We start from the raw sequence: 115,343 nt of genomic DNA, 5'->3' as shown, positions 1-115,343 counted from the left end.
TGATGATCTTCCGCTTCGACAAGGTGGATCACGCCGTGGACGTGCTCAGGGACAACGGCTTTACCATCATTCCGGCGGATCAGCTCTGCGAGTATTAGCAACCACCGTTTCCGGAATTCCCGAAAATGCCTCTTGAACAGGAGGCATTTTTCATTATGGAGAAACCGGAGTTACTTGCGTAGGTCCAGGGCTGAGCGCAAAAGGTAATTCTTGCCCGCCACCGGCAGGATGTCGCGGCTCAATTCTTCCAGTGCCGCGGCTTTGACGGCTTTTCCGTTTTCAGTTTCACCAAGTTGCAACAGGTAATCAGCGAGCCTGGCCGCCCAGCGGTAATCCCGGCCCGCCAGGGCATTTTGCGCGACCCGGAGAAGCTGCCCACTCCCACCGGCCAGCGCCGCCATGCGCTCGGCTTCTTCCAACGGCGTCAACGGAACCAGTGTAGTGGGATTGCCGTCAAACCAGCCCAGTTTGTGGGCGTAAATGGAACGGACAGCCCAGGGAACAGCGCCGTAAAACTCCCCCAGATACGCCTGATCCCGCAAATGTCCGGGCAGGCGCAGGCTTGCGGCCAGTTCGTCGGGAGTCTTGCCCTGATTCATGCCCTTAAGGGTCTCGGCGTACACATATTCAATGGCCTCCGCATATCCGGACAGCATGGGAAGGATTTCATCCGGGGCCGGGACGGCATTGTGGCCGAACATCATTGCCTTGGGCCTGAAGTCCATTAGGCGGCGCACAGCTTTGGCCCACTGCTCCACATCCCGGTAAACGCCGCCGCGTACCGGATAGATATTGGGGAAGCTGCGGTAGATGTGATCACCGGAAAAAAGCACCTGCCGTTCAGGCAGCCAGATAACGAGGTGGTCCGTGCTTTCGCCGGGAATCCTGTGGAGTTCGAGGTTGACCCCGTCAATGCGCACGGGCATGCGGTCTTCCGTCACAAAAATATTGGGCGACAGCAACGGCCCGGACTTTCCTCCGGCAAACCTCGGGAGCATAACGTTGACCGGATAGTCGGCGTCAGGGATGCCCGCGCCGAACTGCCTGGCCGCGCGTTCGGCGCTGACCTGCTCAAGCCCCCTACCCGCTCTTTGCTCGGCCCCGAAGTCCGCGTGGCCCCAAACGGGGATATCCCGCCGCCCTTTAAGGAAAACCTCGGCTCCGCCCCGGTGATCCGGATGGCTGTGTGTAAGAATGACGGCCTGAACCCCGCCGGGAATCAGATTTTTGATTTCCCGCAACGCCTCGGCCGCGCCGTTCAAATCGTCACCGGCGTCAATGAGAATATAGCCGTGCTCAGAGGCGATGACGCCGAAGTTGGAGGAACTGTAGCCCACAAAGGCGTATACGCCGGGGGCCAGTTCGTTGCGCTTGCGCTCCGGCGCCATGTGACGGTGTTGCGGAGGATACGTAAAACCGGGATACCCCCCGCCATCAGGCAGAGGTGGAACACACGACATTTCGGCGCTCCGCTCCCGCCGGGGCTTGAACATCGTCTCGAGGGTAAAACCCTCAGGCAGGCTTACGGTGCCGCTTGCGGAACAGCAGCGTATGGGAATACCGGAATTTTTCAGTATGCCTATGTCATTTTTGATGGCATCAACGGAAACGGAACAGTGTTCTGAAAGTTCTCTGAGCGTGCCGCATCTGCCATGCAGCAGCAGAAGTATAATTTCAAGAAGACGCCTTACTTGCATTTTTCTGTCTCCTGATGCGTTTTGCGCTGGAGAGAATGTGCGGGAAAATTCGCATGGAACAGGGCGGCTTTTTTCATAGGCAACGTACCTGAACTGTGAATGGTATCCCAGGGACGGAACGGATGCAATTTCCCTCATCGGCAACGGCCGGGAAGAAAACAGCGGATTTTTTGACCGGCGCGCCGGGAGCGCAATGCGCCGACCGTTACGGAGCGTCCATTGAGGCTCGCTGAAGCGAAAACGGAGGCAGGCGTTAACCTGTTAAAATAAAATAATTTTTAAATTTTACAGGAAAAAAATTAAAAAAAAATCGCTTCAGCCCCTTTTCAAGCCGCCAGACTGTCTTATCTGTATGCCCGTGTGGGGCGGTGCAACGGCACAACGCCCGTTGCGGCCCATTACGCGCAATATTTCCGGCGCGTCCGCTGGTTCGGCCGCCGCCCGTGCCCGTAAGGGCAATAAAAAAACTTTTCCGGGAGGATTTGACGTCATGAAGCTGAAACCCCTCAACGACCGTGTGCTGGTCAAGCGCCTTGAATCTGAAGAGAAGACCGCTGGCGGTCTGTACATCCCCGACACGGCCAAGGAAAAGCCCTCCAAGGGCCAGGTTGTGGCCGTGGGCCCCGGCAAGATCGCGGAAAACGGTTCCCGCGTCGCCATGGCTGTGAAGAAGGGCGATGAAGTGCTCTTCAACAAGTATGCCGGTACGGAAATCAAGCTGGACGGCGTCGACCACCTTGTGATGCGCGAAGAAGACATTCTCGCCATCATCGACTAATCCCGATCTCTGCCGAATCACCATCCAGGAGGAACTCTGAAAATGTGCGCTAAAGAAATCTTTTTTGACGTTAAAGCTCGTGAAAAACTCGCCCGCGGCGTGGACAAACTTGCCAATGCCGTTAAAGTCACTCTCGGCCCCAAAGGCCGCAATGTCGCTCTTGAAAAGTCCTTCGGCGCGCCCGTCATCACCAAAGACGGCGTGACCGTGGCTAAAGAAATCGAACTGGACGACAAGTTTGAAAACATGGGCGCCCAGCTCGTGAAGGAAGTGGCTTCCAAGACTTCCGACGCCGCCGGCGACGGCACCACCACCGCCACCATTCTGGCCCAGTCCGTATACCATGAAGGCATCAAGCTGGTGGCCGCCGGTCGTAATCCCATGGCTATCAAGCGCGGCATCGACAAGGGCGTGGAAGCCCTGATCACCGAGCTCGCCAATCTGGCCAAGCCCACCCGCGACCAGAAGGAAATTGCCCAGATCGGCACCATTTCCGCCAACTCCGACGCCACCATCGGCAACATCATTGCCGAAGCCATGTCCAAGGTGGGCAAGGAAGGCGTCATCACCGTTGAGGAAGCCAAGGGCCTGGAAACCACCATGGATGTGGTGGAAGGCATGCGTTTCGACCGCGGCTACCTCTCCCCCTATTTCGTGACCAACGCCGAAAAGATGATCTGCGAGATGGACAATCCCTACATCCTCTGCACGGAAAAGAAGATCTCCAGCATGAAAGACATGCTGCCCGTGCTTGAGCAGGTGGCGAAAGTCAACCGTCCGCTGATGCTCATCGCCGAAGACGTGGAAGGCGAAGCCCTGGCCACCCTGGTGGTCAACAAGTTGCGCGGCGCCCTTCAGGTTGTGGCCGTGAAAGCCCCCGGCTTCGGCGACCGCCGCAAGGCCATGCTTCAGGACATCGCCGTCCTCACTGGCGGCCAGGTGGCTTCCGACGACACCGGCACCAAGCTGGAAAACATGACCCTGGCCGACTTGGGCACCGCCAAGCGCGTGGTTGTTGACAAAGACAACACCACCATCGTGGACGGCGCCGGCAAGAGCGAGGACATCAAGGCCCGCGTGAAGCAGATTCGTGCCCAGATCGAAGACAGCACCTCCGACTACGACCGCGAAAAGCTGCAGGAACGCCTGGCCAAGCTGGTGGGCGGCGTGGCCGTGGTGCATGTGGGCGCCGCCACTGAAGTGGAAATGAAAGAAAAGAAAGACCGCGTGGAAGACGCCCTCAATGCCACCCGCGCCGCCGTGGAAGAAGGCATCGTGCCTGGCGGCGGCACCGCGCTGATCCGCGTGTCCAAGGTCCTCAACGACATCAAACCCGCTGACGACGACGAACTGGCCGGTGTGAACATCATCCGCCGCGCCATTGAGGAACCCCTGCGCCAGATCGCCCACAACGCGGGCTTCGAAGGTTCCATCGTGGTGGAAAAGGTCCGCGCCGGCAAAGACGGCTTCGGCTTCAACGCGGCCACCGGCGAATACGAAGACCTGATCAAGGCCGGCGTCATCGACCCGAAGAAGGTGACCCGCACGGCCCTGCAGAACGCCGCTTCCGTGGCTTCCCTGCTGCTGACCACCGAATGCGCCATCGCTGAAAAGCCCGAGCCCAAGAAGGACGCCCCGGCCATGCCCGGCGGCATGGGCGGCATGGGCGGCATGGACGGCATGTACTAAGCCGTTCCCCGCTGCGGGCTTTGCCCGCATTGCTTTGAATCAGACAACAGCTCCCTCCTCACGGCGGGAGCTGTTTTTTTATGACCCGCGCTTGCCCACAGAAAAGCGGCACTGGAAAAATTTGTCCGAAGGGCTTAAGATAATTTTAATTATACCGACAAATACATATGTCCGCCCGCATACGGGCATTTGCATATCCGCCGCAGGCCGCCCTTTGCATGGCCTGCGGCCTCTTGCAGATAAGGCCAGCATCACTACGGATGACGAAAGCAAGAATAGGCTGAAGGCAGCGCCGACTTTGAAAATGCCAATTTTCAAAGTTAACCTGCTCTTAGGACGGAACGCCTGTCCAGCGTTCCTTGGTTGGTTGCCGCCGGTTGGCATGAACAGATGCGCGATACGGATGCTAGGGAGGAGAACATCCATGAATGTCAGAATGTGGATCATCGTACTGTGCGGCATCTTTCTGCTGAGCATAGGGACATTGTTCACCGCCAATTTTCTAATATCGCAGCGGGTATTCAATGATGTCACCATGCCGCAGATCACCGACGCCCTGCGCCAGAAATATGAATACGGCGTGAAGAGCGCGGTGGAAGTGGAAGCGCAGAATCTGGCCAATCGACTCAAAAACGTCTCGGACAAGAAAGAACAATACGCCATCATCGAGCAACTCACCGACTATCAGCGCTTTTTCCCCAATAACGAAGGTTACTACTTCACCTACACCACCGGCGGCATGCGCATCAACGTGCCCATCAACAAATCGTTGAACGGCAAGGATTGCAGCAACCTCAAGGACGCCAACGGGTCGCTTTTTGTCCAGGAATTCATTAAAGCGGCCAAGGCCGGCGGCGGCTTTGTGGAATATACCTTTGAAAAACCCGGCGCGGGCATCCAGCCCAAACTGAGCTATGTCTGCCTGATCCCCGGCACCGATGTTCTGATCGGCACCGGCGTGTACATTGACAGCGTGCAGGCCGAGCAGCAGCGTATCGCCGCCCTGGTGACCGAAAGCAATGATCGCTATGCCATGTATCAGGCCTGGATCTGCCTGGGCATCGTAGCTCTGATGCTCCTTGTGGCCTGGTACGTGACTCGGGTGATCTGCTCGCCCCTGCGCCAGCTGACCGGCGCGGCGGATGAAGTGGCCAAAGGACGGCTTGACACGAAAATCAATCTGGATCCGCGTTGCCCGCGCGAAATCCGCGCTCTGGATGCCTCTCTGGGCCAGATGATCGGCAATCTGCGCGAACGCATTGACGAGGCCGCCCGGAAAAGCGAAGAGGCCACCGTCGCCGTGGAAGAGGCCACTGTCGCCCAGCGCGAGGCGGAGGAAGCCCGGCAGCAGGCCGAAAGCGCCAAAAAAGACGGCATGCTGGCCGCCGCCGGTCAACTTGAAGGCATTGTGGAGATTCTTTCCTCGGCCTCCACGGAGCTTTCGGCCCAGATTGAACAGTCCGACCAGGGCGCGCATGAAGCCGCGGGGCGCGTTTCCGAGGCGGCCACGGCCATGAACGAAATGAACGCCACCGTGCAGGAAGTGGCCCGGAACGCGACCTCCGCTTCGGCCGCTTCCGCCGACACCAAGGAAAAGGCCCAGGCCGGTTCCGCCATTGTGGAAAAGGCCGTGCACGGCATTGAGCAGGTACGCCAGCTCTCTCTTGAGCTCAAGGACGACATGGGGCAGCTCAACGAGCATGCCCAGGCCATCACCCAGATCATGAACGTCATTTCAGATATTGCCGATCAGACCAATCTGCTGGCCCTGAACGCGGCCATTGAAGCGGCCAGAGCCGGGGACGCCGGGCGCGGCTTCGCCGTAGTGGCCGATGAAGTGCGCAAGCTGGCTGAAAAAACCATGGCCTCCACGAACGACGTGAGCAACGCCATCCGAGCCATTCAGGAAAGCACATCCAAGAGCATGGCCTCCGTGGACAACGCCGTGCGCCGGATTGAAGAGGCCACGGACTACGCCAACCAGTCCGGTTCGGCCCTGGAGGAAATCGTCGCCACGGTGGAGGTCACAGCCGACCAGGTCAATGCCATTGCCACGGCCAGCGAGGAGCAGTCCGCCGCCAGCGAAGAGATCAACCAGACCATCCTCCGGGTCAACGACATGGGGCGGCAGATCGCCGAAGCCATGGGCGGAGCCTCCAAGGCCGTCACAGATCTGGCCGTCCAGGCCCAGAAGCTCACCGACCTGATTCAGGACATGAAGCGCGGCTAAGCCCGAAAATGCTATGAACGACAAAACCCCGGCAGAGCGTTACGCTCTGCCGGGGTTTTGCGTGGCTGGATAATACCCCTAAAAAAGACCGGTCACCCTGCCCGTGTTCACATCCACGTCAATGTTGCGGAACGAGGGGTGCGAACCCGTGCCGGGCATCAGGCTGATGTCGCCGGAAACAGGGCAGACCAGACCAGCGCCGCCGAACAGCAGCACATCGCGCACATGCAGCCGCCAGGAGGCGGGCACGCCCTTGCGGGACGCATCATCGGACAGAGAGTACTGGGTCTTGACCATGCACACGCCCAGTTCATTCACGTCGGGCCGTTCCTGCAAGGCCTTCAGACGCTGGGCCGCCAGAGGCTCGAAATCCACGCCGTCGGCTCCGTAAATTTCGCGGGCGATGCAGGTAATCCGCTCGGTGAGGGGCAGATTCCAGTCATAGAGCGGCGTGAAATGCCGCTTGCCGGAATTGCAGGCGTCCATGACCGCGTCGGCCAGTTCCAGCGCGCCCTCGCCGCCCTTTTTCCAGTGTTCGGACACGGCCACCCGGGCTCCCGCCGCTTCGCAGATGCGGCGGATGGCGGCGATTTCCGCCGGGCTGTCGGTATGGAATTTGTTGATGCAGACCACGGAGGGCACGCCGGAGCGGCGTACAATGCCGATATGGTGCAGCAGGTTGACGCAGCCCGCTTCGACCAAGCCCACGTCCTCGCGGGTGTAGGCTTCGGGCAGGGGGCGGCCGGGCCGGGGCTGGGGCGCGCCGCCGTGGCTCTTGAGCGCCCGCACCGTGGCTACAATAACCGCCGCATCGGGCGTCAGGCCGCTGTAGCGGCATTTCAGGTTCCAGAATTTCTCGTAGCCCATTTCCGCCGCAAAACCGGATTCCGTCACATGCACGTCGCTGAGTTTGAGGCCCACCCGGTCCGCGATGACCGAACTCTGGCCCAGGGCGATATTGCCGAAAGGCCCGGTATGCACCAGCACGGGCTGGCCTTCAATGGTCTGGATCAGATTGGGTTTGACCGCTTCCACCAGCCAGGCGGTCATGGCCCCGGCCACTTCCAGATCCGCCGTGGTCACGGGATTGCCGTCGCGGTCAAGAGCCAGCACCATCCGCCCCATGCGCTCGCGCAGGTCGCCCAGGTCGCGGGCCACGGAGAGAATGGACATGACTTCCGAGGCCACGGTGATGTCGAAATGCGAGCGCATCATGAAACCGTCATTGCGGCGGCCGTCGCCCTCAATGCCGATGATCACGTTACGCAGGGCCTGGGCGCAGAAATCCATAACCCAGCCCGTGCCCACCCGCGTGGGGTCCACATTCAGACGGCGCATGCCCGAAAGACGCGCCAGGGTGGCGTCGTCGTAATTGCGCTCGTGCTGCATGCGCGCGGTCAGAGCGGTCATGGCCAGATTGTGGGCCGCGCCCACGGCATGAATGTCTCCGGTGAAATTAAGCGAATACGGCGTCAGCGGGATGCACTGGGACAGGCCGCCCCCGGCGGCCGAGCCTTTCATGCCCATGGTGGGGCCGCCCGAGGGCTGGCGGATGGCCGCCGAGGAGCGCAGTCCGCGCCGGGCCAGACCCTGGACCAGGCCAATGGTGGTGGTGGACTTGCCCTCGCCCAGCGGCGTGGGCGTGATGGCCGTGACGTCCACGTATTTGCCGTCGGGCCGCCCGGCCAACCGCTCCAGCACGGCCTGCTGCTCGATTTTACCCATATAGTGCCCGTAGGGCAGCAATTCCGAGGATTCCAGGCCCATTTCAGCGGCCAGGGTTTCCACTGTCTTCATGCGAGATTCGGCATCCTGCGCGATTTTCCAGTCAGGATTTTTGGTGGGATCAAGCGTCATGGGATCTCCTTGAAATATGAACTAGCCGGAATGTACGGTCCGCGCCAAAACCCGTCAAGGCGGGAAACCAGAGGCGCGCGGCACGGAACAGGCCCGGAGCTTCGGCTCCGGGCCTGTTGTGAAAAGGCGGCTGCCGCAGCGACTCAGGAAAGATCGCAATTGGGCCGCATGCTCCAGATGCCGCAGGGGCAGACGCCCGCGCAGATCCCGCAACCGATGCAGCGCGCCGGATCGGAGACATACTCAAAGCCGCCGCTCAGCGCATTGCGGTCAATGGCCTTTTCCGGGCAGGACTTGAGGCACATTTTGCAGTCCCGGCAGGTGCCGCAACTGACGCAACGCGCGTGATCCTCCAGGGGCCGGGGCAGTTCTCGGCTGTGATATTTGGCAAAATAGGCCGTATGCAGCCGCTGGGCGGGCACTTGCTCCCTGAGCTCGGCCGCGTACCTCTCGCCGCGCAACCAGGCGTCGGCGGCCAGGGCGGCTTGGCGGCCCGTGCCGATGGCGTGGGCCAGAAGGCCGGGCCTGATCACGTCGCCCACGGCGAACACGCCGTCCATGATGCTCAGATCGGCCTTGGGAACCAGCCAGTCGCGGAACTTCTCCGGCCCTTCGGGCAGATAGGAAAGGTCCGGCGATTCGCCGATGGTGATGATGACCATCTCGCCGGGGATCAGCGTGCCGTCCCGGGTGATCAGGCCCTTGTCCGTGATCTCCCTGGTCTGCACCGGCCAGGCCAGCCTGCCGCCAAGACTTTCAATATGGGCGATCTCATGGGCGAAGGCCGCGGGCCGCTGCACGTCGATGCAGGTCACCTGACGCGCGCCCATGGCAAAGGCTCCGGCCGCCGCATCCATGCCCGCGTTGCCGCAGCCGATGACCACCACGCTTTCCGGCACCTCGGGTTTCTCGCCCCGGTTCACGGCCTTGAGGAAGTCGATGCCGCCCACGATTTTTTCATGCCCCGGCCAGGGGAGAACGCGCGGCACATGGCCGCCCGTGGCCACAATCAGGGCATCGTGCTTTTTACGCAGTTCTGCGAAGCGCTCGGCGTCCACCGGGCAATTGGTCACAAAATGGACGCCCATGTCCTCAATACGCTTGAGTTCCTTGAGCAGCAAATCATGATTCAGGCGCTCGCGCGGGATGACCTGCTCCAGCTTGCCGCCCATACGGGCATCCGCCTCATAGACCGTAACCTCATGACCCATACGGGCCAGCTGCCAGGCCGCCGTGAGGCCGCCCACGCCCCCGCCGATGACGCCCGGATGTTTGCCGCTGCGCGTTGCCGGCTTCTCCAGCCTGATATCCTCTGAACAGGAGCCCAGTTTGCCGATCCGCACAGGGCTGTCCAGTTCGTTACGCGTGCAGCCCTCCATGCAGGGATTGGGGCAGACGCCGCCGCAGACCGAGCCCGGAAACGGCGTATAGTCCAGCACCAGGCGGCAGGCCTCCTCCACCCTGCCTTCACGCAGCAGGTTGAAGCGGCGCTGGCTGGGGATGGAGGCCGGACAATGAAATTCGCAGGGCGCGGCAAAGCGGGCGTTTTCCCACACGGGCACACGCAGGCGGCACTCCCCGCGCGCCACCAGACCGTTGACCGCGAAATCATCGGGACAGACGTCGCTGAAAATACCGTCCTTGACCCATTCCGTGGCCCGGAACTGAGCAAGGCTGGGGATTTCCTCGTGCTCCCGCTCCTCAAACGGCAGAGGTTCGATTTTTTTCCAGTGTTTCCAGACCGAGAGCTCCCGCCGCAGCCTGGGCCGGTCGATGGCCGCAAGAAAATCATCCAGCCCGGCATCGAGCCAGGCCACGTCGCCGTCATCCAGAGGACGCACCCGCACGTCCGGCGGCAGAGAGCCCAGCGGCCCGCGAAAATAGACCACGCCGCCCACCATGCCCACGCAGGGCCGCTCGCCCAGCACCGAGGGCAGGGTCTGACTTTCGTACCCGCAGACCACGGCCCTGCCGCCGCCCATAAACTCAAAGGAAAAGCTGCCCACGCTCTTGAGCACCCAGAGTTCCGGCGGCTCGTAAAGCGGATCGTGCTTCATGAGCGAGCCGGAGCGCGTGCCCGCCCGGCCCCCGATATAAATGCGCCCGGCCGCGGCGCAGTGCCCGGCCGTGTCTCCGGCGTCGCCGCGCACCACAATGCGCCCCCCGGCATTGAGCCAGCCCACGTCGGCCGGGGCCGGCCCTTCCACCAGTATTTCCGTGTCCGGCAGACACATGGAGCCCACCCGCTGGCCGGGATTGCTGACCGTGAAGCGCAGCTTTCTGCCCTCCCGGTTCCAGAGCGGGCCGCCGATGTCGTGCTGGCCCGAGGCCTGAATATGAAAATCAGTCTCGCCCCGCTCCACCGCCGCCTCAAGGGACAGCAGCAGATCCTGGGTGGACATGCGTTCGTGATCGTGCACCGTGCTTACACGCAGCATATTCCATTCCTCATCGTATGGTTAGCAGGCATACTGGATGCCCAGCTTGTCGGCCACCGCCCGGTCCATGGAGACCAGGGCGTCGGAACGCCCCACCGGCAGGGAGCTGTTGCCCACCGGGGCCAGCAGTTTGCGCAGTTCCGCGTCAAAAGCCAGCATGTAGTCCACGATGTTCTGGGCCCCCCGGTCCACGTCCAGGCGTTTGACCAGACGCGGGTCCTGGGTGCAGATGCCTGTGGGGCATTTGCCCGTATTACAGGCGTTGCAACGTCCGTGCTCGTTGCCCACGCAGCCCAGCAGCTGGATCAGGATCTTGCCCAGAATCACGCCGTTGGCCCCCAGGCAGATCATTTTGAAGGCGTCGGCCGCCGCATTGCCGGTCATGCCGATGCCGCCGCCCGCCCAGAGGGGAATCTGCCCCTGCAGGCCCTGGGTCACGGCGGCCTGATAGCAGTCGCGCAGCTTGGAGACGACAGGATGGCCCGTGTGCTCCAGGGAAACCTCGTTAGCCGCGCCGGTGCCGCCCTGGATGCCGTCAAGGAAGAAGCCGCCGCAGATCTTGTAGGGATCGCGCAGCAGATTGTTGTAGACGGACACCGAGGTAGCCGAGGCCGCGCACTTGATGGCCACGGGCACGCGGAAGCCGAAGGCCGCGTTGAGCGAGAGGTGCATTTTCTGCACCGACTCCTCAATGGAATACAGGCCCTGGTGGTTGGGCGGGGAATGCAGGGTGGCCTTGGGCACGCCCCGGATGGCCTGGATGTGCGGGGCCACCTTGGCGGCGGGCAGAAGCCCGCCGTCGCCGGGCTTGGCCCCCTGGCCGATCTTGATCAGCACGCCCGCCGGGTCGGTCTTCATGCGGGGCATGGCCTTGATGATGCGGTTCCAGCCGAAATGGCCGGAGGCGATCTGCAAAATCATGTACTTGAGCCGGTCCGACTCCAGCAGCTTGATGGGCATGCCGCCCTCGCCCGAGCTCATGCGCACGGGCATGCCGCACTTCTCGTTGAGATAGGCCGTGGCCAGGGCCAGAGCCTCCCAGGCCCTGGTGGACAGCGCGCCGATGCTCATGTCGCTGAAAATGGCCGGATAGATCCAGCGCACCGGCGGAGTGCGCCCGTCGAGCACCAGGCTTTCGCCGTCCACGCGCAGGGGCAGTTCCCTGGCCAGCATGACGCGGCCCAGAGGCGAGCGGATGTCAAAGGTGTGCCGCTCCGAATCCAGGGCCGGGTCGGTCATCTGGCTGATGCGTCCCACCACGACGGCGTCCAGGGTGCGCGGCGTGGCGAGATTGCTGCGCCCGCCGCGCTTGACCGGGCCGTGGGCGCGCGCCAGCACGGGAAAGCGGTTGTCCGGATTGCGCACCGGCCGAATGGCCCTGTTGGGACAGACTTTTTCGCACATGCCGCAGCCCACGCAGGCCTGTTCGATGCGGGTCTTCTGCCTGATCACGGGCAGGGCGAAATGCTCGGCCGCGGGCTCGGGAAAGGCCTTGCGCGAAACCGTCACGCTGCGGTGCGAAACCCCGGCCTCAATGGCATTGAAGGTGCACGCCGCCACGCAGGAGCCGCACATGGTGCAGCGTTCCGCGTGGTATTCGATGGTCCAGCGCAGATCGTTGACGCTGACGTCCTGGGTTTTTACTGATTCCATCGCCGCACCGCCAGATCGTTGTCGATGACCACCATTTCCCGTTCATGGGGGTAAATGTCCAGAGCCGGATCGCGGTCGGGCAGAACGGCGTTCAGCCCGCAGACTTCCGAGGCCACGGCCACCATGTTGTCGTCGCCGCCCACCACCACGGGCCGCAGCTTCTTGGAATCGCAGCAGGCGATCATCCGTCCGTCGGGCAGCAGGCCGATAACGGCGTTGGGGCCGTTGATCTCCAGATGGGCCAGGGATTCACGGATCAGGCCGAGCACCTCGCGGTCCGCGCGCTTTTCCGCCTCCACAAAGGGCAGGGGCGTAATCACGTGTTTATAGTAGGTGATGGGCCAGTGCAGCTCATGCAGCACGTAATGCAGGGTGTAAAGGAAGTTCTGCGAGTCGGACTCAAAACCGATGTAGCCCCGGTGCAGGGACTTCTGGAACTCCTTGTTCTTGGTGAAAAAGGTATTTTCGCCGTTGGCGCAGAGGGTGTAGCCCTGCAAAAAGAAGGGATGGGCCGCGTAGCGCACAATGTCGTAATTGGTGTTCTGGCGGCACTGGGTCACGATGTTGCGGGCCGTGAGACGGCCGTCGTCGTTCCAGAGCCGGAAATAGGCGGCGATGTCCGCCGGGTCGCCGATCTCCTTGAGGGTCAGCACGTCGGGCCAGAAAGAATAGACGAAACCGTTGTCGCCCTCGTCCAGCAGGCTGCGCAGGGCCAGACGGGTGTCCAGCAGCAGCTCTTCACGCGCCTCCCGGCCGCGGTAACGGTAAATTTCGGGATAATCGTAGTTGCGGAAGACATAGCGCGGCATGGCCTCGATTCTCAGGCCCGGCCGCCTGTCCACCTCGGGCACCCACTGGGCCACCTGCACGAAACCCTTTTCCTCCATGTAATCGTTGACCAGCTGCACGCCCTGCGGGGTGCAGGCCAGCGACAGCAGAGGCTTGTCCTTATAATGGCTGAAAACGCCGCCCAGATCCTGCATGACCATGGCAAAACCCGAATTGTCGTGCCCTTCCTGCTGGGGCAGCATCAGATTGAGCGCCACGGAAGGATGCACCGGCGTCCTGCTTTTGACGGAACCGATTCTACACATAGTTTTCCTACCTCGAAAAAGCGCCACAGCCGCGGGCCGGTCCGCAATACGCGGCCCGCCGTAACGCTGGCATAAGCTCCCGGGTAAGGGGGGGCGTGGATTCACACGGCTTCGCGGCCGCTCCGCAAAGGAGGCGCGAACGTCTGTCGCCGGAGCTCCGGCTGGCCGAACACGGTCCGAAAAACCGTGGAAACCGTTCTGGCGACAGTTTCCGGCCTATAAAGGGGGGGGGAGAAATAATTCTGCAACAAAGTGAATTGATGGGCAAGCGGAAAATAGACTTCCACCCTCAAGAAATTTCATGCTTGGACTTAAGAAGTAAAATAGTCTACCGATAAGCAGTACATGCTCTGCGTGGCGCTGAAAGTACGCCCTGAAGCCTGATGCGGACTCACGTTTCGAGTTGCTCTTTACCCGGAGGAAATCATGTTCATCTCACACGTCTCTACTCTCTCAAGAGAGAGAGAGAGAGAGAGAGAGAGAGAGAGAGAGATTAACTAGTCTTCTGGTTCTTTTTTCATATCCGCGAAGCCAATGCCGGAAAATCTCCGGCATTGGCTTCGCGTCGTTTTTACAGCTTTCGGTTTCCACCGCCGTTGCCCGCAGAGCCGGAAACGCGTCGATCTGAAAAAAAGCATGAGGAACCGCATCGGCAATTTACAAACGCAAAAGGAGTGAGGAGATGAAGCTGTCCAGTAAAATTTCTTTGGGCATGGGGGTGCTGACGATACTGGCGGGCATCCTGGCCTGCTACCTTCTGGTGCAGATGGACGAGATCAATGAAAACGTCACGGAACTGGCTGACCAAAAGATGCCCATTCTCGACCTGATAGGCAAACTCAACGGCGACGTGCCCCAGCAACGCATTGTGGAAATCCGTCATATTTACAGCACGGACAATGCCGTAATGGCCGCGGAGGAAAAAACCCTCGAAAAATGGCGGGAAATAGTCAACGATGAAATGGAAGAACTCGACAAGGCCATCTATGTGCCAAACGCCCGCGCAATTTTCAACCGCCTGAAAGCCGCGCGTGGAGCCTATCGTGAAGTCTCCGCACGCCTGCTTGACCTTTCGCGTCAAAACCATACCGAACAGGCCGTGGTCCTGCTCAATGACGAGTCACGCCAAAAATTTGATGCCTTCAGCGCGATTCTCAAGGAACTGTCGGACGTCACCCTGGCCAATGCACGGCAGACCAGCAAGGACGGCGACGAGAAGTACGAGAGCTCCCGGGCCATCGGCATCATCCTGACCCTGGCCGCCATATTTATCGCCCTTGCGCTGACCTGGCTGATCGTGCGCAACACCGTGCGCCAACTCGGCAAGGACCCCGGCGAGCTGAACGCCATCGCCCACCGCGTGGTGGACGGCGACTACAACGTGGACGACGGCGGCAAAAAGATGGGCGTCTATGGTTCCATTGTGGAAATGGTCAACGCCCTGAAAACCAACATTGAAAACGCCCAACGCGAGTCGGAAAACGCCAAAGAACAGTCCCGCAAAGCCCAGGAGGCCATGGAACAGGCCGAAGCGGCGAGCACGGAAGCGCAAAGCAAGACCGAGGCCATGCTGGTGGCCGCCGACAAGCTGGAGCAGGTGGGCAGTGTGGTCTCCTCCGCCTCCACCGAACTTTCCGCCCAGATCGAGCAGTCCGACCGGGGCGCGGCCGAGTCCGCCCAGCGCCTCTCCGAGGCGGCCACGGCCATGAATGAAATGAACGCCACAGTCCAGGAAGTGGCCAAGAACGCCGGTTCCGCTTCGGCCGCCTCCGCCGAAACCAGGGAAAAAGCCGAAGCCGGGGCCCAGGTGGTGGAAAAGGCCGTGCGCAGCATTGACCAGGTCCACCAGATGTCCCTGGAGCTCAAGGACGACATGACCCAGCTCAACGAGCACGCCCAGGACATCACCCGGATCATGGGCGTGATCTCGGACATCGCGGACCAGACCAACCTCCTGGCCCTCAACGCCGCCATTGAGGCCGCCCGCGCGGGCGAGGCCGGGCGGGGCTTTGCCGTGGTGGCCGACGAGGTGCGCAAACTGGCTGAAAAAACCATGGCCTCCACCAATGACGTGGGCAACGCCATCAAGGCCATCCAGGAAAGCACGGCCAAGAGCATGACCGGCGTGGACAATGCCGTGGAGCGCATCGGTGAAGCCACGGAACTGGCCAACCAGTCCGGTCAGGCTTTGCAGGAAATCGTGGCCACTGTGGAAGCCACCGGCGACCAGGTCAACGCCATCGCCACGGCCAGCGAGGAACAGTCCGCCGCCAGCGAGGAGATCAACCAGTCCATCGTCCAGGTCAACGACATGTCCCGCCAGACCGCCGAGGCCATGGCAGAGGCCGCCAAGGCCGTGTCCGACCTGGCCGCCCAGGCCCAAGGGCTCACCAATCTGATCCAGGAATTGAAAGAAGCGTAACAGCAAGTTGCGGCCGGGGACAGCGCATCTCCTCCCCGGCCGCGCCGTTATCGGGCGTGCCCCGATGTGGTGGGCATCAGGGCACGCTTCAGTCAGGGCACGGTGTTGTTACGCCAGCGACGCCAGCGGCTCGCCGTAATAGGCCTTACGGTACAACTCCTTCAGTTCCGCTATCAGCGGATAGCGCGGGTTGGAAACCGTGCACTGGTCGTCAAAAGCCTGTTCGGCCATCTCATCCAGCTTTTGCAAGAAATCGGCTTCCGCAATGCCCGCTTCGCGCAGGGACGCGGGAATGCCCAGATCGCGCTTGAGGGTTTCAATGGCCCGCACCAGGCGAGCCGTTTTTTCCGCGCGCGCCTCGGGCCCGTCCCCTTCCACGTCGTCGGCCAGATGCAGCATGTCCGCGATGCGGGCGTAGCGGCCCTTGACCCAGGGGTATTTGTACTGGGGCAGCATGCCCTGCTTGGTGGGCGTGTCCGTGGCATTGTACTCGATGACGTAGGACAGCAGAATGGCGTTGGCCAGTCCGTGCGGCAGATGGAAGCAGGAACCCAAGGTATGCGCCAGGGAGTGGCAGACGCCCAGGAAGGCGTTGGCAAAGGCCATGCCCGCCATGGTGGCCGCATAATGCATCTTTTCGCGCGGGATCAGCCGTTCCTCGCCGCCCGCGTAGGAGCGGCGCAGATATTTGAAGACCAGGCGCACAGCCTCCATGGCCTGGCCGTCGGCGAAATTGGTGGCCAGCGTGGAGGTATAAGCCTCAATGGCGTGGGTCAGCACGTCCAGGCCCGCATTGGCGATCAGCGAGGGCGGCAGGTCCATGACGAATTCCGGGTCCACAATAGCCATGTCCGGGGTCAGGGCATAGTCGGTGAGCGGATATTTGACGCCGGTGCGGTTGTCGGTGATCACGGCAAAGGGCGTCACTTCAGAGCCGGTGCCGGACGTGGTGGGAATGGCCACCATCACGGCCTTTTTGCCCAGATCCGGGAAGGACACCACCCGCTTGCGAATGTCCATGAAGCGCAGGGCGATGTCGTCAAACTTGATGTCCGGCACCTCGTAGAGCAGCCAGATGATCTTGGCCGCGTCCATGGGCGAGCCGCCGCCCAGCGCAATGAACATGTCCGGCTGAAAGGCGTTGACCATATCCAGGGCTTTCTGGGCCGTGGTAATGTCCGGATCGGGCTGCACGCCGGAAAAGACGCGTACCTCCATGCCCATGTTTTCCAGTACCTCGCTCACCTTGCGCACGTGCCCCAGCTGTTCCATGGTCGCGTCCGTGATGATGCAGGCCCGGCGGCGGTCCTTGTATTCCTCCAATGCCGGACGCAGCGCCCCGAGCTTGAAGTAGATCTTGGGCGGCACGCGGAACCAGAGCATGTTTTCACGGCGGCAGGCCACGGTCTTGACGTTCATGAGATGCTTTACCCCGATGTTTTCGCTGACGGAATTGCCGCCCCAGCTCCCGCAGCCCAGCGTCAGGGACGGAGCGACGCGGAAATTGTACACGTCGCCGATGGCTCCCTGCGAGGCGGGCATGTTGACCAGCACCCTCCCGGTGGTCATGGCGTCCTCAAAGGCCTGGATATGCCCGGCGTTGCTTTCGCGGGTATAGAGCACCGAGGTATGCCCGGCCCCGCCCAGCAGCACCAGGCTCTGGGCCGTGTCCACGGCGGCCGGAAAATCCGGCACGCGGTAAAAGCCCAGCACCGGCGAAAGTTTTTCGTGGGCAAAGGGATCGTCGGGCCTGACCGCCGGGCGTTCGGCAATGAGCACCTTGGTGCTTTCCGGCAGGCTGATCCCGGCCATCCCCGCGATGCGCACGGCGGACTGCCCCACAATGGCGCTGTTCAGCGCGCCGTTCACAAAGATGGTTTTGGCCAGGGCCTCGCTTTGCTCCTCGTCGGCGAACCAGGCGCCGCGCCGGATGAACTCCTCACGCACGGCGTCGGCAATGGCGGCTTCGACCACCACGGTCTGTTCCGAGGCGCAGATCATGCCGTTGTCAAACGTCTTGCTGAGCAGGATGGAATTGACCGCCATCTTGACGTCCGCCGTGGCGTCGATGATCACCGGCGTGTTGCCCGCGCCCACGCCGATGGCGGGAGTGCCCGAGCTGTAGGCCGCATGTACCATCCCCGGCCCGCCGGTAGCCAGGATCAGGTTGACGCCCCGGTGGCTCATGAGGTGCTGGGTCAGTTCCGGCGAGGGTTCCTCCAGGCAGTCGATGATGTTTTCCGGGGCCCCGGCCTCCACGGCTGCCTTCAGAATGATCATGGCCGCCGCCCTGGTGCTGCGCCTGGCGCGCGGATGCGGCGAAAAGATGATTCCGTTGCGGGTCTTGAGACAGAGCAAGGCCTTGAAAATGGCCGTGGACGTGGGATTGGTGGTGGGCACAATGCCCGCCACCAGCCCCAGGGGCGCGGCTATTTCGCGATAGCCGGAAACCGGGTCGTCCTCAATGATCCCGCAGGTCTTGCTGTCTTTATATTTATTGTAGACGTATTCCGAGGCAAAGTGATTCTTGATCACCTTGTCCTCCAGAATGCCCATGCCGGTTTCCTCCACGGCCATTTTGGCCAGGGCGATACGCTTGGAAGTGGCGGCGGCCGCCGCGTGGTGGAAAACGGCGTCCACCTGTTCCTGGTCGTAGCGGGCGAAAACGGCCTGCGCGGCGCGGACGCGCTCAATCATGGCGTCCAGTTGTTGTGTGCTCGTGGTCATATCTGCCTCAATGCGTTGCGGTTCAGATGTTAGCTTCATTCAATATACTATAAGCACTCTGCCCTGCCGTGGCGAGCCGGGCAAGGGGGCGGGTCCGCCTGTTCCCCTGAAACGCGGCACGAAAAAAGGGGAGGCTGCCCTCCCCTTTTTTCGCATCTCGTCCGTTGCCGCCACCAGAAGTTGTTTCTAGCGCAGTTCGCGCATACGACGGATGGCTTCTTCCGTATCCTCAAGCGACCCGAAGGCAGTCAGACGCACATACCCTTCGCCGCTGGCGCCGAAGCCCGCGCCCGGCGTGCAGACCAGGGCCGCAGAATGCAGCAGATGGTCGAAGAAGCCCCAGGAATCCATGCCCTTGGGCACGCTCACCCAGATATAGGGGGCGTTGACCCCGCCGAAGACTTCCAGGCCCATTTCCTTCATGGCCGCGCTGAGCAGAGCGGCGTTGCTCTGATAGCCCTTGATCACGCCCTCGATCTGGCTGCGGCCTGCCTGGCCGTACACGGCGGCGGCGGCGCGCTGCACGATGTAGGCGCAACCGTTGTACTTGGTGCACTGGCGGCGGTTCCAGAGGCCGTTAAGCCCCACCTTGCCGCCCTTGCCGTCGCTGACCCGCAGGGCCTTGGGCACCACGGTGTAGGCGCAGCGCAGGCCCGTGAAACCGGCGGTTTTGGAAAAGCTGCGGAACTCCACGGCCACTTCCTGCGCGCCCTCCAGCTCGTAGATGCTGTGCGGCACGTCCGGATCGCGGATAAAGGCCTCATAGGCCGAATCAAAGAGGATCACGCAGCCTTCGCGCCTGGCGTAATCCACCCAGCCCTGCAGGGCCGCGCGATTGAGCACGGTGCCCGTGGGATTGTTGGGATAGCAGAGGTAGATCATGTCCGGCCGGGTCTTGGGAAAGTCCGGCACGAAGTCGTTGGCCTTGACGCAGGGCAGGTAGACAAGCCTGTTCCACTGCTTGTTGACCAATTCCCCGGCGCGCCCGGCCATGACGTTGGAATCCACATAGACCGGATAGACCGGGTCCGTGACGGCCACAATGCTGTCCTGGGCGAAGAGCTCCTGAAAATTGCCCACGTCGGACTTGGCCCCGTCGCTGACGAAGATTTCGTCCGGGCTCAGGCTCACGCCGCGAGCCTTGTAATCATACTCCATGATCAGATCGCGCAGGAAATCATAGCCCTGTTCCGGGCCGTAGCCGTGAAAATGCGCGGCGTCGCCCATTTCGTCCACGGCCTTGTGCAGAGCCTCGACGACCGCCGGCACCAGGGGTCGCGTCACATCGCCGATGCCCAGGCTGATGACCCGGCTGTCAGGGTTGGAATCCTTGAAATCCGCGACCTTGCGCGCGATGTCGGCAAAAAGATAATTGCTCTGGAGCTTGAGAAAATTCGTATTGATCGTAACCATGCCGTCCTCGGTATTGTCAGATGAAATAGACGCCGTCAAAAACGGCCACAGCGCCGCCCGTCATATAGACGTGGTCGTCGCTCTTGTCCCAGTCGATATGCAGCACGCCGCCCTTGAGTTCCACGTCCAGCGAACGCCCCGTATGGCCGTTGAGCACGCTGGCGACCGCCGCGGCGCACGCGCCGGTGCCGCAGGCCAGGGTTTCACCCGCGCCGCGCTCCCAGACGCGCATTTTGATTTTCGTGGAGGAAATCACCTCCACAAATTCCGTATTGGTGCGTTTGGGGAAAATGGGATGGTGCTCGAACAGCGGACCCAGCTTGGGCAGATCCAGATCGTCGATGCCCTGCATGAAAACCACGGCATGCGGATTGCCCATGGATACGGCGGTTACCGCGTATGTACGTCCCCCCACCTCCACGGGCCGGGCGATAAAGCGCTGCGGATCTTCGCCCTCGGTGAGCGCCGGGGCGAGCACCACGGGGATGAGATCCGGGGCAAGCACGGGCTCGCCCATGTCCACGGTGGCCCCGCGGACCTCCCCGGCCTCGAAGAGCAGGCGGATGATCTTGATGCCCGCCGCCGTTTCCAGACGGATGACGTCTTTGTTGACGATGCCGTGATCGCGCGCGTACTTGCCCACGCAACGGGTGGCATTGCCGCACATTTCGGCTTCCGAACCGTCGGCGTTGAACATGCGCATGCGCAGATCGGCCACGCCCGAGGGCAGGATCAGCACCAGGCCGTCGGAGCCCACGCCGAAATGGCGGTCGCTGATCCGTTTAGCCAGCTCGCCGGGGTTGTCCACCCGTTCCTCAAAGCCGTTCACGTAGACGTAATCATTGCCGATGCCCTGCATCTTGGTGAAACGCAATCCCGCGACCATATAGTGACTCCTTCCCTTCCGGCGGCGCGCCTTACGCCGGTTCCGCCGAGAGGTTCATTCAGTAAGAATAGCTGTTTTTTATAGATTGAAAAATACTGAAAGTAAAGACAGGCACGTTTGTTCCGCCGCCGCGCGCGGGAAGCGCGGTCCGGCGGGTCCGGCTTGCACGAGGACGCCAGGGGCGGGAAGCCGCCAGACTTCCCGCCCCTCCGCGCCACGCTGTGCCGTCCGTTGCGGCGGACAGGCACAAAGGCGGCGCGTCCCGCACTATTACAGCCACGGGGGCCGGAGACAGGGCGATTCATCTTCCCCCCCGGGATGCGACCGCCCCTCCCCAACACTCAATCCGGAATCCCACCTAGTGCGCCCAGAGCAGCTCAGAATACTTGGGCAGCACCCACAGGCTGTCCTCCACCAGCCTTTCCAATGTGTCGGCATGCGCGCGGCATTCGTTCATGGCGGTCAGAATGCCGTCGCGCGCTTCCCTGGCCTGTTCCAGAGCGCCTTCGACACTCCGGGTTTTTTCCACGGCCTTTTCCAGCTTGTCCACGCCGGCCCGCAGGGCCGTGATATGGGTACGCAGAAGATTGAAATATTCCTCCTCGCTCCTGGCTGACGTGTCGCCCAGCACGGCGCGGGTCTTGATCACCGCGTCGGCGGCCCTTGCCTGGGCTTCCAGGCACTGCGGCAGCACCATGGAGCGCAGCATGTCGGCCATCAAATGGCCTTCAATAAGGAGAGTCTTGCCGTAATTTTCCAGCAGTATTTCCTGGCGGGCCAGAATTTCGCGCTCGCTCAGGATGCCGTGCCGCAAAAAGACGTTCATCACCTCCGGGTCGCTGTAATGTTCCAGCGCGGTCACGGTATTGTTGTGGTTGGGCAGCTTGCGTTCGGCCGCTTCCACGGACCAGGCCTCGGAATAGCCGTTGCCGTTGAAGACCACGGGCATATGCTCCCTGAACAGCCGGGGCAGCAGCTCCCGCAGGGCCGCATTCAGCTCCGTGCCCGCGGAAAGCGCGGCTTCCAGTTCGGTGGCGATGTCGTCCAGGGCGCAGGCCACGGCGGCATTGAGCGCGATGTTCACCGGAGCCACGGACTGCGAGGAGCCCACGGCCCGGAACTCGAACTTGTTGCCGGTAAAAGCGAAGGGGCTGGTGCGGTTGCGGTCGGAGAGATCCACGGGCAGGGGCGGCAATGTGGAAACGCCCACCTCCATGAGCGGGCTCTTTTTGTTCCTGGCGTGGCTGCCGTGGATGATGCCGTCCAGCACCTCGGTGAGCTGCTCGCCCAGATAGACCGAAAGAATGGCCGGGGGCGCTTCATTGGCTCCCAGGCGGTGGTCGTTGCCCGCGCCCACGGTGCCCAGGCGCAGGGCCGTGCCGTGTTTGTGCACGGCGCGCAGCACGGCGGCCAGAAAGACCAGGAACTGCGCGTTGTCCTGCGGCGTGGTGCCTGGGTTGAGCAGATTCTGGCCGTCGGAATCGCACATGGACCAATTGTTGTGCTTGCCGCTGCCGTTGACACCGGCAAAGGGCTTTTCGTGCAGCAGACAGACGAAACCGTGCCTGCCCGCCATATGCCGCATCATGTTCATGATCAGCATGTTGTGGTCGCAGGCGATGTTGGCTTCCTCATAGACCGGCGCGATTTCAAACTGGCCGGGGGCCACTTCGTTGTGGCGGGTCTTGGCCGGAATGCCCAGGGCCAGCAGTTCGTTTTCCACGTCCTGCATGAAACTCATGACCCGTCCGGGGATGGCCCCGAAGTAATGGTCCTCCATTTCCTGGCCCTTGGGCGAGGGCGCGCCCAGCAGGGTGCGGCCCGCCAGCATGATGTCCGGACGCAGGGCGGCCAGGTTTTTGTCCACCAGAAAGTATTCCTGCTCCGGCCCGACCATGGCCCGCACATAACCGGCGGACGTGTTGCCGAAGAGCTTCAGGATGCGCAGGGCCTGCCGGGACAGGGCGGAAATGGAGCGCAGCAGCGGAATTTTGCGGTCCAGGGCCTCGCCGGAATAGGAATAAAAGTAGGTCGGAATGTGCAGGGTCGCGCCGTAGGGGCCGGGAATGATGAAGACCGGAGCCGAGGGGTCCCAGGCGGTGTAGCCGCGCGCCTCAAAGGTGGAGCGGATGCCGCCCGACGGAAAGGACGAGGCGTCCGGCTCGCCGCTGATCAGCATTCTTCCGGAAAATTCGCTGATGACCTGCCCTTCGGCCGTGGGCGAGAGAAAAGCGTCGTGCTTCTCGGCGGTCAGGCCGGTCATGGGGTGGAACCAGTGGGTATAGTGGGTCGCGCCGCGCTCAATGGCCCAGTCCTTCATGGCGTTGGCCACCACATCGGCGATTTCCGGATTCAGGCGCTCGCCGTCGCGGATGGTCTTGACCAGCTTGCGGTAAACGTCCTCGGGCAGGCGCTTGCGCATCACGGCTAGGCCGAACACGTTGCGTCCGAAAATCTCGCCCGCCTCGTGCGCCCGCTCCTCCCGGCAGGAAGGAACCACCGGCTTTGCCTCAACAGCCTTGAACACCGCCTTTTTACGGGGGGAACTCATCGTATTGTCTCCTTTCCGGTTTGCTGGCCGCGTCTAGAGCGCGTCGTTGCCGCGCTCGCCCGTGCGGATGCGCACCGCATCCAGCACGTCGCTGATGAAAATCTTGCCGTCGCCCACCTGACCCGTGCGGGCCGTGGCCACCACCGCGCCGAGCACCCGTTCCAGAGCCTCGTCGTGCAGCACCAATTCAATCTTGATCTTGGGCAGGCAGTCCACCTGCATGGTGGTGCCCCGGTAGACTTCGGTATGCCCGTGCTGGCGGCCGAAGCCCCTGATTTCCGAATAGTTCATGCCGTGAATGCCCAGCTTTGAAAGCTCGTCCTTGACCTTGTCGAACATGCCGGGCCGGATGATGATTTCCAGTTTCTTCATGACAGACTCCCTTTGCCGCTTACGGCTTACAGCGAGTAGCCGCGTTCATTGTGTTCGCTCAGATCCAGGCCGGTATACTCCGCTTCGGGAGCGACCCGCAGGCCCACGGTGGAATCCACGATGCCGAGCAGGATGCGGCTGACCACATAGACGAAGGCCCAGGTGCCCAGCACGGAGACGAACTGCACCCAGAGCTGATGCGGATTGCCGTAGAACAGGCCGTCCACATTATTGATGGCCGCGCTGGCGAAAAGGCCGGTAGCCAGCGCGCCCCAGGTGCCGCCCAGCCCGTGGATGCCCACCACGTCCAGGGCGTCGTCATAGCCGAACCTGTTCTTGAGCAGCACGCCGCCGTAGCAGACCATGCCGCCGATGAAGCCGATCAGCATGGCGGGCAGCAAGCCCACGAAGCCCGCGCCGGGCGTGATGGCCACCAGACCGGCCAGAGCCCCGGAAACAGCGCCCAGGCTGGTGGGCTTGCCCGTGCGCTTCCACTCCGCCAGCATCCAGCCGAGGATGCCGCAGGCCGAGGCCAGATGCGTGGTCAGCAGGGCCTGACCGGCCAGAGGACCGGCGGACAGGGCGCTGCCCGCGTTGAAACCGAACCAGCCGAACCAGAGCAGGCCGCCGCCCAGCAGGGTGAAAGGCAGATTATTGGGTGTGAAGCTCTGCGGGCCGGTGGACAGGCGGGGCCCCAGAGCCTGGGCGCAAGCCAGCGCGCCAGCGCCGGAGGCCATGTGCACCACCGCGCCGCCCGCGAAGTCCACGGCACCCATTTTTGCCATCCAGCCGCCGCCCCAGACCCAATGGGCCATGGGCGCATAGGCGAAGATCAGCCAGAGACCCGAAAAGAGCAGCATGGCCGAAAAGCGGATGCGTTCGGCGTACGCGCCGGAAATCAGGGCCACGGTCAGGACCGCGAACATGCACTGGAAGGCCACAAAAACGGTATGCGGCAGATTGGAGGCGGCCGGAGCGGCCGTGCCCTCAACCCCGTTCAGAAAAAGGTAGGAAAAGTTACCGATCACGCCGCCGAGGTCATCGCCGAAGGCCAGGGTGTAGCCCACCAGGGCCCAGAGCACGGTGATCAGCCCCAGGCTGGCGTAACTGTGCATGTGGGTGGAAAGCACATTGCGCGCCCGAACCAGGCCGCCGTAAAACAGGGCCAGCGCCGGGGTCATCAGCATGACCATTGTGGCGCAGATGATGACAAAAGCCGTATCCGAAGCGTTCATCCCAAACTCCCTTGTGGCCGCTGCCGCCCGCAGATTTCGTCGCTTCGCCTTCCCGGGGACGGCAAGCGTTCGGAATGCGCGGCGGCCTATCCGGCCGGACAAAAACTCCGGGGATGGAACCGGCGCCGTGTTCTTCCCCAGCGCGGCACATGCCGCGCCTCCTGTTGTGCTCCAAGGCACAATCCATGCCAGAGCCGCAAAGCAGAAGGATCAGACATATACTATCCTAATTTTGCAGATTATTTTTAGTTCCTCGAAAGAGACGGTTGCGAGCTTCACCGGCAAACAGGCCATCTTTTCTACAAAATTGTCGAAAAAAAGAATCGGCTCTTCCACCGGGTAAACCGAAGGAAGAACCGATTCTTTAAAAATCATGTAAAATCAGTATATTATATCTATAATTTCAAAATCGACATTTTTGTCGTTTTTTACATCAAAATTGTTTGAACAATCAATCCCTGCACCGTTTCCAATGAGAAACGGCGAATCTCCCGGCTGTGCCGGCGCACCGGCGGTCCGTTTCAAAAAATAACATTTTTGTCGATTTTATGAAATCATACTGTCAGAGGCGGGCGGCGCGCCCTTCCGAACCGGACGGAAGGCTTTGTAACTGATGCCGTATTTTTTCAGGCGCAGGGCCATGATCCGCTCGGTCAGGCCCAGGCTTGCCGCCGCCCTGCCGATCTGCCCTTGGCTGGATTCCAGGGCCTCCACAATGCAGGCCCGTTCCAGTTCGTCCAGACGCTCCCGCAGACTGCCCGCGAAACCGGGCCGGATGACGCAGCAATCCGTGGCGTCCCGGCCTTCGTGGATGCTGTGCAGGGACGGCGGCAGATGCTGGGGCAGCACCAGGCTCTCGCGGCCCAGAAGCAACGCGGCGCGCTCCATGACGTTCTCCAGCTCGCGGATATTGCCGGGCCAGGCGTAACGCTGGAGCATATCCATCACGGCCAGGGAAAGGCGCACGTTCTTCCGTCCGTTGGCCGCGGCGAATTTTGCAATAAAATGACCGGCCAGGGGCAGGATATCCTCGGGGCGCAGGCGCAGAGGCGGCAAAGAAATGGGAAAGACATTCAGGCGGTAGAACAGATCACGGCGGAAGCTCCCCTCCTCCACCATCCGTTCCAAGTCGCGGTTGGTGGCGGTGATGAAGCGCACGTCCACATGTCTGGTTTCCATGCCGCCCAGGCGTTCAAAGCTGCGTTCCTGCAGAACGCGCAGTAATTTGGCCTGGGTCATGAGAGACAGCTCGCCCACTTCGTCCAGAAACAGCGTGCCGCCGTCCGCCAGTTCAAAGCGGCCCTTGCGGGTGGCACTGGCTCCGGTGAAGGCCCCCCGCTCGTGCCCGAACAGCTCGCTTTCAATAAGATTTTCCGGCAGGGCCGCGCAGTTGAGCGAAATAAAGGGCCTGGGCGCGCGGGCGCTGGCCGCGTGAATGGCCCTGGCCGCCAGTTCCTTGCCCGTGCCGGATTCGCCCTGCAAAAAAACCGTGGTCGCGGACGGGGCCACCTGAGCGATCTGGGCGTAGACCTTCTGCATGCTTTCCGAATTGCCCACAAAGCCCCTGGGCCGCAGGGAGGGGCGGTTTTCCTCATCCATGCGGCCCTGGGTTTCCAGGGCCGCGTGCCCCAAGAGGGTCGCAATGATCAACAGCAGGCGCACCTCGTCTTCCAGGGTGGCCGCGTCGGCCAGGAGATGATCCACGGAAAGCGCGCCCACCACCTGATCATTGAGCCGGATAGGCACGCAGATAAAGGAGATGCCCTCCTTTTTCAGATCGCGCGAACGGGTTTTGTTCAGAAAAAGCGGCTCTTGGGAGACATTGGAAATATACATGGGGCGGCCGCTTTCAATGACCCGGCCGGTGATGCCCTCGCCGCGCACGTAGCGCCCGCGCCGACACTCGGCGGGCTTGAGCCCGTAGGCGGCTTCCGTGCGGATTTCGCCGGTCTGCGGCGACACCAGAGTGATGGCACCGCGCATCATGTGCAGATGCCCGGCCATCAGGGCCAAGGCCTTGTCCAGGGCCTGGGCCACGTCGCCGGCGTCATTCATGACCCGGGCCAGCTCCAGCAGCAGGCGAAGCTGGCTTTCACAGTGCGCGGCAACGGACTCCGGCGACAATGCCGCTTCTGCGGCAAACGGCAAAGAGGAAGGTTTGGCGCTGGGCATGGCGGAAAAATACCCCAGGCCGCACGGCCTTGCAATGCCGCCGTTGCGGGCCGCCCTGCGGCCGCTTCACCCGCCGCCGGATACGGCTTCCGCACGGCCGGTCGCGCCGCGATGTACGCTTGACACGGTACCGGCTTTCCTTTACAAGGGCCTCTCACCCGTCCCCATCGTCTAGCCGGCCCAGGACAACGGCCTTTCACGCCGTCGACAGGGGTTCAAATCCCCTTGGGGACGCCAAAGAAAATCAAGCACTTACATAAAAATGTGAGTGCTTTTTTCGTTGTGGGCAAACTTGCCCCACACTCTGCCCCACATTTTTTGAAATTTTTTGCAAAAAGAATAAGGGGGCGGCGCGGTTGGCACTGATTCGCGCGCAAAATGGCACAAAAAAACAGAAAAAGGCGAGGTTGATCCTCGCCTTTTTACTTTTAGGCTTCGTTCGGTTTGGGCTACGCCAGTATCCGGCTTTGAGCTGCGTCTGATAGGCGAAAACCTCGCCCGTCCGCTGGATCTGCTCGATACGGTCTGCTCCCAACTGGCGGATTTTAACCTGGTACAGAAAACAAGCGTACCGGCATAAGCGTCAGCCAAAGATAGAGACAAGCCCCTGGCAATCACAATTGCCAGGGGCTTTTGTCATCCGTTCAATCTCCGCCGCCTGCGGCGCTGCCCTTCCCGGCATGCTCTGCCAGCGTTCAATCAGCGGCAAGCACTTTCAAGTTCGCATACGTAGAAGTCAGGCGGCTCCGGCTGTATCCGCCAAGGACATCAGCATCTGATTTCAACCGGAGCCGCCCGTTTTTTCCGCCTTTACTGGCCGTTCTGGACCAGATGCTGCAAAGCGGCAAGCTGGTCGGCATGAGAGGCGCTGGCCGAGGCATCGGCAACCGCTGTCTCGGCAGGCGCGGCGGGTGCCGACTGCGCTGTGCCGGGACTTTCCTGCTGCGTCTGGCTGTGCATATCCGGAGCGGCTGCCGCGGCTGCGGCATGTGCCGCGGCGTTCTCGTGGTCCCCGACGGCTGCGGGCGTCTCCGCTCCGGTCTGCCCGCTTTCATGCACGGCGGAGCTGTTGGCGTTCAGTGATTGAGACGTTGTCGACGCGCCGGACGAGAACAGGCTGTCTTCGGCATCCTCGCTGAGGATGGGCTCCTTGTACGCGGAGGACTGATCATGGAAGAAGCCCTCCGTCTCGCCTCCGTCCTGCGCGGCGGCCTGTGCCGCAGAGGTCGCAACGGCTTCATGACCCGGCGCGCTGTGCCCTTCCTGCGTGCCTGAACTTGTTGCCGCGTTATCTCCCGCAACGGTCGCCATGTCCGTGCTGGAAAGGGAGTTATGCGTGCTTCCGCCGTCCAGCAGATTATCCGCCACATCATGGTCCAGCACTTCCGTATCCAGCGCGACAGTGGCGGAAAGCGCGGTTGCCGGGGCGCTGTCCCCGTGCGCGCTGTCCACGCCCAGGGAAGCCATGGCCATGACCGCCGGAGCGGCATCCGAGCCGTGGATCGTGAGCGTCAGGGTGTTGGTGGCCGTGCCGCCGTGCCCGTCGTCCACAGTGTAGGTAAAGACATCCTGAAGCGAGAGGCCCAGACCAAGATTCTTCACCTCGGTCTGATTGTCGTGCAGGGTGTAAACATAGGAGCCGTCAGCCTGGAGCGTGAGGTCGCCGTACAGGCCGTGAGTTTCGTGCTGGGGCACATAGGTCGGCAGATCATGGATGTCCGGGTCATGCGGGGTGGGCAATATCCCCTCAAGCCCGTGGCCCGAGGAGCCGCTCAGAACCGCCGTCACCGAAAGGTCGGCGTTTGCCGCGGCAACCGTGGGCGTGTCGTTCTGCCCGTTGATGGTGATCTTGATCACCGTGCTTGCCGAGCCGCCGTGCCCGTCCACGACAGTGACCGGGAAGGACTCGGTGAGGGTTTCGCCCACGCCGAGCCCCAGCACGGCCGAGGAATGCTGGTCAAGCACATAGGAATAGGAACCGTTGGCGTTGACGATCAGGGTGCCGTAGCTGCCGGTTGTGCTGCCGGGCTCGCAGTGCGGTGTATCGTGGCTGTCAGGGTCCGTGATGTTCAACAGGCCCGAGACGATGCTGCTGCCGTGCTCCGCAATGGAAAGCACCACCGGCAGCACCTGCGGCGCGTCGTTGGTTCCGTTGATGGCAATGGAGATGGTGCTTGTGGCGGTCTTGCCCAAGGAATCCGTGGCCGTAAAGGTGAAGGATTCCGTGAGCTTCTCACCCACGCCCAGTGCCACGACCGCGGACAGGCCGGTATTCAACTGATAGTTATACGTGCCGTTGGCCTGAAGCGTCAGGCTGCCGTACAGCCCCACACCCAGGCCCAGGCCCGCGTTGTCCACCAGGGAGTAGACCACGTTGCCCACGGCATTGAGGGGAGCCGTCACCGCCCCGACCACATTGGACACCGTATCCACCAGCCCGTCGGTAACGGCATTCAGGGAAAGCAGGCTGCCGAGGCCGCCCTTGATGGTTATGGTCAGGGTATTGGACGCCGTGCCGCCGTGCCCGTCCGTCACTGTATAGGTGAAGGTGTCGGTCAGCTTCTGGTTGAGAAGCAGGCCGACCACGGCCAGCAGGCCGGTGTTCAGAGTGTACACATACGTGCCGTCGGCGTTGAGGGTCAATCTGCCGTAGCTGCCGAGCTCATTGCCTTTGGGAGTAAAAGTCAGGGTGTCGCTGACGATATGATCCAGGTCGTTGTCCGGGTCCGTGGGCGTGACGAGCCGCCCGCTGAGGGTGGCGTCGGTCTTGACCATGATGCCCGTGGAAGCGCCCACTGAAGGCGCGTCGTTGGTGCCGTTGATGGTCAGAGTCAGGATGTTGGCTGTGGTGCCCCCATGGCCGTCGGAAACCACAAAAGTGAAGGAATCGGTGAGCTTTTCGCCCACGCCCAGGCCCTGCACCGCGGGCAGCCCGTTATTCAGTTTGTAGGTGTAATTGCCCGAGGCGTCCAGGGTGAGCGTGCCGTACAGGCCCGCCGCATTGGTCTGCGTGGTGAATGTCAGGGTGTCATGGATATCCGCGTCCACCGGCGTGGGCAGCTTGCCGGTGACAGTGGCCGTATCCTCAAAGATGGATGCCGTGGCCGCGGCCACGGTGGGTATATCGTTGGTGCCGTTGATGGTCACGGTCAAGGTGTTGGAGGCCATGCCGCCATGCCCGTCGGACACCCTGAAGGTAAAGGTATCGGTGAGCTTTTCCCCTACTCCCAAGCCCTGCACCGCAGGCAAGGCATTATTCAGGGTGTAGGTGTAATTGCCCGAAGCGTCCAGGGTAAGCGTGCCGTACAGGCCCGACGCGTTAGTCTGGGCAATGAACGCCAGAGTATCATGGATATCCGCGTCCACCGGCGTGGGCAGCTTGCCGGTGACAGTGGCCGTATCCTCAAAGATGGCTGTCGTGGCAGCGCCCACCGTGGGGATGTCGTTGGTGCCGTTGATGGTCAGGGTCAGGGTGTTGGAAGCCGTGCCCCCGTGATTGTCCAGCGCCGTGAAGGTGAAGGCGTCGGTAAGTTTTTCGCCCACGCCCAGGCCCTGCACCGCAGGCAGCGCGTTGTTCAGGGTATAGGTGTAATTGCCCGAGGCATCCACCGTAAGCGTGCCGTAGAGCCCCACCGCAGCGATTTGCGGCACGAAACTCACCACATCATGCAGGTCCGGGTCCACCGGCGCGGGCAATTTGCCGCTGACGCCGACCGCATCCTCAAAGATGGAGGCCGCGGCGGCGGTCAGCACGGGCGCGTCGTTAGCGCCGTTGATGGTCACGGTCAGAGTGTTGGAAGCAGTGCCGCCGTGCCCGTCCGAGACTTTGAATGTGAAGGTATCGGTAAGCTTTTCGCCCACGCCCAGGCCCTGCACCGCGGGCAGCGCGTTGTTCAGGGCGTAGGTGTAATTGCCCGAGGCATCCACGGTAAAGGTGCCGTAGAGCCCCAACGCGGCGGTTTGCGGGATGAAACTTACCACATCATGCAGGTCCGGGTCCACAGGCGTGGGCAGCTTGCCGATGACAGTGGCCGCATCCTCGATAATGGAGGCCGCGGCCGCGCCCACCGTGGGGATGTCGTTGGTGCCGTTGATGGTCAGGGTCAGGGTGTTGGAAGCCGTGCCCCCGTGATTGTCCAGCGCCGTGAAGGTGAAGGTGTCGGTAAGTTTTTCGCCCACGCCCAGGCCCTGCACCGCGGGCAGCGCGTTGTTCAGGGTATAGGTGTAATTGCCGCCGGCATCTATGCTCAGCGTGCCGTAGAGCCCCACCGCAGCGATTTGCGGCACGAAACTCACCACATCATGCAGATCCGGGTCCACCGGCGCGGGCAATTTGCCGCTGACGCCGACCGCATCCTCAAAGATGGAGGCTGCGGCCGCAGTCAGCACGGGCGCGTCGTTGGCGCCGTTGATGGTCACTGTCAGGGTGTTGGAAGCCGTGCCGCCGTGCCCGTCCGAGACTCTGAATGTGAAGGTATCGGTAAGCTTTTCGCCCACGCCCAGGCCCTGCACCGCGGGCAGCGCGTTGTTCAGGGCGTAGGTGTAATTGCCCGAGGCATCCACGGTAAAAGTGCCGTAGAGCCCCAACGCGGCGGTTTGCGGGATGAAACTTACCACATCATGCAGGTCCGGGTCCACAGGCGTGGGCAGCTTGCCGATGACAGTGGCCGCATCCTCGATAATGGAGGCCGCAGCCGCGCCCACCGTGGGGACGTCGTTGGTGCCGTTGATGGTCAGGGTCAGGGTATTGGTGGCCGTGCCCCCGTGATTGTCGGACACCGTGAAAGTGAAGGTGTCGGTGAGCTTTTCACCCACGCCCAGGCCCTGCACCGCGGGCAGCGCGTTGTTCAGGGTATAGGTGTAATTGCCGCCGGCATCTATGCTCAGCGTGCCGTAGAGCCCCAACGCGGCGGTTTGCGGCACAAAGCTCACCACATCATGCAGGTCCGGGTCCACCGGCGCGGGCAACACGCCGCTGACAGTGGCCGCATCCTCGACAATGGAAGCCGTGGCCGCGCCCACACTGGGCAGATCGTTGGTGCCGTTGATGGTCAGGGTCAGGGTATTGGTGGCCGTGCCCCCGTGCCCGTCCGAGACTCTGAACGTGAAGGTATCGGTGAGCTTTTCACCTACTCCCAGGCTCTGCACCACGGGCAAGGCATTATTCAGGGTGTAGGTATAATGCCCGGCAGCGTCCAGAGTGAGCGTACCGTAGCTGCCCGGCGCATTGTTCTGGGCAATGAACGTCAGAACATCATGGATATTCGGATCTGTGGGCGCAGGCAACTCGCCGCTGACGCTGATCACATCCTCAAGAATCACAGCCGTGGCCGCAGCGACCATAGGTGCCTGGTTGCTGCCGTTGATGCTCATGGTCACAACAGCGGAAGCCGTGCCGCCGTGTCCGTCGGACACGGTGACCGTAAAGGCGTCGGTCAGGCTGTCACCGACTCCCAGGCCCACCACGGCGGGCAGAGAGGTGTTCAAGGTATAGGTATAGCGGCCGTCGGCACTCAGGGTGAACGTGCCGTAACTGCCCGGCGCATTGCTCTGCGGCGTGAAACTGACCACGTCGTGCACATCCACATCCGTGGGCAGAGGCAGCGTGCCGCTGGTAATGGCGCTGTCTTTGGCAATGCCCAAAATTGTCGGGACCAGCACGGGCGCGTCGTTGGTGCCGTCAATGGTCAGGGTCAGGCTGTTGGTAGCCGTGCCCCCGTGGCCGTCGGACACTGTAAAACTGAACGTGTCCGTGAGCTTTTCACCCACGCCCAGGCCCTGCACCGCGGGCAGCGCATTATTCAGAATGTAGGTGTAGTTGCCCGAGGCGTCCACCGTGAGCGTGCCGTACAGGCCTACTGTGCCCGCTTGCGGCAGGAAGGCCAGGACATCGTGCACGTCCACATCCGTGGGCACGGGCAGCGTGCCGCTGACAGAAACCGCATCCTCGGCGATCGCGGCCGTGGCCGCGCCCACACTGGGCAGATCGTTGGTGCCGTTGATGGTCAGGGTCAGGCTGTTGGTAGCCGTGCCCCCGTGGCCGTCGGAAACCGTGAAGCTGAAGGTGTCGGTGAGCTTTTCACCCACACCCAGGCCCTGCACCGCAGGCAGGGCGTTGTTCAGAACGTAGGTGTAGTTGCCCGAGGCATCCACTGTGAGCGTGCCGTACAAGCCCGCCTTGTCCGTCTGCGGGAGAAAAGTCAGCACATCGTGCAGATCCACATCCACGGGCACGGGCAACGTGCCGCTGACACTGGCCGTGCCTTCGGCGATTACGGTTGCGGCCGCGCCCACGCTGGGCAGATCGTTGGTGCCGTTAATGGTCAGGGTCAGGCTGTTGGTAGCCGTGCCCCCGTGGCCGTCGGACACTGTAAAACTGAACGTGTCCGTGAGCTTTTCACCCACGCCCAGGCCCTGCACCGCAGGCAGCGCATTATTCAGAATGTAGGTATAGTTGCCCGAGGCGTCCAGGGTGAGCGTACCGTACAGGCCCACTGTGCCCGCCTGCGGGAGAAAAGTCAGCACATCGTGCAGATCCACATCCGTGGGCACAGGCAGCGCGCCGCTGACAGAGACCGTATCCTCGGCGATCACGGCCGTGGCCGCGCCGACCGTGGGGATGTCGTTGGTGCCGTTGATGGTCAGAGTCAGGGTATTGGAGACCGTGCCCCCGTGGCCGTCGGAAACCGTGAAGCTGAACGTGTCCGTGAGCTTTTCACCCACGCCCAGGCCCTGCACCGCGGGCAGGGCGTTGTTCAGAACGTAGGTGTAGTTGCCGTTGGCGTCCAGGGTGAGCGTGCCGTACAAGCCCGCCTTGTCCGTCTGCGGGAGAAAAGTCAGCACATCGTGCAGATCCACATCCACGGGCACGGGCAGCGTGCCGCTGACACTGGCCGTGCCTTCGGCGATTACGGTTGCGGCCGCGCCCACGCTGGGCAGATCGTTGGTGCCGTTAATAGTCAGGGTCAGGGTATTGGAGACCGTGCCCCCGTGGCCGTCGGAAACCGTGAAGCTGAAGGTGTCGGTGAGCTTTTCACCCACGCCCAGACCCTGCACCGCGGGCAGCGCATTATTCAGAATGTAGGTGTAGTTGCCCGAGGCATCCACTGTGAGCGTGCCGTACAGGCCTGTTGTACCTGCCTGAGGAAGGAAGGCCAGCACGTCGTGCACGTCCACATCCACGGGCACGGGCAGCGTGCCGCTGACGCTGACCGCATCCTCGGCGATCACGGCCGTGGCCGCGCCGACCGTGGGGATGTCGTTGGTTCCGTTGATGGTCAGGGTCAGGGTATTGGAAACCGTGCCGCCGTGGCCGTCGGAAACCGTGAAGCTGAAGGTGTCGGTGAGTTTTTCACCCACGCCCAGGCCCTGCACCGCGGGCAGCGCATTGTTCAGAACGTAGGTGTAATTGCCCGAAGCGTCCAGGGTAAGCGTGCCGTACAGGCCCGCCTTGTCCGTCTGCGGGAGAAAGGTCAGCACGTCATGCACGTCCACGTCCACGGGCACGGGCAACGTGCCGCTGACAGAGACCGCATCCTCGGCGATCACGGCTGCGGCCGCGCCGACCGTGGGTATGTCGTTGGTGCCGTCAATAGTCAGGGTCAGGGTGTTGGAGACCGTGCCGCCGTGGCCGTCCGACACGGTAAAGGTGAAGGTGTCGGTAAGATGTTCCCCGACGCCCAAGGCCTGTACCGCAGGCAGAGCATTGTTCAGGATATAGGTATAATTGCCGTTGGCGTCCACTGTGAGCTTGCCGTACAGGCCCACTGTGCCCGCCTGCGGGAGAAAAGTCAGCACATCGTGCAGATCCACATCCGTGGGCACGGGCAGCGCGCCGCTGACAGAGACCGCATCCTCGGCGATCACGGCTGCGGCCACGCCGACCGTGGGGATGTCGTTGGTGCCGTTGATGGTCACGGTCAGGGTACTGGAGACCGTGCCGCCAAGCCCGTTGGAAACCGTAAAGGTGAAGGTGTCGGTGAGATGTTCCCCGACGCCCAGGCCCTGCACTGCCGACAGCGCGTTGTTCAGGGTATAGACATAGCTGCCCGAGGCATTCACCGTGAGCGTACCGTAGAGCCCCACTGTGGCAGTCTGGGGCAAATAACTTATGACATCGAGCAGACCGGTGTTTGTCGGCGAGGGCAACAGGCCGGAAACATTGATGCTGTCCTCGGCGATCACATTCACGGCCGCTTCCACGCTGAGGCTGCCGCCGCCCCCGGAGATCGTGATGGTCAGGGTATTGGAGGCTGTGCCCCCATGCCCGTCCGTCACGGTATAGGTGAATGTTTCGGTAAGATGCTGGTTGAGCAGCAAATTGATCACGGCGAGCAGACCGGTATTCAGCGTATACACATAGGAACCGTCGGCGTTGAGGGTCAACCTGCCGTAGCTGCCGAGCTCATTGGTTTTAGGAATGAAGGTCACGGTGTCGCTGATATCCGGGTCCGTGGGAGTGACGAGATGACCCGAGTAGGGAACATCCGTCTTGGCAATCGAGGCAGTGGAGGCCCCCACCGAAGGCGCGTCATTAGTGCCGTTGATGGTCAGGGTCAGGGTGTTCGAGGCCGTGCCACCGTGACCGTCCGAGACAGTAAAGGTAAAGGTATCGGTGAGCTTGTCGCCCACGCCCAGGCCCTGCACCGCGGGCAGTGCGTTGTTCAGGGTGTAGCTGTAATTGCCTGAGGCATCTACGCTGAGCGTGCCGTAGAGGCCCGCCGTATTGGTTTGCGGCACGAAGCTCGCTATATCGTGTAGATCCGGGTCCGCCGGAGTGGGCAGCGTGCCGCTGACAGTGGCCGTATCCTCAAAGATGGAGTTGACGGCAGCGGACACCGTGGGCGCGTCATTGGTGCCGTTAATGGTTACGATCAAGGTGTTTGAGGCTGTGGCTCCGTGATTGTCGGTCACCGTGAAGGTGAAGCTGTCGGTCAGGCTCTCCCCCACTCCCAGGCCCTGCACCGCAGGCAGCGCGTTATTCAGGGTATAGGCATAATTGCCCGAGGCATCCACGGTAAAAGTGCCGTAGAGCCCGGCCGCGTTTGCCTGCGGGGCGAAACTCACCACATCATGCAGATCCGGGTCCACCGGCGTAGGCAGCGTGCCGCTGACCACAGGCGTATCCTCGGCGATGGAAGCCGTGGCCGCAGCCACGGTGGGCGCGTCATTGCTGCCGTTGATGCTCATGGTCACGACCGTGGAGGACGTGCCGCCGTGGTTGTCCGACACCGTAACCGTAAAGGTATCGGTCAGGCTTTCACCCGTGCCCAGGCCCTGCACCGCGGGCAGAGAGGTATTCAGCGTATAGGTATAGTTGCCGTCGGCATCCACGCTGAACGTGCCGTAGCTGCCCGGCGCGTTGCTCAATGGCGTGAAGCTGACCACATCGTGCACATCCGCATCCGTGGGCGTGGGCAACGTGCCGTTGGTAACGGCGCTGCCTTCGGCGATGTTCACGGTTGTGGCGGCCAGCACGGGTATGTCGTTGGTACCGCTGATGGTCACGGTCAGGGTGTTGGTGGTAGTGGCGCCGTGGTTGTCGGTCACCGTGAAGGTGAAGCTGTCGGTGAGGCTTTCGCCCACGCCCAGGCCCTGCACCGCGGGCAGCGCATTATTCAGGGTATAGGTATAATTGCCCGAGGCATCCAGGTTGAACGTGCCGTAGCTGCCCGGCGCATTGGCCTGCGGGCTGAAGGTCACAACATCATGCAGATCCGGGTCCACAGGCGCGGGCAACGTGCCGCTGACGCCGGCCGTATCCTCGGCGATGGAGGCCGTGGCGGCGGCCACTGTGGGCGCGTCATTGCTGCCGTTGATGCTCATGGTCACGACTGTGGAAGACGTGCCGCCGTGGTTGTCCGACACTGTAACAACGAATGTGTCGGTCAGGCTTTCGCCCAGACCCAGGCCCTTTACCGCGGGCAGTGAGGTATTCAGCGCATAGGTATAGTTGCCGTCGGCATCCACGCTGAACGTGCCGTAGCTGCCCGGCGCGTTGGTCTGTGGCGTGAAACTGACCACATCGTGCACGTCAACGTCCGTGGGCGTGGGCAAGGTTCCGTTGGTAACGGCGCTGCCTTCGGCGATGTTCACGGTTGTGGCGGCCAGCACGGGTATGTCGTTGGTGCCGTTGATGGTCACGGTCAGGGTGTTGGTGGTAGTGGCGCCGTGGTTGTCGGTCACCGTGAAAGTGAAGGTCTCGGTCAGGCTCTCCCCCACTCCCAGGCCTTGCACCGCGGGAAGCGCATTATTCAGCGTGTAGGTGTAGTTGCCGTCGGCATCCAGGTTGAGCGTGCCGTAGAGACCCGCCGCATTGACCTGGGGGGTGAAGGTCACTGTATCATGGATATCCGCGTCCACAGGCGTGGGCAATACGCCGCTGACCGTTGGCGTATCCTCGGCGATGGAAGCCGTGACAGCGGCCACGGTGGGCGCGTCATTGCTGCCGTTGATGCTCATGGTCACGACTGTGGAAGACGTGCCGCCGTGATTATCCGACACTGTAACCGTAAAACTGTCGGTCAGGCTTTCGCCCAGACCCAGGCCCTGTACCGCGGGCAGTGAGGTATTCAACACATAGGTATAGTTGCCGTCGGCATCCACGCTGAACGTGCCATAGCTGCCCGCCGCATTGCTCAATGGCGTGAAATTGACCACATCGTGCACGTCCGCATCCGTGGGCATGGGCAGCGTGCCGCTGGTAACGGCGCTGTCTTCGGCGACGTTCACGGTTGCGGCGGCCAGCACGGGCGCGTCGTTCGTGCCGTTGATGGTCACGGTCAGGGTGTTGGTGGTAGTGGCGCCGTGATTGTCGGTCACCGTGAAGGTGAACGTCTCGGCAAGGCTCTCCCCTACTCCCAGGCCCTGTACCGCGGGCAGGGCATTGTTCAGGGTATAGGTATAGTTACCGGAAGCATCAAGGTTGAGCGTGCCGTAGCTGCCAAGCGCATTGGCCTGCGGGCTGAAAGTCACTGTATCATGGATATCCGCGTCCACAGGCGTGGGCAATACGCCGCTGACTGTTGGCGTATCCTCGGCAATGACGGCCGTGGCAGCGGCCACGGTGGGCGCGTCATTGCTGCCGTTGATGCTCATGGTCACGACCGTGGAAGACGAGCCGCCGTGATTGTCCGACACCGTAACCGTAAAACTGTCGGTGAGGCTTTCGCCCAGACCCAGGCCTTGCACCGCGGGCAGTGAGGTATTCAACACATAGGTATAGTTGCCGTTCGCATCCACGTTGAACGTGCCGTAACTGCCCGGCGCATTGCTCAATGGCGTGAAATTGACCACATCGTGCACGTCCGCATCCGTGGGCATGGGCAGCGTGCCGCTGGTAACGGCGCTGCCTTCGGCGATGTTCACGGTTGTAGCGGCCAGCACGGGCGCGTCATTGGCCCCGTTGATGGTCACGGCCAGGGTGTTGGAGGCTGTGGCGCCGTGATTGTCGGTCACCGTGAAGGTAAAGCTGTCGGTGAGGCTTTCCCCCACGCCCAGTCCTTGCACCGCGGGCAGGGCATTGTTCAGGGTATAGGTATAATTGCCGTCGGCGTCCACGCTGAGCGTGCCGTAGCTGCCCGCCGCGTTTGTCTGCGGAACAAAACTCACCACATCGTTCAGATCCGGGTCCGCCGGAGTGGGCAACACTCCGCTGATGCCGGCCGTATCTTCAACAATGGAAGCCGTGGCCGCTGTTACAGCAGGCGCGTCGTTCGTGCCGTTGATGGTCACGGCCAGGGTGTTGGAGGCTGTGGCGCCGTGATTGTCGGTCACCGTGAAGGTAAAGCTGTCGGTGAGGCTCTCCCCCACTCCCAGGCCCTGTACCACGGGAAGCGCATTATTCAACGTGTAGGTGTAGTTGCCGGCGGCGTCCACGCTGAGCGTGCCGTAGAGGCCCGCCGTGTTTGTCTGCGGAACAAAACTCACCACATCATGCAGATCCGGGTCCGCCGGGGCAGGCAGCGCACCGCTGACCGTAGGCGTGTCCTCGGCAACGGCGGTTGCGGCCGCGGCCACGGTGGGCGCGTCATTGCTGCCGTTGATGCTCATGGTCACGACCGTGGAAGACGAGCCGCCGTGGTTGTCCGATACCGTAACCGTAAAACTGTCGGTGAGGCTTTCGCCCGCACCCAGGCCCTGCACTGCGGGCAGAGAGGTATTCAACGTATAGGTATAATTGCCGTCGGCATCCACACTGAACGTGCCGTAGCTGCCCGCCGCATTGCTCAATGGCGTGAAGCTGACCACATCGTGCACGTCCACGTCCGTGGGCGTGGGCAGGGTTCCGTTGGTAATGGTGCTGCCTTCGGCGATGTTCACGGTTGTGGCGGCCAGCACGGGCGCGTCGTTGGTGCCGTTGATGGTCACAGCCAGGGTGTTGGAGGCTGTGATTCCGTGATTGTCGGTCACCGTGAAGGTGAAGGTCTCGCTCAGGCTTTCGCCAACGCCCAGGCCCTGTACCGCGGGAAGCGCATTATTAAGCGTGTAGGTGTAGTTGCCGGCGGCGTCCACGCTGAGCGTGCCATAGAGGCCCGCCGTGTTTGTCTGCGGAACGAAACTCACCACATCATGCAGATCCGGGTCCGCCGGGGCAGGCAGTGCACCGCTGACCGTAGGCGTGTCCTCGGCAATGGCGGTTGCGGCCGCGGCCACGGTGGGCGCGTCATTGCTGCCGTTGATGCTCATGGTCACGACCGTGGAAGACGTGCCGCCGTGGTTGTCCGATACTGTAACCGTAAAACTGTCGGTGAGGCTTTCGCCAGCGCCCAGGCCCTGCACCGCGGGCAGTGAAGTATTCAGCGTATAGGTATAGTTGCCGTCGGCATCCACACTGAACGTGCCGTAGCTGCCCGCCGCATTGCTCAATGGCGTGAAGCTGACCACATCGTGCACGTCCACGTCCGTGGGCGTGGGCAAGGTGCCGCTGGTAACGGCGCTGCCTTCAGCGATGTTCACGGTTGTGGCGGCCAGCACGGGCGCGTCGTTGGTCCCGTTGATGGTCACGGTCAGGGTATTGGTGGCCGTGGAGCCGTGATTGTCGGTCACCGTGTAGGTGAAGCTGTCGGTGAGGCTTTCCCCCACGCCCAGGCCTTGCACTGCGGGCAGAGCATTATTCAGACTATAGGTATAGTTACCCGAAGCATCCAGGACAAGTGTGCCATACTGGCCCACCGCGCCTGCCTGGGGAACGAAATTCACCACATCATGCAGATCAGGATCGACCGGGGCAGGCAGCACACCGCTGACGCCGGCCGTATCCTCGGCAATGACGGCCGTGGCAGCGGCCACGGTGGGCGCGTCGTTGCTGCCGTTGATGCTCATGGTTACGGAAGCAGAGGCCGTACCGCCGTGGTTATCCGAGACTGTGACCGTGAACGTGTCGGTCAGGCTTTCGCCAGCGCCCAGGCCCTGCACCGCGGGCAGTGAAGTATTCAGCGTATAGGTATAGTTGCCGTCGGCATCCACACTGAACGTGCCGTAGCTGCCCGGAGCATTGCTCTGGGGCGTAAAACTGACCACATCGTGCACATCTGCATCCGTGGGCATGGGCAAGGTGCCGCTGGTAACGGCGCTGTCTTCGGCGACGTTCACGGTTGCGGCGGCCAGCACGGGTATGTCGTTGGTGCCGTTGATGGTCACGGTCAGGGTGTTGGTGGCCGTGCCGCCGTGATTGTCGGTCACCGTGAAGGTGAAACTGTCGGTGAGGCTTTCCCCCACGCCCAAGCCTTGCACCACGGGCAGGGAATTGTTCAGGACATAGGTATAGTTGCCGTTGGCGTCCAGGCTGAGCGTGCCGTAGCTGCCGGATGCATTGGTCTGAGGCGTGAAACTGACCAGATCATGGACATCCGCGTCCACGGGCGTGGGCAGCGTGCCGCTGACCGTTGGCGTATCCTCGGCAATGACGGCCGTGGCAGCGGCCACGGTGGGCGCGTCATTGCTGCCGTTGATGCTCATGGTCACGACCGTGGAAGACGAGCCGCCGTGGTTGTCCGAGACTGTGACCATGAACGTGTCGGTCAGGCTTTCGCCCGCGCCCAGGCCCTGCACTGCGGGCAGAGAGGTATTCAGCGTATAGGTATAGTTGCCGTTCGCATCCACGCTGAACGTGCCGTAGCTGCCCGGAGCATTGCTCTGGGGCGTAAAACTGACCACATCGTGCACATCCGCATCCGTGGGCATGGGCAGCGTGCCGCTGGTAACGGCGCTGTCTTCGGCGACGTTCACGGTTGCGGCGGCCAGCACCGGCGCATCATTGCTGCCGTTGATGGTTACGGTCAGCGTATTGGAGGCCGTGCCGCCATGCCCGTCGGTCACCGTGAAGGTGAATGTCTCGTTCAGGCTTTCGCCAACACCCAGCCCCTGCACCACGGGAAGCGCATTATTAAGCGTGTAGGTGTAGTTGCCGTCGGCGTCCACGTTGAACGTGCCGTACTGACCGGCAATATTGGTCTGGGGGATGAATGTCACTGTATCATGGATATCCGCGTCCACGGGCGTGGGCAGCGTGCCGCTGACCGTTGGCGTATCCTCGGCAATGGCGGCCGTGGCAACGGCCACGGTGGGCGCGTCGTTGCTGCCGTTGATGGTCACGGCCAGGGTGTTGGAGGCTGTGGCTCCGTGATTGTCGGTCACCGTGAACGTAAAGGTATCGGTGAGGCTTTCGCCCACCCCCAGGCCCTGCACTGCGGGCAGTGCATTGTTCAGCGTGTAGGTATAGTGGCCGTCGGCATCCACGGTAAATGTGCCGTACAGACCGGTCGTGTTTGTCTGTGGAACAAAACTCACGACATCATGCACGTCCGGGTCCACGGGCGCGGGCAGCGTGCCGCTGACTCCGGCCGTATCTTCAACAATGGCGGCTGTGGCAGAAGTCACAATGGGCGCGTCGTTGCTGCCGTTGATGCTCACGGTTATGACTGTGGAAGACGAGCCGCCGTGATTGTCGGACACTGTGACGGTAAATCTGTCGGTGAGGCTTTCGCCAGCGCCCAGACCCTGCAGTGCGGGCAGGGACGTATTCTGCACATAGGTATAATTGCCCGAGGCATCCACGCTGAATGTGCCGTAGTTGCCCGGTGCATTAGTTAACGGCGAGAAGCTGACCACATCATGCACATCCGCATCCGTGGGCATGGGCAGCGTGCCGCTGGTGGTAGCGCTGCCTTCGGCGACGTTCACGGTTGTGGCGGCCAGCACCGGCGCGTCATTGCTGCCGTTGATGGTCACGGTCAGGGTACTGGAGGCCGTGCCGCCGTGTCCGTCGGACGCCGTGAACGTAAAGGTATCGGTGAGACTTTCCCCCACGCCCAGACCCTGCACCGCGGGCGAGGCATTATTCAGGCTATATGTATAGTTGCCCGAGGCATCCAATGTGAGCGTGCCATAGAGCCCGGCCGAACCTGTCTGCGGCACAAAACTCACTGTATCGTGCAGATCCGGGTCCGTAGGCGCGGGCAGCGTGCCGTTGATGTTGGCCGTATCCTCAACAATGGAAGCCGCGGCGGCGGTGACGACAGGCGCGTCGTTGCTGCCGTTGATGGTTACGGTCAGGGTATTGGAGCCCGTGCCCCCGCGCCCGTCGGATACCGTGAAGGTAAAGGTATCAGTGAGGCTTTCGCCCGCACCCAGGCCCTGCACCGCAGGCAGCGCATTGTTCAGCGTATAGGTATAGTGGCCGTCGGCATCCACGGTAAATGTGCCGTACAGACCGGCCGTGCCGGTTTGCGGAACGAAATTCACAACATCATGCAGGTCCGGGTCCACGGGCGCGGGCAGCGTGCCGCTGACGCCGGCCGTATCTTCACCAATGGAAGCCGTGGCAGCGGTCACGGTGGGCGCGTCATTGCCGCCGCCGTTGACGCTCATGGTCACGACCGTGGAAGACGAGCCGCCGTGATTGTCGGTCACCGTGACCGTGAACGTGTCGCTCAGGCTGTCCGTGGGGCCCAAAGCCCGCACTGCGGGCAGGGAGGTGTCCAGCACATAGGTATAGTTGCCGTCGGCATCCACGCTGAACGTGCCGTAACTGCCCGGCGCATTGGTCAATGGCGTGAAGCTGACCGTATCATGCACATCCACGTCCGTGGGCATGGGCAAGGCGCCGCTGGTGACGGCAGTGTCTTTGTCAACGCCCACTACCGTGGCGGCCAGCACCGGCGCGTCATTGCTGCCGTTGATGGTCACGGTCAGGGTGCTGGAGGCCGTGCCGCCGTGGCCGTCGGACGCCGTGAAGGTAAATGTATCGGTGAGGCTTTCTCCCACGCCCAGGCCCTGCACCACGGACAGCGCATTGTTCAGGGTATAGGTATAATTGCCCGAGGCATCCAGCGTGAGCGTGCCGTAGCTGCCCGGCGCATTGGTCTGAGGCGTGAAGCTGACCAGATCATGAACATCCGCATCCACAGGCGCGGGCAGCGTGCCGCTGATGTCAACCGTGTCTTCGGCAATGGAAGCCGTGGCAGCGGTCACGGTGGGCGCGTCGTTTGTCCCGTTGACGATCACAGTCAGGGTATTGGTGGCCGTGCCGCCATGGTTATCGGACACCGTGAACGTAAAGGTGTCGGTGAGGCTTTCCCCCACGCCCAGGCCCTGCACTGCGGGCGAGGCATTATTCAGGATATAGGTGTAATTGCCCGAAGCATCCAGCGTGAACGTGCCGTAACTGCCCGATGCATTTGTCTGAGGCGTGAAGCTGACCGTATCATGAACATCCACATCCGTGGGCATGGGCAAGATGCCGCTGACGCCGGCCGTATCCTCGGCAATGGCGGTTGTGGCAGCGGCCACGATGGGCGCGTCGTTTGTCCCGTTGATGGTCACGGTCAGGGTATTGGTGGCCGTGCCGCCGTGTCCGTCGGACACTGTAAAGGAGAAAGTGTCGGTGAGGCTTTCGCCCACGCCCAGGCCCTGCACTGCGGGCGAGGCATTGTTCAGGGTATAGGTATAGTTGCCGTCGGCGTCCACGTTGAGCGTGCCGTACTGACCGGCGGTATTGGTCTGAGGGAGGAATGTCACTGTATCATGGGTATCCGCATCCACGGGCGCGGGCAGCGTGCCGCTGATGTCAACCGTATCCTCGGCGATGTCGTCCGCTGCCGCCGTCACGGTGGGCGCGTCGTTTGTCCCGTTGATGGTCACGGTCAGGATGCTGGAGGCCGTGCCGCCGTGGCCGTCGGATGCCGTGAACGTAAAGGTATCAGTGAGGCTTTCCCCCACGCCCAGGCCCTGCACCGCGGGCAGCGCATTATTCAGGATATAGGTGTAATTGCCCGAGGCATCCAGCGTGAGCGTGCCATAGAGCCCGGCCGAGTCTGTCTGCGGAATGAAACTCGCAACATCATGCAGATCCGGGTCAACCGCCGGGGGCAACGCACCGCTGACGCCGACCGCATCTTCGGCAATATCGGCCGTGGCCGCGCTTACAACAGGCGCATCATTGCTGCCGTTGATGCTCACGGTCACAACAGTATAAGACGAGCCGCCGTGATTGTCCGAAACCGTGACCGTGAACGTGTCGGTCAGATTTTCCCCGGCTCCCAGACCTTGCAGCGCGGGCAGAGAAGTATTCTGCACATAGGTATAATGACCGTCGGCGTCCACGCTGAATGTGCCGTAGTTGCCCGGTACATTGCTCAAAGGCAGGAAGCTGACCACATCGTGCACATCCGCATCCGTGGGCATGGGCAGTGTGCCGCTGGTGGTGGCGCTGCCTTCGGCGACGTTCACGGTTGTGGCGGCCAGCACCGGCGCGTCGTTGCTGCCGTTGATGGTCACGGTCAGGGTGCTGGAGGCCGTGCCGCCGTGGCCGTCGGATGCCGTGAAGGTAAATGTATCGGTGAGACTTTCTCCCACGCCCAGGCCCTGCACCGCGGGCAGCGCATTGTTCAGCGTGTAGGTATAGTTGCCGCTGGCATCCAGCGTGAGCGTGCCGTAGCTGCCCGCCGAGTTTGTCTGCGGCACAAAGCTCGCGGCATCGTGCAGATCCGGATCAACCGCCGGGGGCAACGTGCCGCTGACGCCGGCCGTATCCTCAACAATGGAAGCCGTGGCCGCGGTGACGACAGGCGCGTCGTTACTGCCGTCGATGGTCACGGTCAGGGTGTTGGAGCCCGTGCCGCCGCGCCCGTCGGATACCGTGAAGGTAAAGGTCTCGGTGAGGCTTTCGCCCGCGCCCAGGCCCTGCACCGCGGGCAGCGCATTGTTCAGCGTGTAGGTATAGTTGCCGCTGGCATCCAGCGTGAGTGTGCCGTAAAGCCCGGCCGTGTTTGCTTGCGGAACGAAAGTCACAACGTCATGCAGGTCCGGGTCCACGGGCGCGGGCAATACACCGCTGACGCTGGCCGTATCTTCGCCAATGGAAGCCAGCGCGGCGGTCACGCTGGGCGCGTCATTGCCGCCGCCGTTGACGCTCACGGTTATAACAGTGGAAGACGAGCCGCCGTGATTGTCGGACACTGTAACAGTAAAGCTGTCGGTCAGGCTGTCCGCAGGGCCCAAAGCCCGCACTGCGGGCAGGGAGGTGTCCAGCACATAGGTATAGTTGCCGTCGGCGTCCACGCTGAATGTGCCGTAGCTGCCCGGCGCATTGGTCAATGGCGTGAAGCTGACCGTATCGTGCACATCCGCATCCGTGGGCATGGGCAAGGTGCCGTTGGTGACGGTAGTATCTTTATCAACGCCTACTACCGTGGCGGCCAGCACAGGCGCGTCGTTGCTGCCGTTGATGGTCACGGTCAGGGTGCTGGAGGCCGTGCCGCCGTGACCGTCGGACGCCGTGAACGTAAAGGTATCAGTGAGGCTTTCGCCCACGCCCAGGCCTTGCACCACGGGCAGCGCATTATTGAGGGTATAGGTATAATTGCCCGAGGCATCCAGCGTGAGCGTGCCGTAGAGCCCGGCCGAGCCTGTCTGCGGCACAAAACTCGCGACATCGTGCAGATCCGGGTCCACGGGCGCGGGCAGCGTGCCGCTGACGCCGGCCGTATCTTCAACAATGGCGGCTGTGGCGGCAGTCACAATGGGCGCGTCATTGGCCCCGTTGATTCTCACGGTTATGACCGTGGAAGAAGAGCCGCCGTGATTGTCGGATACTGTGACGGTAAAGCTGTCGGTAAGGCTTTCCCCGGCGCCCAGGCCCTGCAGTGCGGGCAGGGACGTATTCTGCACGTAGGTATAGTGACCGTCGGCGTCCACACTGAACGTGCCGTATGTGCCGGGCACATTGCTCAGAGGCGTGAAGCTGACCACATCGTGCGCATCCACGTCCGTGGGCATGGGCAGGCTGCCGCTGGTGGTAACGCTGCCTTCGGCGACGTTCACGATTGTGGCGGCCAGCACCGGCGCGTCATTGGCGCCGTTGATGGTCACGGTCAGGGTGTTGGCGGCCGTGCCGCCGTGCCCGTCGGACACCGTAAAGGTGAAAGTGTCGGTGAGGCTTTCCCCCACTCCCAGGCCCTGCACCGCGGACAGGGCATTGTTCAGGATGTAGGTATAGTGCCCGGAAGCGTCCAGGCTGAGCGTACCATACACGCCCGCCGCATTGGTCCGGGCAGCGAACGACAGGACATCCCCGGCATCCGGGTCCGTGGGTGAGGGCAAATTACCGCTGACGCTGGCCGTATCCTCGGCAATGCTTGCCGTAGCTGCGGCCACGACGGGATTGCTGTTGCCGCTCCCGCCGTTTCCTCCTGTTCCGCCTGAACCGTTACCGCCGCCGGTGCCGCCGCTGCCGCCCCCACTACCGGAACCGCCGCTGCCGCTGCCGCCCGAGCCCTGGCCGCCGCCGGGGCTGACGCTGCCGCTCCCGTTTGAGCCGCTGCCCAGGGCATCCACGCCGCCAAGCCGTCCGGCCCGCTCCGCCGCAAGCTCGTCCTGCCTGTTTTCCCTGCCGCCCAAGGTCTTGTCCGCGTCGGATTCACCCTCACGCTTGTCGAGGGCGCTGAGTTCGGAAATTCCCTTGCTCAGCTCGCTCTCGGAATATTCGTGATACGCGCTGTTTCTGGCCTGGACCACGCCAGCTTGCGGCATGTCGTCCTCGCCCAGCGCGTCGAAAAAGGCCTGATGGGTCATTTCCCGGCCACCCACCACAACGGCGGGCGGGCCTTCGTCGCGCGGCGCGCCGTCCGCCGGAGCATTCTGCGGCACATCCTCGGGCATGTTCCGGGGCGCATGATAGTCCTTGAGCACGAGCCGGGTTCCGTCAATACGGGAGAAAACCAGATCGTTGTTTTCCCTGCCCACGAAAACCCCGCGTGCTGGAAAATCCAGCACCAGCCGCGACTGCGGGGAAAGTCCCGCGAGAACCGTTTCACGTCCTGCCGACGGCAGATGCAATATATGTGTTGTAGGCATGACAGCGCCTTATGGTAAAATTATTAACGTTCTCTCAGGGCATTCTGACGTGCCTTGAGGATGGGTTTCAGCAAATAATCGAGGATGGATTTCTTGCCCGAGATAATATCCACGCTCGCCACCATGCCGGGAATAATCGGCAACTGTTCGTTGCGGTAGTTGATGGCGTTCTTTTGCGTGCGCAATTTGACGAGATAGTAATACTCGCCTTTCCTGTCTTCGATGGTGTCGGCGCTGATCTGCTCCACACGCGCTTCAAGGCCGCCGTAAATGGAAAAATCATAGGCCGAAATTTTGACCATGGCTTTCTGATCGGCATGAATAAAGGCAATATCCGCAGGACGGATGCGCGCCTCCACCAGCAGCGTGTCGTCCAGAGGCACCACTTCCATGACCGGATCGCCGGGGCGCACCACGCCGCCCAGAGTATTGACAACCACCCGCTTGACCGTGCCGCGTACCGGCGAGCGCAGCTCCGTGCGCGTTACCCGGTCGCCTCCGGCGGAAAGCACTTCCTGCAGGGAGGTCAGCTCCGTGCGGCGTTTGTTGATTTCCTCGGAAATCTGCGCCTCCATCTCGGCCTTGCGCAGGGCGAGCTTGCGCCGGGCCTCCTCGGCCGCTTCTTTCGCTTTGGACATGGTGGAGGAAAGAGCTTCGATATCCCCGCCCAAGGTCACCACCCTCTGTTCCAGGTCCAGATAATCCACCTTGGAAAAGAGCTTACGATCCACCAGAGGCTTGGCGATGTCGCGGCGCTCTTCGGCCAGAGCCAGGGTTTTCTCCAATTGCACCTTGCGGCCCTGCTGCTCATCCACGTCTTCCAGGCGCTGCTTGTACTGTGACTCGAGCAATTGCGTTTCCGAAGTGGACTTGTCGCGGCGGGTCTGGAACATTTCTTCCTGGTCGGTCACAATCTGCGGCGCTTTTTCCCTCAGTTCCGCGCTGAACACAGGTTCTGTTCCGTTTTTTTCAGCTTCCAGACGGACCAGGGCCACCTGATTTTCAAGGGCTTTGTTCATGGCGTCGCGGTACTGGCTGGCCGCGCCCAGGTTGTCCAGACGGGCCAGGAGCTGGTTTTTCTCCACCACATCGCCTTCCCTGACCAGTATCTCGCGCAGGATGCCGCCTTCCAGGTTCTGAATGACCTGGGTGCGCTGCGCTGCCACCACCTGCCCCTGGCCGTGCGTCACCTCGTCCAGTTCCGCCCAGGCCGCCCAGGCAACCAGAAGCGCAACCAAACCCACAGTGCCCAGCGAAAGAAAAACCGCTCCGATTCCGCCCCGGCGCTGCAGGGCCGCGTCCACCCGGTTCATATAGGGCAGGTCTTCCTGTTTGCCGCCCTGGTCCGTCCGGCTTCGGAAAGAGTGCAGGAGTTTTTTCATGCCTGGCCTCCGGCGGCCGGGGAAAGCTGCCCGCTTTCCGGCTTCGGGACGGACGGCGGCCCGTTCAGGGCGCGCAAAACAGCCTCCCGGGGCCCGTCGGCGATAATTTTGCCGTCTTCAACGACGATCAGCCTGTCCACCAGGTCCAACAGGCCGGGCCGGTGGGTAATGAGCACCAGGGTCTTGTTGGCTGTGATTTTCGCCAGGCGGTCCCGGATCAGCCGTTCCGTGCCCTTGTCCATATTGCTGGTGGGCTCGTCGAGAATCAGCACTTCCGGATCATGCAGCAGGGCCCTGGCCAGAGCCACGGACTGGCGCTGCCCGCCGGAAAGGGACATGCCCCGTTCCCCGACCTGGGCCCCCAGGCCGCCGGGCAGGGCGCGGATGAAATCCGAAGCTCCGGCCAGATACGCGGCCCGCAGCACCATCTGATCCTCAATGCCGGGATCGTCGAGGGCGATATTATCGCGGATATTGCCGTAAAAAAGCGTCACATCCTGGGGCAGAAAACCGATGCGCCCCCGCAGGTTGGCCGGGTCCATCTGGCGGATGTCCACGCCGCCGTAACGCACCGTTCCGGCCTGGGGCGCGTAGAGCCCGGCCATGAGGCGGCCCAGGGTGGACTTGCCCGACCCCATTCTGCCGACAATGCCCACCTTCTCGTGGGGCCGGATGCTGAAGGAAATACCCTCAAGCGCCTTTTTCTTGGCGTTGGGATAGCTGAATTCCGCGTTTTCAAAGGAAAAGGCAGGCTGCAACAGGCCGAAGTCCACATGCTCCTCGTCCCCGTCGTCCTCAGTGGGCAGTTCCATGATGGCATTCAGGGCGCTCAGGGACAGGCGCGACTGCTGCAGGCGCGAAATCATGCCCGCCAGCTGCATGAGCGGAGCCATGGCCCTGCCCGCGAGGATATTACAGGCGATGAGCCCGCCCATGGTCAGGGAACCGGCTATAATCAGATACACGCCCCAGACGATGACCCCCACGGAAACCAGCTGGCTGATGCCGCCGGACACGCTCAGCGTCAGCGTGGCATAGCGGCGGGACTGGCGCGTGGTTTCGGCGGACATGTCCGAAAGCTGCTCCCAGAGATACAGCAGGCGGCTTTCCGCACCGGTGATCTTGACGGTTTCCAGGCCGTGGACGATCTCCACCAGAAGCGCGTGCTTCTGCATATTCAAGAGATAATTCTGTGCCGCCGAACGCCGGGCCGCCAGTTGCAGCAGCAGCCCGAGGCCGATCATCAGGGGTACGGCCGCCAGAGGCACGATGGCAAGCGGCCCTCCGATGAAGGCGATGAGCCAAAGAAAAATGATCAGAAACGGCATGTCCGCGAGGGCCACCAGGCTGCCGGAGCTGAAAAATTCCCGCAGGGCCTCGAACCCGCTCAGATTGTTGACGAGCCCGCCCGTGGAATCGGGTTTGGCCTCCATGCGCAGGCTGAGCACTTTGCTCATCAGCTTGCTGGAAAGCACCACGTCCGCGTTGCGTCCCGCCATATCCACGAAATAGCCGCGCACATTGCGCAGGATGAAGTCCACCAGGTAGGCGAACAGTACGCCCGTGGCCAGAACCCAGAGCGTTTCCTCGGCCTGGTTGGGCACCACCCGGTCATAGACGTTCATGGCGAACAGGGAACTGGCCACGCCCAGCAGGTTGATAATCACGGTGGCGATGATGACGTGCTTATACAGGGGCAGGTAATGGGCGATGACGTCCCAGAACCAGCGCCTGGTCACGGGAAGGCGCAGATTGGCGCGGGCGTCCAGCCGCCCGGCGAGGCTGCCGAAGGCCGTGTAGCCCGTATATTCCGCCTCAAGGTCGGCCAAGGGCACGCGCTTGGCATGTTCGCCCTCTTCGGGCAGGACCACTTCCGCCGTCTCCGCGTCGCGGCTCAGAAGCACGCAACTGCGGCCGCCGGCCAGCAGCAGAATGCAGGGCAGCACCAGAGAGGAAATATCACTCAGGGATTTGCGGTGAACAATGCGGCCGTCCAGCCCCCAGCGCCGGGCCGCGCGCAGGCAGGCTTCCGGCGAGTTGACGCTGGGACCGCCCAGAATGCCGCTCAGCAGCAAGGGCATGGAGACGGGACGGCCCAAAAGACGCAGCAATGTGCCCAAGGAACGGGCGAACGGCGGGACATGGTCCGCGCGTTCAGGAATAGTTTCGGGCAGGATGTCCTGATCAGCCCCAGCCAAGAGACTTGTTGTCTGGCTCATGCGCGCTCAATAGAAACACCCTGCCCTCTACCCCATTAGGAAATTCTATACTCTATGGGACCGATACGCAAGCATCCCTGATGGGAACGGTAAAAAGTTCTTTCCCTTTTGCGCAGCTTTTTGAAGATATCTACCGCCTTCGGACGGGATTTAATCTTAGTAAAAAAATCAGTTGCCAGATTGACACCATGAAGAGAATAGGCATAAGCCGATATACGTTGCTGCTGTACTATGGTAGTTACAGCGTCTGGACTTCACACTTCAAAAATCCCTCGGCACGCCTTCCAAAAGCCTCTGTTCGGATTTCCCCAAGCCTAAAGTTCAACGCCTTCCCTACCAAAAATCAGCAAGAGACAGGAGAATGCGCGTCCGGCCCTTCGCGGTTGCGGCGCTGTCTCCGCAACTCTATTGCGTAGTTCCGAGTTGTTGCAAGGTGGTTTGTTTTTCGAGGGGTGACGTTAACCCCAATATATGGAGTCATGTATGTCGAAAGATACGCTTGAAAGATCGCGCAGAGATTTTCTGATAAAGAGCATAGCCGTTGCTCCCGTTCTGGCGCTTGGCGGCATTGCGCTTGACGCCAGGGCCGCGTCCTCATCGCAGGCCGTGGCTGAGAGCGCGGGCGGCTATCAGCCGACGTTCTTTAACCAAGAGGAATTTGAATTCATCAAGGCGGCTGTCGCTCGGCTTATACCCGAGGACACGCTGGGCCCCGGCGCGCTGGAAGCCGGTGTTCCGGAATTTATTGACCGCCAGATGCAGACGCCGTATGGCGTCGGCGCCAAAATGTATATGCAGGGCCCCTTCCGGCCGGATGCATCCCCGGATCTCGGCTACCAGCTGCCGCTCACGCCACAGGAGATTTACCGCCTCGGCATTGCGGAAGCGAACAATTTCGCCCGCAAAAGGCACAATGCCCCCTTCAACAAGCTGTCAGCCGCGCAGCAGGATGCCCTGCTTGAGCAGATGGAATCAGGAAAGGCGGAGTTTGAAAAACTGCCTTCCAACGTCTTTTTTGCCGCCCTGCTCCAGAACACCCGCGAAGGTTTCTTCAGCGATCCCGTTCATGGGGGCAATCAGCGGTTGACCGGCTGGAAGCTCATCGGTTTTCCCGGGGCAAGGGCCGACTTTATGGATTGGGTGGAAAGAAACGAGAAATATCCTTTCCCGCCGGTGTCCATCAGCGGAGAAAGGGGGTAGGTTATGGCAAAAGTAATGAAAAAAGTGGATGCTGTTGTGATCGGCTTTGGCTGGACCGGAGCCATTATGTCCAAAGAGCTGATCGAAGCCGGACTGAGCGTGGTCGCCCTTGAGCGGGGACCGGCCCATGATACCTATCCCCTGGGTTCCTACCCCCAGAGCATTGACGAGCTGACCTACAACACTCGTCATAAAATATTTCAGAACCTTTCCAAGAGTACAGTAACATTCAGGCATGCCAAGGATCAGACAGCCGTGCCGTACCGCAAACTCGCGGCATTTTTGCCCGGGACAGGCACCGGCGGCGCGGGGCTGCACTGGTCGGGCGTCCATTTTCGCGTCGCTCCCATGGAATTGCGCATGCGCAGCCATTATGAGGAACGCTACGGCAAAGACTTCATCCCTGAAGGAATGACCATTCAGGATTTCGGCGTCACCTACGACGAACTGGAGCCTTTTTTCGACAAGGCGGAAAAGGTCTTCGGAACATCCGGCACAGCCTGGAGCGTCAACGGTAAAATCGTCGGCAAGGGCAAGGGCGGCAACTTCTTCGCTCCGGATCGCTCAAATCCCTTTCCGCTCCCGGCGCAAAAGCGCACCTATTCGGCCCGGCTCTATTACAAGGCGGCTGAATCCGCCGGCTTTCACCCCTATGACCTGCCTTCGGCCAACACCTCGCAAACCTATACCAATACCTACGGCGCCCAGATGGGGCCGTGCAATTTCTGCGGCTTTTGCAGCGGGTACGCCTGTTACATGTACTCCAAGGCGTCTCCCAATGTGAACATCCTGCCCGCGTTGCGCCGGGAACCGGGGTTCGAGCTGCGCAACGACTCCTGGGTTCTCAAGGTCAACCTCAGCAAAGACAAAAAAACGGCCACGGGCGTCACCTATGTGGACTCACAGGGCAACGAGGTCGAACAGCCCGCGGATATCGTCGTCATTTCGGCTTTCCAGTTCCATAACGTGCACCTGATGCTGTTGTCCGGCATCGGCAAGCCGTATGATCCCGCCACCAATACGGGCGTCGTGGGCCGGAACTTTTCGTATCAGAACATGACCACCATAAAAGCCTTCTTTGACAAGAATGTTCATACCAATCCCTTTATCGGCGCGGGCGGCGCGGGTGTCGCCATAGACGACTTCAACGCCGACAACTTCGACCACGCCCCGTACGGCTTTGTGGGCGGCGCGCCGTTCTGGGTAAACCAGGCCGGAACAAAGCCGATCTCCGGCCTGCCCACAGCGCCGGGCACTCCCAACTGGGGCAGCAAATGGAAAGCCGACGTGGCGGAAAACTATACCCACCATCTTTCCATGGACGTGCACGGCGCGCATCAGTCCTACAGGGTCAACTATCTGGATCTGGACCCGACGTACAAATCGGTCCATGGCCAGCCTCTCCTGCGCATGACCTTTGACTGGCAGGACAACGACATCAAAATGAACCAGTTCATGTTCAAGAAGCTGGAAATCATTGCCAGGGCGCTGCATCCCAAATTCATTACCGGCAGCCCCAAACATCCCGGAGAACATTTCAATCTCGGCACATACCAGACGACGCATTTGAACGGCGGAGCCGTCATGGGCACTGATCCGAATACCAGCGCCGTCAACCGCTTTCTGCAGAACTGGGATGTGCACAATGTTTTCGTTCCCGGCGCATCCGCTTTTCCGCAGGGCCTGGGCTATAATCCCACCGGGCTGGTGGCGGCCCTGACCTACTGGTCCGCCAAAGCCATTCGCGAAAATTATCTCAAAAAGCCCGGACCGTTGGCGTAAGGAGCAACCATGAAAAAACTACTTATCGTTCTGACGTTGGGTGTTTTTGCCGTGGCCGCAACGGCGCGGGCAGCCACAAGCGATCTTGAGCAGAGCGTCAGGCGCGGCGAATATGTCGCCCGCGCGTCAAACTGCATTGCCTGTCACACCTACCACAAGGGCCCTTATGCCGGAGGCGTTCCTTTCGGCATCGTCAACAGCCCCAATATTACCCCGGACAAGGAAACAGGCATCGGCAGATTCGACTTCGCCGCCTTTGACAAGGCGGTGCGGCAGGGCATCTCGCCAAGAGGCCCCATGTCGGTCATGATGCCTCCCTCGTATGCGATCATGACCGATGAAGACGTGCATGACCTGTATAACTTCTTCATGCACGGCGTTCAGCCCATCGACAATAAGGTCAGTCAGCCCGACAAGCCGGTGAGCGAAGCGGCTCCACGAGAGGTCAGGCCCTTCGCCCCCGCCCCCGGAGAAAACCCGGTGGTGGCGCGTGGCCGCTACCTGGTGGAAGGATTGGGCCACTGCGGCTTCTGCCATACGCCCAGAAATGCGCAGGGGGTCGAAAAGGCCCAATGGGCGAGTCAGGGCAAGGACTTTTTGTCCGGCGGCGGCAATTATGCCGGTTGGATAGCCATCAATCTGCGGGGAGACAATCAGGACGGGCTGGCCGGACGCAGCGTGGGGGACCTGACGGAGTTCTTCCTGACCGGGCGCAATGATCCTACAGCCGCCTTCGGCAAGATGATCGAGGTGGTTGAAACCAGCACGCGCTATCTGACCCGCGACGATGCCGTTGCCATGGCGCGTTTTCTGAAATCCCTTCCCGCCAAGGATCCGTCCCAAGCGCCTTTCAGGGAAGACAAGACGGTCGCCCGGCAATTGTGGAAAGGCGATGACAGCAAGCCAGGGGCAGCCGCCTATGTGGACAGCTGCGCAAGCTGCCATAGAACCGATGGAAGCGGCTATGCCCGTTTCTTCCCGGAACTGCGCGGCAACCCGGTTCTGCTGAGCGGAGATCCCGTCTCGCTCATTCACATTGTTCTTCAGGGGCAAACGCTGCCCGGTTTCAAGGCCGCCCCTTCCTCCATAACCATGCCGCCCTTCGGCTGGCGGCTTGATGACCAACAGCTTGCCGATGTGGTGACATTTATCCGCGGCAGCTGGGGGAATCATGCTCCCGCTGTAAGCGCTGAAGACGTGCGCAAAGTTCGTGAGGACAAGTCCCTTTTCCCGGACCCGCGCGTTTTCGGAAACAGCAGCGTGGACAAGCTGCTGAATACCCAACCGTAAGCAAAACAACAGGCTGACCGCCGGGTGCGCGTTTCATGGAGCCGTACCCGGCGGTCAGGCCGCGATACTTCGCCCCCAGCGGGTTTTCAACCTGTTGACCCGGGCTTGTCTCTAAATAGGATTTTCGTTCTCTGCCGAAGGCGCCGGCCCTTGCCGCGTCAGCGGCTTACAGGCGCCCGCACCGCCGGAGCAGGGCTCTGTAAACCGCCCTGCCGCTGGCAGGCGCGAAAATAATTCCGGCCGGGCACGGTGCTGCCCTCGCGCAGACATTGCCGGGAGAGACGAATCCGTTTATAAGAAATCAGCACGGGTGATCCCGCGCCCGCCCACGGGCGAAATGTTTGCCCGGAAGAGCGCAAACCGTGCATCAATGCGTAGATTCGGACCAGGTTGACGTTACACCCGAATATATAGCCCAATTTCATATAGGAGTTTGATATGCGTAATCTAATCGTCGTGGTTTACGACACGGAATTCAAGGCCGAGGAAGTTCGTCTCGACTTCATTAAGATGCAGAAATCCTACCTTGTTTCGCTTGAGGATGCCGTCATTGCTGAAAAGAAGCCGAACGGCAAAATCAAATTGCACCAGATGTACAATTTGACGGCGAGCGGCGCGGTCGGCGGCGGCTTCTGGGGAACGCTCATCGGCCTGATCTTTATGAATCCCCTGCTCGGCCTTGTGGTCGGCGCCGGGGCCGGCGCGGTTGCCGGGGCCTTGAGCGACGTGGGCATCAATGACAACTTCATGAAACAGCTTGCGGAAAAGCTGACCCCCGGCACGTCCGCCCTGTTTGTGCTGGTCGATTCCACCCTGACGGACAAGGTGCTCGACGAACTGCGCGGCACCGGCGGCACTATCCTGCAATCTTCGCTTTCGCATGAAGACCAGGCCAAATTGCAGGCCGTTCTGGACAGCGCCCGCACGGCTCAGCAAGACGCCGAACCGGCCCAGGAAAACAAGTAGAACGTTCCCGTCAAAGGCCGCTCTCCCCAAAGGAGGGCGGCCTTTGATTCCACAACACGCTGCATTCATTTTCCGGAAGCAATTTCAGAACTGTCCATGGCCGTGATCGCTGACAACAGCGCGCGGCCATTTTTCATGGAGCGGTTTTTCTCAGCTTCGGGCACGACACGGCTCGCATTGCGCCGGGAGATTTCCCGGCCGCCTCTCCCGAACCTTTCGCGCGCAAAATCCTTGAACAAGGGCGGCACGCCGTTCTTCCCGGCCACGGGGTCTTCTGCCAGACAGCTTGCTTTTACAATGAAGGCGGGTATGGTAAGGCAGGATAGGTAAAAAGCCGGACCGGTTCCGGCCCCGCATTGATTGCATCCCAAAAAGGAAGTCCCGCTATGTTGGATTTATTCAGTATACCGCATCTGCTCATGGTTCTGCTGGTTGTAATGCTGTTGTTCGGCACGAAAAAGCTGCCTGAAATCAGTGCCGGGCTCGGCAAGGCCATCAAAAACTTCAAACAGGCCGTCAACGAACCGGATGAAATAGATATCAGCCACAAAAAAAGCGATACGAACAAGTCGGACAGCTAAACGCATGCGAAGAGCGCCGGGATTCAAAACATCCCGGCGCTCTTGGTCCTTACCGCCGCCGGCTGAGTGCTCTACTTGTCTTCCGGTTCCGGCTCCTGGAAATCCGCCACCAGCGAACAAAGCCGGTTCAGCATGTCCAAGGGCTGGGACATCAGGTTTTCAACAATCTGGTTGAGAAAAAAGCCGTCCACCTCTTCCTCCTCATCAAAGTGGCGCATGAGGCAGGAAAGAACTTCAAGTTTGCCGCGCACCATATGCAGGGCTTCCTGCCAGTCTCCGGCGCCGCACTCCTCCAACAGGCACTTTTCCTCTTTCACGGCGAAGTCCGGAAGAAGGTAGGTACGGGTCTCGCCGGACGCCGCTCCCGGCGTGGGGGAAGACGTGTCCGCCGCATTGCCGCCGTCCCGGCCTGCCGGGCAAAAGGCCAGCAGGGCCTGGGCGGTTTCTTGCAGCTTTGCGGCCAGCGCGCTGAAATCCGGAAGACTTGGGCGTGGGGAAGGAACGGGAGTCGAGAGAGATTGGGACATAAGGCACCTCACTGGTTTTTTGATTTGAGCCCTCAGAACGAAAAGCTCCGGGTGCTCAAAACCGCCAGTGAGCGGCGGGCTATTTCCCGGCAAGCCGGTCTTGTATTTCGCCCACACCCGGAACATCAATGCAGGAAGCAGGCCCCAAAAGGGCACAAGAAAACCCACAAACTTTCGGGGTGGGAAACCGTCACTGGAAGGTGTTTTGAGCACCTTTTGGGAAAAAAGCACACTAAGAATCAAAGGTCAAGCCCGCTCGGAACGGGAAAAGGCCCGCTCTCTTTCCCGCCGCGCTTGCGCGTCAACCGGCCGTGCCGGAAAACTGCCTGGAAATGAACGTGGCATAATCGTCCGTCATGCCGGAAATGAAATCAAGGACGCGCAGATATGATTGATAGAGATCGTCGTCGTGCGTCGGAGCGTTCACGCCCATGAGATGCAGCGCCCGTTCCTCCTGATAGGTGAGACTGCGGTTCATCTTGACCTTGAAGCAGGCCGGAATAAAGACGTCCAGAAGCCGCCGGTACAGATTGTACGCGCCCACCTCCAGGGAAATCTTCTGGTTATTGTTCAGGATCTTTTCAGTAAAAATCCTTTTCGCCCGCTCCAGATAGTCGGCGACGTCGCTTTCCGCGTGCTTGAGCAGGCTCCCTTCCAGGCGGCCCTCCATGATCTCCGCGTACTTGTCCTCAAAGGTCCGGCCCAGCGAGCGCACGATATGCGAAATCAGCTGCGCGCGGAGAAAGCCCGCCCGCCGCCTGTCGGAATCCATAACCTTCTGTTTTTCCTCGTCAATGTTCAGGGCCGCTTTCAACGGCTCCAGCACGTCGAGGATGTCCTCATACGAGATGATCCGCAGCTCCCGCGCGTCTTCCATGTCAATAATGCGGTAGCAGACATCGTCGGCGGCCTCCAGCAGATAGGAAAGCGGATGGCGGCGGAACCCGCCGCAACTGAGGCCCAGCGTTTCAAACACCTGACAGAAGATATTTTTTTCCGCCGCATAATAGTTGAATTTTTTTGAATCGCTCCCCACAGCCTCATAGGAAGAGTTCGGATATTTGACCAGAGCGGCAATGACCGGAAAGGTCAGGCGGAACCCGCCGCGATCCTTATTGTTTTCAATCCGGTTGATCAGCCGGAAGCCCTGGGCGTTGCCGTCAAAGGTCTTGAAGTCGGTTTTTTCGTATTCCCTGAGTTCCTTCAGATAGTTGCCGCCGTTCTGCTCGTCCTTGAACCAGTCCTGGATGGCGGATTCCCCGGCATGCCCGAACGGCGGGTTGCCGATATCATGGGCCAGGCAGGCGGCCTGCACGATCTGCCCGAAATGGACCGGCGTGAAACCTTGGGGCATGTCTCCCCGCCCGGCTACCGCCTGCCCCGCCAGAATGCCCAGCGAGCGCCCCACGCAACTGACTTCCAGGGAATGAGTCAATCGGTTGTGAATATGATCGTTCCGGCTCAGGGGATGCACCTGCGTCTTTTTCGCAAGCCTGCGGAACGAACTGGAAAATACGATTCTGTCGTAATCCTGTAGAAAGGGGTTCCTGTCGTCCGACAGCTCATAACAGCGGGTTCCCGTACCGGTTATCCGGTGCGGGGCGAGCAGTTTTTGCCATTGTTCCGCATGCACAGTCATAAGCATACCTCCGGCGACATGGGATATGTGGGGCAACGATCCCCATGGCGTCAACGCCAGCCTACACAATTTTCTTTTGCCCCGACAGAGGCGGCTTTTCCCCCGCACCGGCCGTCGGAAGCGGCGCAAACAGGCCCTGGCGCCGTGGCGGGCAAAAAGACTATTATTCCACACAGTAAAAGAAATCCATCAGCATGTAGCGGGGATATTCATTGAGCATGCAAACAATATACAGGGAATTTTCTTGCCAGATACCGGGAGCAAGGCTACATAGATAAGTATATAAATGGCATGGAGCGTGGCTTTCTTCACACGCGGAGGAACCGTCGCGGGGGCCGCGGTGACTCTCGAAATGCGTGCGCAAGCCCGGCTTCGGATTCATAATTCGTATTCTTACAAGGGAGTTGTGTATGTTCCGCACCATCATGTCCGCCGCCGCCATTCTGCTGTTCGGCGCATCCCTGGCTCTGGCCGCGCCCGTCACCCTGAAACTGGGGCACATTGCCGAGCCTGAAAATCCCTACGGCCAGGGCGCGGACCATTTCGCCAAACTGGTGAAAGAGCGCACCAACGGCGAAGTGGAAATCAAGGTCTACCCCTCCAGCCAGCTGGGCAATCAGCGCGACCTTGTTGAAGGCCTGACCTTCGGCACGGTGGACATGACCCTCACCGGCACCGCCGTGCTGGGCAATTTCGTGCCCGAAGTGGCGGTCTTTGACCTGCCCTTCATTTTCCGCGACGTGCAGCACGCCTACAAGGCCCTGGACACCGTGGGCATGGATCTGTGCAAAAAGGGCGAGGCCCGGGGCATGATCACCCTGGCCATCTGGGAAAACGGCGTGCGCCACATGACCAACAACGTCCGCCCCATCAAGACCCCCGAAGACATGAAGGGCCTCAAATTCCGCGTCATGGAACAGCCCGTGTACATTGAAATGATGAAGGCCCTGGGCGCGAGCCCCACCCCCATGGCCATGAGCGAGCTGTACACCGCCTTGCAGAAGGGCGTCATCGACGGGCAGGAAAATCCCCTGGCCCACATCGCCACCAAGCACTTCTACGAGGTGCAGAAATATCTCTCCCTTACCGGGCATACCTATGCCTCCGAGCCCGTGCTGATCAGCACCATCGCCTGGAAAAAACTCAGCCCCGAACAGCAGCGGATCGTGCGCAAGGCCGCCGAGGACACCCGCGACTGGCAGCGCCAGCTCTGCCGCGACCTGGAAGGCAAATTCCTGAAGACCATCCAGGACAGCGGCAAGTGCCGGGTCAACGAGGATGTGGACAAGGAAGCCTTTGCCAAGGCCACGCGCGGCGTGTGGGACATCTACACCAAGCGCTTCGGCGACGACAACATCAAGGCCGTTCTGGCCGTGAAGTAAGCGGACATTCCTCGTTTTTGCGGCGGGCTTCCCCGAAGCAAAGTAACTTTGAAAAGTTACTTTGCTCCGGAGGTTGCGAAAGCGGACGCCCGCCGTCTCTTCACCGGCGTCGGCTGTCGCCGGACGGGTGAAGGACGCGGCGTATCGGCAGCCGGAGGGTTTCCATGATCGCATTGTCCAGATTTTTAGAAAAGATGCTCAAGGCCCTGGTGATTGTCGCCAATGCGGCCATGTTGCTGCTGGTGTTCGGGCAGGTCATCACGCGTTATGTGTTCGGCTGGACCCCGCATTTCGGGGAAGAGCTTGCGCGTTATCTCTTCGTCTGGGTGGTTTTTCTTTCGTTGCCCCTGGTGGCCCGTTACGGCGGGCATATGTGCATCGAAACCCTGACCAGCCGCGTCAAGGGCGCTACGCTCAAGACGCTGAATATCCTTGCCGACATTTTCTCCATCGCCTTTTTGTCCATCATGGTCTGGAACGGCGTGCGCATGGTCATGCTGGCCGATTTCCAGACCTCGCCGGCCATGATGATCCCCATGTCCTGGGTGTATGTGGTCATTCCGTTCGGCTGCGGCGTCATGCTGTTGTATGTTCTCGGCAACCTCGTGCGCGTCCTCAAAACGCCCGCCGCGGAACTGAAGTAGGAGGCCGCCATGACATTGTGGGTTATTCTGACGTCCTTTGTGCTGATTCTGGCCACCGGCGCTTCCATCGGCGTGGCTTTGGGCCTTTCTTCGGCCATTGTGCTCTACGCCGTGCTGGATATGCCGCTCATCGTGGTGGTGCAGCGCATGTTCACCTCGGTGGATTCCTTTTCCTTCATGGCCGTGCCCTTCTTTATGCTGGCCGGGGCCTTCATGTCCGACGGCGGCGTGACCCGCCGCATCGTTGACTTTTCCATGGCCCTGGTGGGCGCGCTGGCCGGCGGCCTCGCCCTGGTGGTGGCCGTGGCGGGCATGTTCTTCGCGGCTCTCTCGGGCTCCTCGGCCGCCACCACAGCGGCCATCGGCGCGTCCATGATCGATGAAATGGAGCGGCGCGGTTATCCCCGTTCCTTCGCGGCGGCCGTGGTGGCCAGCGGCGGCACCGTGGGCATCGTCATTCCGCCGTCCATCACCATGGTGGTCTACGGTTCCATTGCCAACACTTCCATTGCCGACCTGTTCATCGCGGGTTTCGCGCCCGGCATTCTCATGGGCGTGAGCATGTGCGTGGTGAGCTGGGTCATTTCCAAAAGAAACGGCTATCAGGGCGAGGGGCATTTCTCGGTCATGCGCATTCTGCGCTCCTTCAGGGAATGCTTCTGGGCGCTGATGATGCCGGTGATCATTCTCGGCGGCATTTACACGGGCATTTTCACGCCCACGGAGGCCGCCGCCGTGGCCGCCGTGTACGGAGCCCTGGTGGGCTTTTTCATCTACAGGGAGCTGACCCTGGCCCATCTGCCCAAAACCCTGCTCAGCGCGGCCTACAACACTACGATGATCATGTTCGTGGTGGGCGCGGCCAACCTGTTCGGCTGGATTCTGACCAACGCCCAAGTGCCGCACATGCTGGCCCAGAGCTTCGCCACCCTCACCGACAGCCCCATTGTTTTCCTCATGCTGGTCAACGTGCTGCTGCTCTTTATCGGCACGCTGATCAACGCCTCGGCCGCGGTGGTCATTCTCACGCCCATTCTGTTGCCCGTGGCCACGGGCATGGGCATCGACCCCATGTTCTTCGGGGTGCTCATGGTGGTGAACCTGGCCATCGGCTGCATCACCCCGCCCGTGGGCCTGGACCTCTTTGTGGTGGCCTCCATCACCGGCCTGTCCATCGACAAGGTCACGGCCAAGGTCATGCCCTATCTGATCATGCTGCTGGTGGACCTGGTGCTGCTGACCTACTTCCCGTCCATCATCACCTTCCTGCCCGATCTGCTGCGCTGACGAAGCGTCGGCCGGAACAGACAGGCTTCCTCCACATCAGTGGGGGAAGCCTGCGACACAAAAAGCGGCGGGTTTCCCCGCCGCTTTTTTTCTGGCATTCGTATTCCGTCAAATCAGCATGAAAATGCTCTCGTGTCGCGTCAAGCGACACATGTCGCAAACCCGCAAGGGGGTGCGCGCCGCCACAGGCGGCGTACGCACAGCAAAAAAACGCGGTTTTTGCTGTGCGATCTTCACGCTGAACCGACAGATGAAGCGTGACATCCCACTAATCGCACACGCCGGTGTGCTCCGGCCCTTCGGGAACCTGGCAGGCATTCTGCCGCTGGCCGCTGCCGCCGCATTCATAGCAGGCGGAACCGTCGTTATTCTTGCCGCTGCCGTGGCAAACCGGGCAGGTGGTGTATCCATCATCTTTTTTTTCCGTCATGGTGCGTACCTCCGTATATATGCACGCTGCGAATCAGCGTTGGAAGAAGTCTAGCACGCTTGACGGAAAAGACATAGCCCTGATTTCAGGCCGACGCCGCCTGCCGCTCGTCATTCCCGACGCCGGGGCAGAAACAGGTTGAGCAGCACGCCGGTCACGGCGGCCAGGCCGATGCCGCCCAGCTTGAAGCTGCCGATGCTGAACTGCATGCCGCCCACGCCGAAAATGATGATCAGCGCCACAATAACCATATTGCGCGCTTCCATGAGATCCTCGCGGGCCCGCACCAGGGTGTTCAGGCCCACCACCATGATGGCGCCGAAAAGCAGAATCATGATTCCGCCCATGACCGGCGTGGGAATGGAGGCCAAAAAGGCCCCCAGCTTGGAAACGCAGGAGAGCAGAATGGCGCAGAGCGCGGCCCAGGTCATCACGGCGGGATTGAAGGCGCGGGTCAGGGTCACCGCGCCGGTGACTTCGGAATAGGTGGTATTGGGCGGTCCGCCCACGGCGCAGGCGGCCATGGTCGCCAGGCCGTCGCCGAGCATGGTATTTTTGATGCCCGGGTCCTTGAGATAATCCCGGCCCGTGACCGAGCTGATGGCGATGATGTCGCCGAAATGCTCAATGGCCGGGGCCAGGGTGATGGGAATAATGAAAAGGATGGGTTCCAGGGAAAATTCCGGAAAGGTGAAGGCGGGCAGGGCCAGCCAGGGCGCGGCCAGCACTTTGTCCCAGCCGCCCACGCCCAGCCAGAGGGCCGTGCCGAAACCCACGGTAATGCCGCAGAGAATGGGCACCAGGCGCAAAAAGCCCCGACCCAGTAGAGAAACCAGCACCGTGGCCGCCAGGGAGGCCATGGAGATGATCATGGCCGTATTTTCCGGCACGAGCTGCTGCGCGCCGTCGCCGCTCTTGCCCAGGGCCATGTTCACGGCCACGGGCGCGAGCACAAGGCCGATGACCACAATCACCGGACCGGTGACGACGGGCGGCAGCAGGCGCAGAATGATGCCCATGCCCCGCCAGCGGATCAGCAGGCTCAGAAGGACGTAGACCAGACCGGAGCAGAACAGCCCGCCCAGCGTCAGGGCCATGCCCCAGGTCTGCGCGCCGTAAATGATGGGCGCGATGAAGGCAAAGGACGAGGCCAGAAAAATGGGTACCTTGCCGCGCGTGCAGATCTGAAAGATCAGGGTGCCCACACCGGCGGTGAACAGGGCCACATTGCTGTTCAGGCCGGTGAGCAGCGGCACCAGCACCAGAGAGCCGAAGGCCACAAAAAGCATTTGCGCGCCCAGCAGGCAATCCCGCAGGCGCAGATTATAGGTCGTGTCCATGCCGCCGTGTTGCCCGCTGTCCGCATGCATGCGCCCGCTCCCGGTTATGGTTCGCCGCAACGGCCCGGCCTGGGAAAGCCGCTCCGCTCTACTTGGTGCCGAAAATGCGGTCCCCGGCGTCGCCCAAGCCCGGAATAATGTAACCGTTTTCATTGAGATGGTCATCGATGGCGGCGGTGTAGATATCCACATCCGGGTGCGCGGCCTCGACCCTGGCAATGCCCTCGGGCGCGCAGACCAGATTGAGACTGCATATCCGGCGGCAGCCGTGCTTTTTCAGCAGGTCGATGGCGGCGATCAGCGAGCCGCCCGTCGCCAGCATGGGGTCCAGGATGATGGCCAGGCGCTGCTCCAGGTCCTTGGCCAGCTTGACGTAGTATTCCACCGGCTCCAGCGTGCTTTCATTGCGGTACAGGCCCACCACGCTGATCTTCGCGCCGGGGATCATGTCCAGCACGCCGTCCATGAGCCCGAGCCCCGCCCGCAGAATGGGCACCACGGTCACTTTTTTGCCCGAAATGGCCTCCACTTCCACCGGCCCGGCCCAGCCCCGCACCACGTGCTTTTCCGTACGGAAATTCTTGGTGGCTTCATAGATCAGCAGGCGGGCCACTTCATTGGCTACGGTGCGGAATTCGCGGGTGGAGGTGGACTCCATGCGCAGGATGCCCAGCTTATGGCGCACGAGAGGATGATCAACCACGTAGACGGCCATGCAGATCTCCTGTCAAGAGGTTGAAGTGATGATAATGGATTGTTTTTACTATAATTCTTAACTTGTTAAGCCTATGCCGTCAGTGAAAGCGTGTCAAGCCCGCACGACGCGGAACTTCCCTTCTTTTCTACGGTTCCCCGTCCCGGTTTACAGGCGCGGACTTTTGCGATAGCCGTTTACGCCGGGGCTGTTTCAAAACTCCCGCCAGGTAAAAACCCCGATCATTCACGCTGCCCGACGCCTGACGAGCAAAGCGCACTCAGAGCATCCGCAGTCTCTCAAAACGGATTTCCCGAAGGAGCGCCTGTGCGACGACATCATCTGCCCACCCCTTCCCTGCTCCTGGATGAAGCCCGTCTGCGCCGCAACATCGCCCGCCTGGACGAGCGTCTGCGCGCTCCGGGCGTGGCGTTGCGCCCGCACTGCAAAACCTGCAAAAGCATGGACGTGGCGCGGCTCTGCATGGTCTCCCCGCAGGGACCCATCACCGTCTCCACCCTGGCGGAGGCCGAATATTTCGCGGAACACGGCGTCACGGACATCTGCTACGCCGTGGGCGTCACGCCGGGCAAGCTGGCGCGCGCTCTGGCTCTGCGTCAGCGGGGCATACGCCTCTCCCTGCTGCTGGACAGCGCGGAGAGCGCCCGCCAACTGGCCGCCTTTGCCCGGGAGCGCAAACACATTTTTGATCTGCTGCTGGAAATCGACTGCGACGGCCACCGTTCCGGCCTGCGCCCGGACGACCCGGAGCTGACGGAGACCGCGGCCCTGCTGGCCGGGGCCGGGCAGAACCTGATGGGCGTGCTGACACACGCCGGTTCAGCCTACGATCTGCCCAATCCCGGTCCTGAGGTTTTCGCGGCCCTGGCCGAGCAGGAGCGCGGCGCGGCCGTGCGCGCGGCGCAACGCCTGCGCGAGGCAGGGCACGCCTGCCCGGTGGTCAGCGTGGGCTCCACGCCCACGGCTTTTTACGGCGAGAATTTCACGGGCGTCAGCGAAGTGCGGGCCGGGGTCTATATGTTTCAGGATCTGGTCATGGCCGGTCTGGGCGTCTGCCGCCCGGAAGACATCGCCCTGTCCGTGCTCTGCACGGTCATCGGCCGCCGGAAAGACAGCGGCAATCTGGTGGTGGACGCGGGCTGGATGGCTCTGTCGCGCGATACGGGCCTGCCGGGGCGCTTCGCCCGGGAGGGTTACGGTCTGGTCTGCGATGCCGACGGCAAGCCGCTGCCCGGACTGCGCGTGGCGGAAACCAATCAGGAACACGGCATCATCGCCGCGTGCGAGGGCCTGTGCCCGCCCCTGCCTGTGGGCACCCTGCTGCGCGTTCTGCCCGTGCACGCCTGTGCCACGGCCGCCGCTTTTGACGCCTACCACGTTTGCCGGGGGCAGGAAATCACGGCTGTCTGGCCCCGCTGCCGGGGCTGGTGATCCCGCGCCGGGGCACGTCGCGCCTCTCCGCTTCGCTTGCCTGGAACAGGCGATCATGCCAGAATAACAAACAAAACAATGGAGGGAGGATAGTATGCCAGCCACCGTCTATTATGCGGATATGCACAGCCGTTCACTTGAGGACAGCAAAATCGCCAAGGTGGCCCGCCTCTGCGACGCCGTGGGCCTGAAAAAAATCATCAAAAAAAATGACCTCACGGCCATCAAACTCCATTTCGGCGAATACGGCAACGACACCCATCTCAATCCCTCCCTGGTGCGCCAGGTGGTGGACAAGGTCATGGACGCCGGGGGCAAGCCCTTTCTGACGGACACCACCACCCTGTATTCCGGCAGCCGCCACAATGCCGTGGATCATCTTCAGACCGCCTATCTGCACGGTTTCGCCCCTTCGGTGGTGCGCGCCCCGGTCATCATAGCCGACGGCCTGTACGGCGAGAACGACGTGCCCGTGCGTATCAAGGCCAAGCATTTCAAGGACGTTCACATCGCCACTGAAATCCGTCGCGCGCCCTCCATGGTGGTGCTTTCGCACTTCAAGGGCCATGAGATGGCCGGTTTCGGCGGCGCCATCAAAAATCTGGCTATGGGCGGCGCTTCGGTACCCGGCAAAAAGGACCAGCACGCCACCCACGTGCAGGTGGACGAAAAAACCTGTGTGGGCTGCGGCAAGTGCGTCAAAGCCTGTCCGCAAAAGGCCCTGAGCCTGCGCAAGAAAAAAAGCCAGGTGGACGTGAACCGCTGCATCGGCTGTTTCGAGTGCATCACGGTTTGCCCGGTCAAGGCCATCAGCCTTGACTGGGCCACGGAAATGACCCCGTTCATGGAACGCCTGACCGAATACGCTTACGGCGTGGTCAAAGGCCGCCAGAAGCGGATCTGCTACATCAACTTCGTGCTCAACGTCACCCCGGACTGCGACTGCGTGGCCTGGAGCGACGCCCCCCTGGTGCCGGATCTGGGCATTCTGGCCTCCACTGACCCCGTGGCGCTGGATCAGGCCTGTTTCGACCTCGTGAACAAGGCCCCCAGCCTGGACCCGAAACTGGACGGCGACGCGCCCGACAAGTTCACGGCCCGCTGGCCCAACACCCGTGGCGACGTCCAGCTGAGTTACGGCGAGGAACTCGGCATGGGCAGCCGCAAATACAAGCTGGAAAAAATCTAGTACCGTGTAACGCTTAAAGTTGCACGGTACTAACCGCCGGGCGCAAGCCCGGCGCGGCGGCGAAGCCGCCGTGAGCGAGCTGAAAACCGCGTTTTCAGCGAAGCGATCTTACCACTTAAAACGAAGTTTTAAGTGGTACATGGTACTAGGGTCTGTTAACACTATAGAATTTTTGTTCGCCTGCAAGGAAGATAAACCTGCTTTGAGGGAGTGTACTCTTCCGAAAAGGCAGGTGAAATCTGACGCGGCAGGAGGGCAAAAAGGCATAGCGTTAACAGGCCCTAGACGGCAACACGCTGCCGGCGGCGGGTCTTGTCCGGCCCGCCGCTGTTTTTTGTTCCATCCCCCTACTGGAGCGCCTCCCATGTCCGGCCAGATCATCCTTCTTGTGCTCGGCGCGGCCCTACTGCACGCATCCTGGAACATCATCGTCAAAGGCGGGGACAACAAGCTTTTTGAATCCGCCATGAACGCCCTGGGCGGCGGTCTGGGCGCGCTCTGCATTCTGCCTTTCCTGCCCGTGCCGGACAAAAGCGCCTGGGGCCTCCTGGCGCTTTCCTGCTGCTGCCACCTGACGTATTACATCTGCATTGCCGAAGCCTACAAGGTGACGGACCTTTCCCTGGGCTACACCATCATGCGCGGCAGCGCGCCCATGCTCACGGCCCTGGTGCTCTGCTTTATGGGGGTTCCGCTGAGCCTCACCGGCTGGGGCGGCGTGTTGCTGCTCTGCTCGGGCATTCTGGCGTTGGCCCTGGAACAGAAATTCAGCCATAAAGCCAGCCTCAAAGGCATTCTTTACTCCCTGCGCACGTCTTTCGTCATCATGGGCTACACCCTTGCCGACGGCTACGGCGCGCGCGCCAGCGGCAACGGCGTGAGCTACACCTGCTGGATATTCTTCCTGAACATCTTTCCCCTGCACCTCTACGTGCTGTCCCGCTACGGCACGGAATACCTGCGCTACCTGCGCAAGCGGGCCGTGGTGGGCATCAGCGGCGGTCTGGCCGGACTGGGCTCCTACGGCATCGCCATCTGGGCCATGACCGTGGCCCCCATCGCCCTGGTGGCCGCCTTGCGCGAAACGTCAGTCATTTTCGGCATGATCATGGCTGTGCTGTTTCTGGGCGAAAAGCTTTCCGCCGTCCGCGTGCTGGCCATCCTGCTGGTCATGGGCGGGGCCATGATTCTGCGCATGGGTTGAGCCGCGCCCTGTGGACGGCTCACCGGCATGCGCGGCCCGTATTCTTGGGGAACGCCTCCCCGCGCGACTTGCATGCCTGCCGCAAAAAGTCCGTAGCGCGGCTGTCGGAATTCCGGCCCATTATGTTCTTTTTTTCATTCGCGCCGCATCCGATGCAAGCATTTAACACTTGGGCTGCTCTTGCGCGGCCGCGTCCCACATCCCCGCAGAGCTGTTCCGACCGGCGCCATATGGCCACAGCCGGTTCTGAACATTTCCATTGATGCTGTTCCTGCAAAAAGGCGAGTGCCTTGTGGCGCAAGCCGGGCGACGATCATCCCCCCAAGAAATGACCGGAAGGCAATCTCCCTGTCGGGACATACATGCATACGGACATGTCCAGGACGAATCGGCGTCGGCATTGCTGTTTGCCCGGAAAGCAGCTATGAGGGTACATAGAAAGAAAAAAAGTATCCGTGGCAGCTTGCTGGGCGCGTTTGCGGGCATCCGGCCAACAACAGCCCGCACGGACAAGTCGATTATGCATCACAAGTCAATATAGACTCGCAGCAAAATACGGCTTTGAAAGGAAATAAGTCAAAATCAACTCAACTCTTGACGCGGGAAATCCGCTCGCCTCACAGGCCCGGCGGAATAACCCGCCGCCATTGCACGGCATCCGGGCCATGTCCAATTTGGCACAAGGATTGCTTATATAGATTATCAATGGCCGCGCTTGGCACGTATCCGTTTTCCCCAGAATCCCGGCGCTGCCTTCAAAGAGAATACGGCGTCGCAGCACTTGAAAGTATGCCGCGCTGAAAATCACTGTTCAACGGCGACGAGGTCGTGCGGCCTTCAGCCGCCGTGAAGCCATGCCGTCTTTGCCCATACGGCTTGCAAGCCCTGCGGCTGCCTTTGCTTCATTGCAACGGCCGAAGCGGATTCGTCTGGGGACAAGTTACAGCGCTGTTTTCGAAAGTCCGCGCAGAGCGATTTGCCGTTTTCAAAGGCGGATCGTCCAGATAGAAGAATAGATAGTTATAAACCTACAGGATGGAGCGTAGTTCCAGATGGCAAAACGGCGTTGCCGACGCCCACGCTGAAAGCGTGTCGCGGCGTCCGCAGCGTATTCCGGCGCTTGGCCGGGCTTTACGGCCCCGTCCGCGCCGGAAAAAACACTGGCCCTAAAAACCAGACAATGAGCAGGAGGAAGCGCATGGGTGATTCAGAAAAGCACTGTCATGCGGGCGAGCGGCGTGAAGAACTTGAAAAAACGCTTCGCCCCGTCGAAGTGCTGGCCCTGGCTTTGGGTGCCATTGTGGGCTGGGGCTGTTTTGTGTTGCCGGGGATACGCTTTCTGCCCGATGCCGGTCCCATCGGAACAATCATCGCTTTCTTTGTTGGCGCGTTGTTCCAGTGCATTGTGGCTCTGAGCTACAGTTTTCTGATCAAACCCTACCCCGTGGCCGGCGGCGCGTTCGCGTACGCCTACGCGGGCTTCGGCACCAAGGGCGCCTTCATCTGCGGCTGGGCCCTGGTGCTCAGCTATATCTGCGTCATCGCGGCCAACGCCATGGCCATGATCCTCCTGACACGCTATCTCCTGCCCGGCGTTTTCGACGTGGGTTACCTCTATACTATCGCGGGCTGGGACATCAACGCGGGAGAGCTGGCCTTTGTTTCCGCGGTGCTGTTGCTGTTCGGCTGGATGAATTTCAGGGGTATGAGCGCAGCCAGCGCCATCCAGGTCTTTCTGGCCTTTGCCCTGACCATTGGTGTGCTGGTGTTGACCTTCGGCACCATCCAGGCCGAGACCTCCATCTGGAGCAATCTTGAGCCGTTCTTCGCCGAAGACCGCTCTCCCCTGGCCTGCGTGCTGATGGTGCTGGCCCTGACCCCCTGGCTCTACGTGGGCTTCGACACCATCCCCCAGACCGCCGAGGAATTCACCTTTTCCCCGCACAAGGCACGGGATCTGATGCTGCTTTCGATCATTTGCGGCGCCATTATCTACGCCCTTGTAACCCTGTGCGTGGCCGGGCTCATCCCTTACAAGGAGCTTTTGGCCCAGAATCACGCCTGGGCCACCGGCTGGGTAGCGGATCAGGTCTTCGGGCGCTGGGGCGGCGTGGCCTTGACTGTGCCGGTGCTGGCGGGCATTCTGACGGGCATGAACGGCTTTTTCATGGCCACCACCCGTCTGCTGTTCAGCATGGGACGCAGCAAATTCCTGCCCAACTTCTTTGCCTCTGTGCATCCCCGCTACAATACGCCCTGGAAGAGCGTGATCTTCACCTTGGCGCTCTGCCTCATCGTGCCGTGGTTCGGACGCGCCGCCCTGATCTGGATCGTGGACATGTCCGCCATCGGCACGGCGCTGGCCTACTTGTTCACCAGCCTGACCGCCTTCAAATATCTGGCCCAGAATCCTGACATCCCCGAAGCCCGCTGGGGCAAGCCCGTCTGCCTGATCGGCGCGGCCACTTCCATTATCTGCTTTATCCTGTTGGTCTTCCCCAGTTCTCCGGCGGCCATCAGCGTGCCGTCGTGGATCATGCTCTTTATCTGGGTGGGTCTGGGCGGCCTGTTCTATCTGAACAGACGTGAGGAGTTACTGCATATTCCCCATTCCCGGCTGCGCTACCTGCTGTTCGGCAAAAGCGATTATCCGGTGCTGTTCAAGGAAGCTGACGAAGAAGAGTCGGAACCTTCCGCCTCCGTTCAATAACCGACTTCCGCAAAACATTTTACCACACGGAGACGTCTATGCGGTTGAAAAAATGTCTCAGCTTGGTCCTGATGTCCCTCTTCTGTCTGGGCGCGGCCCTGCCCGCCGCAGCCGCCGACCTGGTCAAGGTTCCCACGGCCTGGTTGCCCGGTCAGGAAGCCTTCCCCATCTGGTACGCCAAGCAGCAGGGCTGGGACAAGGCCGCGGGCATCGACCTGCAGATCTACGCTTTTGATTCCGGCGCCGATGCCCTGCGCGCCTTCCCGGCCAAAAGCTGGATTTTCGGCGGCCTCGGTGCCGTGCCCGCCATGCTGGGCGCGTTGCGCTACAATATGAGCGTCATCGGCCTGGGCAACGACGAAGCCATGGCCAATGCGGTCATGGTGCGCGCGGACAGCCCCATCTTGAAAACCAAAGGCTACAACAAGGAATATCCCAATATCTACGGCAGCCCTGAAAGCGTGCGCGGCAAGACCATCCTCTGCACCCGCGTGACGTCCGCCGACTATGCCCTGCACCTCTGGCTGAACGCCCTGGGCCTCAAGGAATCGGACATCGTCCTCAAGAATCTGGAACAGGCTCCGGCCATGACCGCCTTTGACTACAACATCGGCGACGCCGTGGTGCTCTGGGCGCCCTTCACCTTCGTGGGCGACAAGCGCGGCTGGAAAACCGTGGGCACTCCCAAGGACCTGGGCAAGCATCTGCCCATCGTGCTGGTGGCGAATACCGCCTACGCCACGCAGTATCCCGACGTGACCGCGAACTTCCTTGCCCTTTATCTGCGCGGCGTCAACTGGTTGCAGACCGCCCCGCGCGAGGAGGTCGTCAAGCAGTTCCAGAAATTCTATCTGGACTGGGCCGGTCAGGATTACAGCACGGACCTGATCAACCTCAACTTCGACACCTATGAATTCTTCAACCTTGAAGCCCAGAAAAAGCTGTTCAGCACGTCGGCCGGCCCCAGCCAGGTACAGCAGTGGCAGAGCGAACTGGCCGAATTCTTCGCTTCCGTGGGCCTTATCACGGAGAAGAATCTCAAAGAAATTCAGGGCAGTTCCTATGTGACGTCCAAGTATATCGACATGGTCACGCCGCAAGCCGTGACCAAGCAGTAGCCAAACGCCTCAGGGCATAACCGTGTTTTCGCGCGAAACGTACTCCGGCGGGGTTGTCCCTGCCGGGGGCACGCGCCCGAACAAGAACAGATTACCTTTGAAACGTGTGGCGTTTCAAAGGGGTCATTCCGGCAAAAAACGCGGTTATCGCTGCTGTCGATCCCCGTACGCTTCCGTTGTCGCCAACGGGGACAGCCCTTCGGGCTGCCTTCGGTCGCTTTGCCCGAATCTACGCCGCTTCGCGGCGCGCCTCACCGTGTTCGGCGTTAGAGCATTTCAAAGTTGAAATGTTCTAGAGTGTTAAATGCTCTAAAGAAAAGCGGAGAGCCATATGCGTCTGCTGCTCACACTTTGCCTGGGTCTGTGCATCATCGCCATTCAGGTCGTTCTGGGGGTAAAGGCTTTCTTTCCCGACGCCTATGCCGACAAGACCGACGTGGTGGACGCCTTGATGGAGCAGAAAAAATCCATACTGGACCAGATTCCCCCGGTGGAGCTGGCTTGGGTCACCGAACATCCCGCCATTGTCGTGGGTGTGGACCCCAACTTCTACCCGCTGGAAATGTTCGACGAGCGGGGCCGCTACACCGGCCTTGGCGGGGATTACCTGCGTCTGCTGAGCAAGCTGACCGGCCTTGACTTCCGGGTGCGCAGGCTGACGGACTGGGCCAGCACGGAAGAGCAGGCCCGCCAGAAGCTCATCGACGTCTTCATGGCCGCGGCCAAAACGGGACGCCGCAGCGAATACATGCTGTTCACCACGCCTTACATCAACATGCCGGGCATCATCATGACCCGTCGCGGCAGCGGCCTGGACAAGATCGGCCTTGAGGATCTCAAGGGCAAAAAAGTGGCGGTGGTCAACAACTATTCCTGGCATGACTTCCTGAAGGAATTCCATCCTGAAATCATCGCCGTGCCGGTAACCAACACCCTGGAGGCCCTGCAACGGGTCGCCAGCGGCGAAGCCGATGCCGTCATCGACTATGAATTCAACCTGCTGGAAAAAATCCAGACCGGCGGCATCATGCAGATTCAGCCCGCCGGCAAGGTGGATTCCTCCTATGGCCACGCCATTGCCGTACGCAAGGACTGGCCGGAACTGTTCAGCGTGATTTCCACGGCCCTGGCCCGGATCACCCCCGCTGAACAGAAGATGCTGGCCCAAAAGTGGCTCCAGCAGGAACGGCCCGCCGGACAGGAACGCCATCTTCAGTGGATATTCTTCTTTGTGGTGGAATCCATTCTGCTCTGCCTGGCCTTGAACTGGCTCTGGCAGAATGAGCTGAAAAAGCAGGTGGCCCTGCGGACCAGGGAGCTTAAAGCCGAGCTGGCCGCCGCCAAACAGGCTTAACCGTATCTCCCCACAAGGCTTTGAAGCGGGGCGGAAGCGCGTGAGAAACGTGTTTCCGCCCCGCTCCGTTCAGGCCGGCTCAATCCAGGCCCAACTCCTTGCGTTTGCGCCAGAGCGTGACCGTGGTGATGCCGAGCAGGGCCGCGGCCTTGTCCATGCTCACGCCCAGGCCCAGCACCTTGCGGATCTGGGCCTCCTCCACCTCGGCCAGCGTCAGGATGCGTCCCTCATCCGCCGTTGCGCCCCCGCTCGCCGCGCCGCCTACGCCCTGCAGGGCCGGGGGCAGGTCGTCACGCCGCACCGCAGAACCTTCGGCCAGCAGCAGTGCGCGCTCCATGACATTGCGCAGTTCGCGGGCATTGCCGGGCCAGGCGTGGGCCAGCAGGGCGTCGCGCGCTTCGCCGGAAAGCACGGGAACCGCCTTTTCTCCGGCGGCCTGCCGCAAAAAACGTTGCGCCAGAGGCAGAATGTCCTCCCGGCGTTCCCGCAGAGGCGGCAGGCGGCATTCAAAAATGTTCAGGCGGTAATAGAGATCCTCACGGAAGCGCCCTTCAGCCACCAGACTTCGCAAATCCCGGTTGGTGGCCGCCAGCACCCGCACGTCCAGGCGCAGGGGCTTGTTGTCCCCCACCCGCTCAATGACCCGGTCTTCCAGAAAACGCAGCAGCTTGGCCTGGCTGGAAGGCGAGAGCTCGCCCACCTCGTCCAGAAAGAGCGTGCCCTCCTCGGCGGCCTCGAATTTGCCCGCCCGGTCGCGCACCGCGCCGGTAAAGGCCCCGCGCACATGCCCGAAGACCTCGGACTCGAACAGGGGTTCGGCGATAGCCGAACAGACCACTTCCACAAAGGGCTTGTCGCTTCTGGCTGAACAGCGGTGCAACTCGCGGGCCAGCGAAGTTTTGCCGGTGCCCGTTTCGCCCTGAAAAAGCACGGAAACGTCACTTTGCGCCAGCTTGTCCATCAAACGCTGCAAGTCCAGCGCGGCGGGAGAGGTCAATCCCTCAAACCAGCCGTGCCGCGCCTGCCTCAGGCGGGTGTTTTCCCGCCGCAGGCGCACCAGATCCCGGACCCGACGCAGCAGATGCTCCAGCTCTCCGGCGGAAAAGGGTTTGGGCAGATAGTCATATGCCCCGGCCTTGATGGCTTCCACCGCATTTTCATAGGAGGCGAAGGCCGTCATCAGCACGCAGATCAAATCCGGGCGACGCTCCAGCGCGGCGGCGGTCAGCTCCACCCCGCTCATGCCTTCCATGCGCATATCGGTCAGCAGCAGGTCGGGCGCCTGCTTCTCGACAGCGGCCAGCGCCGCTTCGCCTCCGCTTTCGCCCACGGCCCGACAACCCAGGCTTTTCAGGGTCAGCAGCAGAGTGCGCAGGATGGCCGCATCGTCGTCCACCACCAGGACGCTCAGTTCCGAGTCATCTCCGGTCATGCCCGTCCTCCGCCGGTTTCGGCCTCCTGCTCCGGCAGAGGCAGGCATACCGTAAAAATGGAACCGCCTTCCGGAGCGGGTGTGTAGTGCAATGTACCGCCGTGCCCTTCCACAATGGCCCGGCTGATGGCCAGACCGAGACCGGCGATGCTCAATCGCCGCCCGGCAGCGCGTCGATGCGAGAAGGGTTCGAAAAGGCGTCCGGCCAGCTCCGCGTCGATGCCCGGCCCGTTGTCCGCCACCCGCAAGGCCAGAAGGCCCTCCTCTTCCAGCTCCGCGCTTACCGTGACCGCGCCGCCCTCAGGCACGGCGCGCAAGGCATTGGACACAAGGTTGGAAAGCACCCAGGCAAAACGCTCCTGATCCAGGAACACAGGCGGAAGACCCGGCGCAACGTCGCAACGCAAGGCCACGCCCGCCTCGCGGGCCGCCGGTTCAAAGGGTTGCAGCCAGCGCGGCAGGCAGTCCCGCAGATCCAGCGGCGCGGGTCGCAGCTCCAGAGCGTGCGGGCTCATGCGGGCGATATCCAGAAACTGGGCCGCCACAGTGCGCAGACGCGCGGCATCCTCCCGCACGGTCGCCACCAGGGCGGACAGATCAGGGTCCGCCGCGCTTTCAGGCCGTCGGGCCAGCAAATCAGCGGCCAGCCCCAAAGATTGCACCGGCGTTTTCAATTCGTGGGAAATCCAATCCATCATTTCCGCGCGCAGGGCGTCGCGCCGCTTCTTTTCCGTGATTTCAGTGAGCAGAAAAACCTGCCCCAGGGTCTGCTTCGGCCCGGCCACGGCACGCGCCCCCCGGCCCGACTCCTCCACCACCCGCCTCCGGGCCGAGAACCAGCGCTCGCTCCCCGTGCCGCGCGCGTCGCCCGGCTGCTCCGGATCGGCGAGGGCGATGTCCCGGCTGCCGGTCAGACCACTGTGCAGAACGGCGCGCAGGGCCAGATAGTTGGGAGCCGTGCTTGAAAGATCCGCCCAGACTTTACCCAGCACATCCTTGGACGTGAGCCCGAGCAGCGCCAACATGCGGCTGCTGGCATGCTCCACCGCGCCGCCGGAGCCAAGCATCAGCACAGCGTCTTCAGCGGCGTCCAGCAGCACGGCCAACTTGTTTTTTTCCGCAATCAGGCGGCTCAGATTCACGGCGTCAAGCTGGCTGAGCCGCGCCCAAAGCCGTGTGAATTCCTCGAACAGAATACGCACTTCCAAGGTCTGCGGCGCGGGCAGGCGCAGAGGTTTGCGCAGGGGAGGACGGGCCTGAAGCACTTCGGCCGCGCGGCGCAGTGGATGGGCAATGCGCGCGGCAGTGGCGTCGGTCTGAAAAAAGGCCCAGAGCGTGCATGCCAGAAACAGGGCAACGCCCACCGTGAACACGATGTCGCGCCACCAGCGCCCCTCGGCGATCCTTTGCCGGATGCCATCCTCATTGAGGGCCACCAGAGCGTTGAGCTGCATGCGCACGTGATTGTAGCCCATATCCGCGTCTTCCGGCCCGGCAAGCAACAGTTCGCTCCAGCTCCGGGCCACGGCGTCCACCGCCGCCTGTTCACCCGTTTCGGTCACATTGGCCCGCGCTCCGGCCAGAGCCAGTTCAAACTCGGTCTGCCAGGCAGCGCGGTCCTTCCCGACATAGAGTTCCGGAAAACGCCAACCGGCCAGAGCCGTGGACATCTGCCTGGCCAGGGCCACGGAATCGTAATTCCGGCTCACCAGCGAGTCGGGCGCGCGCCCGGCAAAGAAAAAGCCCGTGCAAAGCAGCACGCCCACCAGACCAAAAGCCAATACCAGTTTGAGGGTGGCCTGGCTGATGCGCCGGTGCAAAGTGGGTAGAACTGTTATATCCATTGCCGTCAACTGGTTAGATGCTTTTTATGCTTTACATTTCCGCCTGGGGACATAATTCACACAGGAAGATCCGACTTTTCCGCATCAAACCTCTCTGGGAGTCAGATTGACGATATGCACGTCCACTCCCACCGCGTCATACAAAAAATTGAGGATAAAGGATCCGCGCAGGCGTTCGCGCAACGGCGTCAGGCGGGACTTGCCGAAAAAGGCATGCCGCACATTGCGGGCGCTGGCAAAATTGACCAGAGTTTCGGCCACGTCCTCGCCCTCCAGCTCCACCACCTCGGCCCCCAGACGCACGGCCAGTTGCAGGTTGTTCTGCAGGCCCCGCTGCACGGCGGCATTGATCCGCTCTGGGCTCTCCCGCTGCCGCTGCACATAGACAACATAGCAGCGCGATCCCATCTGGCTCGCCAGGCGCATGGCCTTGCGGATCAGGGTTTCCGCGTCCGTGGGGTTGGAGCTGATGGCCACCATCACAGCCTCGGCGGCATGGCCTTCCGCCTCCGGCGAAAGCAGGGCCTGGGCCTCGATTTTGCGCATCTGGTCGCCCGAGGCTTCGCGCAGGCAGAGTTCGCGCAAAAAGGAAAGGTTTTCGTAACTGAAAAAATTCCGCAAAGCCCGTTCGGCCTGTTCAGGCTTGTATATCTTGCCCTGGCGCAGGCGCTCGCGCAAATCCTCCTTGGAAACGTCCACCGTAACCACCTGGTCCGCGCGGGCCAGAAAAGCGTCGGGCAGGCGCTCGCGCACGGCCACGCCCGTGGCTTCCTGCACCCTTTCGGCCACGGATTCCAAATGCTGCACGTTGAGGGTGCCGATGACGTTGATGCCGTGGGAGAGGATTTCCAGAACGTCCTGGTAGCGTTTTTCCCTTTGAGAGCCGGGCGCGTTGGTGTGCGCCAGTTCGTCCACCAGGGCGATCTGGGGAGCGCGACGGATCAGGGCTTCCACATCCATTTCGGGAAAAGCCGCTCCGCCCTGACTGACGCGCAGGGGCGGCAGGGTTTCGATGCCTTCCAGAAGGGCCAGGGTGTCGGGCCGCTCGTGCGGCTCAACATAGGCGGCCACCACGTCAAAGCCCTGCCGCAACAGATTGTGGGCCTCCTGAAGCATGGCGCAGGTCTTGCCCACGCCCGCCGCATAGCCCAGATATATTTTGAGCGAACCTTCGCGCTTGCGCGCCAGCACGTCCGAAAATTCCCGCATAGCGCCCCCGGATATTCCGAGTTTCACTACCGCGGAGGGGCGGGTGCCGGCCCGTCCCTCCGGTCTTCATGTCCAGAGCAGATCAGCGTTGAGATGCCGCATCAACGGCCGGGTCGGAAAGGAAACCTTCCGGGCCGGATTTCAGTCTATCCGACCTCCCGACCCCGGACAAGGCTGCTTACCGTCCCTGCTCCAGCGGAGCGGACATGCTCCCGGCGTCAATCGTGCCGCTTAGATGGTCCAGAGCCATATTCAGCTTGAGCACATTGACCAGGGGCGCGCTGTTCAGCACGCCGCCGGGCGTTTCGGCCAGGCTGTCCGCCAATTCCACCACGTCCGAAGGTTCCAGGCCGCGCGCGCGGGCCACGCGCTCCGCCTGCCAGTGCGCGGCTTTCAGGGTAATGTGCGGATCCATGCCGCTGCCCGAGGCCGTGACCAGGTCCGCCGGAACCTTGCGTTGCGGCGTGGCCTCCAGGCTTTTCAGGCTTTCCAACGCGCGTTCCCGCAGGGCGTCGCCCGCCGGAGAGAGATTGCTGCCGCCCGTGGCATTGGCGGCATAGTCCACGGCCGAGGGGCGCGGCCAGAAATATTCCGGCCTGGTGAAAGCCTGGGCGATCTGCGCGCTGCCCACCACCTGACCCCGCTCATTGAGCAGCAGGGAGCCTGCGGCGGTCCAGGGCGTGAACGTCCGCCCCACGGCCAGGATGACCAGAGGATACAGCACGCAGAGGATCACAGCGGATACCAGCATCAGGCGCAGGCAGGCCGCGAACTGCGCGCCCCAATTTCCCGTAAGTTCAGTCGTCATGACATTCTCCTCAATCATTGTCGGACATCAGGCCAGGCCCAGACCGGCCAGCAGCATGTCAATAAGCTTGATACCCGCGAAAGGCACCAGAATGCCGCCCAGCCCGTAGACCAGCAGGTTGTGCCGCAGCAGGCTCTCCGCGCTCTTGGGGCGGTACTTCACGCCCTTGATGGCGATGGGAATGAGCAGCGGAATAATGATGGCGTTGAAGATCAGGGCCGAAAGCACCGCGCTTTGCGGCGAGGCCAGCCCCATGATGTTCAGAGCCGAAAGCTGCGGAATGGCCAGCATGAACATGGCCGGAATGATGGCGAAATACTTGGCCACGTCGTTGGCGATGGAGAAGGTGGTCAGCGCGCCTCGGGTCATGATCAGCTGTTTGCCGATTTCAATGATTTCAATAAGCTTTGTGGGGTCGCTGTCCAGATCCACCATGTTGCCGGCTTCCCTGGCGGCCTGGGTGCCGGAATTCATGGCCACCCCGATATCCGCCTGGGCCAGGGCCGGGGCATCATTGGTGCCGTCGCCCATCATGGCGATAAGCCGACCTTGGGCCTGTTCCCTCCTGATGTAGTTAAGCTTGTCCTCGGGCTTGGCTTCAGCGATGAAGTCGTCCACGCCGGCTTCCATGGCAATGGCCTCAGCCGTGAGCGGATTATCGCCCGTGACCATGACGACGCGGATGCCCATGGCCCGCAACCGGGCGAAGCGACCGTATATGCCCGGTTTGAGCACGTCTGCCAGCGCGACCACGCCCAGCAGTTTGCTGTTGTGCAGCACCACCAGCGGCGTCGCGCCGCTGCGGGCCACGGTCGCCACCAGACTGGAGAGGCCGTCCGGCAGAGCCTTGCCTTCCTTGGTCAACAGCCGTTCGATGGCATCGGGCGCGCCCTTGCGGTACAGGTTGCCGTCGGGCAGTTCCAGGCCGCTCAGACGGGTCTGGGCCGTAAAGGGAATGACCCTGGCCCCCGCCGTCGCATCCGCTTCCTGCGGAGCCTCGTCGGCCAGCATCTTTCCGCCCAGTTCAACAATGGACTTCCCCTCCGGGGTCTGGTCGCCGAAAGAGGCGTACATGGCCGCACGGGCCAGTTCCAGGGGTTTTACGCCCGGCAGGGGAAAGAATTCCGACGCCTGGCGGTCGCCCATGGTGATGGTGCCGGTCTTGTCCAGCAGCAGAGTGTCGATGTCCCCGGCCAGCTCCACGGCCTTGCCGCTCTTGGCAAGCACATTGGCCGCCAGGGCCCGGTCCATGCCCGCCAAACCGATGGCCGCCAGCAGCGCGCCGATGGTGGTGGGGATCAGGCAGACCAGTAGCGAGATCAGCCACGGAATGGGCAGCTCGACATTGAAATAGCGGGCCATGGGCCAGAGCGCGCCGGTCACCAGTACGAATGCCAGGCTCAGACCGGCCAGCACCACGGTGAGCGCCAGCTCATTGGGCGTCTTCTGACGCGCCGCGCCTTCCACCAGGGCGATCATCCTGTCCAGGAAGGACTGGCCGGGCAGGGCCGTGACCCGGATCAGGATGACGTCCGAAAGCACCCGCGTACCGCCGGTGACGCCGGAACGGTCGCCGCCCGCCTCGCGTACCACGGGCGCGGATTCGCCGGTTATGGCCGACTCGTCCACGCTGGCCGCGCCTTCCACCACTTCGCCGTCCACGGGAATGACTTCCCCGGCTTCCACTTTGACCAGGTCGCCCTGGCGCAACTGGTCGGAATAGACTTCCACCAGCTTTTCGCCTTCCAGTTTCCGGGCCAGGGTACGGGCGCGGGTGAGTTTGAGGCTGTCGGCCTGGGCCCGGCCTCTGGCCTCGGCCAGGGCTTCGGCGAAATTGGCGAAAAGCACGGTGAGCCACAGAACGAAGGCCACGGCCAGGGTATAGGGCACCGGCAGCAAGGCTGGCCCCTGCCCGGTTACGTCCAGAATCAGGGTCAGGGTGGTCAGGGCCGCTCCGATTTCCGTGACGAACATCACCGGATTTCGGATCATGGCCGCGGGATTGAGCATTGCAAAGGCCCGTCCGAGCGCCGTGCGCACCAGACCGGCCTCAAAAAGAGAAGCCTTGCGTCCGGCGCGGCGGGACAGTTTGGCCTGCGCTGTCTGATAATTCATTGCGGTATCCATTATGTCTTTCTCCACAGTAGCTATTCTCAGCGCCTAACGCATGACGGACAAATGATCGGCGATGGGCCCCAGCACGGCCACGGGCATGAAGAGCAGCGCGCCCACGATGAGCACGCATCCCAGCAGCACGCCGCCGAAGAGCAGCGTGTCGGTGCGCAGCGTGCCCGCGGTTTCGGGCGCGGGCGTCTTGGCCGCCAGGGAGCCGACCATGGCCAGGGGCAGAATGATCGGAATATAGCGGGCCAGCAGCATGACCAGGCCGGTGGCGATATTCCAGGGCACGGTGTTGTCGCCCAGGCCCTCGAAGCCGGAGCCGTTATTGGCTGCCGAGGAGGTGAATTCGTACAGAATTTCGGAAAAACCGTGGAAGCCCGCGTTGGCCACGGTATCCGCGCCCCAGGACGTGGCCGCGAACAGGGCTGTGCCGCCCAGGATGAAGAAGGGATGGGCCAGAATAGCCAGCAGAGCCAGCTTCATCTCGCGTGTTTCCACTTTGCGGCCCAAGTATTCCGGCGTGCGCCCCACCATCATGCCGCTGATGAACACGCCTACGATGATGTAAAGGAACATATTGATGAAGCCCACGCCCACGCCGCCGAAGACCACGTTGAGCCACATGCCGATCATGGGCATGAGCCCGGCCAGCGGGTTCAGGCTGTCGTGCATGGCGTTGACCGAACCGTTGCTGGTGGCCGTGGTGATGATGCTCCAGGCCGGTCCCCCGCTGGTGCCGTAACGCAGTTCCTTGCCTTCCAGATTGGAGCTGTTCTCAATATCCAGGCCATGGAAGGCGGCGGACGGCACGCTTTCAAAATATACGGCGCAACCCAGCTTGACGCAGAGCAGGCTCAGCATCACCGCGAAAATCACGGCCGCATGCTTCATGCGGCCCGTAAGCCGCCCGAACATCCAGACACAGGCCATGGGGATGACGATGATGGACATGGTCTCGATGAAGTTTGTGAAAAAGCTCGCGTTTTCAAAAGGATGCGTGGAGTTTGGCCCGAAAAAGCCGCCGCCGTTGGTGCCCAGTTGCTTAATCGTCACAAAAGCCGCTACCGGGCCACGGGCAATAATCTGCTTGGCCCCCTCCAGGGTCTGGGCGACCACGGAGCCGTCAAACGTCATGATCACGCCGCCCAGCACCAGCATGCCGGCCGTGACCAGGCAGAGGGGCAGCAGCACCAGAAAGGTGGCCCGCATCACGTCGGCGTAAAAATTGCCCATCAGCACCTTGCCGGACAGGCCGCGCGCCAGGGCCGCCAAGCAGGCCAAACCCGTGGCCGGAGTCAGGTATTGCAGAAACATCAGGGCGAACTGTCCGATATAACTGAGCGCCTGTTCGCCGGAATAGTGCTGCAAATTGGTGTTGGAGGTGAAGGAAGCCGTGGTGTTGAAGATCAGGCTGCCCTCCAGAGCGCCCTTGCCGTCGGGATTGAGCGGCAACCACTGCTGCGTGCCCAACACCAGGTAAATGAACGTAAAAATCAAGGCGTTGAACAGCAACATCGACAAAGCATACTGCTTCCAATTCTGTTGCCCTCTGACAACATTGCCGCCGCACTTCACAAACAGGTTTTCGACGGCACGCCGGAAGCCGCGATCCGAAACCGGATCGCTCATGGCCCAGGTCGCCATCTTGCCGATGGGCCAGGACACGACGACGCAGAGCGCCACCAGCAGAAACACATACAGCATGGCCGCCTTCTCCTACAGTTTTTCCGTATTCAGAATGACCCAGACGAGATAGGCAATGCAGAACAGCAATGCCAGCCCCGAAACATACAACATGATGCTCTCCATTTTCTTCTTACAATTTGGCACAGGCCAGGGTCAGCAGGGCCATACCGGCGAAGACGGTCAGCCCCAGCGCTAAACAGATGACAAACATGATTCCTCCTTACGTCAGTGATCGCGCCCGGCGTCGGCCCGGCGCGTCTCCACTCTGAGCAAGGCTTGTACCAAACATAATTTATGTTGTATTTCAAATAGATATAATTTCTCCGGCGTGGAAAAATCTTACATTTTGTAACCTCCGATGAAGTCTGGATTACAAAATGTAAGGCGGTTGGAAGCGTCACGGGGGAGACGAAGGAAAAGATCCGGCACTATTGAAAACGCAAAACGCGCGTCGCCCACAAGGGACGACGCGCGTCGGGAAACAGAATGAGAAAGCTGATCGGTCTAAGCAGATTGCCTTTGAAACGCTATACGTTTCAAAGGAATCATTCCGGCAAAAAACGCGGTTTTTTCCGGAATCCACGCCGCGTTGCGGCGCGCCTCACCGTGTTCGGCGTTGGAGCATTTCAAAGTTGAAATGCTCTAAATGCAGATTGCCTTTGAAACGCTGCCGCATTCAGGCACAACCCCCTAAGGGGCGTCAGGCAACAACGGCAGCTTGGTCGGCGACGAAATGGTCACGCTGTGATGCACGCTGGCCTTGCCGTCGGCGGGCACCTTCACTTCCCAGAAGAGCATATGCTTCTTCTCGTCCTTCTGGGAGGGCGGGGTATCGTCATAGCTCACACTGACGCTCTGGTCCACGATCATGGGAGCCGGACGCTCCAGACGCACGGTCAGGGCCTTGGAGTGGCTGTTGGTCAGAGTGTAGGTCCAGGCCCAGGTCCAGTTCTTGCTTTTGTCGATAAAGCCGCTTTCGCCGCGCTTTCTGCTGTCCGCCGTGGTGGTTACGCTGACGCGCGGGTCCGCGCCGAAGAAAAGGGTGGCCTCGCCGCCGCGCGGGCGGAACAGGCCCTGGCCCACGCTCTGGCCGTCCACGCTGTATTCCGCCTGACCTTCCGGCCAGGCCTGCTGCGGCGGCAGAACATATTTAGCCATCAGCCAGACGCGGCTGTCGCCCACGCTGGGCCGGGCCAGCCATTGCAGGGGGGCCTTCCAGGCGTCGGCGGTGATCAACAGGCGCGAACGGCCTTCGGGCAGGCCACGCGCGGCCAAGGTCCAGGTGGCATACACGCCGCTGGCGTCCAGGTCCACCGGCGCGTTGGCCTGCGCGGGACCGTCTTCAGCGGCCAGATCCATGGTAGCGGCTTTGCGCGGGGCCATCATAACCATGGGCACGGGCTTGGGCTCCGGCTTGGGGGAGGAATCCACCACCCAGCGCGGCAGGGGGGCGGGCTCGCGCGGGCCGTTGCCGCGCGTCGCCAGGGTCAGCTTGGTATTATGCCAGTCCATGCCCGTGAACTGCCAGACCTCGGCCATGAGCCGCACGTCGATGATATCGCCGTCGCCCTTTTCCGGCTGGGCATTGAAATTATAGATCGGCTGCCAGCCGCAATTGCTCAAGGTATAGCTGTAGCGGACGGGCAGTTTCTCCACGCCGGATACGGCCTTTTGCAGGGTGACGCTGATCCGCTGCCCCAGCTCCGGGCTGGCGGGCAGACGTTCCAGTTCCTGCTGCAAGAGCTTCAGGCGGCGTTCCAGATCCGCCTGTTCCCGGCCCAAGGCGGGAATCACATCCTGCATTTTTCTTTCGCGCTGTTCCAGCTCCTGCAGGGTGATGGTTTCCGGCTTGGCCTGCCAGAGCGCCAGTCGCGCGCTCACGGCGGTCAGCTGCCCGGCCAGGCGGGCGCGTTTGGTCAACAGATCCTCGCGCAGCCGGGCCAGGCCGCCGTCCTGTTCCAGGGGCTGCGGCGCGGCGCTCCAGCGGGCCACGCTCTGGCCGGGCACGGCCAGTTGCAGGTTCTCCGCGTCGCCGGGAATCACAAACTGCAGCACGCTCACGCCGTCTTTGGTCGTGACCGGCGCGTTTTCCTCCACGTCAAGCAGTCCGCCGCCGGGCGACAGCAGGGCTGAAACCGGATTGGCCAACGCGGCCGGGGCGTTTTGAACCTCCGGGGCGTTTTCGGCGGCCGCGGCCTGCCCGGCAAGGAACAGGCAAAACAGCTGGCCCAAAAGAAGGCCTGACAGCAGGCCCCGGGACAAAATGCCGGGCCGCCGCCATACCATTGTCATAGTCGTATACATTGATCCTCCACGGCTTCCGCCGCCGCGCCCGGCCTTTTACAGCCAGACGCCGAACGGGCCGTCATCGTGTCAGTTTGCGGAATTTGAGTCGATGCGGCGTCTCGGCATCCTTGCCCAGGCGCTTTTTGCGGTCTTCCTCATACTCCGTGAAATTGCCTTCAAAAAAAGCTACGCTGGAATCGCCTTCAAAGGCCATGATGTGGGTCGCCACACGGTCCAGAAACCAGCGGTCATGGCTGATAACCAGCACGCAGCCCGCGAAGTTGTCCAGGGCGTCTTCCAGGGCGCGCATGGTGTTCACGTCAATGTCGTTGGTGGGTTCGTCCAGCAGCAGCACATTGGCCCCGGACTTGAGCATGCGGGCCAGATGCAGGCGATTGCGTTCGCCGCCGGAGAGCATGTCCACCTTTTTCTGTTGATCAGCGCCGTGAAAATTGAAGCGTGTGCAATAGGCCCGCGCGTTGACTTCGCGCCCGCCGAGCCGGATGGTCTCCTGCCCGTCGCTGATCAGCTCATAGACGGTCTTGCCGGGCGTAAGCGATTCACGCCCCTGGTCCACATAGGCGAACTCCACGGTTTCGCCCACGCTCAGGCTGCCGGAATCCGGCTTCTCCTGCCCCACCAGCATCTTGAACAAGGTGGTCTTGCCCGCGCCGTTGGGGCCGATGATGCCCACAATGGCGCCCGCCGGAATCAGGGCCTCGGCTTTGTCCATGAGCAGCCGGTCGCCCATGCTCTTGCTCACGTCCTTGAGCTCGATGACGCTCTTGCCCAGGCGCGGTCCCGGCGGAATGTAGATTTCCAGATCAGGGGCGCGCTTTTCGCTCTCATGCGAAAGCATGGCCTCGTAGGCGTTGATTCTGGCCTTGCCCTTGGCATGACGGCCCTTGGGCGACATGCGGATCCACTCCAACTCGCGGGACAGGGTTTTCTGGCGCTCGGCCTCGGTCTTTTCCTCACCGGCCAGACGTTTCTGCTTCTGCTCCAGCCAGGAGGAATAATTGCCCTTCCAGGGGATGCCCCGGCCCCGGTCCAGTTCCAGAATCCAGCCCGCCACATTGTCCAGAAAATAACGGTCGTGGGTCACGGCGATGACCGTGCCCGGGAAGGTGGACAAATAGCGCTCCAGCCAGGCCACGGACTCGGCGTCCAGGTGGTTGGTGGGTTCGTCCAGGAGCAGAATGTCGGGATTCTGGAGCAGCAGGCGGCAAAGGGCCACGCGGCGGCGTTCGCCGCCGGAAATCTGCTCCACCGGCATGTCGCCCGGCGGGCAGCGCAGGGCGTCCATGGCCATTTCCAGGCGGGATTCCAGATCCCAGACGCCCTTGGCGTCCATCTGCTCCTGCACTTCGGCCTGCCTGGCGATGAGGGCGTCCATCTCCTCCGGCTCCATGGGCTCGGCGAATTTGGCGTTGATTTCCTCAAACTCCCTGGCGATGGCCGCGAGGTCGCTGACGCCCTCCTCCACCACTTCGCGCACAGTGCGCGTTTCACCGGCCAGGGGCTCCTGCTCCAGATAACCGATGGTATAGCCGGGGGCCAGCACGGTTTTGCCGTCAAAGGCCTGGTCCACACCGGCCAGAATTTTCAACAGGCTGGACTTGCCCGCGCCGTTGAGGCCCAGCACGCCGATCTTGGCCCCGTAAAAATAGGAAAGCGAAATGTCTTTCAGCACTTCCTTCTGGCCGTGGCGCTTGGACACGCGGATCATGGAATAAATAATCTTGTCCGGTTCGTTGCTCATAGGCTCCTCAGAGTCTGGGACCACGGCGCGCGGGCGGGTAATAGCTTACGGCGCGTCCGTCTGGCCCGGATGTAAAGAATCATGATAGCCGGGACCAGAACGATTTTCAAGCCGACCGCCCGGACATGGGCGGCTCGATGCCGCCGGGCCGTATCGCCCGCGCCGGAAAACCCGCGCGAGGACGGCAATTTTGCCGGACCCGACGGCCTTTTTCCCGCCCGCTCTTGCCATCATTCGCGCTCTCTGCCAGTATGCGGAGCACGTTTTTTTGCGCGTTCTCCCCCCTTTCCCCAAGCAGCCGGAGGGCTCTTTTGCCGCGCCTCGCACACAGGTTCAGCGCCCTTGTCACCCGTTTCATGGGCGCCATCATCATCGCCTGCTCGGCCCTGGCCCTCTGGAGGCCCGGACTGTTCGCCTGGGTGGCCCCACATGTGGCCCCGCTGCTGGGGGTGATCATGTTCGGCATGGGCATGACCTTGCGCTGGGAAGATTTCAGCCATGTTTTTCTACGGCCGCGCGACATTGTTCTGGGTCTCGCGGCCCAGTTCGGCTGCATGCCTCTGCTGGCCTTTCTGCTCTGCCGCCTCTTCCGCTTGCCGCCGGATCTGGCCATGGGCGTCATTCTGGTGGGCGCCGCGCCGGGCGGCACGGCCTCCAATGTACTGACCTTCATCGCCCGCGGCGACGTGCCCTATTCCGTGGCGCTCACCGCCGTAGCCACCTTCCTGTCTCTGGGCCTCATGCCGCTGCTGACCTGGCTGCTGGGCGGCGTCTGGGTGCCGGTGGATGTGTGGGGACTGTTTCTTTCCATCGTCAATATCGTTTTGCTGCCGGTGCTGCTGGGCCTGACCGCCCACCGTTTCTGCCGCCCCCTGACGCAAAAGGCTCTGCCCTTCCTGCCCCTGCTCTCGTCCCTGGTCATCACCCTGGTGGTGGCCGGGATCATCGCCGTCAACGCGGAGCGCATCCTGCACGCCGAAGCCTCCGTGTTTCTGGTGGTTATTGTTCATAATCTGCTGGGCCTGGCCCTGGGCTACATCCTGGCCCGCGCCTGGAACCTAGGCGAAAGCCGCGGCCGGGCCCTCTGCCTGGAAGTGGGCACACAGAATTCAGGTCTGGCCACGGCGCTGGCCCTGACGCATTTTTCACCGACCTCGGCCATTGCCGGAGCCCTGTTCAGCGTCTGGCAGAACATTTCCGGGGCGCTGCTTTCCAACTATTTTCACACCCGCCCGCTCGGCGCGGCAACAACAAAGGAGCAGGCATGAACAGCCGCTTCCTCCCCATTCTGGGCGGCACCATGATTGTGGCCGGTACGGCCATCGGCGCGGGCATGCTGGCCCTGCCCATGATTTCGGCGGGCATGTGGTTTTACTGGTCCGTGGGCCTGCTGCTGGTCTCCTGGTTCTGCATGTTCCGCTCCAGCCAGGCCATTCTGGAAGTCAATCTGCATTTTGAACCCGGAGACAGCTTCCACACCCTGGTGCGTGAGCTGCTGGGCCCGTTCTGGAGCACGCTCAACGGCCTGGCCGTGGCTTTTGTGCTCTACACCCTGGTATACGCCTACGTCAGCGGCGGCGGTTCCGTGGTCCAGCAGAGCCTCGCGCCCATACTGGGCAGCACGCCGCCCCGCCTGCTCTCCAGCCTGCTCTTCGCCCTGTTGCTCACAGTCTGCGTCTGGTGGAGCTCCAAGATGGTGGACCGCCTTTCCGTGCTGCTCATGGGCGGCATGGCCCTGTCCTTTCTGCTCTCCATCAGCGGCATGATCGGCCATATCCGCCTGGACACCCTGCTGGACGCCAAGGGCGGCGGCGGCCGGGCCATCTTCATCTGGGGAGCTGTGTCCACCTATCTGACCTCGTTCTGTTTCCACGCCTCTGTGCCGAGCCTGGTCAAATACCTGGGCAAGGAACCCCGCACCATCAACGCCTGCCTGCGTTACGGCACGCTCATCGCCCTGGTCTGCTATCTTTCCTGGATCGTGGCGGCGGACGGCAACATCCCCCGCGAGCACTTCAAGGCCGTCATCGCCGCCGGGGGCAATGTGGGCGATCTGGTGGCCGCCGCCGGGAACAATCTGAACAGCGTCGTCCTGCGCCTGCTGGAAGCCTTTTCCCTGTTGGCCGTGGCCACGTCCTTTCTGGGCGCGGGCCTGGGCCTTTTTGACTACATGGCGGATCTGTGCAATTTTGACGACAGCCGCCTGGGACGCACCAAAACCCTGTTGATCACCTTTGCGCCGCCCATGCTCTGCGGCCTGATCTGGCCGGACGGCTTTTTGCCGGCCATCGGCTGGGCCGGGCTGGCGGCCTCCATCTGGTCCGTAATCGTGCCCGCCCTGCTCCTGAGGGCCGGGAGACGACGGTTCGCCGCGCACGGCTATGCCGCGCCGGGCGGCGCGCTGCTTGTGCCTCTGCTGCTGTTGTACGGCATTCTTGTGGCCGTCTGTCATACGCTTTTTGTCTTCAAACTCTTACCCATGTATCAGTAAAGGAGAAGGTCATGAAAAAGGAAGTCGTCAGCACCGATAAAGCGCCCGCCGCCGTTGGCCCCTACAGCCAGGCCATTCGCGCGGGGGACATGCTTTTCCTTTCCGGCCAGGTGCCTCTTGATCCGGCCACGGGCAAGCTGGTGGAAGGCGGCATTGAGGAACAGGCCGCGCGAGCCTGCAAAAATCTGGCCGCCGTCCTGGAATCCCAGGGCCTCAGCCTGGACAATGTGGTCAAAACCACGGTCTTCCTCACCGACATCAGCAAATTCCCGCTGGTCAACGAAGTCTACAAGCAACACTTCAAGGCTCCCTGCCCGGCCCGTTCCTGCGTGGAAGTCAGCGCCCTGCCTCTGGGCGTGCAGGTGGAAATTGAAGCCATCGCCGTGGCGTAAATTCCGCCCAGCCGACTGACCTCAAACCCGGTTTTCCAGCGGGCGGAAGAGCCGTTGCGCTTTTCCGCCCGCTCCGTGCCAGCGCGGCTTCGCGTTGAAATCGGATACATTTACGCCGACGCGGCCCTCACCTCTTCCCTCATGCCCGCTTCTTTCCCATGCTGCATATCCTCGCCACCAGCCTCTCGCTTTACGTCATTGTCCGCCTGATTCTGCCGCTGCGCCTGCCGCTCTGGCTCAAGCTCGTTCTCAGCCTGCTGGTGGTGCTTGTCGCGCTGAAGCTCTACTTTTTCCGCATGGCCTTCGGCACCATGATGCCGGAGCTGCCGCGCTGGCTGACGGCCGCCACGGGCGTGCTGCACGGCTCGCTGATCCTGCTGATCATCCTCTGCGCATTGCGCGACGCCCTGCTGCTGGCCCTGTGGATGGCGCGCAAAGCTCTGCCGCATGTGCCGACGCTGCCGTTTTCCAACGGTGAATGGGCCTCGGCTCTGCTGGCGCTTTCCCTGCTTCTGAGCGCCGTGGCCGTCTGGCAGGCATTGCGCGTGCCGGACATCCACAAGCTCAGCCTGACCCTGCCCCGGCTGCCGCAAACCCTGAACGGCCTTCGTATCGTCCAGCTTTCGGATCCGCACATCAGTTCCGGATTTCCACGGGACTGGGTCCAAGCCGTGGTGGACAAAACCAACGCGCTCAAGCCGGATCTGATCGTGATCACCGGCGATCTGGCCGACGGCCCGCCCGCCTGGCGAAGCGGTGATCTCGCACCGCTGGCGGACTTGCGCGCGCCGCTGGGCGTGTTTTCCTGTACGGGCAATCATGAATATTACTGGGGCTACCAAGGCTGGATGACGAAAAGCCGCGAGCAGGGCATCAGGCCCCTGGAGAATGCCCATGTGGTTCTGGAAACTCGGGGCCAAAAGTTGGTGCTGGCGGGCGTCACCGACCAGGCCGCCCCGGCCTTCGGCCTCCCCGGCCCGGACATGCGGCGGGCCCTGGAAGGCGCGCCCCGAAACGCCGCGCGCATCATGCTGGCCCACCGGCCCCGCCTGGTGGAGCAGAGCGCTCAGGAAAACGTGGATCTTCAGCTTTCCGGCCATACCCACGGCGGGCAGTTATTCGGGGTCAACCAAATTGTCGGCTGGTTCAACGACGGCTTTCTCGCGGGAACCTATCATGCGGGACGCACTTTGCTGTATGTGAGCCCCGGCAGCGGCCTGTGGACGGGCTTTCCCCTGCGCCTGTTCGTGCCCTCGGAAATCACGGAAATCACGCTGCGCAGCGGAAAGAACGGATAATCTCCCTGAAAGCATACGGGAACCGGCGTACATCCCCCTTGCCATTTTCCGGTCTTTGCAAAATAGTGAGTTATGTTCGCTTCCGGCTGAAAACGGGAAAAGGTCACGCAGATGGAAAAAGAATGGTCTGAAAGCCGGGCGGGGCGTTTTGCCCTGAGCCTGCAAATGCGCCTGCTGCAACAATGCCTGGCGGCGTGGCCGAGGCGGGGCAAAAGCCTTTTGGAAGTCAACTGCGGCGAAGGCCTGTTCCTGTCCCTGCTCTGGGAATGCGGCTTTGACGTGACCGGCACGGAGCTGACGCCCGCCCTGCGGACGCGGGCCGCGGCCAATGCCCCCGCCGGAACCGAAGTGGAAGCGGCTGCGGATGACCATCTTCCCTTTGAGGACAATGCCTTTGACTGGGTCGTTCTGCATGTGACGGCCGCCGACGGCGACGGCCTCGCGGCCAGCGCGCGCGAGGCCTTGCGGGTGGCGGCGCGGGGCCTTACCGTCACCTTCTGGAATGCCGCGTCCCTGCCCTGGCTCTGCCGACGCCTGAGCGGCCACAAAACAGTCTGGCCCGAACCGGCCTACTGCTGGTGGGGAATCTGGCGGCTGCTCAAGGCGTTCAAGGCCGGTCGCCTGACCGGCCTGAGCACTCTGGCCGGTCCGATCCGCACCTGGAACAGACAATGCGCCGCCGCGCCCTGCAATGCCTGGCTGCGCGGCCTGCCCGTGGGCGCCTGGGGCGCCATCCGTCTGGATCTGGTGCCGCTCAAACCGGTGACGCCGCTGCCCCTGCGTCTGGGGCGGGGACGTCTGCGCCGCCCCGAGCCGGTACTGGAATGCGGTCAGAAAAATCTAGTGAGATGTCACGCCTCACCTGTCGGTTCGGCGTGAAGATCGCACAGCAAAAAACATGGTTTTTGCTGTGCTTACGCCGCCTGCGGCGGCGCGCAAACCCTTGCGGGTTTGCGGCATGTGTCGCTGACGCGACACTGATCTCTCCCCTCAAAAAACGCGGGAAAAGCGCATGAAACTGCCCCTGCTCTCGACCCTGGCCGCGCTGGCGCGCGAACACGTCCTGGCCCTGACCGTGGCCCTGCTGGTAGCGGCCCTGGCGGCGGGCGGCTTTTACGGCTGGCGCTATTACCAGTATCGCCAGAGCAGCGAGTACGCCTTTGTCCGTCTGCAAGCGGCCCTCTCGCCGCCCAAGCCGGAAGAACTGGCTCTGCGCGTGGACTTCAACACCCTCTCCGGACATTTGGCCGCGGCCGTGGCGCGGAACTTTGCCTTTTTCAAACAGGGGCCGGACCAGATCCGCAGCCTGAAAGACATTATTCAGACCGGCCTGCTCAAAAAATTTCTGAGCAAGGAGGAACCAGCCAAGGGCCACGTGGAGAAAGAGGAAAACCCCGAAAAACTGCTCCAACAGCCGCTGACCTTGCTGCCGCCCGATTTTCTGACCCAGTTCATCGCCAATCTCGGCATGCGCCCTGCTGAAAACGGCACGGTTCTGCTTTCTTCCAGCATCCGCCATCCCCTGCTGAACCAGACCTTTCCCCTGGTCTTGAGCATGGAAAAAGGCCCGGACGGCTGGATCGTCCGCGATCTGGTCAACGCCGACGAGTTGACCAGGCAGTTCCGCGACGCGCTGCAGGCGCGCCTGACCGCCCGCCACGATGTGCTGATCCGTAAAAACGCCGCCACCAACAAACGCATGGACGGCATCCTGCCCCTGCAATCCTGCACGGCCAGCGCGGGCCTGCTTTCAGACGGCAAAACCCTGGTCCTGGTGGCGCATGTGCTGGCCCGCAATACGGGCGACGTTTCAGTGAACAATCTGGATCTGGACGCCACCTTCAGCGGCCCGGACGGCACGAAGCTGTTGCGCCGCTTTCTCAACGCGGCCCGGCCCGTCGCGCCGGGCGAGGATTTCGACCAACGCTGGAGCATTGAGCTGGACGGACAGAGTCCGCAGGGCCGGAGTCTGCTGGCCGCCGGGCCGTTGACCTGCACGGCGTCCTGGCGCACACTGGGGCTGAGCAATGCCGAAGTGCTGCATATCGTCGATGTGCCCGACATCCTGAAGGCCTGCAACAAGCCGGGGCACCATCACTTCCTGGGCTTCTGTCTCTCTCCCATCTTTCAGAACTGATTCCATCCAACCAGAGTGGATTAACGTTGAGATTGTACAATCTCAACGTGTTGGAGACGCCCGCATCGGCATGCAACAGCGCAAATAAATTACGCTGACGCCTGTCTCCGCTGTCGCCATCCGGTCGCGCTTTCCACTTCCGGATAAAAAAGTTCAAAACGCTTGCCTGGAAGTGGAATAGGGGAATATTTCAGCAGCTTACCCGGCAAAGTGAAAAAATATGACTTTTCTCTCCAGGGCATCTGTGCCATAGTTCACCGGATCAGAGCCTAAAAGTATTCGCCGGTGCAAGACCGGCCTCATTTACGCAAGGAGCCGCACATGCAGGGCCGCAGCCGTTCCATCCATCTTTCCGTGCATATTCACAAAGACCCCGCCGCCATGGCCGAGCGAGCCGCCCACATTCTGGCGGCGGCCTGCGAAGAGGCCGTGGCCGAGCGCGGCGTGTTCAAGATCGCCCTTTCCGGCGGCCAGACCCCCATCCCCCTCTTCCGCCTGCTGGTCGCCAGCGACTGGGCCGACCGCCTGCCTTGGGACAAAATGACCTTTTTCTGGGTGGACGAGCGTTGCGTGGGCCCGGAACATCCCGAAAGCAATTACGGCCTGGCCCGGCGCGAACTGCTCGGCCAGGTGCCGGCCACGCACTTTTTCCGCATGCGCGGCGAAGCGGACCCGGTGGAGGCCGCCGTCAAGTATGAACAGCAGATCCGCCATGACTTCAATCTCGGTCCGCAGGAACTGCCGCGTTTTGACTTCATGCTTCTGGGCATGGGCGAGGACGGGCACACCGGCTCCATCTTCCCCAATTCTCCGGCCCTGGCTGAAAAGAAGCGCCTGGTCATCGACCAGTACGTGCCCGAGCGCAAGGCCGACCGCCTGACCCTGACCCTGCCGGTCATCAACAATGCCCGTTGCTGCATGTTTCTGGTCACCGGCGCGGAAAAGCACGACGTGCTCTCCCGCGCCCTCAACCTGCTGGCCGAACCCACCCTGCCCGCCCAGATGGTGCGTCCCGGCATCGGCGATCTGATCTGGGTGGTGGACGAAGCCGCGGCCACCGGCAAATAGGGCAGTTGACGCATTTCATGCGGGAACGGTTCTAGACGCTGCCCCTCAGGGGCGTATTCCCTCTTTCATCATTGCGCCGCCGGTTGTTGCATCGGCGGCGTTCATTTTCTCAAGGCCCCGCAGAATGCGCGCCTTGCAGATCAGTTCCGGGCGGTATTCAAAATGCATGAGGTCATACTCGTGCCATTTGCCGCCCCAGATGAAACCCTCCGCTTCAAAAGCGGCCACAATGGCCGAAGGGTAACTCTGCTGCATGGGATGCGGCCGCAGGCGGCTCCAGCGCCAGTAAGGCGCGCGCCGGGCGCTCAGATCCAGAGCCACGCCGTAGGCATGCGGGCTCAGACGCTGTTCCCCGGCCACGCGCCGCCACAGAAAGCCGCCGTCCGGCTTGAGCAGGGCACGCAGTTCCGGTTGTTCGCGCACGGACTCGGCCAGACGCGGCTCCACCTTTTGCAGGGCTCGCGCCGCGGTTGCCGCCAGACGGACAGGCTGCCCCAGCACATGCGCCGTGCGCAGCCCCTTGCCCACCTGTCGGGCGTCTGAGCCATATAAAGCCGCCAGCAGAGCATAGGAGCGCCGCCGTCCCGGCGCCACGCCTTCCGGCGTGGCCGGGCGTTCCGGTTCCAGCGGGTAGAGATCGGCCATGCTGGCGCGCACGTCCACATCCCATGGGTCCGCCGGAAATTCCCGGCCCTCGCCCTCACCCCGCGCCCGGCTGTACAGCACGCGGCGGCCGTCGGCCAGCACCAGCCATTGCCCGCCGTCGCCGTCAGGCTCCAAGGCGCGCACAACCGGGTAGGCCAGGCGCAGACAATAGAGATTGACCGCATCCTCGGCGGATGCCTCCTGAACCGGCGGCCCGCCCCAGGCGGCGCGCGGCGCGCAGCAGAACAGACAGCAACAAAAAAGGAAGAAACAGCGCATGCGCCAGCCTGACCCGGCCCGCCCGCGCTTGTCAAGGCGGGCGCTTTTGCGTACATCAGCGGCCATGCCTGCCTGGAAATTTTTCATTGCGACCTTCGGCTGCAAGGTCAATCAGTACGAAAGCCAATCCCTGCGCGAAGCCTGGCAAAAGCTGGGCGGCGAGGAGTGCGACGTGCCGGGCGAGGCCGATGTGCTCTGCGTCAACAGTTGCGCCATCACCGCCAAAGGCGAACGCGACGCGCGCAATGCGGTCTTCCGCCTGCGGCGCGAAGCCCCGGCGGCACGCCTGATCCTTACCGGCTGCGCGGCCCGCCTGTTCACGGAGTTCCGCCCCCGGCCCGGCGCGGCCTGGGCCGAACCGGACCTGCTGGTGCCGCAAGAGGACAAGAGCCGCCTGCTGCGCGGCCCCTGGCCGGAGGGGAACGCGCCCGGCCTTCCGGCGGCGGAGAGCATCCGGGCTGAAGCGCCGGCAAATTTCCCTCCCTTCCGGATCAGCAGTTTCCGGCGCGCCCGGCCCGTCCTCAAAGTGCAGGACGGTTGCGCGCACCGCTGCACCTACTGCATCGTGCCGCTCACACGCGGCAGGCCGCGCAGCCGCGCCCCGCAAGAGGTTCTGGATGAAGCCCGCCGTCTGCTGCGCGCCGGGCACGCCGAACTCATGCTTTCCGGCGTCAATCTGCGCCAGTACGGCCGCGACGTGCCGGATTACGGGGATTTCTGGGATCTGCTGCGCTTTCTGGACGGACATCTGGCCCCGGAATTCGCGGACCGGGCCCGCTTGCGGATCAGCTCCCTGGAACCTTCGCAGTTGGACCGGCGCGGCCTGGAAACCCTGACGGCCTGCCGCATGCTCTGCCCGCATCTGCACATCTCGCTCCAGCACGCCAGTCCGGCGGTGCTCAAACGCATGGGGCGCGGCCACTACACGGCGGGCATGCTGGAAGAAGGCGTGGCCGCCCTGGCGGCCCACTGGCCGCGCATGGGTCTGGGCGCGGACATTCTGGTGGGTTTTCCCGGCGAAACAGACGAGGATTTGAGACTGTTGCTGGAACTGGTCCAGCGCCTGCCCTTGAGCTACGCTCACGTCTTCCCCTACTCACGGAGGCCTGGCACGGCGGCGGAGGCCTTTGCCGGGCATTTGCCCCAGGCCCTCAAACTCCGACGCGCGGCCGAGGTGCGCGCGGCCGTGGCGCGTCGCCACCAGGACTTTCTGCGCGACCAGCTCGCCCTGCCGCGCATGTTGGTGGCCGCCGACATTCTGAAACACGCCACGGCGGGAGCGGATGTCGGAATGCCGGAAACCGACGGCCTCAGCGGCCTGTGCAAGGGCGTCAACGAGTTTTACGCCCCCTGCTTTTTCCGGGCTCCGGCAAACGGAACGGTCAGTCCCGAGGTCCTCTCCGGCCTGCTGGCCGCGCGGCCCGTGCGGGCCACGGAAAAAGGCCTGCTGGTGGAACTGATGTCTGATTTTTCACATTAGGGGCGGCATAGCCGCCGTAAGTCAGAGAAATTTGAGAGCATACCTAATTCGAAATTTTTATAATCAGACACTAGAAGCAGAACAATCATGAAAAGGGGACCGTGTGGTCCCCTTTTCATGACAATACGCGTTGCGTGCCTACACGCTGATCTTGCCGCCCAGCAACTTGATGAAGGCCGCGATCCAGGCCGGATGCGCGGGCCAGGCCGGAGCCGTGACCAAATTGCCGTCCACCACCGCGTTGGTGAAGGTTTCGTTGGTGTCGGCCCAGGTGGCTCCGGCATCCACCACATCCGGCTTGACCGCCGGGTACGCAGTGCAGGTGCAGTTTTTCAGAATTCCGGCGGAAACCAGGATCTGCGGGCCGTGGCAGACCGCCGCGATGGGTTTTTCAGCCGCGTTGAATTCGCGCACGATTTCCAGCAGCCTGGGGTTCAGGCGCAGGTATTCCGGCGCGCGGCCGCCGGGCACCACCAGGCCCGCGTAGTCGGCGGTGTTGACCTTGTCGAAGTCGTAGTTGATGACGAAGTTGTGGCCGCGCTTTTCAGTGTAGGTCTGGTCGCCCTCAAAGTCATGGATAGCGGTCTTCACCGTGTCGCCGGGCTTTTTGCCGGGGCAGACGGCGTGCACTTCATAGCCTACCATCTGAAGCATCTGAAAGGGCACCATAACCTCGTAATCTTCCACAAAATCTCCGGCCAGCAACAGAATCTTTTTCATTGTCTTTACTCCTTGGGCATGCCCCGGCAGGGGCCGCCCCGCATGGCCCCACCGGGGCCCGGTTGACGGGTTCGCGGCAACGGAAGGAATATGCCGCCCTTGCCTTGCCGATACGCATTCTTATATATGCAGGCAAAGCCCGTCGGCAAGCCCCCTCCGCGGGGGTCCACGGGCGGAAATTCCTGCTGCTGGAGGCTTCTCATGCCCATGTACGACTTTCTCTGCACAGCCTGCGGAGAAAAATTCGAGGAACTGGTCGCCGGAGACGGCGCGTCGCCTGCCTGCCCCAAGTGCGGCTCCCATGCCACCGAGCGCCAAATGAGCGTTCCGAGCCCCCTGAAAACCGGGGCTTTTCCCTTCAAACCCGGCCCGGTGCGCCCCATGGGCGGGGGCATGCCCTCCTGCGGCGCGTCCGCCGGAGCGGGCGGCTGCGGCGGCAGCGGCGGTTTTTCCTGAGGCAGCTGACCACAATCCGTGAGATTGCTTCGTACAAAGGCCCTCGCACACGCGGGGGCCTTTCTTGCATTCCCCCGGCCCTTGCTCTACACTTCCCGAATATCTTTTGTAGCAGGAGAAGCCATGCTTCGCAGTATGACCGGATTCGGACGCTGTCTGGTGGAAAACGCCAACCTCACCCAGCAATGGGAGGTTAAAAGCGTCAATGGCCGCCACCTGGATCTCAAGTGGCGTTTACCCGTGGCCGTGCGCAGTCTGGAGCCGCGCCTGGAAAAAGTGGTCCGGCGCTTTGCCTCGCGCGGCCGGGTGGACATCAGCCTGATTCTGCAATACGCGGCCGGTTCCGCGCCCAGCCCGCGCTTCGACAGCCTGCAGGCCGCGGCCATGCTGGAGAGCCTGCACGCCCTGGCCGCCTCGCGCGGTGAGGACTTCGCGCCCGACTACAACGCCCTGCTGCAGATTTCCTCTCTGTGGGGCGACACCGGCGAAGAGCTGGATGAAAACGTCGTCGCCCTGCTGGAGGAAGGTCTGGCCCTGGCCCTGGAGGACTGGAATGAAGCCCGCGCCACCGAAGGCCGGGCCCTGGCCACAGACATGCACTCCCGCATTCTGCGCATGCAGGAATGGACCGGCCTTATCGCCGAACGGGCCCCGGCCATCAAGGAGGAGCGGGCCAATACGCTGCGTGAGCGCCTGGGCGAGGTTCTGGCCCAGAGCGGACAGGAGCTGGAGGAAACCCGCCTGCTTCAGGAAGTGGTCATTCTGGCCGACCGTCTGGACGTCAGCGAGGAGCTGACCCGCCTGAACACCCATCTGGAACGCCTGGGCAATCTGCTGCAAAGCGGCGGCGACGCCGGGCGGAGGTTGGATTTCACCCTGCAGGAATGCTTCCGCGAGATCAACACCTGCGGCAACAAGCTGCCGGACGTGCAACTTTCCCGCCTGGTGGTGGATTTCAAAAACGAACTGGAAAAATGCCGCGAGCAGGTCCAGAACCTGGAATGATCCCATGCCCGGCGACAGACTCATTAACATAGGTTTCGGCAATTACGTGCTGGCCGGACGGGTGGTGGGCATTGTCAGCCCGTCCTCGTCGCCCATGAAGCGCCTGCGCGAGGACGCGCGGGCCGAGGGGCGGCTCATTGACGCCACCCAGGGGCGCAAGACGCGCTCCATTCTGGTGACGGATTCCAACCATGTGATCCTCTCATCCATCCAGCCCGAAACCATCAGCCAGCGTTTTACGCAGGAGGAAGGGGCCTGATGCGGCGTGAAGGCATTGCCCTGGTTCTGAGCGCTCCGTCCGGAGCGGGCAAAACCACCTTGATCAAGCGGCTTCTGGCGGAATTTCCTCATTTCGGCTACTCGGTATCCTGCACCACGCGTCAGCCGCGCCAGGGGGAAGCGCACGGCAAGGATTATCTTTTTCTGAGCCGGGAGGATTTTGAAAGCCGCCGGGCGCGGAACTATTTCGCGGAATGGGCCGAGGTGCACGGCAATTTCTACGGTACGCCTCTGGAACCGGTGAAGGACATGCTGCGCCAGGGCCAGGACGTACTTTTCGACATTGACGTGCAGGGCGCGGCCCAGCTCAAGCTGACGCTCGACGAGGCCGTCTTTGTCTTCATCCTGCCGCCGAGCATGGCGGAACTGGAACGCCGCCTGCGCGGACGCGGCCTGGACGACGAGGCCACTATTGAACGCCGCCTGAACAACGCCCGCCGGGAGATTCTCGAGGCCCGCTGGTACGACGCCCTGGTGGTCAACGACGACCTGGACGCGGCCTACGACGCCCTGCGGGCTGTCTATCTGGCCGCCACCATGGCTCCGGCCCGCAATCCCCGGCTGGTGGAAGAAATGCTCGCGCGCTGAATCCCGCAAACGCCCCGTCACGACAAGGAAGACAATGGCCCAGCTTATCGTCGCTCTGGATCTGCCCCGCAAGGATGCGGCCCTCTCCCTGGCCCGTGATCTGCAAGGCCTGGCGCCCTGGTGCAAGGTGGGCATGGAATTGTTCACCCTGGCCGGGCCTTCCCTGCTGGAATCGCTCAAGAGCCTGGGCTTCCGGGTTTTTCTTGATCTGAAATTTTACGACATCCCGCATACCGTGGGCCAGGCCGTCAAGGCCGCCGCCGCGGTGGGCGTGGATCTGCTGACCCTGCACTGCCAGGGCGGCGAGCGCATGTGCCGCGAGGCCCGCGCGGCCGTGGACGGCCTGGCGGCGGACAGCCCCGCGCGCCCCCTGCTTTTCGGCGTCACGGTGCTGACCAGCTTTGCTGAAGGCGAAATGCCCGGCATTGCCGCCGCCCCGGCGGATTTTGCCTTGAGCCTGGCGGCCGGGGCCGCCGCCTGGGGCCTGGACGGCGTGGTCTGTTCCGGCCTGGAAGCCGCGCGGATCAAAACGGCCTCGCCCGGCCTGCTTTGCCTCTGCCCCGGCATCCGCCCGGCCGGGGCCGCCGCCGGCGATCAGCGCCGGGTCATGACCCCGGCCAGGGCCGTTGCCGCCGGAGCGGACTTTCTGGTGGTCGGCAGGCCCATTCTTGAAGCGCCGTCCCCGGCCGAGGCCGCGCGGCGCATCCTGGCGGAAATGGACGACGCCGGGTAATATACTGATTTCTATGGAAATCAGTCACCATCGGCCTTGCGGCCGATGCACCGCCACAGGTGATTTCGCGGTAAAATGTAAAAATTTACCGCGCAGATCCGTAAGGAAACATTATGCCCGAAGAACAAGCCTCCGCCCCTCAAAACCCGGCGCTCAGCGCCCCCCGGCCCGCCGCCTCCAGAGCTGCCGTTGCCGAAACCAACAAGGCCGAGGTGCGCGGGGTGTTTTCCACCCAGGAAATCCGCCGGGTGGGCACAGGCACCACCACCCGCAAAACCGTGCAGAAAACCTTCTGGTTCATTGAGCAGCACGGCGACGTCATCGAATGCCAGCCGCTCAACCCCAACTACGTGCCCAGCGGTCCCAAGCGCAAGATCACCATGGACGAGCTGATCAGCAAGTTCGCGCCGGAACCGGAGTTCTACCTCAATTCCGTCTATCCCAAGATGCAGGAATTGCAGCGTTCCGTGGACAACGGGGACAACCACCGCGAAAAAGGCGAAAATTTCGCCGCCGAATACGAATATTCCCGTGCGCTCAAGGTGGACGAGGAAAATGTGCGGGCCAACTTCGGCATCGGCCTGACCTATATGGAACGCGGCGACGCGGAAAAGGCCCAGGATATTTTCGAGCGCCTGGTCAAGCTGGACGGCGCGTTCGAGCCCGAGCACAAGCATCTTTTCAATGAATTCGGCATTAATCTGCGCAAGAACAAGATGCTGCAACAGTCCGTGGAGTATTACGAGCGCGCCCTGCAACTCTCGCAGAGCGACGAAAATCTGTACATGAACATGGCCCGCGCGCTCCTGGAAACCAAGGATATCAACGGCTGCATCGACAATCTGCTCAAAGCCCTGGAAATCGCTCCCAAACATGAACCTTCGCTGAAATTCCTGGCCTGGATGATTCAAAAAAATCTGGTGCCGGAAGAGCGTCAGGAAGCCGTGCGTGAGGCTTTGCGCGCCGTGGCCCAGGCGGCCCAGGCCGCTCCGGCGCAGGACCAGGCTTCGTGAAAAACTGGCAGTTTCGCGAAGGGCCGTCCGGCACGCCGCCCTCCGGCTGGGCCGAGCAGCTTTCCATTTCGCCGCTCCTGCTGGAAATCCTCTGGAAGCGAGGCCTGACAGAGGCCGAGGCCATGGAGGATTTTCTGTCGGCGCGTCTGAACGCGCTCACGCCGCCCTCCTGCTGGCCCCAGATTCCGCAGGCCGCCGAACTGCTGGCCCAGGAACTGTTGTCCGGCAAAAAGCTGGCTGTCTGGGGCGACTACGACGTGGACGGCATCACGGCCTCCACCCTGACCCTGGATGTCCTGGAAGCCCACGGCATCATGGCCGGGCACCATCTGCCCGACCGCCGCAGCGAGGGTTACGGCCTGAACGTCCCCGAGATCGAAGTCCTGGCCGCGCAAGGCTACGGCATTCTGCTGACCGTGGACTGCGGTATTTCGGACCTGGAAGCCGTGCGCCGCGCGCGGGAGCTGGGCATGACCGTGGTCATTTCCGACCACCACCTGCCCCCGGCGGAACTGCCCCCGGCCCAGGCCATCTGCAACCCCCGCCTGGACGAGGCCGAGGCTTCGCCCTGCCCGCATCTGGCCGGGGTGGGCGTGGCTTTTTATCTCATGGCCGCCGTCAACGCGGCTCTGGCCCCGCATACGGGCAAACGCTACAAAATGGACGAGGCCCTGGATCTGGTGGCTCTGGGCACCCTGGCCGACGTCATGCGCCTGACCGGCGAGAACCGCATTCTGGTACGCGGCGGCCTGGGCAAACTGGCCAAAGCCGCACGCCCCGGCATGGCGGCCCTCAAGGTGGTCAGCGGTTTTGACGCGGCCGCCTCCCTGAGCAGCGGGCAGGTCGTTTTTCGTCTGGCCCCGCGCATCAACGCCGCCGGGCGCATGGGACAGGCGGAGCTGGCCCTGCAGCTGCTGCGCGAAAAGGATTACGCGGCCGCCGCGCGCCTGGCCGCGCAACTGGACGCCCTGAACACCGAACGCCGGGCCGAGGAGGAGCGCATCCACGCCGCGGCCCGCGTCCAGGCCGAGGAGCAGCTTTCGCGCGGACCGCGCGCAAGCCTTGTGCTCTACGGCCAGGACTGGCACCCCGGCATTGTGGGCATTGTGGCTTCGCGCATTGTGGATGAATTTTACCGCCCCACCATCATTCTCTGTGAGGATCAGGGCAACCTCAAGGGCTCGGGCCGCTCGGTGCGCGAATTCGACCTGCATTCGGGCCTCGCGGCCACGGCCCCCTGCCTGCTGGGCTTCGGCGGGCACCGCTTGGCCGCCGGAGTGCGCCTGGAGCCGCAACGCCTGGAAGAATTCCGCGAGCGTTTCGACGCCGTGGCCGCCGAAGCGCTGGGGCCGGAGCCGCTCCGCCCCACCCTGACCCTGGAATGCGAGCTGGATTTCGCCCGTGCCGGTGAACAGTGCTTTTTAAAAGAGCTGGAGCTTCTGCAACCCTTCGGACCGGGCAATGCCGAACCGGTATTCGCCTCGCCGCCCCTGCTGGTCAAGGAACGCTCCTTTCTGGGACACAGCCGCGAGCATGTGCTGCTGCGCGTTCAGGACCAGAAAAGCGGCGTCACCCTGTCGGCCAAAGCCTGGCGCATGGCCGAGGCTCTGCCGCCTTCCCTGGTGGGTCAGACCATCCGCCTGGCCTACACGCCCCGCCTGGATACCTATAACGGCATCGTCTCCGTGGATCTGGGCGTCAAGGACTGGCGGCCCGCGTAACACGGCGGCGGAATGACTCACTGAAAGCTGAACACGGGCAAAGCCCGGCGCTGAATCATATCAACAGCCGCGCAGCAATGTCTTTATTATATAAATACTTCTCTTCAGCCGCTAAAGATCCGTGCGTCCGTGAAACATTTATCGCGATGCATTTACCCTCTGATTCTCCAAATGTGATGTTTTTTCCCCAAAAGAGCACATAATCTCCCATCCGGCCCGCTGGGGCATGCAACGCCATCACCGGCGATAAAGCCGCCGCCGGTGATGGCGTTGCATCCCTGTCGGAAAGGCCGCGCCGCCTTCCGCAAAACATTCAATGCGGAATAACGCGACGCCCCGCTCTGCTTACGTTGCGCAGCCCAACATTTCCCGCAGCAACGGCCCCACTTCGCCGGGCTTTGCGGCCACCCCGGCCCCGGCCCTGAGCAGAGCGGCCGTTTTACCCTTCACTGTGCCGTGCCCGTGGCTGGCAATGGCCCCGGCATGCCCCATGCGCTTGCCCTCGGGCGCGGTGCGCCCGCCCATGAAGACGACCAGGGGTTTGCTGAACACCCCGGCTTCCACGGCCTCGGCCACCTCCTCTTCCATGCTGCCGCCCAGCTCGCCGATGACCACCAGAGCATGCGTGTCCGGATCTTCCTGGTACATGGGCAACAGCTCGGCGAAGCGGGTGCCGGGCACCGGGTCGCCGCCCACGCCCACCAGGGTGGTGACCCCGAAGCCGCCCTTGATGATCTCGGCGGTCACTTCATTGGTCAGGGAACCGCTGCGGGTCATGACCCCCACATGGCCTTTTTTATACACGCTGTCGATCCAGTAGGGGATGATCCCCAGCAGGGCCTCGCCCACGGAAATAATGCCCGTGGTATTGCCCCCCACCACCATGGCCCCGCAGGAAAGGGCCGCTTTGCGGATCTGCACGCTTTCGTGCAGGGGAATGCCGTCGGCCGTGGCGCAGATTTTGCGGATGCCCGCGTCCAGAGCCTCGAAAATGGCGTCCTTGGTGAAACGCGGCGGCACGAAGAGCATGGCCACATCGGCGGGATGCTCCCGCATGCCCCGGCGCACGCTGTGGTATACCGGCACTCCGGCCACATCCTGCCCTTCCTTGCCCGGCGTGACCCCGAAGACCACCTGGGTGCCCATTTCCTTCATGTGCCTGGTCCAGAACGAACCTTCCTTGCCCGTAACGCCCTGGACCGCCACTCGGCTGTCCTTATTGACGAAAATGCTCATTATGCCCTCCCCGCCGCCAGATCCACGGCTTTGCGCACGGCTTCCTCAGTATCGTACAGATTGGCGAGACCGGCCTGTTTCAGGGTTTCAAACGCCTCCGCCTCATTGGTGCCGCGAATGCGCAGCACCACGGGCACCTTGGGATGCAGCTTTTTGATGGCCTCCACCACGCCCTCGGCCATGACGTCGGCCCGCGCGATGGTGCCGAAGGTGACCACCAGAATCACCTTGCTGGGCGTTTCAAGGCAGAGCTCCATGGCCCGCACGGCCCGTGTGTAGTTGGCCCCGCCGAAGTCCACATAAGTGGCCACGCTGCCGCCCGCGTCGTGGATAAGGTCGAAAACCGTGGTTGTCAGGCCGGAACCAGCGCACATCAGCGCAATGTCGCCTTCGAAGCGCAGATAGGGGATACCTTCTTGGGCCGCCTCGAACTCCACGTCCGAATCGAAATAATCGCGGCTCAGGGGATAACGCGGCTGCCGGGACAGGGAATTATCGTCGATGATCAATTTGCCGTCCCCGGCCACGGCCTGTCCGTCCTTGGTGATGAAGAGCGGATTGATTTCGGCCAGTTGGGCGTCACGGGCGCGAAAAACCTTGTACAGACCGCGCGCCGCCGCGCCGACCTGTTTGGCTTCCTCGCCTGAAAGCCCCATGCCGTAGATCAGATTGTTCACATGATAACCGCCGAGCCCCTCGGCCATGTCCACATGCACGCGGACGATCTTTTCCGGCTGCGTGGCGGCAAGGCTTTCGATATCCACGCCGCCCTCGGCGCAGCCCATGAGCAGCGCCGTGCCACTGACCGGGTCCACGGTCATGGACAGGTAAATTTCGCGGGCGATATCCACGGCCTGCTCCACCAGAAGCATGCGCACGTTGTGCCCGGAAGCGAACAGTTCCCCGGCTTCCTTTTTGCCCGTTTCCGCATCACCGGCCACCCTGATCAGCCCGGCCTTGCCGCGCCCGCCCCGTAACACCTGGGATTTGAGCACGCAGGGAAAACCCGTTTCAGCAAAAGCCGCGTCCAGTTCTTCCACGGACCGTACAAGCACTCCCCTGGGCGTGGTTATGCCGCATTCCCGGAAGGCTTCCTTGGCTTGGTATTCAAAAAGATTCATAACCGCTCCTTTTTCAGAAAATCCAATCCGGCATGCTCGGGCTTATTTGCCGTGCTTCTTCCAGAATTCGCCCCACATTTCCTCGTCCATGAATCCCCAGGGAGATACCGGCTCATTGACCCAGGTCACATTGATAAACTGCTTCCAGTGGACGTTTTCCGTGGTGATGTTGCCGCCCCAGGTGCCGCAGCCCAGCGTGGCCGTGGACGGCATGCGGTTGAAGGGATGCCCGCCGTTGCCCGCGCTCATGGGCTGGCGCACGGTCACCCGCGAGGTTTTCATGTGCGTGCCGAGATAGTCGATGTAATCCCGCCTCCAGGTATGAATGCCGCAGGAATGGCCGCGCCCCACCCTGCTGGTCAATTCCGTGAGAATGCGGTAGGCGTCCTGGAAGTCAGCGGCCTTGTAGATGGTGAGCACCGGCGAGATTTTCTCGTCGTGGAACTTGTCGTCGGCAATGGGCTCCCGGCCTTCCACCAGCAGAATATCCGTGCCGTCGGGGATACTGATGCCCGCGCCGTCGGCAATGACCTGGGCGGACTTGGCAATGACGCCCGGGTTGAGGGCCAACTTGCCCTTGGCATTGACCTTCCACATATGGTTCCGGAGTGTTTCCCGGTCCGCGCCGCTCACCAGGTGGCAGCCGTGGGCCGGCATTTCCTCCATGAACCGCTCGTAGACGTCCGCCACGGCAATGACCGCATTTTCGGAGGAGCAGGACGTGGCGTAGTCAAAGAATTTGCTGGCACAGATCATTTCTGCGGCTTCCACAAGATCCGCGTCCTCGGCCACAATGGCCACCGCGTTGCCCTGGCCCACGCCGTAAGCCGGGGTGCCGCTGGAATAAGCCGCCCGCACCACGGCCCCGCTGCCTGTGGCCACCACCAGATCCGAGACTTTCATCAGTTCCGCGATGCCGTCGCGGCCGGAATCCTCCAGAATCTGGATCAGATCCTCGGGAGCGCCCACTTTTTTGAGGCCTTTGCGCATCATCCTGACTGTTTCCGCCGTGCATTGGAACGCGCGGGAACTGGCCTTGAAGATGACCGCGTTGCGCCCCTTGAGGATGCCCACGGCCTTGCCGCCGCAGGTGGCCGTGGGGTTGGTGGCCGGCAGAATGGCGCAGACCACGCCCACGGGCTTGGCGTATTTCGAGATGCCGCTGGCTTCGTCCCGCTCCATAAGCCCCACGCTCACCGCGCCTTTGATGTCGTGCATGACGCCGCCGACCTTGCGCTTGTGCTTGAGGATCTTGCTTTCCACGTTGCCGAAGCCGGTTTCTTCCACCGCCATGCGGGCCAGTCTGGCGATGTTCTCGTCACGGTACGCTTCCCAGCCGACGGCCAGGCAGACCTCGTCGATCTGCTCCTGCGTATATTCGGCCACGGCCTCCTGAGCCCTGCGGGCCAGTTCCATCTGCTCTGCGACTGTCTTCATGCGATCCTCCCGGGTAAAAGATTTATTGGGGCGGCAATTCACGGAACTGCCGGGCTTACCAGATGTTCATACCGGCCAAACTCCCGAATACGGCCACCGAGAAGGTCACGCACAAGATGGCGATGACGGTCATGACGACGCCGCATTTGGCATATTCCGCTATCTTGAAATAGCCTGCGGAATAGGGAATCACGTTGGTCGGGGAAGAGGTGACCATAATGAATGCCATACTCTGGGCGATGCCTGCCGGACCGGCCAGCACCCACGGGTTCATGCCGATGTCCATGCCCAGGGAAATAATCAGCGGCATGACCACGGCTCCGGTGACGCTGTTGCTGGAAAAGAAGATCTTGAGTCCTTCCACCAGGGCGATGACGGCGAGCACCCGCAGCACCGGATGGAAGCCGCCCACATCGGAAAGCAGGCCCCAGGCCACCCAGCGGGCCGCGCCCGTGCTGGCCAGAAGCATGCCCGCCGAAATGCCGCCGGCGATGAGCACCAACCCGCCCCAGTCAATGGAGTTGGAGGCTTCTTTCCAGTTGTCGAAGACCCTGAGGCCGGGCAGAAACAGCAGCACAAAGCCCAACAGGGCCACAAAGGCTTCCGGCAGCTTGAAGCCGAGCAGCGGCGTCAGGTATGAACCGAACAGCCACAGGACAACCATGGTGCAGAAGACGACCAGCGTGCGGATTTCCTTGCCGCCCAGGCCGCCGAGCCCTTGAAGTTCGCTACGGATACTGTCGAGACTGGTGGGGATTTCACGGAATTCGGGCGGGAAAAACTTCATCAGGCAGAACCAGCCCAACGGCACCATGAGCATGGCGCCGGGCACGCCCACGATCATCCACTGGGCAAAGGTCACGTCCAGGTGGGCGATGTCCCGCACATACTGCATGGCGATCACATTAGGCCCGCAGCCCGCGGGCGTGGCCGTGCCGCCGATCAGCGCGCCGTAGACAATGCCGATCATCAGCGCGCGCCCGAAATTGCTCTCCAGCGGCTTGCAGCCGCTGTTCTTTAGGATGCTCACGCCCAGAGGCAGCAGCATGGCCGCCACCGCCATATCCGTCACCCACATGGAAAGCAGCGCGCCTATGGCAATAAAGGCCAGAACGATATGGTCCGTACGCCGGCCCACTTTGGTCAACATCCAGAGCATGAAGCGGCGCGCCAGTCCCGAAGAGGTCATGGCGGCGGACAGGCCCATGGCCCCCATCAGGAAGAGCAGCACATTGTTGCCGAAGCCGAGCTTGACCAGATTTTTAAAATTCTCCACACCCAGAATGTGCAGAAAAACGAGAAGACAGAGCGAGGTGGCCGGAAAGGGAATGGCCTCCGTCATCCATAGAATCACCGCGAAACAGAGCACCGCCATGACGATCTTGCCGTCGGCCGTGAGGGAAATCGCTTCCGTGCCCTTGTAAAACGGCTCCGGCGTCGGCAGCGCGATGATCACCGCCATGACCGCCAGAGCCAGAAAGAAAATTGCGGCATTCCTTTTATTGTCTCCCAATGCGCTGTTCAGCCTTGCCATATCTCACCTCTCAAAGTTAGGGGCACTGCAGTACGCTCCAAGCCCTTACGCCTTTCAATTGTGATTTTTATAGCAATGCATGTACCAAAGCATATTTGATGCCGTTTTTGATAAATAATAATGTAAAATTAAATTGTTATAATACTATTCAATAAATAATTTTTATACATAATCGTGTATATATGTCTATTTTTTGAGACTATTGTACAAATCATGTCTAAAAAGTTAGACATACAACGTATAAAAATCACAAATAAAGGAAGAAACACACTGTGTGACCGGCTGACGCGGACAGTCGGGGAAAAATGCGGAAAGGAAGAAGAGGAAGTGCGGGAAACAGCAACGCCCCGCCGCCGGGAAAAGCCGGGACGGGGCGCGGGGGCAGGAAAGAGAGGAATTGTTACACGTCGGTGTAGTTGCGCCGGATGCCGAAACGGCGCATCTTGACGTAAATTCCCGCGCGCGAAAGGCCCAGGACGCGGGCGGTTTTGGCCACGTTCCAGCCCTGTTCGCGCAGGGTCAGCAGAAGAGCCTGGGCCTCGCTGTCCCGCGCGACGGCGCGCAGTCTGCCCTTGTTGTCGACATTCACAAGGGAAAGGGCGTGGTTGCGCAGTTCGGGCGGCAGATCGCCCGGCAAGATACGGCCGTCGCGGCAGAGGCTCAGGGCATGGCCCACGGCGTTGCGCAGTTCGCGGATATTGCCGGGCCAGGGATATTCCATCAGCACGTTCATGGCTTCTTCCGCGCAGGCGGTTTCGCCCGCGCCCATATGGTCAAGAAAGAAACGCACCAGCAGAGGAATGTCCTCGCGGCGCTCGTGCAAGGCGGGCAGGCGCAGCTTCATGGAATTGATACGGTAATACAGATCCTCGCGGAAGGTTCCCGCCGCGATCATGGCCTTCAAATCGCGATTGGTGGCCGCCACCAGGCGAAAATTCACATCCCTGGGCTGGGAGGACCCCAGGCGGAACAGACGCTTTTCCTCAAGAACGCGCAACAGCTTGGCCTGGGCCTGCAAGGGGAGATCGCCCACCTCGTCAAGGAAAAGCGTGCCCTGGTGGGCTACTTCAATCTTGCCGACGCTCCCTTCCTTGCGCGCGCCCGAAAACGCGCCCGGCGCGTAGCCGAAGACCTCGGATTCAAAGAGGTCCTTGGGTATCGCCGCGCAGTTGATGCTTACGAACGGGCCCTCGGTGCGGGAACTGGCGGCATGGATCGCGCCCGCGGCCAACTCCTTGCCGCTTCCCGTGGCGCCGAGAATGAGCACTGCCGCGTCCGTGCGGGCATAACGCAATAAAAGGGATTTGAAGGCTGTGATGCTTTCGCTTTTTCCGACAATGGATTCAACCGTGTAGGGCGAAGACAGGGCGCTTTTGATCCGCCGCTGGCAGGAACTGACCTTTTTGTCCAGGCACCGCACGTGCTCCAGAAGGTCCCTGACCTGGTCCGCCGTATCGAACAGGGTCATGCTCAAGGCCCCGATCAGTTCGCCGTCATCGCCAAAGAGCGGCACGCGATTGACTATCAGCGTCGCGCCGCCGTTGGGAAAACGCCGTATCTGACGCAACTCGGCCTTGCGCGAACGCAGCACCGCCGGGATGCCCGAAGTGGGGATCAGTTCGGTAATATGGCGGCCGATGGCCTCTTCCGGGCGCAAACCCAGGTATTTGGCATACGCGGCATTGATGAACCGCACCACGCCTTCCCTGTCGCAAATGAACGCGCCCGTGGGAAGGTTGCGCATGGCCGCCGCGATAAGGATATCCTGTAATTTCCGCTTGTGCATAGCGCACGTTATGCTTGTATCCGGCCACGTTTGTGGCCGGATACAAGCATAAGAGCGTTACGGCATGGGATATTCGCGCACCCGGTTGAACACATTTCCGTCCTTGGCAAGGCCCTGCGCGGCGGCCCTGTTGTACCAGAGCGCGGCTTCCGCCGGGTTGGCGGGCACGCCGATGCCGTATTCATAGCAGGCGCCCACGAAACGCTCGGCCTGGGCATACCCCTGGTCGGCGGCCAGCTTGGCCCAGCGGAAACTTTCCTTCTGGTCCTTGGCGGTCTGATACATGCCCTGGCTGTAATAGAGGGCCAGATTGAACTGGGCCTCGGCATTGCCCGAATTGGCCGCGCGGGTCATCAGGGTCACCACGGCCCTGGGATCCTTGGGCACCCCGGCGCCCACTTCATAACAATAGGCCAGCAGCACCTGGGCTTCGCTGTAGTTCTGCTCGGCGGCCAGCTGATACCATTGGGCGGCCACGGCCAGGTCCTGCGGCACGCCCAGGCCGTTTTCGTAGCAGCGGCCCAGCATCACCTGGGCACGGGGATTGCCGTCCCCGGCCAAGGGCTGAATCAGACGCAGGGTCTTTTTGTACTCACCGATATTGTAGGCCGTCCAAGCCTCCTGCAGAATTTTGTCCGTTGCCGCTGAAGTGGCGGCGGGCGCGGCCTGGACCAGGCTCGTCGCGCCGCAGGCGAAACTCAATACAGCGGCCAGCAGGGCCGCCAGACAATATTTTTTCATGATTTTCTCCTTCACGCTTCCAGCCCCGGCGGGCCGGTTTTTATGGGGAATGACGATACAGCCGAGCCCTGCCAAAGGCAAGCCGCACTTGACGCTGGCCCCAGCACAAGGCACAACCGGAACATGAACGACGTTTTTTCATTTTTCAGCGGCCAGGCGCCCTGCCGCCCGTACCGCCCAGGAGGAGAGGCATGACCCCTTCCCCCAGCAATCCGCATGAACAGCACAACGGCGCCAACCTGCCGGAGCGAATTTCCGGCGCGTCCGGGACATCCGGAAACAATGAGCAGCGCCGGGTTCTGGACGCCGAAGTACTGGAGCCGGGACAGGAACATGACCGCCGCAACGGCCATGCCGGCGCATTCGGCGATCAGGACCGACACAGCGGGCGCGGTTTCGGCGGCGCGGAATTCCGGCGCGGCTTCGGCCCCGGCGGCCTGCGCTTCGGCCATATCTGGACCAGCGGGCGCATGGAGCAGAACGCCTGCCTCGCGCCCTGCATCACGTTTGCCCTTTTTCTGGTCTGTCTGGCCCAGTTCGGCCTGCTGGCGGGCATCGGCTTTGTGTTTTTTCACATTGTGGGCAGCGTGGCGGGCAGCATGCGCGACATGCGCCTGCTGATGCAGGGCCGCGAACCCAACCCCTGGCCCTGGCGCATCGGCAACTGGCTGGTCTGTTTTCTGCTGACCGCCTGGCTTGCCGGAGGCTTTGACTAGGGCCTGTTTCTAAATTGTCCTTTCGCCCTCTGCCTGCGTCAGGATCGTCCCGTGCGAAGGTCGGGTTTGCATATACTCCCGCCGCTCGGGACTCGTCTTCCCTGGCAGAGAACGAAAATCCTAATGAAAACAGTCCCCAGCGTATTTGAATGTTGAAATACTCTGGCATAAACAAGCGCGCCGGTTTTCCCGGCCTATGTCCGGATCCGCATGACACAAGACATACGCGTTTCGGCGCGTCCCGCCCGCACCGGCGGGGCCGCGACCCACTGGCACGTCTATCTGCTGGAATGCGCCGACGGCACCCTGTACTGCGGCGTCACCACGGATCTCGCGCGGCGGCTGGCCCAGCACAACGGGCTTGCGCCCGGCGGGGCACGCTACACCAGCGGACGACGGCCCGTGCGCCTGCTGGCGAGCCGCGTCTGTGCCCACAAGAGCGCGGCCTTGCGGTTGGAATGCGCGGTCAAGGCCCGGCCCCGCGCTGAAAAAATCCTTTTTCTGCAACAGGGAGTCGTTGCGCCGTGTTGAGCCCCGAGGTTTTGCTGACCTTTTTCGCAGCCTCCCTTCTGCTGGGCATCGCGCCCGGCCCGGACAATATTTTCGTGCTCACCCAGTCCGCCGTTTACGGCGTGCGCGCGGGTCTGGTAACCACTCTGGGCCTGGTGACCGGCCTGTGCGTGCATACCACGGCGGTGGCCCTGGGCGTGGCGGCCATCTTTCAGACCTCGCCCCTGGCCTTCACCATTCTGAAATGCGCGGGCGCGGCCTATCTGCTGTATCTGGCCTGGATGTCCTTCCGGGCAGGGGCCTTGCTGGCCCATACCCCGGGCGGAGGGGCCGCCTTTCCCGGTTATGCCGCCCTGTATCGGCGCGGCATCGTGATGAATGTGACCAATCCCAAGGTCACCCTCTTTTTCCTGGCTTTTCTGCCCCAGTTCTGCAATCCGGTACTGGGCGGGGTGGTCGTGCAGGTGCTGACGCTGGGCACATTGTTCATGCTGGCTACCGTTCTGGTCTTTTTCTCCGTGGCCGTATTGGGCGGCCGCCTGGCCCTCTGGTTCAATCGCTCCCAGCGCGGCCAGATTCTGGTCCACAGGGCCGCCGGGCTGGTTTTCGCCGGGCTCGCCGTGGTCCTCCTCTTCACCGGGCCCTGAACGCCCGATCCGCCCGCCCTCCCTTGACAGGGCCGGACGCGGCGGGTATGAACACCCTCTTTCGAGGTTATCATGCAGAAATATCGTATATCCATCAATGACCTGCCGCCGGACGGCAAGGAATTCGACCTGGACGACCCGGCCATCTGGCAGACGCCTATGCGGGAATTCGGCATGGACTGCCGGATAAGCGGGCCCCTCAACGCGCATATCAGCGTGCTGCCCACCGAGGGCGGCTGCCTGGTGCGCGGCGAACTGCACGGTCAGGTCGTGCTGCCCTGCAACCGTTGCGCTGAAGATACCGTGGTCGACATCCGGACCGACTTTGAAGACTTCGAAGAACTGCCGGGCGAGGACGATGTTGATGCCGTCCAGAATGCGAGCGGCGGCAACGGCGCGGCTGACGCCGAGGCAACGGAAAGCCGCATCGTCTATGAGCGCACCATGCCCATGCTGGATCTGGCCGCTGTCTGCTGGGAGGAGTTCGTGCTGGCTCTGCCGGTCAATCCGCTCTGCAAGACGGATTGCAAGGGGCTCTGCCCCCAGTGCGGGACCAACCTGAACAACGGAACATGCGGCTGCATCCCGGATGAAGGCGATCCCCGGCTGGCGGTTTTGCGCGGCCTCACCCTGCATAAAACCTAGACATTTGCAAAAAATTCGGCTATGTCGTTTTGTCTTGCGGTTGGGTATTATCCTTAACCGCGTTATTTCGTTCAAGCATTCCGGCCTGCCGGAAAAGGAGAATACCATGGCTGTTCAGCAGAATAAGAAATCCCGTTCCCGCAAGGGCATGCGCCGTTCCCATGACCGCGTGGCCACTCCCGCCGTCATCTACTGCTCCTGCGGCGAACCCACCGTGCCCCACAGCGTCTGCCCCAATTGCGGCGCGTACAAGGGCCGCCAGGTGATCGCCAAAACCGAAGCCGAATAATGAACGAGCGCCCCATCATCGCCGTGGACGCCATGGGTGGGGACTTCGGCCCCTCCGTGGTGGTGCCGGGCGCCATTGAGGCCGCCCGTCTCCACGATCTGCACGTGCAGCTTGTGGGCGACACCCCCAAGCTGGAGGCCGAGCTGGCAAAGATCGACCTCGCCAACGTGCATTTCGATATTGTCCAGGCCGATGATGTGGTGCACATGAACGAAAAGCCTTCGGACATCCTGCGCCGCAAGAAAAACGCCTCCATCCAGGTGGCCTGCCGCCTGGTCAAGGAAGGCGCGGCCGACGGCGTGGTCAGCGCCGGGCACTCCGGGGCCACGGTGGCCTGCGGCATGTTCATCATGGGCCGCCTGCCCGGCGTGGAGCGTCCGGCCCTGGCCGCCTTGCTGCCCACGGAAAAAAATCCCGTGGTGGTGCTGGACGCCGGAGCCAATGTGGACTGCCGCCCGTACCACCTCTTCCAGTTCGGGCTCATGGGCGACGCCTTTGCCCGCGACCTGCTCAGCTATGCCGCGCCGCGCGTGAGCCTGCTGAGCATCGGCGAGGAGGAAGGCAAGGGCAACTGCCAGGTCAAGGAGGCCTATGAACTGCTGAAGATGGCCCAGAACATCAACTTCATCGGCAATGCCGAGGGCCGCGATATTTTCACCGGCGATATTGATGTGGTCATCTGCGACGGCTTTGTGGGCAATGTGGTGGTCAAGATGAGCGAAGGCCTGGCCGCCTCCCTGATCCGCATGCTCAAACGCGTCTTTACCTCGGGCCTTCTGCCCGCTCTGGGCGGCATGCTGGCCAAGGGCGCGTTCAAGCACTTCGCCCGCACCATCGACTATGCCGAATACGGCGGCGCGCCGCTGCTCGGCCTGCATGGTCTGGCCATTGTCTGCCATGGCCGTTCCAGCGCCCGTGCCATGAGCAACGCCATCAAGATGAGCGGCACGTTCGTGCGCAAGGGCACCAATGACCGCCTTGCCGAAACCATCCTGGCCAACGAAGAGCTGACCCGTTTCTCCCGCGCCATCTAACTGACGGACACGCCATGACTGCAACCTGCCATCTGCACGCGCTGAGCGCCAACGCGCCGGACACGGTGCTGACCAATGACGATCTGGCAAAACTGGTGGACACCAACGACGAATGGATCGTGGCGCGCACCGGCATCAAACAGCGCCGCAAGCTGGCGGATACGGACAACGCCTCGGATCTCGGCCTGGTCGCCGCCCGCCGCGCCCTGGAAGATGCGGGCATCAACGCGGGCGA

General features: G+C 62.0%; 80 protein-coding genes and 1 tRNA gene (2 of these 81 cut by a window edge). 44 read left to right on the top strand and 37 right to left on the bottom strand.

Going from position 1 to position 115,343, the window contains the following annotated elements:
• Positions 1-98, top strand: the end of a protein-coding gene (locus tag AXF13_RS04265; RefSeq protein ID WP_008684540.1) for an ACT domain-containing protein. It extends 334 nt beyond the left edge of the window; the window shows 98 of its 432 coding nt (coding positions 335-432); its start codon lies beyond the left edge, outside the window; the stop codon is at positions 96-98.
• A gap of 72 nt (positions 99-170) precedes the next feature.
• Here AXF13_RS04265 and AXF13_RS04260 read toward each other — a convergent pair whose 3' ends face one another.
• The gene (locus AXF13_RS04260; protein WP_223300009.1) at positions 171-1,388 is read right to left on the bottom strand and encodes an alkyl/aryl-sulfatase; all 1,218 of its coding nucleotides are present in this window, start codon (positions 1,386-1,388) and stop codon (positions 171-173) included.
• A 799-nt stretch (positions 1,389-2,187) separates the two neighbouring features.
• Here AXF13_RS04260 and groES point away from each other — a divergent pair.
• The 3 genes from groES to AXF13_RS04245 all read left to right on the top strand — a co-directional run bounded on the left by groES (position 2,188) and on the right by AXF13_RS04245 (position 6,394).
• Positions 2,188-2,475, top strand: a complete 288-nt coding sequence (groES, locus tag AXF13_RS04255) for a co-chaperone GroES (protein WP_008684542.1) — start codon at positions 2,188-2,190, stop codon at positions 2,473-2,475.
• Between the two features lie 42 nt (positions 2,476-2,517).
• Complete coding sequence (gene groL / locus AXF13_RS04250) at positions 2,518-4,164, top strand: chaperonin GroEL (RefSeq protein WP_008684543.1); 1,647 nt, start codon at positions 2,518-2,520, stop codon at positions 4,162-4,164.
• Positions 4,165-4,588: 424 nt separating this feature from the next.
• On the top strand, positions 4,589-6,394 hold the full coding sequence (locus tag AXF13_RS04245; RefSeq protein WP_062251770.1) for a methyl-accepting chemotaxis protein: 1,806 nt from the start codon (positions 4,589-4,591) through the stop codon (positions 6,392-6,394).
• A gap of 78 nt (positions 6,395-6,472) precedes the next feature.
• Here AXF13_RS04245 and AXF13_RS04240 read toward each other — a convergent pair whose 3' ends face one another.
• The 4 genes from AXF13_RS04240 to AXF13_RS04225 form a co-directional block, all read right to left on the bottom strand.
• Entirely contained in the window at positions 6,473-8,251 is a 1,779-nt protein-coding gene (locus tag AXF13_RS04240) for a formate--tetrahydrofolate ligase (protein ID WP_062251769.1), read from the bottom strand.
• A gap of 143 nt (positions 8,252-8,394) precedes the next feature.
• Positions 8,395-10,689 carry an FAD-dependent oxidoreductase gene (locus tag AXF13_RS04235; protein WP_062251768.1) on the bottom strand — a complete coding sequence of 765 codons (2,295 nt, stop codon included), beginning with the start codon at positions 10,687-10,689 and terminating at the stop codon, positions 8,395-8,397.
• Positions 10,690-10,710: 21 nt separating this feature from the next.
• A complete protein-coding gene (locus tag AXF13_RS04230; protein ID WP_062251767.1) occupies positions 10,711-12,342 on the bottom strand; it encodes a glutamate synthase-related protein in 1,632 nt (543 codons plus the stop codon).
• The gene (locus AXF13_RS04225) at positions 12,330-13,436 is read right to left on the bottom strand and encodes a class II glutamine amidotransferase domain-containing protein (protein WP_062251766.1); all 1,107 of its coding nucleotides are present in this window, start codon (positions 13,434-13,436) and stop codon (positions 12,330-12,332) included. The genes AXF13_RS04230 and AXF13_RS04225 overlap by 13 nt, the downstream gene beginning before the upstream one ends.
• Before the next feature lie 682 nt (positions 13,437-14,118).
• On the opposite strand from AXF13_RS04225, the gene AXF13_RS04220 reads away from it, so the two are divergent.
• A complete protein-coding gene (locus tag AXF13_RS04220) occupies positions 14,119-15,858 on the top strand; it encodes a methyl-accepting chemotaxis protein (RefSeq protein WP_062251765.1) in 1,740 nt (579 codons plus the stop codon).
• A gap of 108 nt (positions 15,859-15,966) precedes the next feature.
• On the opposite strand, the gene adhE is transcribed toward AXF13_RS04220, so the two are convergent.
• The 6 genes from adhE to AXF13_RS04190 form a co-directional block, all read right to left on the bottom strand.
• Complete coding sequence (adhE, locus tag AXF13_RS04215; protein ID WP_062251764.1) at positions 15,967-18,585, bottom strand: bifunctional acetaldehyde-CoA/alcohol dehydrogenase; 2,619 nt, start codon at positions 18,583-18,585, stop codon at positions 15,967-15,969.
• A gap of 186 nt (positions 18,586-18,771) precedes the next feature.
• Complete coding sequence (locus AXF13_RS04210; RefSeq protein WP_062251763.1) at positions 18,772-19,998, bottom strand: LL-diaminopimelate aminotransferase; 1,227 nt, start codon at positions 19,996-19,998, stop codon at positions 18,772-18,774.
• 16 nt (positions 19,999-20,014) lie between these two features.
• Positions 20,015-20,884, bottom strand: coding sequence for a diaminopimelate epimerase (gene dapF, locus AXF13_RS04205; protein WP_062251762.1), 870 nt, complete (start codon positions 20,882-20,884; stop codon positions 20,015-20,017).
• 358 nt (positions 20,885-21,242) lie between these two features.
• Entirely contained in the window at positions 21,243-23,435 is a 2,193-nt protein-coding gene (locus tag AXF13_RS04200) for a glutamine synthetase III family protein (RefSeq protein WP_083521947.1), read from the bottom strand.
• A 33-nt stretch (positions 23,436-23,468) separates the two neighbouring features.
• Entirely contained in the window at positions 23,469-23,807 is a 339-nt protein-coding gene (locus tag AXF13_RS04195) for a P-II family nitrogen regulator (protein ID WP_008684566.1), read from the bottom strand.
• A gap of 26 nt (positions 23,808-23,833) precedes the next feature.
• A complete protein-coding gene (locus AXF13_RS04190) occupies positions 23,834-25,042 on the bottom strand; it encodes an ammonium transporter (protein WP_062251761.1) in 1,209 nt (402 codons plus the stop codon).
• On the opposite strand from AXF13_RS04190, the gene AXF13_RS16455 reads away from it, so the two are divergent.
• Positions 24,993-25,385, top strand: a complete 393-nt coding sequence (locus tag AXF13_RS16455) for a hypothetical protein (RefSeq protein WP_150116068.1) — start codon at positions 24,993-24,995, stop codon at positions 25,383-25,385. The genes AXF13_RS04190 and AXF13_RS16455 overlap by 50 nt on opposite strands.
• Positions 25,386-25,588: 203 nt before the next feature.
• On the opposite strand, the gene AXF13_RS04180 is transcribed toward AXF13_RS16455, so the two are convergent.
• Positions 25,589-27,214 (bottom strand): sigma-54 interaction domain-containing protein, encoded by a 1,626-nt coding sequence (locus tag AXF13_RS04180; RefSeq protein ID WP_223299970.1) that lies wholly within the window; start codon positions 27,212-27,214, stop codon positions 25,589-25,591.
• Between the two features lie 160 nt (positions 27,215-27,374).
• Here AXF13_RS04180 and AXF13_RS04175 point away from each other — a divergent pair.
• A tRNA-Glu gene (locus tag AXF13_RS04175) sits at positions 27,375-27,451 on the top strand.
• Between the two features lie 573 nt (positions 27,452-28,024).
• Here the strand turns inward: AXF13_RS04175 and AXF13_RS04170 are convergent.
• The 3 genes from AXF13_RS04170 to AXF13_RS04160 are packed head-to-tail and all read right to left on the bottom strand — an operon-like array spanning position 28,025 to position 51,170.
• Positions 28,025-47,569, bottom strand: coding sequence for a VCBS domain-containing protein (locus AXF13_RS04170; protein WP_150116067.1), 19,545 nt, complete (start codon positions 47,567-47,569; stop codon positions 28,025-28,027).
• A gap of 23 nt (positions 47,570-47,592) precedes the next feature.
• A complete protein-coding gene (locus AXF13_RS04165; protein WP_062251758.1) occupies positions 47,593-48,951 on the bottom strand; it encodes an HlyD family type I secretion periplasmic adaptor subunit in 1,359 nt (452 codons plus the stop codon).
• Complete coding sequence (locus tag AXF13_RS04160) at positions 48,948-51,170, bottom strand: type I secretion system permease/ATPase (protein WP_062251757.1); 2,223 nt, start codon at positions 51,168-51,170, stop codon at positions 48,948-48,950. Before AXF13_RS04160 ends, AXF13_RS04165 begins: the two co-directional genes overlap by 4 nt.
• A gap of 483 nt (positions 51,171-51,653) precedes the next feature.
• On the opposite strand from AXF13_RS04160, the gene AXF13_RS04155 reads away from it, so the two are divergent.
• From AXF13_RS04155 to AXF13_RS04140, 4 genes are all read left to right on the top strand, one after another.
• Complete coding sequence (locus tag AXF13_RS04155; protein WP_062251756.1) at positions 51,654-52,370, top strand: gluconate 2-dehydrogenase subunit 3 family protein; 717 nt, start codon at positions 51,654-51,656, stop codon at positions 52,368-52,370.
• Positions 52,371-52,373: 3 nt separating this feature from the next.
• Positions 52,374-54,152, top strand: coding sequence for a GMC family oxidoreductase (locus AXF13_RS04150; protein WP_009301787.1), 1,779 nt, complete (start codon positions 52,374-52,376; stop codon positions 54,150-54,152).
• A gap of 9 nt (positions 54,153-54,161) precedes the next feature.
• Entirely contained in the window at positions 54,162-55,442 is a 1,281-nt protein-coding gene (locus tag AXF13_RS04145) for a c-type cytochrome (protein WP_062251755.1), read from the top strand.
• A 438-nt stretch (positions 55,443-55,880) separates the two neighbouring features.
• Positions 55,881-56,408, top strand: coding sequence for a DUF1269 domain-containing protein (locus tag AXF13_RS04140; RefSeq protein ID WP_009301789.1), 528 nt, complete (start codon positions 55,881-55,883; stop codon positions 56,406-56,408).
• 65 nt (positions 56,409-56,473) lie between these two features.
• Here the strand turns inward: AXF13_RS04140 and AXF13_RS04135 are convergent, their stop codons facing one another.
• Positions 56,474-56,674: a hypothetical protein gene (locus AXF13_RS04135; RefSeq protein WP_062251754.1), complete on the bottom strand. Its 201-nt coding sequence runs from the start codon at positions 56,672-56,674 to the stop codon at positions 56,474-56,476.
• Positions 56,675-56,794: 120 nt separating this feature from the next.
• Between AXF13_RS04135 and tatA the strand changes: the two genes are divergently transcribed.
• The gene (gene tatA / locus AXF13_RS04130; protein ID WP_062251753.1) at positions 56,795-56,989 is read left to right on the top strand and encodes a twin-arginine translocase TatA/TatE family subunit; all 195 of its coding nucleotides are present in this window, start codon (positions 56,795-56,797) and stop codon (positions 56,987-56,989) included.
• 71 nt (positions 56,990-57,060) lie between these two features.
• On the opposite strand, the gene AXF13_RS04125 is transcribed toward tatA, so the two are convergent.
• The gene (locus AXF13_RS04125) at positions 57,061-57,516 is read right to left on the bottom strand and encodes a hypothetical protein (protein ID WP_062251752.1); all 456 of its coding nucleotides are present in this window, start codon (positions 57,514-57,516) and stop codon (positions 57,061-57,063) included.
• A gap of 301 nt (positions 57,517-57,817) precedes the next feature.
• Positions 57,818-59,155 (bottom strand): deoxyguanosinetriphosphate triphosphohydrolase, encoded by a 1,338-nt coding sequence (locus tag AXF13_RS04120; RefSeq protein ID WP_062251751.1) that lies wholly within the window; start codon positions 59,153-59,155, stop codon positions 57,818-57,820.
• A gap of 410 nt (positions 59,156-59,565) precedes the next feature.
• Here AXF13_RS04120 and AXF13_RS04115 point away from each other — a divergent pair, with 410 nt between their 5' ends.
• The 3 genes from AXF13_RS04115 (at position 59,566) to AXF13_RS04105 (ending at position 62,468) form a co-directional block, all read left to right on the top strand.
• Entirely contained in the window at positions 59,566-60,537 is a 972-nt protein-coding gene (locus AXF13_RS04115; protein ID WP_062251750.1) for a TRAP transporter substrate-binding protein, read from the top strand.
• 164 nt (positions 60,538-60,701) lie between these two features.
• Positions 60,702-61,181, top strand: coding sequence for a TRAP transporter small permease (locus tag AXF13_RS04110; protein WP_062251749.1), 480 nt, complete (start codon positions 60,702-60,704; stop codon positions 61,179-61,181).
• A 9-nt stretch (positions 61,182-61,190) separates the two neighbouring features.
• Entirely contained in the window at positions 61,191-62,468 is a 1,278-nt protein-coding gene (locus tag AXF13_RS04105; protein ID WP_008684621.1) for a TRAP transporter large permease, read from the top strand.
• A 268-nt stretch (positions 62,469-62,736) separates the two neighbouring features.
• Here AXF13_RS04105 and AXF13_RS04100 read toward each other — a convergent pair whose 3' ends face one another.
• The 3 genes from AXF13_RS04100 to upp form a co-directional block, all read right to left on the bottom strand.
• A complete protein-coding gene (locus tag AXF13_RS04100; protein WP_062251748.1) occupies positions 62,737-62,898 on the bottom strand; it encodes a hypothetical protein in 162 nt (53 codons plus the stop codon).
• Positions 62,899-63,008: 110 nt separating this feature from the next.
• Positions 63,009-64,268 (bottom strand): uracil-xanthine permease family protein, encoded by a 1,260-nt coding sequence (locus AXF13_RS04095; RefSeq protein WP_062251747.1) that lies wholly within the window; start codon positions 64,266-64,268, stop codon positions 63,009-63,011.
• Positions 64,269-64,326: 58 nt separating this feature from the next.
• Positions 64,327-64,953 (bottom strand): uracil phosphoribosyltransferase, encoded by a 627-nt coding sequence (gene upp, locus AXF13_RS04090; RefSeq protein ID WP_062251746.1) that lies wholly within the window; start codon positions 64,951-64,953, stop codon positions 64,327-64,329.
• A 306-nt stretch (positions 64,954-65,259) separates the two neighbouring features.
• Here upp and AXF13_RS04085 point away from each other — a divergent pair, with 306 nt between their 5' ends.
• The 6 genes from AXF13_RS04085 to AXF13_RS04060 all read left to right on the top strand — a co-directional run bounded on the left by AXF13_RS04085 (position 65,260) and on the right by AXF13_RS04060 (position 73,959).
• Entirely contained in the window at positions 65,260-66,384 is a 1,125-nt protein-coding gene (locus AXF13_RS04085) for an alanine racemase (RefSeq protein WP_062251745.1), read from the top strand.
• A 94-nt stretch (positions 66,385-66,478) separates the two neighbouring features.
• Positions 66,479-67,573: a DUF362 domain-containing protein gene (locus tag AXF13_RS04080; protein WP_062251744.1), complete on the top strand. Its 1,095-nt coding sequence runs from the start codon at positions 66,479-66,481 to the stop codon at positions 67,571-67,573.
• A 364-nt stretch (positions 67,574-67,937) separates the two neighbouring features.
• Positions 67,938-68,777 carry a DMT family transporter gene (locus tag AXF13_RS04075; RefSeq protein WP_008684636.1) on the top strand — a complete coding sequence of 280 codons (840 nt, stop codon included), beginning with the start codon at positions 67,938-67,940 and terminating at the stop codon, positions 68,775-68,777.
• Between the two features lie 1,198 nt (positions 68,778-69,975).
• Positions 69,976-71,487 (top strand): APC family permease, encoded by a 1,512-nt coding sequence (locus AXF13_RS04070; RefSeq protein WP_062251743.1) that lies wholly within the window; start codon positions 69,976-69,978, stop codon positions 71,485-71,487.
• Positions 71,488-71,525: 38 nt separating this feature from the next.
• On the top strand, positions 71,526-72,605 hold the full coding sequence (locus AXF13_RS04065) for an ABC transporter substrate-binding protein (protein WP_062251742.1): 1,080 nt from the start codon (positions 71,526-71,528) through the stop codon (positions 72,603-72,605).
• 331 nt (positions 72,606-72,936) lie between these two features.
• Entirely contained in the window at positions 72,937-73,959 is a 1,023-nt protein-coding gene (locus AXF13_RS04060) for a transporter substrate-binding domain-containing protein (RefSeq protein WP_062251741.1), read from the top strand.
• A 79-nt stretch (positions 73,960-74,038) separates the two neighbouring features.
• Here AXF13_RS04060 and AXF13_RS04055 read toward each other — a convergent pair whose 3' ends face one another.
• From AXF13_RS04055 to kdpA, 6 genes are all read right to left on the bottom strand, one after another.
• Positions 74,039-75,391: a sigma-54-dependent transcriptional regulator gene (locus tag AXF13_RS04055; RefSeq protein WP_062251740.1), complete on the bottom strand. Its 1,353-nt coding sequence runs from the start codon at positions 75,389-75,391 to the stop codon at positions 74,039-74,041.
• Complete coding sequence (locus AXF13_RS04050) at positions 75,388-77,235, bottom strand: sensor histidine kinase (protein WP_062251739.1); 1,848 nt, start codon at positions 77,233-77,235, stop codon at positions 75,388-75,390. The genes AXF13_RS04055 and AXF13_RS04050 overlap by 4 nt, the downstream gene beginning before the upstream one ends.
• An 84-nt stretch (positions 77,236-77,319) precedes the next feature.
• Positions 77,320-78,444, bottom strand: a complete 1,125-nt coding sequence (locus AXF13_RS04045) for a universal stress protein (RefSeq protein ID WP_062251738.1) — start codon at positions 78,442-78,444, stop codon at positions 77,320-77,322.
• Positions 78,445-78,622: 178 nt separating this feature from the next.
• Positions 78,623-79,252 carry a K(+)-transporting ATPase subunit C gene (gene kdpC, locus AXF13_RS04040; protein ID WP_062251737.1) on the bottom strand — a complete coding sequence of 210 codons (630 nt, stop codon included), beginning with the start codon at positions 79,250-79,252 and terminating at the stop codon, positions 78,623-78,625.
• A gap of 27 nt (positions 79,253-79,279) precedes the next feature.
• Complete coding sequence (kdpB, locus tag AXF13_RS04035; RefSeq protein WP_062251736.1) at positions 79,280-81,379, bottom strand: potassium-transporting ATPase subunit KdpB; 2,100 nt, start codon at positions 81,377-81,379, stop codon at positions 79,280-79,282.
• A 33-nt stretch (positions 81,380-81,412) separates the two neighbouring features.
• Positions 81,413-83,077, bottom strand: a complete 1,665-nt coding sequence (gene kdpA / locus AXF13_RS04030; RefSeq protein WP_062251735.1) for a potassium-transporting ATPase subunit KdpA — start codon at positions 83,075-83,077, stop codon at positions 81,413-81,415.
• A gap of 55 nt (positions 83,078-83,132) precedes the next feature.
• Here kdpA and AXF13_RS17365 point away from each other — a divergent pair, with 55 nt between their 5' ends.
• Complete coding sequence (locus AXF13_RS17365; protein WP_257721766.1) at positions 83,133-83,255, top strand: hypothetical protein; 123 nt, start codon at positions 83,133-83,135, stop codon at positions 83,253-83,255.
• Positions 83,256-83,749: 494 nt separating this feature from the next.
• On the opposite strand, the gene AXF13_RS04025 is transcribed toward AXF13_RS17365, so the two are convergent.
• Complete coding sequence (locus tag AXF13_RS04025) at positions 83,750-85,363, bottom strand: DUF4139 domain-containing protein (RefSeq protein WP_062251734.1); 1,614 nt, start codon at positions 85,361-85,363, stop codon at positions 83,750-83,752.
• Positions 85,364-85,424: 61 nt separating this feature from the next.
• On the bottom strand, positions 85,425-87,107 hold the full coding sequence (ettA, locus tag AXF13_RS04020) for an energy-dependent translational throttle protein EttA (protein ID WP_062251733.1): 1,683 nt from the start codon (positions 87,105-87,107) through the stop codon (positions 85,425-85,427).
• Positions 87,108-87,418: 311 nt separating this feature from the next.
• On the opposite strand from ettA, the gene AXF13_RS04015 reads away from it, so the two are divergent.
• From AXF13_RS04015 to pgl, 7 genes are all read left to right on the top strand, one after another.
• The gene (locus AXF13_RS04015; protein WP_062251732.1) at positions 87,419-88,375 is read left to right on the top strand and encodes a bile acid:sodium symporter family protein; all 957 of its coding nucleotides are present in this window, start codon (positions 87,419-87,421) and stop codon (positions 88,373-88,375) included.
• Complete coding sequence (locus AXF13_RS04010; protein ID WP_008684664.1) at positions 88,372-89,598, top strand: aromatic amino acid transporter; 1,227 nt, start codon at positions 88,372-88,374, stop codon at positions 89,596-89,598. The genes AXF13_RS04015 and AXF13_RS04010 overlap by 4 nt, the downstream gene beginning before the upstream one ends.
• 11 nt (positions 89,599-89,609) lie before the next feature.
• A complete protein-coding gene (locus tag AXF13_RS04005) occupies positions 89,610-89,990 on the top strand; it encodes a RidA family protein (protein ID WP_009301813.1) in 381 nt (126 codons plus the stop codon).
• Between the two features lie 158 nt (positions 89,991-90,148).
• Positions 90,149-91,288 (top strand): metallophosphoesterase, encoded by a 1,140-nt coding sequence (locus tag AXF13_RS04000; RefSeq protein WP_062251731.1) that lies wholly within the window; start codon positions 90,149-90,151, stop codon positions 91,286-91,288.
• Between the two features lie 111 nt (positions 91,289-91,399).
• Positions 91,400-92,167: a class I SAM-dependent methyltransferase gene (locus AXF13_RS03995; RefSeq protein WP_062251730.1), complete on the top strand. Its 768-nt coding sequence runs from the start codon at positions 91,400-91,402 to the stop codon at positions 92,165-92,167.
• A gap of 133 nt (positions 92,168-92,300) precedes the next feature.
• Entirely contained in the window at positions 92,301-93,425 is a 1,125-nt protein-coding gene (locus tag AXF13_RS03990) for a hypothetical protein (RefSeq protein ID WP_062251729.1), read from the top strand.
• Between the two features lie 321 nt (positions 93,426-93,746).
• Positions 93,747-94,493 (top strand): 6-phosphogluconolactonase, encoded by a 747-nt coding sequence (pgl, locus tag AXF13_RS03985; RefSeq protein ID WP_008684675.1) that lies wholly within the window; start codon positions 93,747-93,749, stop codon positions 94,491-94,493.
• A gap of 45 nt (positions 94,494-94,538) precedes the next feature.
• Here the strand turns inward: pgl and AXF13_RS03980 are convergent, their stop codons facing one another.
• On the bottom strand, positions 94,539-95,504 hold the full coding sequence (locus AXF13_RS03980; protein ID WP_223299969.1) for a M15 family metallopeptidase: 966 nt from the start codon (positions 95,502-95,504) through the stop codon (positions 94,539-94,541).
• On the opposite strand from AXF13_RS03980, the gene AXF13_RS03975 reads away from it, so the two are divergent.
• Positions 95,482-96,897: a MiaB/RimO family radical SAM methylthiotransferase gene (locus AXF13_RS03975; protein WP_062251728.1), complete on the top strand. Its 1,416-nt coding sequence runs from the start codon at positions 95,482-95,484 to the stop codon at positions 96,895-96,897. The two genes, AXF13_RS03980 and AXF13_RS03975, sit on opposite strands and share 23 nt — an antisense overlap.
• A gap of 138 nt (positions 96,898-97,035) precedes the next feature.
• Here AXF13_RS03975 and AXF13_RS03970 read toward each other — a convergent pair whose 3' ends face one another.
• Positions 97,036-97,617, bottom strand: a complete 582-nt coding sequence (locus AXF13_RS03970; protein WP_008684680.1) for a DJ-1/PfpI family protein — start codon at positions 97,615-97,617, stop codon at positions 97,036-97,038.
• A 201-nt stretch (positions 97,618-97,818) separates the two neighbouring features.
• Between AXF13_RS03970 and AXF13_RS03965 the strand changes: the two genes are divergently transcribed.
• The 7 genes from AXF13_RS03965 to recJ all read left to right on the top strand — a co-directional run bounded on the left by AXF13_RS03965 (position 97,819) and on the right by recJ (position 103,412).
• Positions 97,819-98,073, top strand: coding sequence for an FmdB family zinc ribbon protein (locus AXF13_RS03965; protein WP_062251727.1), 255 nt, complete (start codon positions 97,819-97,821; stop codon positions 98,071-98,073).
• A gap of 123 nt (positions 98,074-98,196) precedes the next feature.
• Entirely contained in the window at positions 98,197-99,078 is an 882-nt protein-coding gene (locus AXF13_RS03960; RefSeq protein WP_062251726.1) for a YicC/YloC family endoribonuclease, read from the top strand.
• A gap of 4 nt (positions 99,079-99,082) precedes the next feature.
• On the top strand, positions 99,083-99,337 hold the full coding sequence (locus AXF13_RS03955) for a DUF370 domain-containing protein (protein ID WP_008684688.1): 255 nt from the start codon (positions 99,083-99,085) through the stop codon (positions 99,335-99,337).
• Entirely contained in the window at positions 99,337-99,945 is a 609-nt protein-coding gene (gmk, locus tag AXF13_RS03950) for a guanylate kinase (protein ID WP_062251725.1), read from the top strand. The genes AXF13_RS03955 and gmk overlap by 1 nt, the downstream gene beginning before the upstream one ends.
• Before the next feature lie 34 nt (positions 99,946-99,979).
• Positions 99,980-100,678, top strand: coding sequence for an orotidine-5'-phosphate decarboxylase (gene pyrF, locus AXF13_RS03945; protein ID WP_062251724.1), 699 nt, complete (start codon positions 99,980-99,982; stop codon positions 100,676-100,678).
• Positions 100,679-100,791: 113 nt separating this feature from the next.
• Complete coding sequence (locus tag AXF13_RS03940) at positions 100,792-101,691, top strand: tetratricopeptide repeat protein (protein ID WP_083521945.1); 900 nt, start codon at positions 100,792-100,794, stop codon at positions 101,689-101,691.
• Entirely contained in the window at positions 101,688-103,412 is a 1,725-nt protein-coding gene (gene recJ / locus AXF13_RS03935; protein ID WP_062251723.1) for a single-stranded-DNA-specific exonuclease RecJ, read from the top strand. Before AXF13_RS03940 ends, recJ begins: the two co-directional genes overlap by 4 nt.
• Positions 103,413-103,757: 345 nt before the next feature.
• On the opposite strand, the gene AXF13_RS03930 is transcribed toward recJ, so the two are convergent.
• The 6 genes from AXF13_RS03930 to AXF13_RS03905 form a co-directional block, all read right to left on the bottom strand.
• Complete coding sequence (locus AXF13_RS03930) at positions 103,758-104,648, bottom strand: succinate--CoA ligase subunit alpha (RefSeq protein ID WP_062251722.1); 891 nt, start codon at positions 104,646-104,648, stop codon at positions 103,758-103,760.
• Positions 104,648-105,769 (bottom strand): succinate--CoA ligase subunit beta, encoded by a 1,122-nt coding sequence (locus tag AXF13_RS03925; protein ID WP_062251721.1) that lies wholly within the window; start codon positions 105,767-105,769, stop codon positions 104,648-104,650. The genes AXF13_RS03930 and AXF13_RS03925 overlap by 1 nt, the downstream gene beginning before the upstream one ends.
• A gap of 42 nt (positions 105,770-105,811) precedes the next feature.
• Positions 105,812-107,206 carry an aldehyde dehydrogenase family protein gene (locus AXF13_RS03920; protein WP_062251720.1) on the bottom strand — a complete coding sequence of 465 codons (1,395 nt, stop codon included), beginning with the start codon at positions 107,204-107,206 and terminating at the stop codon, positions 105,812-105,814.
• A 55-nt stretch (positions 107,207-107,261) separates the two neighbouring features.
• Positions 107,262-108,740: an SLC13 family permease gene (locus AXF13_RS03915; RefSeq protein WP_062251719.1), complete on the bottom strand. Its 1,479-nt coding sequence runs from the start codon at positions 108,738-108,740 to the stop codon at positions 107,262-107,264.
• Between the two features lie 400 nt (positions 108,741-109,140).
• Positions 109,141-110,526: a sigma-54 interaction domain-containing protein gene (locus AXF13_RS03910; RefSeq protein WP_062251718.1), complete on the bottom strand. Its 1,386-nt coding sequence runs from the start codon at positions 110,524-110,526 to the stop codon at positions 109,141-109,143.
• Positions 110,527-110,583: 57 nt separating this feature from the next.
• Positions 110,584-111,267 carry a tetratricopeptide repeat protein gene (locus tag AXF13_RS03905; RefSeq protein ID WP_062251717.1) on the bottom strand — a complete coding sequence of 228 codons (684 nt, stop codon included), beginning with the start codon at positions 111,265-111,267 and terminating at the stop codon, positions 110,584-110,586.
• Between the two features lie 191 nt (positions 111,268-111,458).
• On the opposite strand from AXF13_RS03905, the gene AXF13_RS03900 reads away from it, so the two are divergent.
• From AXF13_RS03900 to AXF13_RS03870, 7 genes are all read left to right on the top strand, one after another.
• Positions 111,459-111,983, top strand: coding sequence for a hypothetical protein (locus tag AXF13_RS03900; protein WP_062251716.1), 525 nt, complete (start codon positions 111,459-111,461; stop codon positions 111,981-111,983).
• Positions 111,984-112,193: 210 nt separating this feature from the next.
• Positions 112,194-112,514, top strand: a complete 321-nt coding sequence (locus AXF13_RS03895) for a GIY-YIG nuclease family protein (protein ID WP_008684715.1) — start codon at positions 112,194-112,196, stop codon at positions 112,512-112,514.
• On the top strand, positions 112,508-113,140 hold the full coding sequence (locus AXF13_RS03890; protein ID WP_062251715.1) for a LysE family translocator: 633 nt from the start codon (positions 112,508-112,510) through the stop codon (positions 113,138-113,140). Before AXF13_RS03895 ends, AXF13_RS03890 begins: the two co-directional genes overlap by 7 nt.
• Positions 113,141-113,212: 72 nt before the next feature.
• Positions 113,213-113,785: a YceD family protein gene (locus AXF13_RS03885; RefSeq protein ID WP_062251714.1), complete on the top strand. Its 573-nt coding sequence runs from the start codon at positions 113,213-113,215 to the stop codon at positions 113,783-113,785.
• A 106-nt stretch (positions 113,786-113,891) separates the two neighbouring features.
• A complete protein-coding gene (gene rpmF, locus AXF13_RS03880; protein WP_062251713.1) occupies positions 113,892-114,074 on the top strand; it encodes a 50S ribosomal protein L32 in 183 nt (60 codons plus the stop codon).
• On the top strand, positions 114,074-115,108 hold the full coding sequence (gene plsX / locus AXF13_RS03875) for a phosphate acyltransferase PlsX (protein WP_062251712.1): 1,035 nt from the start codon (positions 114,074-114,076) through the stop codon (positions 115,106-115,108). The genes rpmF and plsX overlap by 1 nt, the downstream gene beginning before the upstream one ends.
• Positions 115,109-115,122: 14 nt before the next feature.
• Positions 115,123-115,343, top strand: the 5' portion of a protein-coding gene (locus AXF13_RS03870) for a beta-ketoacyl-ACP synthase III (protein WP_062251711.1). Its footprint extends 766 nt past the window's final position; 221 of the gene's 987 nt are visible here — the first part of the coding sequence; the start codon lies at positions 115,123-115,125; its stop codon lies off the right edge, out of view.

Source organism: Desulfovibrio fairfieldensis, from assembly GCF_001553605.1.
GTDB classification, from domain to species: domain Bacteria; phylum Desulfobacterota; class Desulfovibrionia; order Desulfovibrionales; family Desulfovibrionaceae; genus Desulfovibrio; species Desulfovibrio fairfieldensis.
The sequence above is the reverse complement of the archived record's forward strand: the minus strand, read 5'-3'. Positions and strand labels throughout refer to the sequence as shown.

Excerpts from the sequence above, each read along its gene's own strand:
- AXF13_RS03885 (WP_062251714.1), top strand. The coding sequence starts at position 113,213 with ATGCAGAAATATCGTATATCCATCAATGACCTGCCGCCGGACGGCAAG.
- AXF13_RS03980 (WP_223299969.1), bottom strand. The coding sequence starts at position 95,504 with ATGAAAAATTTCCAGGCAGGCATGGCCGCTGATGTACGCAAAAGCGCC.
- AXF13_RS03970 (WP_008684680.1), bottom strand. The coding sequence starts at position 97,617 with ATGAAAAAGATTCTGTTGCTGGCCGGAGATTTTGTGGAAGATTACGAG.
- AXF13_RS04070 (WP_062251743.1), top strand. The coding sequence starts at position 69,976 with ATGGGTGATTCAGAAAAGCACTGTCATGCGGGCGAGCGGCGTGAAGAA.
- AXF13_RS04165 (WP_062251758.1), bottom strand. The coding sequence starts at position 48,951 with ATGAAAAAACTCCTGCACTCTTTCCGAAGCCGGACGGACCAGGGCGGC.
- AXF13_RS03955 (WP_008684688.1), top strand. The coding sequence starts at position 99,083 with ATGCCCGGCGACAGACTCATTAACATAGGTTTCGGCAATTACGTGCTG.
- AXF13_RS04195 (WP_008684566.1), bottom strand. The coding sequence starts at position 23,807 with ATGAAGAAACTGGAAATCATCATCCGGCCCGGCATGTTCGACAAGGTC.
- AXF13_RS04140 (WP_009301789.1), top strand. The coding sequence starts at position 55,881 with ATGCGTAATCTAATCGTCGTGGTTTACGACACGGAATTCAAGGCCGAG.
- AXF13_RS04235 (WP_062251768.1), bottom strand. The coding sequence starts at position 10,689 with ATGCTGCGTGTAAGCACGGTGCACGATCACGAACGCATGTCCACCCAG.
- AXF13_RS03960 (WP_062251726.1), top strand. The coding sequence starts at position 98,197 with ATGCTTCGCAGTATGACCGGATTCGGACGCTGTCTGGTGGAAAACGCC.
- AXF13_RS03965 (WP_062251727.1), top strand. The coding sequence starts at position 97,819 with ATGCCCATGTACGACTTTCTCTGCACAGCCTGCGGAGAAAAATTCGAG.
- AXF13_RS04005 (WP_009301813.1), top strand. The coding sequence starts at position 89,610 with ATGAAAAAGGAAGTCGTCAGCACCGATAAAGCGCCCGCCGCCGTTGGC.
- kdpC (WP_062251737.1), bottom strand. The coding sequence starts at position 79,252 with ATGACGACTGAACTTACGGGAAATTGGGGCGCGCAGTTCGCGGCCTGC.
- ettA (WP_062251733.1), bottom strand. The coding sequence starts at position 87,107 with ATGAGCAACGAACCGGACAAGATTATTTATTCCATGATCCGCGTGTCC.
- AXF13_RS04260 (WP_223300009.1), bottom strand. The coding sequence starts at position 1,388 with ATGGCGCCGGAGCGCAAGCGCAACGAACTGGCCCCCGGCGTATACGCC.
- AXF13_RS04065 (WP_062251742.1), top strand. The coding sequence starts at position 71,526 with ATGCGGTTGAAAAAATGTCTCAGCTTGGTCCTGATGTCCCTCTTCTGT.
- AXF13_RS03910 (WP_062251718.1), bottom strand. The coding sequence starts at position 110,526 with ATGCACAAGCGGAAATTACAGGATATCCTTATCGCGGCGGCCATGCGC.
- kdpA (WP_062251735.1), bottom strand. The coding sequence starts at position 83,077 with ATGCTGTATGTGTTTCTGCTGGTGGCGCTCTGCGTCGTCGTGTCCTGG.
- AXF13_RS04080 (WP_062251744.1), top strand. The coding sequence starts at position 66,479 with ATGCCAGCCACCGTCTATTATGCGGATATGCACAGCCGTTCACTTGAG.
- tatA (WP_062251753.1), top strand. The coding sequence starts at position 56,795 with ATGTTGGATTTATTCAGTATACCGCATCTGCTCATGGTTCTGCTGGTT.
- AXF13_RS04060 (WP_062251741.1), top strand. The coding sequence starts at position 72,937 with ATGCGTCTGCTGCTCACACTTTGCCTGGGTCTGTGCATCATCGCCATT.
- AXF13_RS04200 (WP_083521947.1), bottom strand. The coding sequence starts at position 23,435 with ATGAGTTCCCCCCGTAAAAAGGCGGTGTTCAAGGCTGTTGAGGCAAAG.
- AXF13_RS04025 (WP_062251734.1), bottom strand. The coding sequence starts at position 85,363 with ATGTATACGACTATGACAATGGTATGGCGGCGGCCCGGCATTTTGTCC.
- AXF13_RS04170 (WP_150116067.1), bottom strand. The coding sequence starts at position 47,569 with ATGCCTACAACACATATATTGCATCTGCCGTCGGCAGGACGTGAAACG.
- AXF13_RS04050 (WP_062251739.1), bottom strand. The coding sequence starts at position 77,235 with ATGGATATAACAGTTCTACCCACTTTGCACCGGCGCATCAGCCAGGCC.
- AXF13_RS04225 (WP_062251766.1), bottom strand. The coding sequence starts at position 13,436 with ATGTGTAGAATCGGTTCCGTCAAAAGCAGGACGCCGGTGCATCCTTCC.
- adhE (WP_062251764.1), bottom strand. The coding sequence starts at position 18,585 with ATGACCACGAGCACACAACAACTGGACGCCATGATTGAGCGCGTCCGC.
- AXF13_RS17365 (WP_257721766.1), top strand. The coding sequence starts at position 83,133 with ATGCAGAACAGCAATGCCAGCCCCGAAACATACAACATGATGCTCTCC.
- dapF (WP_062251762.1), bottom strand. The coding sequence starts at position 20,884 with ATGGTCGCGGGATTGCGTTTCACCAAGATGCAGGGCATCGGCAATGAT.
- AXF13_RS03900 (WP_062251716.1), top strand. The coding sequence starts at position 111,459 with ATGACCCCTTCCCCCAGCAATCCGCATGAACAGCACAACGGCGCCAAC.
- kdpB (WP_062251736.1), bottom strand. The coding sequence starts at position 81,379 with ATGGATACCGCAATGAATTATCAGACAGCGCAGGCCAAACTGTCCCGC.
- AXF13_RS04095 (WP_062251747.1), bottom strand. The coding sequence starts at position 64,268 with ATGCATGCGGACAGCGGGCAACACGGCGGCATGGACACGACCTATAAT.
- AXF13_RS04145 (WP_062251755.1), top strand. The coding sequence starts at position 54,162 with ATGAAAAAACTACTTATCGTTCTGACGTTGGGTGTTTTTGCCGTGGCC.
- AXF13_RS04010 (WP_008684664.1), top strand. The coding sequence starts at position 88,372 with ATGAACAGCCGCTTCCTCCCCATTCTGGGCGGCACCATGATTGTGGCC.
- AXF13_RS04155 (WP_062251756.1), top strand. The coding sequence starts at position 51,654 with ATGTCGAAAGATACGCTTGAAAGATCGCGCAGAGATTTTCTGATAAAG.
- plsX (WP_062251712.1), top strand. The coding sequence starts at position 114,074 with ATGAACGAGCGCCCCATCATCGCCGTGGACGCCATGGGTGGGGACTTC.
- AXF13_RS03995 (WP_062251730.1), top strand. The coding sequence starts at position 91,400 with ATGGAAAAAGAATGGTCTGAAAGCCGGGCGGGGCGTTTTGCCCTGAGC.
- AXF13_RS04000 (WP_062251731.1), top strand. The coding sequence starts at position 90,149 with ATGCTGCATATCCTCGCCACCAGCCTCTCGCTTTACGTCATTGTCCGC.
- AXF13_RS03920 (WP_062251720.1), bottom strand. The coding sequence starts at position 107,206 with ATGAAGACAGTCGCAGAGCAGATGGAACTGGCCCGCAGGGCTCAGGAG.
- AXF13_RS04220 (WP_062251765.1), top strand. The coding sequence starts at position 14,119 with ATGAAGCTGTCCAGTAAAATTTCTTTGGGCATGGGGGTGCTGACGATA.
- AXF13_RS04245 (WP_062251770.1), top strand. The coding sequence starts at position 4,589 with ATGAATGTCAGAATGTGGATCATCGTACTGTGCGGCATCTTTCTGCTG.
- gmk (WP_062251725.1), top strand. The coding sequence starts at position 99,337 with ATGCGGCGTGAAGGCATTGCCCTGGTTCTGAGCGCTCCGTCCGGAGCG.
- rpmF (WP_062251713.1), top strand. The coding sequence starts at position 113,892 with ATGGCTGTTCAGCAGAATAAGAAATCCCGTTCCCGCAAGGGCATGCGC.
- AXF13_RS04190 (WP_062251761.1), bottom strand. The coding sequence starts at position 25,042 with ATGAACGCTTCGGATACGGCTTTTGTCATCATCTGCGCCACAATGGTC.
- AXF13_RS03930 (WP_062251722.1), bottom strand. The coding sequence starts at position 104,648 with ATGAGCATTTTCGTCAATAAGGACAGCCGAGTGGCGGTCCAGGGCGTT.
- AXF13_RS04180 (WP_223299970.1), bottom strand. The coding sequence starts at position 27,214 with ATGCCCAGCGCCAAACCTTCCTCTTTGCCGTTTGCCGCAGAAGCGGCA.
- groES (WP_008684542.1), top strand. The coding sequence starts at position 2,188 with ATGAAGCTGAAACCCCTCAACGACCGTGTGCTGGTCAAGCGCCTTGAA.
- AXF13_RS03940 (WP_083521945.1), top strand. The coding sequence starts at position 100,792 with ATGCCCGAAGAACAAGCCTCCGCCCCTCAAAACCCGGCGCTCAGCGCC.
- AXF13_RS03925 (WP_062251721.1), bottom strand. The coding sequence starts at position 105,769 with ATGAATCTTTTTGAATACCAAGCCAAGGAAGCCTTCCGGGAATGCGGC.
- AXF13_RS04120 (WP_062251751.1), bottom strand. The coding sequence starts at position 59,155 with ATGACTGTGCATGCGGAACAATGGCAAAAACTGCTCGCCCCGCACCGG.
- AXF13_RS03975 (WP_062251728.1), top strand. The coding sequence starts at position 95,482 with ATGCCTGCCTGGAAATTTTTCATTGCGACCTTCGGCTGCAAGGTCAAT.
- AXF13_RS03990 (WP_062251729.1), top strand. The coding sequence starts at position 92,301 with ATGAAACTGCCCCTGCTCTCGACCCTGGCCGCGCTGGCGCGCGAACAC.
- AXF13_RS03905 (WP_062251717.1), bottom strand. The coding sequence starts at position 111,267 with ATGAAAAAATATTGTCTGGCGGCCCTGCTGGCCGCTGTATTGAGTTTC.
- AXF13_RS04055 (WP_062251740.1), bottom strand. The coding sequence starts at position 75,391 with ATGACCGGAGATGACTCGGAACTGAGCGTCCTGGTGGTGGACGACGAT.
- AXF13_RS04115 (WP_062251750.1), top strand. The coding sequence starts at position 59,566 with ATGTTCCGCACCATCATGTCCGCCGCCGCCATTCTGCTGTTCGGCGCA.
- AXF13_RS04230 (WP_062251767.1), bottom strand. The coding sequence starts at position 12,342 with ATGGAATCAGTAAAAACCCAGGACGTCAGCGTCAACGATCTGCGCTGG.
- pyrF (WP_062251724.1), top strand. The coding sequence starts at position 99,980 with ATGGCCCAGCTTATCGTCGCTCTGGATCTGCCCCGCAAGGATGCGGCC.
- AXF13_RS16455 (WP_150116068.1), top strand. The coding sequence starts at position 24,993 with ATGACCATTGTGGCGCAGATGATGACAAAAGCCGTATCCGAAGCGTTC.
- AXF13_RS04150 (WP_009301787.1), top strand. The coding sequence starts at position 52,374 with ATGGCAAAAGTAATGAAAAAAGTGGATGCTGTTGTGATCGGCTTTGGC.
- AXF13_RS04045 (WP_062251738.1), bottom strand. The coding sequence starts at position 78,444 with ATGCGGGAATTTTCGGACGTGCTGGCGCGCAAGCGCGAAGGTTCGCTC.
- AXF13_RS03895 (WP_008684715.1), top strand. The coding sequence starts at position 112,194 with ATGACACAAGACATACGCGTTTCGGCGCGTCCCGCCCGCACCGGCGGG.
- AXF13_RS04105 (WP_008684621.1), top strand. The coding sequence starts at position 61,191 with ATGACATTGTGGGTTATTCTGACGTCCTTTGTGCTGATTCTGGCCACC.
- AXF13_RS04160 (WP_062251757.1), bottom strand. The coding sequence starts at position 51,170 with ATGAGCCAGACAACAAGTCTCTTGGCTGGGGCTGATCAGGACATCCTG.
- AXF13_RS04100 (WP_062251748.1), bottom strand. The coding sequence starts at position 62,898 with ATGACGGAAAAAAAAGATGATGGATACACCACCTGCCCGGTTTGCCAC.
- AXF13_RS04210 (WP_062251763.1), bottom strand. The coding sequence starts at position 19,998 with ATGGTTACGATCAATACGAATTTTCTCAAGCTCCAGAGCAATTATCTT.
- AXF13_RS04075 (WP_008684636.1), top strand. The coding sequence starts at position 67,938 with ATGTCCGGCCAGATCATCCTTCTTGTGCTCGGCGCGGCCCTACTGCAC.
- pgl (WP_008684675.1), top strand. The coding sequence starts at position 93,747 with ATGCAGGGCCGCAGCCGTTCCATCCATCTTTCCGTGCATATTCACAAA.
- groL (WP_008684543.1), top strand. The coding sequence starts at position 2,518 with ATGTGCGCTAAAGAAATCTTTTTTGACGTTAAAGCTCGTGAAAAACTC.
- AXF13_RS04125 (WP_062251752.1), bottom strand. The coding sequence starts at position 57,516 with ATGTCCCAATCTCTCTCGACTCCCGTTCCTTCCCCACGCCCAAGTCTT.
- AXF13_RS04110 (WP_062251749.1), top strand. The coding sequence starts at position 60,702 with ATGATCGCATTGTCCAGATTTTTAGAAAAGATGCTCAAGGCCCTGGTG.
- upp (WP_062251746.1), bottom strand. The coding sequence starts at position 64,953 with ATGGCCGTCTACGTGGTTGATCATCCTCTCGTGCGCCATAAGCTGGGC.
- AXF13_RS04240 (WP_062251769.1), bottom strand. The coding sequence starts at position 8,251 with ATGACGCTTGATCCCACCAAAAATCCTGACTGGAAAATCGCGCAGGAT.
- AXF13_RS03915 (WP_062251719.1), bottom strand. The coding sequence starts at position 108,740 with ATGGCAAGGCTGAACAGCGCATTGGGAGACAATAAAAGGAATGCCGCA.